At 69.7% G+C, this 97,903-nt stretch carries 87 protein-coding genes and 4 tRNA genes (1 of these 91 cut by a window edge); 42 read left to right on the forward strand and 49 right to left on the reverse strand.

Annotation, left to right across the window (positions count from 1 at the left end; genetic code table 11):
- From N799_RS01905 to scpC, 8 genes are all read left to right on the forward strand, one after another.
- On the forward strand, positions 1-22 hold the 3' portion of the coding sequence (locus N799_RS01905) for a metal-dependent hydrolase family protein (RefSeq protein WP_081974646.1). 1,295 nt of this gene lie to the left of the window's left edge; only the last 22 of its 1,317 coding nucleotides appear in the window; the start codon falls outside the window, past its left edge; the stop codon is at positions 20-22.
- Between the two features lie 84 nt (positions 23-106).
- Entirely contained in the window at positions 107-973 is an 867-nt protein-coding gene (gene trxA, locus N799_RS01910; protein ID WP_036207044.1) for a thioredoxin, read from the forward strand.
- A 62-nt stretch (positions 974-1,035) separates the two neighbouring features.
- Positions 1,036-1,497, forward strand: a complete 462-nt coding sequence (locus N799_RS01915; RefSeq protein ID WP_036207046.1) for a DUF4442 domain-containing protein — start codon at positions 1,036-1,038, stop codon at positions 1,495-1,497.
- Positions 1,498-1,644: 147 nt separating this feature from the next.
- Complete coding sequence (locus N799_RS01920; RefSeq protein WP_160279946.1) at positions 1,645-3,660, forward strand: bifunctional serine/threonine-protein kinase/formylglycine-generating enzyme family protein; 2,016 nt, start codon at positions 1,645-1,647, stop codon at positions 3,658-3,660.
- A gap of 35 nt (positions 3,661-3,695) precedes the next feature.
- The gene (locus N799_RS01925) at positions 3,696-4,385 is read left to right on the forward strand and encodes a DUF502 domain-containing protein (protein WP_052100986.1); all 690 of its coding nucleotides are present in this window, start codon (positions 3,696-3,698) and stop codon (positions 4,383-4,385) included.
- A gap of 107 nt (positions 4,386-4,492) precedes the next feature.
- Positions 4,493-4,864 (forward strand): EF-hand domain-containing protein, encoded by a 372-nt coding sequence (locus N799_RS01930; RefSeq protein ID WP_036207052.1) that lies wholly within the window; start codon positions 4,493-4,495, stop codon positions 4,862-4,864.
- A 188-nt stretch (positions 4,865-5,052) separates the two neighbouring features.
- A complete protein-coding gene (locus tag N799_RS01935) occupies positions 5,053-6,873 on the forward strand; it encodes a DUF885 domain-containing protein (RefSeq protein ID WP_036207055.1) in 1,821 nt (606 codons plus the stop codon).
- Between the two features lie 150 nt (positions 6,874-7,023).
- The gene (gene scpC, locus N799_RS01940; protein ID WP_036207058.1) at positions 7,024-8,538 is read left to right on the forward strand and encodes a succinyl-CoA:acetate CoA-transferase ScpC; all 1,515 of its coding nucleotides are present in this window, start codon (positions 7,024-7,026) and stop codon (positions 8,536-8,538) included.
- A gap of 25 nt (positions 8,539-8,563) precedes the next feature.
- Here scpC and N799_RS01945 read toward each other — a convergent pair whose 3' ends face one another.
- Complete coding sequence (locus tag N799_RS01945) at positions 8,564-8,902, reverse strand: ArsR/SmtB family transcription factor (RefSeq protein ID WP_052100988.1); 339 nt, start codon at positions 8,900-8,902, stop codon at positions 8,564-8,566.
- 84 nt (positions 8,903-8,986) lie between these two features.
- On the opposite strand from N799_RS01945, the gene N799_RS01950 reads away from it, so the two are divergent.
- From N799_RS01950 to N799_RS01965, 4 genes are read left to right on the forward strand one after another with little or no spacing between them, the layout of a single operon-like run.
- Positions 8,987-9,859: an MBL fold metallo-hydrolase gene (locus tag N799_RS01950; RefSeq protein ID WP_036207063.1), complete on the forward strand. Its 873-nt coding sequence runs from the start codon at positions 8,987-8,989 to the stop codon at positions 9,857-9,859.
- Complete coding sequence (locus tag N799_RS01955; RefSeq protein ID WP_036207065.1) at positions 9,856-10,281, forward strand: YeeE/YedE family protein; 426 nt, start codon at positions 9,856-9,858, stop codon at positions 10,279-10,281. Before N799_RS01950 ends, N799_RS01955 begins: the two co-directional genes overlap by 4 nt.
- Complete coding sequence (locus N799_RS01960) at positions 10,278-10,709, forward strand: DUF6691 family protein (RefSeq protein WP_036207067.1); 432 nt, start codon at positions 10,278-10,280, stop codon at positions 10,707-10,709. Before N799_RS01955 ends, N799_RS01960 begins: the two co-directional genes overlap by 4 nt.
- The gene (locus N799_RS01965) at positions 10,706-11,230 is read left to right on the forward strand and encodes a protein tyrosine phosphatase family protein (protein ID WP_036207069.1); all 525 of its coding nucleotides are present in this window, start codon (positions 10,706-10,708) and stop codon (positions 11,228-11,230) included. The genes N799_RS01960 and N799_RS01965 overlap by 4 nt, the downstream gene beginning before the upstream one ends.
- Before the next feature lie 29 nt (positions 11,231-11,259).
- On the opposite strand, the gene N799_RS01970 is transcribed toward N799_RS01965, so the two are convergent.
- Both N799_RS01970 and N799_RS01975 read right to left on the reverse strand, forming a co-directional pair.
- Positions 11,260-12,546 carry a sensor histidine kinase gene (locus N799_RS01970; RefSeq protein WP_036207071.1) on the reverse strand — a complete coding sequence of 429 codons (1,287 nt, stop codon included), beginning with the start codon at positions 12,544-12,546 and terminating at the stop codon, positions 11,260-11,262.
- The gene (locus N799_RS01975) at positions 12,546-13,238 is read right to left on the reverse strand and encodes a response regulator transcription factor (RefSeq protein WP_036207074.1); all 693 of its coding nucleotides are present in this window, start codon (positions 13,236-13,238) and stop codon (positions 12,546-12,548) included. The genes N799_RS01970 and N799_RS01975 overlap by 1 nt, the downstream gene beginning before the upstream one ends.
- 172 nt (positions 13,239-13,410) lie before the next feature.
- Between N799_RS01975 and N799_RS01980 the strand changes: the two genes are divergently transcribed.
- The 3 genes from N799_RS01980 (at position 13,411) to N799_RS01990 (ending at position 17,830) form a co-directional block, all read left to right on the forward strand.
- Positions 13,411-14,127 carry a phosphatase PAP2 family protein gene (locus N799_RS01980; protein ID WP_052100990.1) on the forward strand — a complete coding sequence of 239 codons (717 nt, stop codon included), beginning with the start codon at positions 13,411-13,413 and terminating at the stop codon, positions 14,125-14,127.
- Positions 14,124-15,785, forward strand: a complete 1,662-nt coding sequence (locus N799_RS01985; RefSeq protein ID WP_036207077.1) for a phosphoethanolamine transferase — start codon at positions 14,124-14,126, stop codon at positions 15,783-15,785. Before N799_RS01980 ends, N799_RS01985 begins: the two co-directional genes overlap by 4 nt.
- A 116-nt stretch (positions 15,786-15,901) precedes the next feature.
- Positions 15,902-17,830, forward strand: a complete 1,929-nt coding sequence (locus N799_RS01990) for an LTA synthase family protein (protein WP_036207278.1) — start codon at positions 15,902-15,904, stop codon at positions 17,828-17,830.
- Between the two features lie 306 nt (positions 17,831-18,136).
- On the opposite strand, the gene N799_RS01995 is transcribed toward N799_RS01990, so the two are convergent.
- The 3 genes from N799_RS01995 to N799_RS02005 all read right to left on the reverse strand — a co-directional run bounded on the left by N799_RS01995 (position 18,137) and on the right by N799_RS02005 (position 24,323).
- Positions 18,137-19,480 carry a DEAD/DEAH box helicase gene (locus N799_RS01995; RefSeq protein ID WP_052100992.1) on the reverse strand — a complete coding sequence of 448 codons (1,344 nt, stop codon included), beginning with the start codon at positions 19,478-19,480 and terminating at the stop codon, positions 18,137-18,139.
- A 315-nt stretch (positions 19,481-19,795) separates the two neighbouring features.
- A complete protein-coding gene (locus N799_RS02000; RefSeq protein WP_036207080.1) occupies positions 19,796-23,398 on the reverse strand; it encodes an ABC transporter permease/M1 family aminopeptidase in 3,603 nt (1,200 codons plus the stop codon).
- 13 nt (positions 23,399-23,411) lie between these two features.
- Entirely contained in the window at positions 23,412-24,323 is a 912-nt protein-coding gene (locus N799_RS02005) for an ABC transporter ATP-binding protein (RefSeq protein ID WP_036207084.1), read from the reverse strand.
- Positions 24,324-24,599: 276 nt separating this feature from the next.
- Here N799_RS02005 and N799_RS02010 point away from each other — a divergent pair, with 276 nt between their 5' ends.
- Positions 24,600-26,684, forward strand: a complete 2,085-nt coding sequence (locus N799_RS02010) for a M13 family metallopeptidase (RefSeq protein WP_036207284.1) — start codon at positions 24,600-24,602, stop codon at positions 26,682-26,684.
- Positions 26,685-26,763: 79 nt separating this feature from the next.
- Here N799_RS02010 and N799_RS02015 read toward each other — a convergent pair whose 3' ends face one another.
- Positions 26,764-27,417: a rhomboid family intramembrane serine protease gene (locus N799_RS02015; protein WP_036207086.1), complete on the reverse strand. Its 654-nt coding sequence runs from the start codon at positions 27,415-27,417 to the stop codon at positions 26,764-26,766.
- A 61-nt stretch (positions 27,418-27,478) separates the two neighbouring features.
- A complete protein-coding gene (locus tag N799_RS02020) occupies positions 27,479-27,853 on the reverse strand; it encodes an MGMT family protein (RefSeq protein ID WP_081974648.1) in 375 nt (124 codons plus the stop codon).
- Between N799_RS02020 and N799_RS02025 the strand changes: the two genes are divergently transcribed.
- Positions 27,852-28,262 carry a hypothetical protein gene (locus N799_RS02025; protein ID WP_036207089.1) on the forward strand — a complete coding sequence of 137 codons (411 nt, stop codon included), beginning with the start codon at positions 27,852-27,854 and terminating at the stop codon, positions 28,260-28,262. The genes N799_RS02020 and N799_RS02025 overlap by 2 nt on opposite strands.
- A 4-nt stretch (positions 28,263-28,266) precedes the next feature.
- On the opposite strand, the gene N799_RS02030 is transcribed toward N799_RS02025, so the two are convergent.
- Positions 28,267-29,394 (reverse strand): inorganic phosphate transporter, encoded by a 1,128-nt coding sequence (locus N799_RS02030; protein ID WP_036207091.1) that lies wholly within the window; start codon positions 29,392-29,394, stop codon positions 28,267-28,269.
- A 10-nt stretch (positions 29,395-29,404) separates the two neighbouring features.
- Complete coding sequence (locus N799_RS02035; RefSeq protein WP_036207094.1) at positions 29,405-30,031, reverse strand: DUF47 domain-containing protein; 627 nt, start codon at positions 30,029-30,031, stop codon at positions 29,405-29,407.
- 287 nt (positions 30,032-30,318) lie between these two features.
- On the opposite strand from N799_RS02035, the gene N799_RS02040 reads away from it, so the two are divergent.
- Together N799_RS02040 and N799_RS02045 are read left to right on the forward strand one after the other, a co-directional pair.
- Positions 30,319-31,665 carry a hemolysin family protein gene (locus N799_RS02040; protein ID WP_036207096.1) on the forward strand — a complete coding sequence of 449 codons (1,347 nt, stop codon included), beginning with the start codon at positions 30,319-30,321 and terminating at the stop codon, positions 31,663-31,665.
- Positions 31,649-32,290, forward strand: coding sequence for an exopolysaccharide biosynthesis protein (locus N799_RS02045; RefSeq protein WP_052100998.1), 642 nt, complete (start codon positions 31,649-31,651; stop codon positions 32,288-32,290). The genes N799_RS02040 and N799_RS02045 overlap by 17 nt, the downstream gene beginning before the upstream one ends.
- Positions 32,291-32,307: 17 nt before the next feature.
- Here N799_RS02045 and N799_RS02050 read toward each other — a convergent pair whose 3' ends face one another.
- The 3 genes from N799_RS02050 to N799_RS02060 form a co-directional block, all read right to left on the reverse strand.
- Positions 32,308-34,527, reverse strand: coding sequence for a putative bifunctional diguanylate cyclase/phosphodiesterase (locus N799_RS02050; RefSeq protein ID WP_052101000.1), 2,220 nt, complete (start codon positions 34,525-34,527; stop codon positions 32,308-32,310).
- The gene (locus tag N799_RS02055; protein ID WP_036207296.1) at positions 34,524-35,438 is read right to left on the reverse strand and encodes a phosphate/phosphite/phosphonate ABC transporter substrate-binding protein; all 915 of its coding nucleotides are present in this window, start codon (positions 35,436-35,438) and stop codon (positions 34,524-34,526) included. The genes N799_RS02050 and N799_RS02055 overlap by 4 nt, the downstream gene beginning before the upstream one ends.
- Before the next feature lie 85 nt (positions 35,439-35,523).
- Positions 35,524-36,303: an RNA methyltransferase gene (locus N799_RS02060; RefSeq protein ID WP_052101004.1), complete on the reverse strand. Its 780-nt coding sequence runs from the start codon at positions 36,301-36,303 to the stop codon at positions 35,524-35,526.
- Positions 36,304-36,408: 105 nt separating this feature from the next.
- Here N799_RS02060 and N799_RS02065 point away from each other — a divergent pair, with 105 nt between their 5' ends.
- Entirely contained in the window at positions 36,409-37,236 is an 828-nt protein-coding gene (locus N799_RS02065; RefSeq protein ID WP_036207098.1) for an inositol monophosphatase family protein, read from the forward strand.
- Positions 37,237-37,308: 72 nt separating this feature from the next.
- On the opposite strand, the gene secF is transcribed toward N799_RS02065, so the two are convergent.
- The 5 genes from secF to queA all read right to left on the reverse strand — a co-directional run bounded on the left by secF (position 37,309) and on the right by queA (position 42,813).
- Positions 37,309-38,277 carry a protein translocase subunit SecF gene (gene secF / locus N799_RS02070; protein WP_036207100.1) on the reverse strand — a complete coding sequence of 323 codons (969 nt, stop codon included), beginning with the start codon at positions 38,275-38,277 and terminating at the stop codon, positions 37,309-37,311.
- A gap of 12 nt (positions 38,278-38,289) precedes the next feature.
- Positions 38,290-40,155: a protein translocase subunit SecD gene (secD, locus tag N799_RS02075; RefSeq protein ID WP_036207102.1), complete on the reverse strand. Its 1,866-nt coding sequence runs from the start codon at positions 40,153-40,155 to the stop codon at positions 38,290-38,292.
- A gap of 56 nt (positions 40,156-40,211) precedes the next feature.
- The gene (yajC, locus tag N799_RS02080) at positions 40,212-40,547 is read right to left on the reverse strand and encodes a preprotein translocase subunit YajC (protein ID WP_036207104.1); all 336 of its coding nucleotides are present in this window, start codon (positions 40,545-40,547) and stop codon (positions 40,212-40,214) included.
- A 104-nt stretch (positions 40,548-40,651) separates the two neighbouring features.
- Complete coding sequence (gene tgt, locus N799_RS02085; protein ID WP_036207301.1) at positions 40,652-41,764, reverse strand: tRNA guanosine(34) transglycosylase Tgt; 1,113 nt, start codon at positions 41,762-41,764, stop codon at positions 40,652-40,654.
- Entirely contained in the window at positions 41,761-42,813 is a 1,053-nt protein-coding gene (gene queA, locus N799_RS02090; protein WP_036207106.1) for a tRNA preQ1(34) S-adenosylmethionine ribosyltransferase-isomerase QueA, read from the reverse strand. Before queA ends, tgt begins: the two co-directional genes overlap by 4 nt.
- Positions 42,814-43,056: 243 nt before the next feature.
- Between queA and N799_RS02095 the strand changes: the two genes are divergently transcribed.
- Positions 43,057-44,577, forward strand: a complete 1,521-nt coding sequence (locus N799_RS02095) for an aminotransferase class III-fold pyridoxal phosphate-dependent enzyme (protein WP_036207108.1) — start codon at positions 43,057-43,059, stop codon at positions 44,575-44,577.
- A gap of 192 nt (positions 44,578-44,769) precedes the next feature.
- The gene (locus N799_RS02100) at positions 44,770-46,266 is read left to right on the forward strand and encodes a catalase (protein WP_036207110.1); all 1,497 of its coding nucleotides are present in this window, start codon (positions 44,770-44,772) and stop codon (positions 46,264-46,266) included.
- 30 nt (positions 46,267-46,296) lie between these two features.
- On the opposite strand, the gene N799_RS02105 is transcribed toward N799_RS02100, so the two are convergent.
- Together N799_RS02105 and N799_RS02110 are read right to left on the reverse strand one after the other, a co-directional pair.
- Positions 46,297-47,037, reverse strand: coding sequence for a TMEM43 family protein (locus N799_RS02105; protein WP_036207112.1), 741 nt, complete (start codon positions 47,035-47,037; stop codon positions 46,297-46,299).
- Entirely contained in the window at positions 47,034-47,924 is an 891-nt protein-coding gene (locus tag N799_RS02110) for an MBL fold metallo-hydrolase (protein ID WP_036207114.1), read from the reverse strand. The genes N799_RS02105 and N799_RS02110 overlap by 4 nt, the downstream gene beginning before the upstream one ends.
- Before the next feature lie 196 nt (positions 47,925-48,120).
- Here N799_RS02110 and N799_RS02115 point away from each other — a divergent pair, with 196 nt between their 5' ends.
- Together N799_RS02115 and N799_RS02120 are read left to right on the forward strand one after the other, a co-directional pair.
- A complete protein-coding gene (locus tag N799_RS02115) occupies positions 48,121-49,263 on the forward strand; it encodes an alpha/beta hydrolase (RefSeq protein ID WP_036207117.1) in 1,143 nt (380 codons plus the stop codon).
- 91 nt (positions 49,264-49,354) lie between these two features.
- Entirely contained in the window at positions 49,355-50,059 is a 705-nt protein-coding gene (locus N799_RS02120) for a tetratricopeptide repeat protein (protein WP_152597781.1), read from the forward strand.
- 22 nt (positions 50,060-50,081) lie between these two features.
- On the opposite strand, the gene ggt is transcribed toward N799_RS02120, so the two are convergent.
- From ggt to rsmD, 5 genes are read right to left on the reverse strand one after another with little or no spacing between them, the layout of a single operon-like run.
- Positions 50,082-51,824: a gamma-glutamyltransferase gene (gene ggt, locus N799_RS02125; RefSeq protein WP_036207122.1), complete on the reverse strand. Its 1,743-nt coding sequence runs from the start codon at positions 51,822-51,824 to the stop codon at positions 50,082-50,084.
- Between the two features lie 16 nt (positions 51,825-51,840).
- Positions 51,841-52,092 (reverse strand): YfhL family 4Fe-4S dicluster ferredoxin, encoded by a 252-nt coding sequence (locus N799_RS02130; protein WP_036207125.1) that lies wholly within the window; start codon positions 52,090-52,092, stop codon positions 51,841-51,843.
- A 57-nt stretch (positions 52,093-52,149) separates the two neighbouring features.
- Positions 52,150-52,659: a hypothetical protein gene (locus N799_RS02135; RefSeq protein WP_036207128.1), complete on the reverse strand. Its 510-nt coding sequence runs from the start codon at positions 52,657-52,659 to the stop codon at positions 52,150-52,152.
- A gap of 53 nt (positions 52,660-52,712) precedes the next feature.
- On the reverse strand, positions 52,713-53,216 hold the full coding sequence (coaD, locus tag N799_RS02140) for a pantetheine-phosphate adenylyltransferase (RefSeq protein WP_036207130.1): 504 nt from the start codon (positions 53,214-53,216) through the stop codon (positions 52,713-52,715).
- On the reverse strand, positions 53,213-53,911 hold the full coding sequence (gene rsmD / locus N799_RS02145; protein ID WP_052101007.1) for a 16S rRNA (guanine(966)-N(2))-methyltransferase RsmD: 699 nt from the start codon (positions 53,909-53,911) through the stop codon (positions 53,213-53,215). The genes coaD and rsmD overlap by 4 nt, the downstream gene beginning before the upstream one ends.
- A gap of 67 nt (positions 53,912-53,978) precedes the next feature.
- Here rsmD and ftsY point away from each other — a divergent pair, with 67 nt between their 5' ends.
- The 4 genes from ftsY to N799_RS02165 all read left to right on the forward strand — a co-directional run bounded on the left by ftsY (position 53,979) and on the right by N799_RS02165 (position 58,046).
- On the forward strand, positions 53,979-55,343 hold the full coding sequence (ftsY, locus tag N799_RS02150; protein WP_036207133.1) for a signal recognition particle-docking protein FtsY: 1,365 nt from the start codon (positions 53,979-53,981) through the stop codon (positions 55,341-55,343).
- Between the two features lie 102 nt (positions 55,344-55,445).
- Positions 55,446-56,645, forward strand: coding sequence for an AsmA family protein (locus N799_RS02155; protein ID WP_036207136.1), 1,200 nt, complete (start codon positions 55,446-55,448; stop codon positions 56,643-56,645).
- Positions 56,638-57,750, forward strand: a complete 1,113-nt coding sequence (mutY, locus tag N799_RS02160) for an A/G-specific adenine glycosylase (RefSeq protein ID WP_052101010.1) — start codon at positions 56,638-56,640, stop codon at positions 57,748-57,750. Before N799_RS02155 ends, mutY begins: the two co-directional genes overlap by 8 nt.
- 23 nt (positions 57,751-57,773) lie before the next feature.
- Positions 57,774-58,046, forward strand: coding sequence for an oxidative damage protection protein (locus N799_RS02165; RefSeq protein ID WP_036207139.1), 273 nt, complete (start codon positions 57,774-57,776; stop codon positions 58,044-58,046).
- Here the strand turns inward: N799_RS02165 and N799_RS02170 are convergent.
- Entirely contained in the window at positions 58,043-58,480 is a 438-nt protein-coding gene (locus N799_RS02170; protein ID WP_052101013.1) for a DUF6491 family protein, read from the reverse strand. The genes N799_RS02165 and N799_RS02170 overlap by 4 nt on opposite strands.
- A 158-nt stretch (positions 58,481-58,638) precedes the next feature.
- On the opposite strand from N799_RS02170, the gene N799_RS02175 reads away from it, so the two are divergent.
- Positions 58,639-58,714, forward strand: a tRNA-Phe gene (locus N799_RS02175).
- Positions 58,715-59,084: 370 nt separating this feature from the next.
- On the opposite strand, the gene N799_RS15770 is transcribed toward N799_RS02175, so the two are convergent.
- The 4 genes from N799_RS15770 to N799_RS02190 all read right to left on the reverse strand — a co-directional run bounded on the left by N799_RS15770 (position 59,085) and on the right by N799_RS02190 (position 62,806).
- A complete protein-coding gene (locus N799_RS15770; protein ID WP_203225010.1) occupies positions 59,085-59,243 on the reverse strand; it encodes a carboxymuconolactone decarboxylase family protein in 159 nt (52 codons plus the stop codon).
- A complete protein-coding gene (locus tag N799_RS02180; RefSeq protein WP_203225011.1) occupies positions 59,240-59,536 on the reverse strand; it encodes a carboxymuconolactone decarboxylase family protein in 297 nt (98 codons plus the stop codon). The genes N799_RS15770 and N799_RS02180 overlap by 4 nt, the downstream gene beginning before the upstream one ends.
- Before the next feature lie 153 nt (positions 59,537-59,689).
- Positions 59,690-59,890 (reverse strand): DMT family transporter, encoded by a 201-nt coding sequence (locus N799_RS02185; protein WP_052101016.1) that lies wholly within the window; start codon positions 59,888-59,890, stop codon positions 59,690-59,692.
- 399 nt (positions 59,891-60,289) lie between these two features.
- On the reverse strand, positions 60,290-62,806 hold the full coding sequence (locus tag N799_RS02190) for a S8 family peptidase (RefSeq protein WP_203225012.1): 2,517 nt from the start codon (positions 62,804-62,806) through the stop codon (positions 60,290-60,292).
- A 209-nt stretch (positions 62,807-63,015) separates the two neighbouring features.
- Here N799_RS02190 and N799_RS02195 point away from each other — a divergent pair, with 209 nt between their 5' ends.
- From N799_RS02195 to dxs, 10 genes are all read left to right on the forward strand, one after another.
- On the forward strand, positions 63,016-63,864 hold the full coding sequence (locus tag N799_RS02195; protein ID WP_052101021.1) for a DUF6689 family protein: 849 nt from the start codon (positions 63,016-63,018) through the stop codon (positions 63,862-63,864).
- 76 nt (positions 63,865-63,940) lie between these two features.
- The gene (locus tag N799_RS02200) at positions 63,941-64,849 is read left to right on the forward strand and encodes a GAF domain-containing protein (protein WP_052101024.1); all 909 of its coding nucleotides are present in this window, start codon (positions 63,941-63,943) and stop codon (positions 64,847-64,849) included.
- Positions 64,846-68,175 (forward strand): protein kinase domain-containing protein, encoded by a 3,330-nt coding sequence (locus N799_RS02205; RefSeq protein ID WP_052101027.1) that lies wholly within the window; start codon positions 64,846-64,848, stop codon positions 68,173-68,175. The genes N799_RS02200 and N799_RS02205 overlap by 4 nt, the downstream gene beginning before the upstream one ends.
- On the forward strand, positions 68,172-68,915 hold the full coding sequence (locus tag N799_RS02210) for a sensor histidine kinase (RefSeq protein ID WP_036207142.1): 744 nt from the start codon (positions 68,172-68,174) through the stop codon (positions 68,913-68,915). Before N799_RS02205 ends, N799_RS02210 begins: the two co-directional genes overlap by 4 nt.
- A gap of 21 nt (positions 68,916-68,936) precedes the next feature.
- Positions 68,937-69,581, forward strand: coding sequence for a response regulator (locus N799_RS02215; protein ID WP_036207145.1), 645 nt, complete (start codon positions 68,937-68,939; stop codon positions 69,579-69,581).
- A gap of 61 nt (positions 69,582-69,642) precedes the next feature.
- On the forward strand, positions 69,643-70,128 hold the full coding sequence (locus N799_RS02220; RefSeq protein WP_052101030.1) for an LEA type 2 family protein: 486 nt from the start codon (positions 69,643-69,645) through the stop codon (positions 70,126-70,128).
- A 77-nt stretch (positions 70,129-70,205) separates the two neighbouring features.
- Complete coding sequence (locus N799_RS02225; RefSeq protein WP_036207152.1) at positions 70,206-71,996, forward strand: acyl-CoA dehydrogenase C-terminal domain-containing protein; 1,791 nt, start codon at positions 70,206-70,208, stop codon at positions 71,994-71,996.
- A 196-nt stretch (positions 71,997-72,192) separates the two neighbouring features.
- Complete coding sequence (locus N799_RS02230; protein ID WP_238978691.1) at positions 72,193-72,771, forward strand: HNH endonuclease; 579 nt, start codon at positions 72,193-72,195, stop codon at positions 72,769-72,771.
- Between the two features lie 121 nt (positions 72,772-72,892).
- Positions 72,893-73,957: a hypothetical protein gene (locus N799_RS02235; RefSeq protein ID WP_036207154.1), complete on the forward strand. Its 1,065-nt coding sequence runs from the start codon at positions 72,893-72,895 to the stop codon at positions 73,955-73,957.
- Between the two features lie 84 nt (positions 73,958-74,041).
- Positions 74,042-75,958, forward strand: coding sequence for a 1-deoxy-D-xylulose-5-phosphate synthase (gene dxs / locus N799_RS02240; RefSeq protein ID WP_036207157.1), 1,917 nt, complete (start codon positions 74,042-74,044; stop codon positions 75,956-75,958).
- Positions 75,959-75,971: 13 nt separating this feature from the next.
- Here dxs and N799_RS02245 read toward each other — a convergent pair whose 3' ends face one another.
- From N799_RS02245 to uvrB, 12 genes are all read right to left on the reverse strand, one after another.
- Positions 75,972-77,060, reverse strand: coding sequence for a TraB/GumN family protein (locus N799_RS02245; protein WP_160279947.1), 1,089 nt, complete (start codon positions 77,058-77,060; stop codon positions 75,972-75,974).
- 137 nt (positions 77,061-77,197) lie between these two features.
- A tRNA-Pro gene (locus N799_RS02250) sits at positions 77,198-77,274 on the reverse strand.
- A gap of 70 nt (positions 77,275-77,344) precedes the next feature.
- Positions 77,345-77,701 (reverse strand): MerR family transcriptional regulator, encoded by a 357-nt coding sequence (locus N799_RS02255; RefSeq protein ID WP_036207160.1) that lies wholly within the window; start codon positions 77,699-77,701, stop codon positions 77,345-77,347.
- Positions 77,694-77,999, reverse strand: coding sequence for an integration host factor subunit alpha (locus N799_RS02260; RefSeq protein ID WP_036207164.1), 306 nt, complete (start codon positions 77,997-77,999; stop codon positions 77,694-77,696). Before N799_RS02260 ends, N799_RS02255 begins: the two co-directional genes overlap by 8 nt.
- A gap of 27 nt (positions 78,000-78,026) precedes the next feature.
- Complete coding sequence (gene pheT, locus N799_RS02265; RefSeq protein WP_036207166.1) at positions 78,027-80,414, reverse strand: phenylalanine--tRNA ligase subunit beta; 2,388 nt, start codon at positions 80,412-80,414, stop codon at positions 78,027-78,029.
- 19 nt (positions 80,415-80,433) lie between these two features.
- Complete coding sequence (gene pheS, locus N799_RS02270) at positions 80,434-81,444, reverse strand: phenylalanine--tRNA ligase subunit alpha (RefSeq protein WP_036207168.1); 1,011 nt, start codon at positions 81,442-81,444, stop codon at positions 80,434-80,436.
- 219 nt (positions 81,445-81,663) lie between these two features.
- Complete coding sequence (rplT, locus tag N799_RS02275; protein WP_036207170.1) at positions 81,664-82,023, reverse strand: 50S ribosomal protein L20; 360 nt, start codon at positions 82,021-82,023, stop codon at positions 81,664-81,666.
- 13 nt (positions 82,024-82,036) lie between these two features.
- Complete coding sequence (gene rpmI / locus N799_RS02280) at positions 82,037-82,234, reverse strand: 50S ribosomal protein L35 (RefSeq protein WP_036207173.1); 198 nt, start codon at positions 82,232-82,234, stop codon at positions 82,037-82,039.
- A 247-nt stretch (positions 82,235-82,481) separates the two neighbouring features.
- Complete coding sequence (gene infC, locus N799_RS02285; protein WP_203225016.1) at positions 82,482-83,006, reverse strand: translation initiation factor IF-3; 525 nt, start codon at positions 83,004-83,006, stop codon at positions 82,482-82,484.
- Between the two features lie 66 nt (positions 83,007-83,072).
- Complete coding sequence (gene thrS, locus N799_RS02290; protein ID WP_036207177.1) at positions 83,073-84,974, reverse strand: threonine--tRNA ligase; 1,902 nt, start codon at positions 84,972-84,974, stop codon at positions 83,073-83,075.
- 416 nt (positions 84,975-85,390) lie between these two features.
- Positions 85,391-85,465, reverse strand: a tRNA-Val gene (locus N799_RS02295).
- A 91-nt stretch (positions 85,466-85,556) separates the two neighbouring features.
- Positions 85,557-87,635, reverse strand: coding sequence for an excinuclease ABC subunit UvrB (gene uvrB / locus N799_RS02300; protein ID WP_081974651.1), 2,079 nt, complete (start codon positions 87,633-87,635; stop codon positions 85,557-85,559).
- Positions 87,636-87,802: 167 nt separating this feature from the next.
- Between uvrB and N799_RS02305 the strand changes: the two genes are divergently transcribed.
- Positions 87,803-88,357 carry a GspH/FimT family pseudopilin gene (locus tag N799_RS02305; RefSeq protein WP_036207180.1) on the forward strand — a complete coding sequence of 185 codons (555 nt, stop codon included), beginning with the start codon at positions 87,803-87,805 and terminating at the stop codon, positions 88,355-88,357.
- A 34-nt stretch (positions 88,358-88,391) separates the two neighbouring features.
- Positions 88,392-88,468, forward strand: a tRNA-Asn gene (locus tag N799_RS02310).
- Positions 88,469-88,525: 57 nt separating this feature from the next.
- Here the strand turns inward: N799_RS02310 and N799_RS02315 are convergent.
- Genes N799_RS02315 through N799_RS02340 form a run of 6 tightly spaced genes read right to left on the reverse strand, consistent with a single transcriptional unit; the run spans position 88,526 to position 95,163 of the window.
- Positions 88,526-88,963 (reverse strand): type IV pilin protein, encoded by a 438-nt coding sequence (locus tag N799_RS02315; protein ID WP_425476941.1) that lies wholly within the window; start codon positions 88,961-88,963, stop codon positions 88,526-88,528.
- Positions 88,964-88,965: 2 nt separating this feature from the next.
- On the reverse strand, positions 88,966-92,397 hold the full coding sequence (locus tag N799_RS14255; protein ID WP_052101039.1) for a pilus assembly protein: 3,432 nt from the start codon (positions 92,395-92,397) through the stop codon (positions 88,966-88,968).
- An 8-nt stretch (positions 92,398-92,405) separates the two neighbouring features.
- Positions 92,406-92,897, reverse strand: coding sequence for a pilus assembly PilX family protein (locus N799_RS02325; protein WP_052101041.1), 492 nt, complete (start codon positions 92,895-92,897; stop codon positions 92,406-92,408).
- Between the two features lie 44 nt (positions 92,898-92,941).
- Entirely contained in the window at positions 92,942-94,057 is a 1,116-nt protein-coding gene (locus N799_RS02330; protein ID WP_036207185.1) for a PilW family protein, read from the reverse strand.
- Position 94,058: 1 nt separating this feature from the next.
- Positions 94,059-94,538: a type IV pilus modification protein PilV gene (gene pilV, locus N799_RS02335; RefSeq protein WP_036207189.1), complete on the reverse strand. Its 480-nt coding sequence runs from the start codon at positions 94,536-94,538 to the stop codon at positions 94,059-94,061.
- 10 nt (positions 94,539-94,548) lie between these two features.
- Positions 94,549-95,163 carry a GspH/FimT family pseudopilin gene (locus tag N799_RS02340; protein WP_081974653.1) on the reverse strand — a complete coding sequence of 205 codons (615 nt, stop codon included), beginning with the start codon at positions 95,161-95,163 and terminating at the stop codon, positions 94,549-94,551.
- Positions 95,164-95,324: 161 nt separating this feature from the next.
- Between N799_RS02340 and N799_RS02345 the strand changes: the two genes are divergently transcribed.
- On the forward strand, positions 95,325-96,350 hold the full coding sequence (locus tag N799_RS02345) for a sensor histidine kinase (protein ID WP_036207192.1): 1,026 nt from the start codon (positions 95,325-95,327) through the stop codon (positions 96,348-96,350).
- Between the two features lie 27 nt (positions 96,351-96,377).
- Here the strand turns inward: N799_RS02345 and ppnN are convergent, their stop codons facing one another.
- On the reverse strand, positions 96,378-97,760 hold the full coding sequence (ppnN, locus tag N799_RS02350) for a nucleotide 5'-monophosphate nucleosidase PpnN (protein WP_036207195.1): 1,383 nt from the start codon (positions 97,758-97,760) through the stop codon (positions 96,378-96,380).
- Between the last annotated feature and the right edge of the window lie 143 nt (positions 97,761-97,903).

The following is a 97,903-nucleotide window of genomic DNA, read 5'->3' on the forward strand; positions in this document are numbered from 1 at the left end:
CGACGCCCGCGCGGCGCCCTGACCCGCCGCGCCCGCCCGCCGCCCGTGCCCGGCTTGGAATGCCGGGCCTCCGGCACCATGTCCGGTCCAGCATCCAGGAGCCGCCATGACCGCCACCGCTACGCCGCACGTTTTCGACGCCACCACCGAGACCTTCGAAACCGACGTCCTGCAGAAGTCGCTGCAGACGCCGGTGCTGGTCGACTTCTGGGCCGAGTGGTGCGGGCCGTGCAAGCAGCTCGGGCCGGTGCTGGAGAAGCTGGCCGCCGAGTACAACGGCGCGTTCGTGCTGGCCAAGGTCGATGTCGACAGGGAGCCGCAGATCGCCGCGGCGTTCCAGGTCCGCTCGATCCCGACCGTGTTCGTGCTCAAGGATGGCCAGCCGGTCGACGGCTTCCCCGGCGTGGTGCCGGAGGGGCAGATCCGCGAGCTGCTGCGCCAGCACGGCATCGAGCCGGCCGCGCCGGCCGAAGACACTGCCGCGGAACCGGCCGCGCCGCTGGACCCGCAGGCCGAGGTTGCCCGCCTGCGCGGCGAGCTGGCGCTGACGCCCGACAACGACGGCCTGAAGCTCGACCTCGCCGTCGCCCTGCTGCAGACCGGCGCCACCGCCGAGGCCGAGCAGCTGCTGGACGGCCTGCCGGCCAACCTCGCCACCGACGACCGCGCCCGCCGCGCCCGCGCCGCCCTCGGGTTCGCGGCGCTGCTGAAGGACGCGCCGCCGGCCGGCTCGCTGCAGCAAGCCGTCGCCGCCGATCCGGCCGACCTGCACGCGCGCCACCTGCTTGGCGCGCACCACCTGGTGGCCGGCCGCGCCGAGGAGGCGCTCGAGCAGTTCCTGGCGATGCTGCAGCACGACCGCGACTTCGCCGAAGGCCTGCCGCGCAAGGCCCTGATCGACGCCTTCCAGGTGATCGACGATCCCGAGCTGGTCGGCCGCTACCGGCGCAGGATGGCGTCCGTTCTCTTCTGACGCGGGCTTGACTGTACGCATCCGTATGGCAGGCTGGCGGGCCCACGTCTCCTGCCCTGCCCATGAAAGCCAGCCTGTTCCGCCGCGGCATCAACCTGTGGCCGCCGTTCCTGTTCAGCGGCATCCACGTCACCCATCTGGGCGACGACTACCGCCACGCCCGGGTCGAGTTGCGCATGCGGCCGTGGAACCGCAACTACGTCGGCACCCACTTCGGCGGCAGCCTGTTCGCGATGACCGATCCGTTCTGGATGCTGCTGGTGCTGCAGTCGATCGGCCGCGACCACCTGGTGTGGGACCGCGCCGGCAGCATCGACTTCATCAAGCCCGGCCGCGGCACCGTCCACGCCAGCTTCGACCTCACCGACGAAGTGCTGGACCAGTTGCGCCGCGACAGCGCCGGCGGCGACAAGGTCCTGCGATGGTTCGAGACCGACGTGGTCGACGGCGACGGCGAGGTGGTCGCGCGGGTGCGCAAGCAGCTGTACGTGCGCCTCAAGAAGGACCGCCGCGGCCGCGACTGACCTGTCCCGCCTGACACTTCGCGTCAGTTGCGGGCCGCGTCCGTCCGCAGCCCGCCACCCATGCGTGGCCGCGGCCACGGAACCGGACACCCGCGATTCAACCCGCAGGCGGGCGAGGGTATGCTCGACCCGCCACAGGGGGCCGTGATGTCTCATCCGCCGACCATCGATGCCAGCGCGCCGCCGTTGCCCGTGATCAAGGGCTACCGGCTGCTGCGCGTGATCAACCACGGCGGCATGTCGACGGTGTACCTGGCCGAGCAGGCCGCGCTCGGGCGCGAGGTGGCGATCAAGGTGATGGCCACCCAGGCGCTGTCCGACGAGGTCAGCCGCCGCCGCTTCGAGAACGAGGTGCGCACCATCGCGCGGCTGGAGCACCCGCACGTGGTCCGCATCCACGAGCTGGGCCGCACCGCCGACGGCCTGCCCTACTACGCGATGCCCTATCTCGCGCGCGGCCATCTGGGCCAGCGCAGCTTCCAGCTGGAGGGTGGCGGAGTCGACGAGCCGCGCGTCGTCGAGACCCTGCGCGCGCTGCTGTCCGCACTGCGCTACGCCCACGCCCACGGGGTCGTACACCGGGACGTCAAGGCCGAGAACGTGCTGTTCGACGACACCGAGTCGCCGCTGCTGGCCGACTTCGGCATCGCCCTGCGGCGCGGCTTCGGGCCGCGCGTCACCGCGGCCGGGCTGGCCGTGGGCAGCACCGCCTACATGGCCCCCGAACAGGCCCGCGGCGAGGACGTCGACGGCCGCGCCGATCTCTACAGCCTCGGCGTGCTGGCCTGGGAAATGCTGTGCGGCCACCTGCCCTACCAGGCCGGCGACGCGCTCTCGATGGCGGTCATGCACGCGCAGGACCCGATCCCGAAACTGCCACCGCACCTGCGCCACTGGCAGCGCTTCATGAACCGCGCGCTGGCCAAGCAACCCGGCGAGCGCTTCCAGGACGTCGACCAGATGTCCGACATGCTGACGCTGGTGGAGCGCCGGCGCAGCTGGCCGCGCGTCACCCTCTGGCGCGACCGCGCGATGCGGCAGCTGAAGGCGGTGCCGCGCCCGCTGTGGGCCGGGATCGTGGTGATCGGCATCACCGGGCTGCTGTCGCTGTGGCTGGCGCGCGGCGCGGACGAGGGATTCCTGCGCGCCGGCACGCCATCGGGGACGGTCGCCGAAACCGGCGACGACCCGATCGCCTCGATGATGCGCCCGCTGCCGGAAGCGCCGGTGCAGGCGGCGCTGGAGGACGCCCGCCGGCAGCTGGCCGCGCGCAACCTCACCGCGCCGGCCGATGCCAACGCCTACGCCAGCGTGGTCCGCGCCTGGCAGGCCGACCCCGACAACGCCGAGGTCCACCGCGTCGCCGCCGGGCTGTCCACCGCGCTGGGAGCGGAGCTGGTCGACAACCTCGACCGCGGCAACGACAGCCGCGCGCTGGAATACCGCGACCACCTGCGCCAGCTGGAACAGGACACCGGCGGCACGATGCCGGCGCTGTCGCCGGAACTGCTGCAGGCGATCGAGGAGGCACTGGACCGCCGCATGACCGCCGCCGAGCGCGGGTTCGACCACAAGGCCGCCGCCGCGGTGGTCGCGCTGGCCGGCGAACTGGGCGCCCCCGACCCGACCGGCGCCCGCCTGCTGGCACGCGCCGACGCGATCCCGTCGCGTGGCGAGGCGTTGCCGGACGATCCAGCCGGCAGCGTGCTCGGCACCGGTGGAGTAGCCATCAGCCGCAAGCCGGTCAGCCGCAACGAGTACGCCCGCTTCGCGACCCTCAGCGGGCGCGAGTCGGCACGCTGCCGCGAACGCGCATCGCTGCTGCGCGTGCTGGCGCCGCGCGACTGGAAAGATCCGGGGTTCGGCCAGGGCGACAACGAACCGGTGGTCTGCGTGTCCTCCGCCGACGCCCAGGCTTACGCCGAGTGGTACAGCCGCCAGACCGGCCACCGCTACCGCCTGCCGACGGCCGCCGAGTCGCGCCAGATGGCCCCCGAGATCAGCGGCCGCGACCTCGCCCTGTGGCTGCGCGACTGCGGCGCCAGTTGCAGCCAGCGCAAGGCCGCCGGCACGTCGTGGCGCAACAAGGACGCCACCGCGCGCACGCTCGACGCCGGCCGCGGCTACGACGACGTCGGCTTCCGCCTGGTGCGCGAGCTGTAGCCGGGGACACTCGCGCCGCCGCGTACAATCGCGCGATGCGCAAGCCCCCCACCCTGCAACGCCTCTTCATCACCGGCCTGCTGACCCTGTTGCCGCTGTGGCTGACCTGGGTCGTGGCCAAATTCGTGTTCGTGCTGCTGTCGGACACCAGCCGGCCGGTCACCGGGCCGCTGCTGGAGCGGCTGGCCACCGATTACCCGCACATCGCCGGCTGGCTGGCACAGCCGTGGGTGCAGACCGTCATCGCGTTGGGAGCGACCCTGCTGGTGATCCTCGCGTCGGGCGTGATGGCGCACCGCGTGTTCGGCCAGCGGTTGCTGCGGTGGTTCGAGTCGCTCATCGGCCGGATTCCCTTCGCCAGTACCATCTACGGCAGCGCGCGTCAGTTGCTCGACATCCTGCAGACCAAGCCCGACGGCACCCAGCGCGTGGTGCTGATCGACTTCCCGCACCGGGAGATGAAGTCGATCGGCTTCGTCACGCGGGTACTGCGCGAGGAAGGTACCGGTCGCGAGCTTGCGGCGGTGTACGTGCCGACCACCCCCAACCCGACCTCCGGCTACCTCGAGATCGTCCCGGTCGAAAAGATCACCCCCACCGACTGGACCGTCGACCAGGCGATGAGCTTCATCATCTCCGGTGGCGCGGTGTCGCCGGAGTCGATTCCGTTCTCGCCACCGGCGGCGAAACCCGCGCCCGCCGACACGCGGCCGTCGCAAGCCTGAACCCCGGCGGGCCAGGCCCACCACGGCAACGCTTCGATCACGCCGACCGGACCGTACCGTTACGCGTACGCCGCTAGCCTCGTTGCGCAAGCCGCAAGGAGGTCCCCATGAACACACTGACCACCCTCGCCGCCGCCGCGACGCTCTGCATCGCCAGCGGCGCGATCCACGCGCAGGAGGCCCGCAACGAAGGCCTCAACTCGATCCCGCCGGGAGACGTGGTGGAATCGGTGACGCTCGACACCACCGCAGGCCCGGTCACGGTCACCTCGTCGCCGGGCATCGCGCCGTCGGCCGAATACGGGGTCGACTTCGCCGCGCTCGACCGCGACGACGACGGCTACCTGCTGCGCACCGAAGCCGCCGCGACTACTGGCCGCACCGCCCCGCCGGGCGACCTGTCGGCGCAGTTCGACTCGGTTGACGAGGACAACGACGACCGCCTCACCTTCAAGGAAGTGCTGGCCTGGGTCTACTGAGCCACCAGGCCGGCAAACCCGTCCCGCAGAGCCCCACCGGAGCCGGCCACAGCGCCGGCTTCGCCGTATCCGGCGCCTGCCCGCATCCGTGACGGCGGCCACGGCGCAGTGACCTTTGGCCCATGCCGCCACCGGCCATCACGGGGACGCTCGGCGATTGTGTCTTCCACGCCCGACCGGAGAACCCGATGACGCTTCGCCTCACCCGCTCGCTGCTCGCCCTGGCCCTCGCCGGCGCGATGGCCGCCTGCAGCCCGACCTCCGCCAGCGATGCCGCCCAGGCCACCGGGTCCGCCGAGGTCGCCACCGACAAGGCCGCGCAGCTCGACAGGCTCTACGCGCAGTACTGGGAGGAGATGCTGAAGCTCAACCCGCTGGCCGCCACCTTCCAGGGCGACCCGCGCTACAACGACCAGCTGCCGAACTTCCTGTCGGAGGAGTACCGCGACAGGTCGCATGACTTCACCGCCGGCTGGCTGGAGAAGATCGAGGCGGTCGGCTCCGAAGGACTGGAAGGCCAGGACCTGCTGAGCTACCAGATCTTCGTGCGCAACGCGAAGGACGAGCTCGCCAGCGAGCAGTTCCCGTCGTGGATGCAACCGGTCAACCAGTTCTACAACATCGCCTCCACCGTGGTGCAGCTGGGTTCGGGCACCGGCGCGCAGCCGTTCAAGACGGTCGAGGACTACGACAACTGGAGCAAGCGCGCCTCGCAGGTGCCGGTGCTGTTCGACCAGGCCATCGCCAACATGAAGCAGGGCGTCGAAGCCGGCGTGGTGCAGCCGCGTGCGCTGATGGAGAAGGTGCTGCCGCAGCTGGACGCGCTGATCAAGGACGACGCCGCCGACACCCTGTTCTGGAAGCCGATCGCCGACATGCCCGAATCCTTCTCCGCCGAGGAGAAGGAACGCATCACCGCCGACTACCGCGCGCTGATCGAACAACAACTGATGCCGGCCTACCGCGAGCTGCGCGAGTACATCGCCACCGGTTACATGCCGCACACGCGCGACACCGCCGGCATGGCCGCGCTGCCCAACGGCGAGGCGTGGTACGCCTTCCGCGCCAGGAACTCGACCACCACCGACCTCACCCCGGCGCAGATCCACCAGATCGGCCTGGACGAGGTCGAGCGCATCCACGGCGAGATCCGCAAGGTCATGGCCGAGGTGGGCTTCGAGGGCTCGCTGCAGGACTTCTTCGCGTTCATGCAGACCGACCCGCGGTTCTCGTTCGAGTCCGAGGACGCTCTGCTCGCGCACTACCGCGGCCTCGAGGACAAGGTCAACCGGAAGATCCCCGAGCTGTTCTCGCTGACCCCGAGGGCGCCGTTCGAGATCCGTCCGGTGGAGCCGTTCCGCGCGCAGTCCGCCGCCGGCGGTTCGTACATGCGGCCGAGCGAGGACGGCAGCCGACCGGGCATCTTCTACGTCAACACCTACGACCTGCCGACCCGCAAGACCTGGGACGCCGAGGACCTGTTCCTGCACGAGGCGATCCCCGGCCATCACTTCCAACTCGCCCTGCAGCAGGAGCTGACCGGCCTGCCTACCTTCCGCCGCTTCGGCGGCGAAACCGCCTTTACCGAGGGCTGGGGACTGTACGCGGAGTCGCTCGGCAAGGATCTCGGCGTGTATACGGACCCGTACAGCTACTTCGGCTACCTGCAGAACGAACTGTGGCGCGCGATCCGGCTGGTGGTCGACACCGGCCTGCACAGCAAGGGCTGGACCCGCGAGCAGGTGATCGAATACATGCTGGAGAACTCCGCCGAGTCCGAGACCCAGGCCACCGCCGAAGCCGAGCGCTACATGGCCATCCCCGGCCAGGCGCTGGCCTACAAGATCGGCGAGCTGAAGATCCAGGAGATGCGCGACAAGGCCGAGGCGGCGCTGGGCGAGGACTTCGACGTGCGCGCATTCCACGCCGAGGTGCTGAAGGATGGTTCGGTGCCGCTGGACGTGCTGGAGGACAAGATCAACCGCTGGATCGAGAGCGAAAAGGCCTGAGCCGCCCTGCGGGGAAGCGGTGCACATGGAAGGGCCGGCTGCAATGCCGGCCCTTCCTTTTTTGACCGGAATCGACCGTTCCAGCCACGCAACGGCCCGCCCACGACCCGCGGCCTAGAATCGGGGGGACCCAGCAACGACGGGGCTTCCATGCAACAGCGCATCCTCGACCCGCGCCTGCGCGAGCGGCTGATGACCGCCGAACAGGCCGCCGAACTGATCCAGCCCGGCATGACCGTGGCGATGAGCGGCTTCACCGGCGCCGGCTACCCCAAGGCCGTGCCGCAGGCACTGGCCGCGCGGATGGAGCAGGCTTCCGGCGAAGGCCACCCATTCCGCATCAAGGTCCTGACCGGCGCGTCGACGGCGCCAGAACTGGACGGCGCACTGGCCAGGGTCGAGGGCATGGAGCTGCGCCTGCCCTACCAGTCCGACCCCAACGTGCGCGAGCGCATCAACGCCGGCACGCTGAACTACATCGACATCCACCTCAGCCACGTCGCCCAGCACACCTGGTTCGGCTTCTTCGGCGACATCGACGTGGCGGTGATCGAGGTCGCCGGCATCCGCGAGGACGGGCGGCTGGTCCCGTCGTCCTCGGTCGGCAACAACAAGACCTGGCTGGACCAGGCCGACAAGGTGATCATCGAGGTCAACCGCTGGCAGCCGGCCGCGCTGGACGGCATGCACGACATCTACTACGGCACCGCCCTGCCCCCGCACCGCCAGCCGATCCCGCTGACCGCGCCCGACGACCGCATCGGCGAGCCGTACCTGAAGGTCGACCCGGCCAAGATCATTGCCGTGGTGGAAACCGATGCGCCCGACCGCAACTCCGCCTTCAGCCCGCCGGACGAGGCCTCGCAACAGATCGCCGGCCACCTGCTCGACTTCCTCGACCACGAGATCAAGCGCGGCCGCCTGACCGACAAACTGCTGCCGCTGCAGTCGGGCGTGGGCAACATCGCCAACGCCGTGCTGGCCGGCCTCTCTCAGGGCGGCTACAAGGGCCTGGCGGCGTACACCGAGGTGATTCAGGACGGCATGCTGGAGCTGCTGAAGAACGGCACCCTGCGGATGGCGTCGGCGACCTCGTTCTCGCTCAGCCCGGCGGGCATCGAGGAGTTCAACGCCAACGTCGACTTCTACAGCAAGCGCATCCTGCTGCGGCCGCAGGAGATCTCCAACCACCCCGAGATCATCCGGCGCCTGGGTTGCATTGCCATGAACGGCATGATCGAGGCCGACATCTACGGCAACGTCAACTCCACCCACATCGCCGGCAGCCGGATCATGAACGGCATCGGCGGCTCCGGCGACTTCACCCGCAACGGCTACCTGTCGGTGTTCCTGTCGCCGAGCACGGCCAAGGGCGGGAAGATCTCCGGCATCGTGCCGATGGCCAGCCACGTCGACCACACCGAGCACGACACGATGGTGATCGTGACCGAGCAGGGCCTGGCCGACCTGCGCGGGTTGGCACCGAAGCAGCGTGCCAGGCTCATCATCGAGCGCTGCGCGCATCCGGACTACAAGCCGATGCTGCAGGACTACTTCGACCGCGCCAGCCGGGAGAGCTACGGCAAGCACACCCCGCACCTGCTGGACGAGGCGCTGTCGTGGCACCGGCGGTTCGTGGAAACGGGGACGATGCGGCCGGGCTGAAGCCGGGAAGCGGCGGGGATGGCAATCATCCCTTCGCCGCGCAGTACGCCGCGTAAAGCGCTTCCATCACGCCGATCGCCGGCCCCTCGGCCAGCGAGTAGAAGATCGTCTGCGACTCGCGGCGAGTGGTGACCAGCGCCATCTCGCGCAGCACCGCCAAGTGCTGCGACAGCGCCGACATGCTCAGGCCGGTGATCGGCTGCAACTCCCCCACCGAATGCTCGCCCTCGACCAACTGGCACAGCACCAGCAGGCGCGCCGGGTGTGACAGCGCCTTCAGCAGCGCAGCCGCCTCGTCGGCGTGCCGCGCCATCTCGGCGGGGGGGGGCAGCTTGCGTGCGGACTTCCGGTTTGTTCGGGACATAGCGTTATTTTAGATGAATCTTGACAAACACTTCCGACCCGCATTAATTTAGATTTATCTAAATTATAGAACGGAAAGCCTCCGATGAGTCCGCTGGTGCAGAGCTTCCACGACCCGGCCACGGCCACCTTCACCCACGTCGTCTACGACCGTGCGGGCGGCCACGCCGCGGTGATCGACCCGGTGCTGGACTACGACCCCGCGAGCGCGCGGACCTCGACCGCCTCCGCCGACGCCGTGCTCGCCTTCACTCGCACGCAGCGGCTCACGGTCGAGTGGGTCCTCGAAACCCACGCCCACGCCGACCACCTCACGGCGGCGGCCCACCTCAAGCGCGAGACGGGTGCAAAGGTTGCGATCGGCCGCGGCATCCGCGGCGTGCAGTCGCACTTCGCCCCGCTGTTCGGGCTGGGACCGGAGTTCGCCACCGACGGCCGCCAGTTCGACCGCCTGCTGGACGACGGCGACACCCTCGCGATCGGTGACCTCGAAGTGCGCGTGGTCGCCACGCCCGGCCACACCGCCGACAGCGTGACCTACGTGGTCGACGATGCCGCGTTCGTCGGCGACACCTTGTTCGCGCCGGACACGGGCACCGCGCGCACCGACTTCCCCGGCGGCGACGCGCGCACACTGTACCGGTCGATCCGGCGGCTGCTCGACCTGCCGGCCGGCACCCGGCTGTTCCTCTGCCACGACTACCCGCCGGACGGGCGCGGGGCGACGGCGCAGTTTTCGCCTGATGACCAGCGCCGCGACAACATCCATGTCGGTGACGGCGTCGACGAGGACGCTTTCGTGGAGATGCGCCGCGGGCGCGATGCCACCCTCCCGGTGCCGCGGCTGATCCTGCCGGCGCTGCAGGTCAACATCGCCGCCGGCGAGTTGCCGCCGGCCGACGCCAACGGCATCCGCCACCTGCGGTTGCCGCTCGACCGGATCGGGGGTGGCGCGTGAACGCGGACTGGTGGCTCGCGCTCGCCGGTGGCGTGCTGATCGGCCTGTCCGCGACGCTGCTGCTGTGGCTCAACGGCCGCGTCGCGGGCGTCAGCGGGATCCTCAACGGGGTTCTCTTCCCGCGCGCGGGCGAGGTGTCGTGGCGGTTCGCGTTCCTGCTCGGGCTGGTTGCAGCCGGCGGCCTGTACATGGCCCTCGTGCCCGGCGCGCCGCTGCCGCGCGGCGACTTCCCGCGCGCCTGGCTGGTGGTTGCCGGACTGCTGGTCGGCTTCGGCACGCGCATGGGCAACGGCTGCACCAGCGGCCACGGCGTCTGTGGGCTGGGCCGGCTGTCGATGCGCTCGGTGGCGGCGGTGGCGACGTTCATGGCGACGGCGATCGCGACCACCTACGTGATGCGGCACCTGTGGGGTTGGCCATGAGCCGCCCGACGTTGGCCGCGCTGGCGGCGGGGGCGCTGTTCGGACTCGGGCTGGCGATGTCCGGCATGACCGACCCGCGCCGGGTGCTCGGTTTCCTCGACCTGTTCGGCGACTTCGACCCGACGCTGGCGTTCGTGCTGGGCGGTGCGGTGGCGACCACCGCGCTGCTGTTCCGGCCGGTGCTGCGGCGCGGTCGGCCGGTGCTGGCCGCGGCGTTCCAGCTGTCGAGCCTCCGGCACATCGACCGCCGGCTGCTCGGCGGCGCGGCGCTGTTCGGCATCGGCTGGGGCATCGCCGGCTATTGCCCGGGACCGGCACTGGCCGGCCTCGGCATCATGTCCACCGAAGCGCTCTGGTTCGTCCCGGCGATGCTCGCCGGCACCCTCCTCCACCACCTGGTCACCCGTACGCGAGGCCCTACGCCATGAAGCCGCATCCGCTCCTGCTTGCCACCGCCATGACGCTCGCCGCCTGCGCGGGTCCGTCGACCGGCGGCGAACTCCCGGACATCGCCAACGCCCGCGCGCCCGCGCCGGGCATCGTCACCGCCGGACGGCTGGCCGCGGACGACATCGCGACCCTGCGGGAGGCCGGCATCCGCCACGTCATCGACCTCACCCCCGACGCGGAAACCCCCGGTTTCGACGAGGCGACCGCGGTGCGCGGCGCCGGGCTCGCGTACGCCAACCTGCCGCTGGCCGGTGCCGCCGACCTCACTCGCGAGAACGTTCAGGCCTTCGACACGATGTTGCGCGAGGCGGGGCAACCGGTGCTGGTGCATTGCGGCAGCGGCAACCGGGTCGGCGCGATGGCGGCGCTGCGCGCGGCGTGGATCGGCGGCCAGCCGCTCGAACAGGCGATCGCGACCGGCAGGGAATGGGGCCTGACCGGGCTGGAGGACGAGGTGCGCCAGCGGATCGAGGCCGGCGCCGGCCAGCCGCTTCGCTGACTGCCTCGGCCGGCCGCGATGCCGACGTCTCAGGCGCGGAACTGGAGGGTCGCCGTGGTGCCCTGCTCCGGACCCGACTGCAACTCCAACCGCCAGCCGAAGTGCTCGCACAACCGCGTGATCAGCTCCAGCCCGATACCCGAGTCGGTTGGTTCGCCCGTGCCCTCTCCGGCGCGCGCCATGCGGGTGTAGACCGCGCTGATCTGCTCCGGGCTCATGCCGTGGCCGGGGTCGTGGATCACCACGGTGGCGTCGGGCTGCAGGCGGATGTCGATGCAGCCGCTGTCGCTGTTCTCGATCGCGTTTCGCAGCAGGTTGCCGATTGCGGCGCGGACGATGCCCGGTGGCGCATTGATCTCGCACGGTGGCGGCGGTGCCAGCCGCAGCTGCAACGACTTGCCGGCGGTCAGGTGCTGGTGGTCGTCGACGATCTGCGGCAGCAGCACGTCCAGCGCCAGCGGCTTGCCGGTGCGCGCCAGCCGCGCCGGGTCCTTGGCCAGCGCCAGCAGCAGCATGATCAGCTGCTCCATGTCGCGGGCGCTGCGCTGTATCCGTCGCAACTGGTGCCGGGTGGCCGCCGGATCGGCATCGTCCTGCAGGGCCAGCTCGGCGGCACCGTTGATCACCGCCACCGGCGTGCGCAGCTCGTGGCTGGCGGTGTTGATGAAGGCACGCTCGCGCTCCACGAACTGCGCATTGCGTTGCAGGTAGCCGTTGAACGCATCGGCGATCACCACCAGCTCCGAGCCGGCGCCCGGCTCCAGTTCGATCCGTCCGGCGCCGCGTTCGGGGTCCATGGTGCCGATGCGCTGGGCCAGCCGGCTCAACGGCCGCAGCAGCCGGCTCACGCCGAACACTGCGGCGATGCTGACCGCCAGCAGCAACAGCGCAGCGGCGACGACGGTCAGCAGCTCGTAACCGGATTCGTCGGACTCGAACGCCTCGATGTCCATCGCCAGCGTGTATCGGGTGCCGGCGTCGTCATGCACCAGCACTGCGTGGCTGACGCCGCCGATGCGCAACTCGTCATGCAGGCCCTCGTCCAGCCCACGCAACTCGGCCGGCAGGTCGAGGGCGCGGGCGCCGACGTAGACCGTGAAACCGTCGGTATCGTCCCAGCGGTAGCCGGGCTGTTCGCGGCTGCGATCGATGAAGTGGTCGAGCTCGACCGTCAGCAGCGACTTCCACACGATGCGTTCGACGTACTCGACCACCACCGTGCCCTGGGCGATCACCGCCACCGTCAGCGCGGTGGCGAACGCCAGCAACCACAGCACGATGCGGTGGCGCAGGCTGCGCGGGCGCAGCGACTTCATCAGCGTCCGTCCGCCGCGGCCACGCGTGCGAGCCGGTAACCCACGCGCGGCACGGTCTGGATCAGCTTGACCGGGAACGGCCCGTCCACCTCGCGCCGGAGCTCGTAGATGTGGGAGCGCAGCATGTCGCCGTCGGGCGGCTCGTCGCCCCACAGCACGCGTTCGAGCTGCTCGCGGGTGACCACGGCGGGGCTGGCGCGCATCAGTACCTCCAGCAGCTTGCGGCCCGCCGGGAACAGGTGCACCGGGGCCTCGCCGCGGCTGGCCTCCAGCGTCGACAGGTCCAGCCGCAGGTCCTCCACCTCCAGCACACGGCTGCGCGCGCGGCCCTGGATGCGGGCCTGCAGGCTCTCCAGCCGCACTTCCAGCTCGGGCAGGTCGAACGGCTTGGTCAGGTAGTCGTCGGCGCCGGCGCGGAAACCTTCGAGTTTGTCGGGCAGCTCGTCGCGCGCGGTCAGCATGATCACCGGCATGTCGCTGTCGCCCTCGTCGCGCAGCTTGCGCAGCACCTCCGGGCCGTCCATGCGCGGCAGCATCCAGTCGAGGATCAGCGCGTCATAGGGCTGGGTCAGCGCCAGGTGCAGGCCGGTGATGCCGTCGGGCGCGGCATCCAGCACGTGGCCGCGCGCCTCGAAGTAGGCGAACAGGTTGGCGACCAGGTTGCGGTTGTCTTCGATGACCAGCAGGCGCATGGGCAATCCGTGGTGTCGGCCTTCGGCCGCCGTGCAGCGTGCGGCGAGGCATGTCGGAAATCCGTCGGCGGCAGGTTAACCGAAACCCCACAGGCGTCCGACGGCGCTCCGACGCCGCACGCACGCGGCTCCGACGTGACGGGCACCGGCTTCCGACGTGGCCATCCCGAGCATGCGCAGCGTGTTCGGTCGTGGTGATGCGTACATGGGTTCCAAAGACGTGGCGTTGTGGGTGTGGCCGTTGGCCGCGTTGGCGTTGCTGTCGGTCTGGCTGCTGGGTCTGCGCGGCGACCTGTGGCTGGCCGACTGGCTGTATGCGTGGGAAGGCGGACGTTGGGCGCTGCAATCGCACTGGCTGACCGGGCCGGTATTGCACACGGGCGCGCGCCATGCGTCGACCGCGGCGTGGGTGGGCGTGGTGCTGGCGTGGCTGGCGTCGCTGCTGCATCCCGGCTGGCACGCGTGGCGCCGACCGCTGGGCTACCTGGCGTTGGCAGTGTTGCTTGGCACAGGACTGGTCTCGGCGCTGAAGGCCCATAGCCAGATGGATTGTCCGTGGGATCTCGCGCGCTACGGTGGCACCCGCGCTTACCACCGTCCATGGCAGGCCGCCGGGCAAACGCCGGGACGCTGCTTCCCCGCCGGCCACGCCAGCGCTGGCTACGCATGGCTGGCGCTGTACTTCTTTTTTGATGCGGTACGGCCCCGATGGCGTAGACGCGGGTTGGCGGCCGGACTCGGGCTCGGGTTGCTGTTCGGCATCGACCAGCAGTTGCGCGGGGCGCACTTCCTGTCGCACGACCTGTACAGCGCGGCGATCTGCTGGTTCATCGCATTGGGGCTGTCCCGCTGGGTGCTCCGTTCGCGCCGCGCGGAGATGCTGGCATGAGCAGCATCCCGCTGGCCCGATCACCGTTGTGGGCAGAGGCTTTGCGCGCAGTCGCACAATGGCGGCCGCGAAGCACGGTGGAGGCGCTGGTGATGCTGGCCAGCGGCTACTTCGCGCTGACCGCCAACGGGCCGTTCTGGCAGGCGGCATTGGGCCATGGCTGGGCGCAGTGGCGGCTGGCGGTGGCGTTGTTCGTCTTGCTGTTCGGGCTGCACGGGCTGTTGCTCGGGCTGCTGCTGGCGCGGCCGTGGGCCAAGCCGGCGTTGTCGCTGCTGCTGGTGGTCACCGCCGGTGCGACCTTCCACATGCAGTCCTACGGCGTGTACCTGGACGCCGACATGCTGCGCAACGTGTTGCATACCGATTGGGCCGAGTCGCGCGAGTTGTTCACCCCCGGGCTCGGCCGGCACCTGCTGGTGTTCGCGGGCGTGCCGTGTGCGTTGCTGTCGCGCGTGGAACTGGTGCGCCGGCCGATGTCGCGGGCCTTGCTGGTGCGCGCCGGGTTCCTGCTGTCGATGTGGGTGCTGCTGATGCTGGGCGCCGCGGTCTCGTTCAAGGACCTGTCTTCCCTGCTACGCAACCAGCACGAGGCGCGCTATCTGGTGACGCCGGCCAACTATCTGTACGGCCTGGGCAATCTTGCCCTCGCGCACCCTCCCACGCATGACGCGCCCCTGCTGCCCGTGGCGGTGGACGCGCGCCAAGCGCCAGCGGCGGCCACCCGCAAGCCACGCCTGCTGGTGCTGGTGGTGGGCGAAACCGTACGGGCGCAGAACTGGGGCCTGAACGGATACGAGCGCCAGACCACGCCGGAACTGGCGGGCCTGGACGTGGTGAACTTCCCGCACGTGCAAGCCTGCGGCAGCAGCACCGAGGTCTCGCTGCCGTGCATGTTCTCGCCCTGGGGACGCGAAGAATACGACGAGGATCGCATCCGCACGCACCAGTCCTTGCTGCATGTCCTGCAGCGCGTCGGGGTGAACGTGACGTGGCATGACAACCAGAGCGGCTGCAAGGGCGTGTGCGAAGGGCTGGAGTTCGAGTCGGCGGCCGCATCTGCCGACCCCGCCCTGTGCGACGGCCTGCGTTGCCTGGACGAGGGCCTGCTGGCGGGCCTGCCGCGCCGGGCCGGAGCGGACGCCGGCGACAGGGTCATCGTCCTGCACATGCTGGGCAATCACGGCCCCAGCTACTTCCAGCGTTATCCGCCCGCGTTCAAGCGTTTCCTGCCCGCCTGCGAAACGGCCGAACTGGGCCACTGCTCGCGCGAGGAGATCGTCAACGCCTACGACAACGCGGTGCTCTACACCGACCATGTGCTGTCGCAGGCGATTGCCCGGCTGCGTGAAGTGGAGGGCTACGACGCCGCGCTGCTGTATCTGTCCGACCACGGCGAGTCGCTGGGCGAGAATGGGCTGTACCTACACGGCATGCCCTACCCGATCGCGCCGCAGCAGCAACTGCAGGTTCCGATGCTGATGTGGTTCTCGTCGCGGTTCGCCGCGGGTGCGGGACTGGACCTGCCGTGCCTGCGCGAACGCGCCACCCAGCCGGCCAGCCACGACGCCCTGTTCCCGACCGTGCTCGGCCTGTTCGACGTGCACACCGCCGCCTACGTCCCCGAGCGCGACCTCACCGCCGGCTGCCGGCCCGGCTGAACGAGACCGGTCGAGACGCGTCATTCCGACGCTTCTCCGACACCCCTCCCACCGGCTTCCGACCCCTCGCTGTTGACGATGACGTCGTCGTGCCGACGTACGTGCAGGTGTTGCCGATGTTGTCGAAAGCGCTGGGGCCAGCCAAGCCGCTGCTGTGGTTCTTCGTCGCCGGGCTGGTGTTGCTGAGCGCCTCGCGGCTGGGCTTGGCGTTGTGGAAGTTCGACCAGGTCAGCCATGTCCACGGCTGGACGAATGTCCTGCTGCAGGGCGTACGGGTTGACGTGGCGACGCTGTGCCTGCTGCTTGCCCTGCCGGCGGTCGCGGTGCTGCTGCTGCCGGTCAGCCGCATCCTGCGCGTCGCGGTGCCGCTGTGGCTGGCTGCGTGCATGGCGCTATTGCTGCAACTGGAACTGGCCACGCCCGGCTTCATGGGCGAGTACGGGCTGCGGCCGAACCGGCTGTTCCTCGAATACCTGGTCTACCCGCGCGAAGTGTTCTCGACCCTGTGGCATGGCCGTCCGCTGCAGCTGATGCTGGCACCGGTCGCGGTCGCGCTGGCCTTGTGGCTGGGATGGAAGGCCGCGTGTGCGCTCTCGACCCGCCCACGCGCAGTTGCCCCCGCGTGGCTGCGCGTGGTTGTCGCCACGCTGGCGCTGCTGCTGTGTGCGATGGGCGCGCGCTCCACCCTCGGTCACCGTCCGCTCAACCCGGCGATGGTCGCTTTCAGCTCCAACCCGCTGGTCAACCAGCTGCCGCTCAACTCCTTCTACGCGCTCGCCCACGCCACCCGACAGTGGCTGCAGCAGGAGGACAGTGCGATGGACCTGTACGGCGCGCTGCCCGAAGACGAGGTGATCGCCGCGGTCCGCGCCGGCACCGGCCTGCCCGCGGACGCCTTCACCAACGACGGCATCCCCACCCTCGCCGTGCGCACGCCAACGTATACCGGCGCGCCGAAGAACCTCGTCATCGTGCTGGAAGAGAGCCTCGGCGCGCAATTCATCGGTCACCTCGGCGGCCGCCCACTGTCGCCCAACCTCGACCGCCTCAGCGGGCAGGCGTGGACCTTCACCCGCATGTACGCCACCGGCACCCGCAGTGTGCGCGGCATCGAGGCGGTGGTCGCCGGCTTCGCACCGACGCCGGCGCAAGCGGTGGTCAAGCAGCCCAAGGCACAGCGCGACTTCTACACCCTGGCCCGGACCCTCGGCGCGCGCGGCTATGACACCACCTTCTACTACGGGGGCGAGAGCCACTTCGACAACATGCGCGGCTTCTTCTTCGGCAACGGTTTCGGCCGCGTGATCGAGCAGAAGGATTACCTCGACCCGCAGTTCACCGGCTCATGGGGCGTCAGCGACGAAGACCTGTTCGCCCGCGCCGACGAGGAGTTCAACCGCCTGCACGACGCCGGCAAACCGTTCTTCGGACTGGTGTTCTCATCCAGCAACCACGACCCGTTCGAGTTCCCCGACGGCCGCATCGCCCTGTACGAGCAGCCGAAGCAGACCCGCAACAACGCCGCCAAGTACGCCGACCACGCCGTCGGCCGGTTCTTCGAGCGCGCGATGGCCTCCGATTACTGGGACGACACCGTGTTCCTCGTCGTCGCCGACCACGACTCGCGCGTATTCGGCCGGGACCTCGTCCCGATCGACAACTTCCACATCCCCGCGCTGATCCTCGGCGGCGGCATCACCCCGCGCCGCGACGACCGCATCGCCAGCCAGATCGACCTCGGCCCGACCCTGCTGTCCCTGGTCGGCATCGACGACCCGACCCCGATGACCGGCCGCGACCTCACCCGCGCCACGCCCGGCCTGCCCGGCCGCGCCCTCATGCAGTACGACGCCAACTTCGCCTGGATGCAGGGCGACGACGTGGTGGTGCTGCAACCGCAGAAGCCGCCGAAGCAGTTCCGCTACGACCTCGCCACCAGGCGCCTGCAACCCGCCCCGCTGGACCCGGCGCTGGCGAAGACCGCGCATGCGCAGGCACTGTGGGGATCGCTCGCTTACCAGAAGCAGTGGTATCGCATTCCGTGACGGCAGCGCTGTGCGGAAACAGGTACTCCGGGACGGCATCGCAGTGTCCGGGAGAACCGATCTCCCACCCAACGAAGCCAACGCCTCCACCCGCGGGCGCCGGACGGCGGGGAGATTGCGGAAAGTCGGCCATGGATGGCCGACGGCCCCGAGTCAGGGCAGGGCGCCCTGGCCGAGGGGTGCAGCAATTCCCCGCCGGCCGGTGACCGCAGCGCTCCAGTCGGAGCTCCACCCCAATACTCCAGCGAAAAAAAGAAGGCCGACATCTCTGCCGGCCTCCCATCAATACGTCACGCAACCCGCGTGTCAGGCAGCGCCACCGCCGCCGCCACGGCGCGAGCCGCGTCCCTGCCCGCCGCCACGCTGCTTCGGCCCCGCATGCGCGTGGCCCTGGCGCGCGGCTCCCGGCTTGCCGTGCCCACGGTTGCCGGCGTTGCGTCCGCCACCCGGGCGCGGCCCGCGGTTGCCCGCGTTCTGGCGCGGGTTCGGCAACGCCACGTCCAGGCGCAGCGGGCGGCTCGGCTCGTAACCGGCAACGGTCACCAGCTCCACCTCGTTCTTGAGGATCTTCTGGATCTGCCGCAGCAGCCCACCTTCGTCGTGCGACACCAGCGACAGCGCCTCTCCGCTGGCACCGTTGCGGCCGGTGCGGCCGATGCGGTGCACGTAGTCCTCGGCCACCATCGGCAGGTCGTAGTTGATCACCAGCGGCAGGTCCGGGATGTCCAGGCCGCGCGCGGCGACGTCGGTCGCCACCAGCACGCGTGCCTTGGCCGCCTTGAACAGGTTCAACGCCTTCTGGCGCTGCGCCTGGCTCTTGTTGCCGTGGATCGCGACCGCCTTCAGGCCGGACTGCTCGAGCTGTTCGGCAAGCCGGTTGCAACCGTGCTTGGTGCGGCCGAACACGATCACCTGCTCGCCCGGGCGCTTGGCCAGGATCTCCACCAGCAGGTCGCGCTTGCGGCCGGCGTCGACCGGGTGCGCCCGGTGCGCGATGGTCTCGGCGATGGTGTTGTTGGCCGCCACCTGCACCTGCTGCGGGTTGCGCATGAACTGCAGCGCGAGCTGCTTGAGCTGCGCCTCGAACGTCGCCGAGAACAGCAGCGTCTGCCGCTGCGCCGGCAGCTTGCCGAGGATGCGCTTGATCGCCGGCAGGAAGCCCATGTCGAGCATGCGGTCGGCCTCGTCCAGCACCAGGATCTCGATGCCGTCGAGGCGCGCGGTGCCGCGCTCGATGTGGTCGATCAGCCGGCCCGGGGTGGCCACCAGCACGTCGACGCCGCGACGCAGCATGTCGACCTGCGGACCCATGCCGGCGCCGCCGAAGATGGTGCCGAAGTTCAGCCGCAGGTGCTTGCCGTACGAGCGGATGCTGTCGTTGACCTGCACCGCCAGTTCGCGGGTGGGCACCAGCACCAGCGCGCGCACCTTGCGCGGGCCGTTGGCGGCGGTCTGCCTGGACAGGTGGTTGAGCAGCGGCAGGCCGAACGCGGCGGTCTTGCCGGTGCCGGTCTGGGCGCCGCCCAACAGGTCGTGGCCGGCCAGCACCAGCGGGATGGCCTGGGCCTGGATCGGGGTGGGCGTGGTGTAGCCCTGTTCGGAAAGCGCGCGCAGCAACGCGGGCGCGAGCCCGAGCGATTCAAAAGTCATGTTGGAACTCCGAGTAAAGAACACCGCACACGCGTGCGGCAAGACCCGGAGCGTTCCCTTGAACCGCGCTGCGAGTATTTCTTTTTGTGACGGCACCGGATGCTCCGGGCCGTGTCGGCGCGACGAAAGACGTGCGGGATAGTCGCACCGGACCACGCCTTTCGGGGCGGGGGGTCTTGGCCGGGAGGCCAACCCGTGCGAGGGCATACCTGGGAAACGTGCCCCTTGCGGGGTAGGCAGCCGTGCGCTGAACGGGGCGGATCTTACGGGAAAGCGGCGGGCGGCGCCATTGACGCGGCGCCGCCCGTTCAGCCGCTACATCGACACGCGCCTGCGGTTGTCGGAGGAGACCCGGTCGATGAGCTTGTTGAAGGGATCGAAGCCCGCCTCGTACGGGAGCTGATCAACGACCACCGTCACCTTCGGCGATTCAGCGGTGATGTGGTGGCGTTCGAGGTACAGCACCTCCTCGTCGGCCTCCTCGCCCGACGGTCCGCGCGCGAACACGCCCACCTCGATCCAGTCGTCGAGCTTCGCGGGCGTCTCCCTGCCCTCGCCGTCGGCATAGAGCTTCGCCGCGTGCAGGTCGAGGGTGACCTCGTACGTCCCATCGTCTCGCCGCACCGCGGTCGCACTCTGCACGCGGTTGTCGTAGAAGCTGATCTTCTCGAACAGGTCGGTGATCAGCTGGTCGTGCCGCGGGCCGGCTTCGGCGCGGATGTACTGCAGCAGCTCGGCCGAGGTGGTGAACGGTGCCTGCTGGTAGGCCTTGTCGGCGATGAACTTCGACAGCGCGCGGTTGAGCGCGTCCTCGCCGATCTCGTCGCGCAGGCGGTAGAACACCAGCGAGCCCTTGCGGTAGTGGATGTACGGCTGGTTCTCGACGCGGTACAGCGGCAGCTCCTCGATGTTCTCGCCGGCGCGGCCGGACAGGTAGCGGTCCAGTTCGTACTTGAGGAAGCGGCGCATCTTCGCGCGCCCGTATTCCTTCTCCATCACCATCAGCGCCGAGTACTGTGCCAGCGACTCGCTGAGCACGGTCGAGCCCTGCACGTCGGCGCCGATCACCTGGTGCGCCCACCACTGGTGCGCGATTTCGTGCGCGGTGACGTAGAACACGTAGTCGATCGCGTCCTCGTCGCGCAGGTCGGCGATGAAACCGATCGACTCCGAGTACGGGATGGTGCCGGCGAACGCCTGGGCGAAGCTGCTGTAGCCGGGGAACTCCAGGATCCGCACCTGCTCGTGCTGGTACGGGCTGAAGTTGGCTTCGTAATAGGCCAGCGACTTCTGCACCGACTCGATCATGCGGTCGACGTTGTACGGGTGCTTGGGGTCGTAATAGACCTCGATCGGGACCTCGCCGGCGGTGCCTGCCTTGTATGCGCCCTTCCTGACTTCCCATTCCGCTGACAACGTGGCGTGGAAGTTCAGCATCGGCCGCTGCATCGCGTAGTCGAAGCAGCGGCGGCCGTCGCGCTCGTACTCCTTCACCAGCACGCCCGGCGCCAGCGCGATCTGCTCCGGGGTGGTGCAGACGGTGGTGCTGAAGTCGACCCAGTCCGCGTCGTCGCCGATGTAGGTATTGGCGCGGGCGGCCTCGTCCTCGAGTCTGGCCATGCGCGGCAGTTCCTCCATGCCGCGCTTGCGGCGTTCGTTGCGGTCGCTGATCTGGCTGCCCGCCGAATAGCCGAAGCGCGGCAGCAGTTCCTCCGAATTGAAGAACGTGCCGTTGTCGACCAGGTGGGTCCAGCCTTCGTCGTTGCCGAAACCCCCGCGGGCGTAGCTGACGGCGAAGTCCATCTGCCGGGTATCGCCGGGCTGCATCGGCGCGCCGAGTCTGTAGATGCGGTAGCCGAGCTGCTCGTCGTTGCTGGTGATCGCCGCTTCGCCAAAGCCGAGCCGGTCCAGCCCGCTGTCCGGGTACCACTGGACGTGCAGATCGGTGATCGGCACGTCGTGCGGATTGGTCACGGTGTAGCTGCCGCGGACCCGCACGCGCTGCTCGTGCGGGTACAGGTCGACCTCGGTCCGCACCGCGGTGATGCGCGGCTGTGGCAGGCCGTCGTACTGGCGGTACAGCTCCTCGTACCGCTGCTGGCGGTCGAGTGCGTCGTCGCCGGCCAGGTACTCGTTGCGGACGTTGGTGTTCCAGAAGATGAAGCCGCCCAGCGCCGCGAACAGCGCCACGCTGGCCGCCAGCGCCCAGCCGTTGCCGCCGGCCAGCCGCTGCCGTGCGAGCCGGAACCGCTCGCGACCACTGGGGGCGACACCTCGCACCCAGAACGCCGCCGATACCAGCAGCAGTGCCAGCAGGCACGCGCCCCAGTACGACTGGAACCACAGCCGCCCAGCCAGGAAGTGGCCGTAGCCGTTCATGTCCGAATACGGCGCCGCCGGCGCGGAGCCGTAGTTGTAGAGGTTGTGGTCGAAGTCGAGGAAGCCCAGCGTGCCCTGCAACACCAGCCACGCGATCAGCAAGCCGTAGCCGATGAACTTGTTGTTGCTCAGCACCTGCAGCACCAGCGCCAGCCCGCCCATCAGCACGAACGGCACCGAGCCCAACAGCAACTCGCGCGCGTACAGCCCCGGCTCGATCGCGGTGAAGCCCTTGAACAGCTGGAATCCGGCAGCCGCCACCGCGCCCACGGCCTGGAACGCAAGCACGACCGCTGCCAACGCGGCCATCTTGGCCGCCAGCGGCACCCAGTTGGGAACCGGCATCGCGTCGGTCACTTCCCCCAGCCGCGCGCCGCGCTCCTTCCACACCAGCTCGCCGGCATAGAACATCACGACGAAGATCAGCATGAAGCTGAAACCGCCCTGCAGCGTCGTCACCATCAACGACGTGACCGGATGCACGCGCGTGCCGTACATGCTTTCAGCCATGCTGGCGATGGCGATGAAGTTGGCGACCGCGAACAGCAGCATCACCAGGAACGGCACGCTGCGGAACACGCCGACGGTATCGAACCGCCACTGCCGCAGGAACTGCGACCACGCGACCGCCCCACCCCTGGCCGGAACCGCGCGCGGCGGCGCCACGACCGGACGCGTGGACGACGCCGGCTGCGGCTGGCGCCGCCCGAACCGGCCACCTGCCCACCCGCGCCCGGTACCGGTGCGCTGGGGCTTGAACAACGCGAACGCCGCCGTCACCAGCGCCACCGCCACCGCGAGCCACAGCGCCCGGTTGGCGAGCAGGTACCCGGTCAGCGCCGGCAGGTCGCGGTTGAGCTGGTCCGCCGACCAGTAGCGGGTGGTCCGCTCCAGCGCGGTCATCCCCAGCGGGTCGATCAGGGTGGCGACCCATACATTGTCGAGGTCGGCGGTCAGCACACCGGCTACCGAGTTGAGGATGAAGAAGCCGATCACCCCGAGGTACACCACCAGCACGCTGCGGGTGGTCACGGCCAGCAACGCCAGCAGGGCACCGCTGAAGATCAGGTTCGGGACCACCAGCACGGCGAAACCCCAGGCATACGGCGCCAACGAGAACGGTCCGAGCCGTTCCGGGTCCACCCACGGCATCGTCGGCCCGGTCATCAGCCCGAGCGCCACGACCAGGTAGATCACCAGGCACGCCGTCACCGCCGCCATGAAGCGCCCGAGCAGGAAGTCGCGCTTGCGCATCGGGCTGGAGAAGAGCAGGTCGGCGGTACCCAGCTCGAAGTCGCGCAGCAGCGCGCCGCTGATGAAACTGACGATCACCAGCAGCCCGAGCACGGTGAACATGCCCAGGAACTTGACGATCACCGTCGGCGCATTGCGGTCGACGTTGCCGACCGAATTGCCGATCACGATCGCATCGGAGCTGGAGGCCCCGAACGCGAACAGCCCGAACATCAGCGCCAGCAGCCACAGCAGAGGCGCACGCAGCTGCTGCCGCAGCTCGAAGCGGAAGAATTCGAAGGGCATGCCGGTGCCCCGCTCAGGCCGCGGCGACTTGCGCGGGGTGGCCGGCCTGCTGGCGCAGGCGCTGGAAGTAGACGTCCTCCAGGTCCGGCGCGACCTGCTCGAAGCCGTCCTCCGGCCGCTCCGGCGCAAACACGTGGATCACCGGGTTGCCGGCGACCAGCCGGGTCGACAGAACAGTGTGGCGGCTCTCGTAATCGCCCAGCGCGGCCTTCGCCACCTGCTTGCGCCAGACCTGGCTGGCCAGCGCGTCGATCGCGTCGGCGGGGTGGCCGGCCAGCAGCACCTGGCCCCTGTTCATGATCGCCATCGTCGGGCACAGGTCGGTCACGTCCTCGACGATATGGGTCGACAGGATCACCGCGACGCTCTCGCCGATCTCCGCCAGCAGGTTGAGGAAGCGGTTGCGCTCCTCCGGATCGAGGCCGGCGGTGGGTTCGTCGACGATGACCAGCCGCGGGTCGCCCAGCAACGCCTGGGCGATGCCGAAGCGCTGGCGCATGCCACCGGAGAACGTACCGAGGTTGCGTTTGCGCGCGTCCCACAGGTTGACCTGCTGCAGCAGGCCGTCGACCACCTCGCGGCGCTGTTTGCGCGCGGTCAGGCCCTTGAGCACGGCGAAATGTTCGAGCAGGTCCAGCGCGCTGACCTTCGGGTAGACGCCGAAGTCCTGCGGCAGGTACCCCAGCTGGCGCCGCACGGCGTCCTTGTCGCGCAACACGTCGATGACCACCCCGCCCTCGCCCGCCAGCGTGGCGCTGCCGCCATCGGCCTCCTGCAGCGTCGCCAGCGTGCGCATCAGCGACGACTTGCCGGCGCCGTTGGGCCCGAGCAGGCCGAACATGCCGCGTGGCACGTCCAGGCTGACGCCGTCGAGCGCACGTACTCCATTGGCATAGGTCTTGGAGAGGTCGCGGATGGTGAGCATGTATGCACGTCCCTGTAAGGCTGCCGCCAGTCGCGGCACGGCGATCGTAGGCGGGCCGGTGAACCGCCAACATGGGCAAAAGTCATCCGTGACCAAGGGCGCGGTGCCATCCGGCACTGCCCTCGGCCGCGGCAGCCTGCTTGTTCAGGATTCCGGCATGACCTTCGACACCCGCCGGCCGCTCCGGCCGGGTTTAACGTCGTCCGGTCCCGGCGTCCGCCCGGGTGTCTTCCCCATGCCTTACGGCCGGAGCCCTACGTGAACAAACCGCAAGTCCTGCTGCTGTCCTTCGCCATCGCCACCGCTGTCGCCGCCTGCTCCAGCCAGGACGCCGCGCCGGCCGACACCACCGCCGATGCCGCGCCGGCCGCCGACGCCAACGCCCTGACCCTCGACGAGAGCACCCTGCCGCCGGTCAACCGCTTCAGCGCCGACCAGCTCGACACCAGCAAGAACGCCTGCACCGACTTCGGCGGCTACGTCAACGGCAAGTGGCTGGCCGCCAACGAGATCCCGGGCGACCGCACCAGCTGGGGCGCGTTCGAGATGCTCGACGAGCGCTCCACCGCGATCCAGCGCCAGTTGGCCGAGCAGGCCGCCGCCAACGACGGCGCCACCGGCGTGCAGGACATCGTCGGCGACTTCTGGGCCACCGGCATGAACGCCGAGCAGATCAACGCCCAGGGCATCAAGCCGATCCAGGACCGCCTCGACGCGATCGCCGCGCTCGACAGCCAGGAGGCCGTCGCCGAGTACCTGCGCACCAGCGCGGCCCGGGGCGAGAACTTCCTGTTCGGCTTCGGCCCCGAGGCCGACTTCAAGAACTCCGACATGAACATCGCCTACGCGATGCAGGGCGGCCTGGGCCTGCCGGACCGCGGCTACTACTTCGACGCCGACAAGAAGGACAAGCTCGAGGCGTACCAGGCGCACGTCGCCAAGGTGCTCGAACTGTCGGGCATGCCGGCCGCCGAAGCGACCGACCGGGCGGCCGACGTGGTCGCGTTCGAGACCCGCCTGGCCAAGGTGTCCAAGTCCAGCGAGGAGATGTCGCGCGATGTCTCGCTGTTCTACAACCCGGTCACTCCGGCCGAGGCCGACAAGCTCACCCCGAACTTCACCTGGACGAAGTTCTTCGAGTCACAGGGCCTGCAGGCGCCGGAGATGTTCTCGCTGGCGATCCCGGCCTTCCACCAGGAAGTCAGCACCATGCTGGGCGAAGTGCCGGTCGAGGACTGGCAGGCGTACCTGCGCTTCCACACCGTCGACGGCGCGTCGCCGTACCTGTCTGACGCGTTCGTGCAGGAGAACTTCAACTTCTACAACAAGACCATGCGTGGCCAGAAGGAGCTGAAGGAGCGCGCCAAGCGCGTGCTCGACACGATCGAGGGCAATGTCGGCGAGGCACTCGGCCAGATGTACGTCAAGGTCGCCTTCTCGCCCGAGTCCAAGGCGCGGATGGAAACGCTGGTCACCAACCTCAGCGAGGCACTCAAGGTCCACCTCGAAGGTCTGGAGTGGATGGGCGACGAAACCAAGAAGCAGGCGATGGAGAAGTGGGCCAGCTTCACCCCGAAGATCGGCTACCCCGACAAGTGGCGCGAGTGGACCGGCCTGGAGACCGGCCGCGACAGCTACATCGGCAACGTGCTGGCGGCCAACGAGTTCAACTACAAGTGGAACCTCGGCAAGATCGGCAAGCCGGTCGACAAGACCGAATGGGGCATGAGCCCTCAGACGGTCAACGCCTACTACAACCCGCTGGCCAACGAGATCGTGTTCCCGGCTGCGATCCTGCAGCCGCCGTTCTTCGACCCGGAAGCGGGTGACGCGATGAACTACGGCGGCATCGGCGCGGTGATCGGCCACGAGATGATCCACGGCTACGACGACCAGGGCAGCCGCTTCGACGCCAAGGGCAACTTCGAGAACTGGTGGACCGAGGCCGACGCCAAGGGCTTCTCCGGCCTGACCGACCAGCTGGTCGCGCAGTTCGACGCCTACGAGGCGATGCCGGGCAAGAAGGTCAACGGCAAGCTGACCCTGGGCGAGAACATCGCCGACCTGGGCGGGCTGGCGATCGCCTACGACGCCATGAAGAAGGCGACCGAAGGCACCGAGGACCCGATGACCGACGGCATGACCCGCGACCAGCGCTTCTTCGCCAACTGGGCGACGGTGTGGCGTCGCAACTTCACCGACCAGGAGCTGGAGGTGCGCCTGACCACCGACCCGCACGCACCGGCCAACTTCCGCGCGATCGGTGCCCCGTCCAACCTGCCGCAGTTCGCCGCGGCGTTCGACTGCAAGGCCGGCGACGCAATGGTGCGCGGCGACGGCGACCGCGTGGTGATCTGGTAAGCGGTTGACCGCTCAGGACTGGCCGTTCCCGTCCGGCCAGACCGCGAAGGCCCGGGTTTCCCCCGGGCCTTCTTTTTTCTCACCTGACAATGCGCGGCCGCGGTGGCGGGCGGCGGCCGAACGGTGGCTGGCCACGCCAGTAGCGGATCAGCAGCCAGCCGAACAGCATCCCGCCCAGGTGCGCGAAGTGCGCCACGCCCGGCTGCCAGCCGGTGAACCCGAACAGCAGTTCGGCCACGCCGTAGACGATCACCAGCGTGCGCGCCTTCATCGGGATCGGCGGGATCAGCAGCATCACCCGCTGGTGCGGGAACAGCATGCCGTAGGCCAGCAGCAGCCCGAACACGCCGCCGGACGCACCGACGGTCGGGTACGCCGGCCCGCCCTGCGACATCGTCCACGCGCCGACCGCCAGCTGGCACACCGCCGCGCCGACGATGCAGACCAGGAAGTAGGTCAGGAAGCGCTTGCCGCCCCACGTGTGCTCCAGCGGCGCACCGAACATCAGCAACGCCAGCATGTTGAACAGCAGGTGGGCGATGTCCCCGTGCATGAAGCCGTAGGTCAGCAACTGCCACGGCAGGAACTCGATCGCGCCATAACCATCGCCGCTGCCCAGCGGCCAGAGCATGAACGCCGCGAGCGCCAGGTCGCCCAGCACCATCTGCAGCAGGAACACCACTCCGTTGGCGATCATCAGGCCCCGGGTCATGGGCGGCAGGTTGGAAAACATCGCACCTCCTTGGAATGGCGCGCATGGTAGCCGGTCGCGCGTGAAGCACCGCCGCGCGGGCTCAGCCGCCGAAGCCCCAGACCTGCTCGTCCAGCGTCGCCGCCGCAGCCTGGCCGCGGACCCGGCCGTTCTCGACCCGCACGCCTTCGGCCCGCAGGCGCTGGCTCTGCTCGGCGAACTCCGGAGAATCCGGCGGGAACGCGATGCGCCCGTCCGAGCGCAGCACCCGGTGCCACGGCAGGTCGCGGTCCCCGTTGCCGCTGAGCAGCCGCGCGACCATGCGTGCACGGCCCGGCAGGCCGGCGCGCCGGGCCACCTCGCCATAGCCGGCGACCCGCCCCGGCGGAATCGCGCGGATGGCGGCGAGGATGCGTGCGGTGGCGTCGGTCTCCATGCCGGGAGCATGATAGGCGTCCCGCACTGGAGACGCGCCCATGTCCGGCTTCCAACAGATCCGCCAGCAGCTGTCCGACGCGGGCTACCGCATGTCGGTGCAGGAGGAGGGAGTGATCTGCATCGAGCTGTCGCTGGAACAGGGCACCCGCCACCAGGCGATCTTCCTGTCCGAGCTGGAAGACGACGACGGCCGTCCCTACCTGCGGGTCAGCAGTGCGGTGGCGCCGACCACCGGGCTGGACGCGCGTCGGGCGCTGGTCTTCAACTGGCAGAGCCGGGTCGGCTACCTCGCCATCGGCGACCTCGACGGCGTGCCCTACCTGCAGCTGTGCGAGAACCGCCCGCTCGACAGCCTCGATGCCGCCGAGGCGCACCGGCTGGTGCTGGAGATCGGCGGCCTCGGCGACCGCATGGAGCGGGCGCTGTCGGCCGACGGCGACCTGCTCTGACCTGTCAGGCCCAGCCCATCGCCGCCATCAGGCGGTACAGGCCGTAGGCGAAGCCGCCGGCCATCGGGATCGTCAGGATCCACGCCCAGATCATCTTCTCGACCACGGTCCACTTGATCGCGTTGAGGCGCTTGGCCGTGCCCACGCCCATGATCGCCGAGGAGATGTTGTGGGTGGTCGACACCGGGATGCCCAGCGACGACGCCGCCATGATCACCGACGCGGCGCTGGTCTCGGCCGCGAAGCCGTGGATCGGGTGCAGCTTGACCAGCTTGTGGCCGAGCGTCTTGATGATCCGCCAGCCGCCGGCCGCGGTACCCGCCGCCATCACCGCGGCGCAGGTCAGCTTGATCCACAGGTCGATGTCGCCTTCCGCCAGCGCGCCCTCGGACGGGTGCAGGAACGCCAGCCAGCCCGGCAGGTTGTCGAGCACCCCGGTGGCCTGGGCGCTGACCAGGGTCAGGGCGATGATGCCCATGGTCTTCTGGGCGTCGTTCATGCCGTGGGCGAAGCCCATGCCGGCGGCACTGAGGATCTGCGCCTTGCCGAACAGGCCGTTGACCCAGCGCGGCCGCGCCAGCCGCGCCAGCACCCCGCCGCTGGCGGCCATGCCGGAGATGATCGCGAACAGCACGCCCATCACCAGGAAGCCGGCCAGGAAGCCCAGCACCGGAGAGGACACCATCGGCACGATCACCTTCCACAGCACGCCGGCGCTGCGCCAGACCGGATCGGCCGGCTCGGACCAGATCACCACGTCGAGGTTGTTGCCCGCCGCCGCCAGCGCGGCGCCGAGCAGGCCGCCAATCAGCGCGTGCGAGGACGACGACGGCAGCCCTAGCCACCAGGTTATCAGGTTCCAGATGATGCCGCCGGCCAGCGCGCACAGGATCAGCTGTGCGCCGACCTCGACCACGCCGGCATCGATCAGCCCAGAAGCGATCGTCTTGGCCACGGCAGTGCCGGCCAGCGCGCCCAGCAGGTTCATGCCGGCGGCCATCATCACCGCCTGCGCCGGCGACAGCACCTTGGTGGCGACCACCGTGGCGATCGAGTTGGCGGTGTCGTGGAAGCCGTTGATGTACTCGAAAGCGAGCGCGACCAGCACCACGACAATGACCAGGGTCAACATCGGCGACGCCTCAGGAGTTCTTCAGGACGATTTCGTAGGCGACCACGCCGGCCTCGCGGCAGCGGTCGATCGCCTTCTCGAGGATCTCGAAGAACTCCTTGAGCAGGAACATCTGCAGCGGATCGAGCTTGCCCGAGTAGATGTCCCGGTACAGCTCCAGCATCAGCCGGTCGGCCTCGTTCTCGAGCGCGCGCAGTTCGTCGCTGAGCGCCTTCATCTGGTCGAGCTTCATCTTCGGCAGGGCGCGGATCATCTTGACCACCACGCTGGCGGCCTGCTCCAGCATCGCCGCACGCGGGGCGAAGTCGATGTGTTCCAGGTGCTGCAGCGCCAGCGAGTAGCGGTCGGCGAACTTCTCGATCTGCTTGGGGATCTTGTACAGCGCCGACCCCAGCGCCTCGATGTCCTCGCGCTCGATCGGGGTGATGAAGCTGTCCACCAGCGCCTGGCTGATCTTGTCGGAGGCCTCGCGCTCGCGCTGGCGGGCCAGCTTGAAGGCGTCCAGCGCCGGCTGGCGGTCGGTACCCCGGAGCATTTCGTGCAGGGCCTTCGATGCGTCGTGGGCCGCCACCGCGGCCTCCTCGAGCAGCGTGTAGAACTGGTTGCCTTGGCCGAACATGGTTTGCAGGGAAAACATCGGGATGACCTCGTCGTGCCGTGTCGGGTACCGGACAGCAGGAATGGGAATGGGAGGGATCGCGCGCCGCGCAGGCACGCCACAGGGCGCGATTATGACGGTTTGATGACCGATCCGCTCACGCGGGCTTCATCCGGGGGTGCCGACCCGTGCTGATACCATCGGCCGGCGCCGATCCCGGTGCGCCCCACCCCACGCTCAATGGACGACGACCCTAGACCTCCGCCTGCCGGCCGCCGCGCCCGCCCATCCCGCAGTCCGTTTCCCCTTCGACCAGGAGCCCGCCCATGCTGGAGCTTCTGATCGTCCTCGCCCTGATCGTGCTCAACGCCTTCTTCGCGATGTCGGAGATGGCTCTGGTGACCTCCCGCAAGCTGCGCCTGAAGCAGCTGGCCGAGGATCCGGCCGCGCCCAGCCGCGCCGCCCGCAAGGCGCTGGCGCTGGCCGAACACCCCGACAACCTGCTGTCGACCGTGCAGGTCGGTATCACCCTGATCGGCGTGCTGACCGGCCTGTTCGGCGGCGAGGCGATCGGCATGATCATCGCCGGCTGGCTTGAAGGCCTGTGGCCCGACGCGCGCGAGTACGCGCAGCCGATCGGCATCGGCACAGCGGTCGCGCTGATCACCGCCGCCCAGGTGATCTTCGGCGAGCTGGTGCCCAAGCGGCTGGCGATCACCAACCCGGAGCGGATCGCCTGCGCGGTCGCCATCCCGCTGTCGGCGCTGGCGAGCGCGGCCACCCCGGTGGTGCTGGCGCTGGGCGCGATCAACCGGGCGGTGCTGCGGCTGCTGGGCATCCGCGACGACGCCCGCAGCGCGATCAGCGAAGAGGAAATCCGCCTGCTGGTGAGCGAGAGCCACGAGCAGGGCGTGATCGACGCCGACGAACGCAAGATGGTCAACCGCGTGCTCGGCCTCGGCGACCGCACCACCGACAGCCTGATGACGCCACGCACGCGGATCACCTGGCTGGACGCCGACGCTTCGCTGGACGACAACCTCGCGGTCATGCGCAGCTCGCCGTTCTCGCGCTTCCCGGTGTTGCGCGGCAACGACCAGGACGTGGTCGGCGTGGTCGAGGCCAAGTCGCTGCTGCGTGCGCTTGCGCCGGGCGTGCCGATCGACCTGTTCGGCGACATGCGCGAGGCGCTGTTCGTGTCCGAGTCGACCCATGCGATGAAGCTGCTGGAGATCTTCCGCGAGGAGCAGCAGTCGCTGGCGCTGGTGGTCGACGAGTACGGCGACGTGACCGGCGTGGTCACGGTCAACGACGTGATGAGCGCAGTGATCGGCCGGGTGCAGGCCGGAAACCCGGCCTCGGAGCATTACGAGGAAGGCGACGCGCCGGTGGTCGAGCGCGCCGACGGCTCGTGGCTGATCGACGGCTCGCTGCACGTGGAGGACCTGCGCGAACTGCTCGGCGACAACGTCCCGGGCGAGGATGAACATGATTTCCACACTGCCGCCGGCATGGTGATCGCCCACTTCGGGCGCATCCCCAACGTCGGCGAGACCTTCTCGTGGCCGGGCTGGAGGATCGAGGTCGTCGACCTGGACGGCCCGCGCATCGACAAGTTGCTGCTGTACCGAGAGGTCGCGCAGGATTCCGACGGCGATGAAACCACCGGCTAGGCAGGCCCGCGAAACCCTTTCCGAGGCCGGCACGCGTGCCCTGCTAGACGCCTTCGCGGTCGGCGACCCCGACGAGGTGCTGCAGCTGGGCGACGTGTTCGCCGGGCTCGGCAAGCGTTCGTTCGGGATGCTGCTGTTCGTCTCCACCCTGCCCGCCTTCATTCCGATCCCGGGCGTGGGCGGCGCGATCAGCGGGCCGCTGGTGGTGCTGGTCGGCGCGCAGTTGCTGCTGGGCCGGCGGACGCCGTGGTTGCCGCGCTTCATCGCCCGCCACGGGCCGCACCGCCACGCGATGCTGCGTTTCCGCGACCGCCTGTCGCCGTGGCTCGCGCGGCTGGAGCGGCTGGTCCGCCCGCGCGCGACGGCGATGCTCGACTACCGCCCGGCCGGCGCGGTCACCGGCCTGCTGCTGGTCCTGCTGGGCCTGTTGCTGTCGCTGCCGATTCCGTTCACCAACTTCCTGTTCGGCGCGTTGCTGCTGCTGTTCGCGCTGGCTCTGCTGGAGCGCGACGGCAAACTGATGATCGTGGCGTGGCTCGCCGGAGCGGTGGCGGTGGCGGTGTTCGGCGTGTTGTCGGGGCAACTGGCGGCGATGGCGGCGCGCTGGGCCGACCTGCTGGTCTGAGCGTCGCCGCGGGCCGATCAGCCCCGGTCGAGCATCTTGTCCAGCACGGTGCGCGGGGCCGGCTCCGGCAGCGGCCGGTCGTCCCGCAACTGCGCCATGAACGCCTCCAGCGCCATCGGCTGGCCGAGCCAGTAGCCCTGCGCCTGGTCGCAGCCGCGCTCGCGCAGCAGGCCGTACTGGCCCTCCTTCTCCACGCCCTCGGCGACCACCGTGATGCCCAGCGAGTGCGCCATCGCGATGATCGCCGTGGTCAGCGCGAGGTCGTCCGGGTCGCGCAGGATGTCGGCGACGAAGCTGCGGTCGATCTTCACCCCGTCCACCGGCACCCGGCGCAGGTGGCTCAGGCCGGAAAAACCGGTACCGAAGTCGTCCAGCCACACCTTCACGCCGGTCTCGCGCAGGCGCGACAACAGCTTGCCGGCGAGGATCTCGTCGCCGATCACCGCGGTCTCGGTCAGCTCGACGTGCAGGTGTTGCGGGTCCAGTCCGCTGTCGGCCAGCGAGGTGGCGACCACCTGCGGCAGGTCGCCGCTGCGCAGCTGCCGCGGCGACACGTTGACCGACACGAACAGCGGCGGCTCGCCGGGCCGCGCCCGCTGCCAGTGCACCGCGTCGCGGCAGGCGGCGTGCAGCACCCTCGGGCCGATGGTCTCGATCAACCCGCTCTGCTCGGCGACGTCGATGAACACCGAGGGCGCCACCTGCCCCAGCTCGGGGTGCTGCCAGCGCAGCAGCGCCTCGGCGCCGACCAGGCGGCCGTCGGACAGGCGGTGGATCGGCTGGTAGGCCAGGCTCAGCTCGCCGCGCGCCCAGGCGCCGCGCAGCTCCTGCTCCATGTGTACGCGCCGCTCGACCGCCTGGTCCATCGCCCGGCTGTAGAAGCGGTAGCAGTTCTTGCCGGCGACCTTGGCCTGGTACATCGCGATGTCGCCGTTCTTCATCAGCGCGGTCGCGCTGGAGGCGTCGTCGGGGAACAGGCTGATGCCGATCGAGGTGCCAAGGAACACCTGCCGCCCCTGCAGCGACAGCGGTGCGCCCAGCGCGGTCACCAGCGCCTCGGCCAGGCGCGTCGCGACCGCCCGGGCGTCGCCTTCGTGGCCGGTGCCGGCGTCGCTCTCCACCAGGATCACGAACTCGTCGCCGCCGAACCGCGCCAGCATCGCCTCGCCGCCGCCGAGCCGGTCGACCACCCGCCGGATGCGCTGGGCGAACTGCAGCAGCACCTCGTCGCCGACGTCGTGGCCCAGGGTGTCGTTGATGCGCTTGAAGTCGTCGATGTCGGCGAACAGCAGCGCCAGTTCGCGGCCGGCGCCATGCAGGCACAGCAGGTGCTGGTCCAGTGCCTCGCGGAACGCCAGCCGGTTGGCCAGGCCGGTCAGCGCGTCGGTATAGGCCATGCGGCGGATGTCGCGGTCGTGGCGAACCACGCTGTCGCGCATCCGCCCGAATGCACGCACCAGGTCGCCCAGCTCGTCCGCGCGCGCGCTCGACGGCAGTCGCCGGTCGCCACCGTCGCCGGGCTCCAGCTGGCCGAGCTCGATCTCGCGCGCGGCATCGGCCAGGGCGCGGATCGGTTGCACCAGAGAGCGGCGCACCAGCCACGACACGCCAAGGCCCAGCAGCAGCAGGCCGGCGCCGAACACCGCCAACCACGTGACGTTGCGCCGGCCGAGGTCGTCGAGGCGGGTGCGCAGGTCGCCGATCGCGCCCTCGCGGGTGGCCTGTATCGCGCCCAGGTCGTAGCCCACCCGCACGCCGCCCACGCGCTCGCTGCCGATCATCACCGGCATCGCCACGTCCATCAGCTCGTCGTTGAACTGCGTGTGGATCCGCCGCGCCTTGATCGCCTCGTAGGCGAGCGGGTCGGTCATGGGCCGGCCGTAGCCGCGGATCTCGTCGGTGCCGTCGTGCAGGATCTCGCCGTTGGCGTCGAACACCAGCACGTAGCGGGTGTCGGACTGGCGCAGCGCGGCCTTGACCAGCGCGCCGATGGCGTCGAGGTCGAAGTAGTACATCGGGTTGGCGAGCGAGTCGGCCAGCTGCACCACCGTGCCCTCGCCGCGCCGCTGCAGGCTGTCGCCGGCCATTTCGCTCATCGCCACGCGGCTGATGTGCTCGACCTCGTCCTGCATCGTGCCCTGGCGGTGCAGCAGCAGCGCGATCAGTGCCGCGACCACCAGCAGTCCGCCGCCCATCATCAGCAGGAACTGCGCGTGCAGGCCGGGCCGCAACTTCATTCGACCTCCGCCCGCACCCGCGCCACGCCGGTCCGGATCCGCTCCAGTGCCTGCTGCGACGCCGGGTCGACCGGCAGGAACCGGGTGGTCTGGAAGAACCGCAGCATCGCCTCGCGCGCGTCGGGGTCGCCGGCCGCCTCCACCAGCACCTGCCGCAGCCGCTCGCGCACGCGCGGGTCCATGTCACCGCGCACCAGTTCCACCGCCCGCGGGTAATCCTCCGTGCGGCCGATCACCACCAGGTCGGCCTTGAACGCCGGCGGCATCCGCCGCGGGTTGGTCCAGTCGAGGTTGCTCATCACCCCGGCGTCGACCAGCTCCTTGTGCACCCAGGTGGCGATGTTGAGCTCCGAGCGGGCGAACACGTAGCCCAGCGCGTCGGTGCCGATGCGGTCGAGCGGAGAAAGCAGGATCTCCAGCTCGATGCCGCGGGCCAGCAGTTCGCCGGCCGGCGCGAAGTAGGCGCTGGTCGACGACGGCCGCTGGAACGCGATCCGGTGGCCGCGCAGGTCGTCGAGCGACTCGATGCCGCTGTCGCGGCGAGCGAAGAAGATGCTGTGGTAATGGCTGGTGCCGTCGCGTTCGGTCACCAGCAGCGGCTCGGCGCCGGCGCGCTCGCGCAGCAGCATGCCGGTGCCGGCGGTTTCGGTGACCCAGTCGACCCGCCCGCGGCGCAGGTAGCTGGCCATCTGCTGCGAATCGCGCGCCATCAGGATCCGGCCCTCGCGGATGCCAACGTCGGCCATGCGCGGGACCACGTAGTCCAGCAGCGGTTCGAGCTGGCCGTAGTGGGTGCCGGGGTCGTCGCTGATCCGGCCGAGCACCAGCACGCCGTCGTCGGCCGCCGACGCCGGCGTGGCCCAGATGGATGCGGCAAGCAGCAGGGTTGCCAGGCGGCGCAGGCAGGCGATCAAGACGTGACCCCGGGGACGCCCGGTGTGCGGGCACCGCGGCAGCCTAATTCAAACGCAGGCGGTCCGATACTGCCGCGCCGGGTCAGTCGCGACGCGCGAGCATCGCCATGCGCTGCGCGTCGGACAGGATGCCGCGCAGCAGCCGGACCTCGCGTTCGTCGAGGTCGGCGCGCAGGAACAGCCGCCGCAGCTTGCGCATCGCCGAGTCCGGGGCCCGGCCCTTGTGGAAGTCGATGTCGTCCAGCGCCTCGCCGAGCTGGCCGAACAGTCCCTCCAGCTGCGCGTGGGACGCCGGCGGGTCGCGCGGCCCGGCGGGCTGGGCCGGCGCGGCGCCGGCCAGCAGCGCCAGCCGCAGCTCGTAGCTCAGCACCTGTACCGCGGCGGCCAGGTTCAGCGAGCTGTAGCCGGGATTGGCCGGGATGTGGACGGCGGCGTGGCACAGCTGCAGTTCGTCGTTGTCGAGCCCGGTCCGCTCGCGCCCGAACACCAGCGCGACCTCGGCCCCGCCGGCGGCGGCATCGACCGCGCGCGCGGCGGCGTCGCGCGGAAGCAGCTCCTCGAGCTGGACCCGCCGGCTGCGCGCGGTGCAGCCCAGCACCAGCCGGCAGTCAGCGACGGCCTCGGCCAGCGTGGCGTGCCGGACGGCGCCTTCGAGCACGTCGTCGGCACCGGCCGCCAGCGCCGATGACTCGGCGTTGGGCGCCTTCTCCGGCGCGACCAGCACCAGCCGGGCCAGCCCCATCGTCTTCAGCGCGCGGGCGGCCGAGCCGATGTTGCCGGGGTGCTGGGTGCCCACGAGGATGATCCGCAGGCGGTCGGCGGCGGCCTCCGCAGGCGCGCCCGGCGTCGATTCGGTGTTCATCGGGCAATGGTAAACTGCGCGGCCGGCCACGACCCCGTCGTGCGACCGCCGGCCCGCTCTTTCCCGCTGCCAGCCCGTCCCCACCTCCCGTCGAGGCCATTTGCCATGCAGAAACCCGCCGTCACCCTCATGGTCAAAGCCGCCCGCGCCGCCGGCAACGTGCTGCTGCGCCACATGCACAAGCTCGACGCGCTGAACGTGGTGGAGAAGGACCGGCTCGACTTCGCCAGCGAAGTCGACGGCTTGGCAGAGAAGGAGGTCATCAAGGAATTCCGCCGTTCGACCCCGGACTACGCGATCCTCGGCGAGGAAGGCGGCGCGGTGAAGGCGAAGAACGGAAGCCGATTCACCTGGGTGATCGACCCGCTCGACGGCACCAGCAACTACCTGCGCGGCATTCCCCACTTCTGCGTTTCGCTGGCGCTGGTCGAGAACGGCGAGCCGATCCACGGCGTGATCTTCGACCCGCTGCGCAACGAGTTGTTCACCGCCAGCCGCGGCAGCGGCGCGACACTCAACGACAAGCGCGTGCGCGTGGCCGACCGCAAGGACCTGGACGGCGCGATGGTGCTCACCGGCTTCCCGCCACGCGAGCGCCCGCGTGCCAGCGCCCAGCTGAAGTGCCTGGACACCCTGCTGGTCGAGATCGAGGACATCCGCCGCACCGGCTCGGCCGCGCTGGACCTGGCCTACGTGGCCTGCGGACGCGCCGACGCCTACTTCGAGGCCGGGGTGAAGCCCTGGGACATCGCCGCGGGCGCGCTGATGGTGCGCGAGGCCGGTGGCAAGGTGTCCGACTTCCGCGGCCGTCCGACCGGCCCGATGGACGCGCGCGGTGTCGACAGCCGGCCGTTGCTGGCCGGCAACATCAAGGTCGCCGAGCTGCTGCAGCAGCGGATCCTCAACACCGGATACGCCGCGGCGTTCGACTGACCCTCCCCGGCGGGACACAAAAAAGGCCACGCAACCGCGTGGCCTTTTTCGTGCCTGCGACGCGCCCCGCGGCTACGGGCGCCGGGCCAGCGCGGCCTCGTCCTTCGCCTTCGGCAGCAGGTCCTGCTTGGTGACCTTGAGGAAGCCCAGGGTCAGCAGCGGCGAGGCGATGAAGATCGACGACAGCGTACCGACCACCACGCCGATCAGCTGGGCCTCGGCCATGCCGCGCAGCGAGCCGCCGCCGTAGAGGTACAGCGCCAGCACCGCCAGGAACGCCACGAACGAGGTGATCACCGTGCGCGACAGGGTCTGGTTGATCGACGCGTTGATGATGGAGTCGGGGTCGGCCCGCATCGAGCGGAAGTTCTCGCGGATGCGGTCGAACACGACAATGGTGTCGTTGATCGAGAAGCCCAGCACCGCCAGCACGCCGGCGAGCACGGTCAGGTCGAACTCGTGGCCGGTCAGCGAGAACCAGCCCAGCACGATCACCACGTCCTGCAGCGAGGTGATGACCGCGGCGATCGCGAACTTCTTCTCGAATCGGAACGAGATGTAGATCAGGAACCCGACAACGACGAAGATCACCGCCCAGATGCCGTTGAGCGCGAGGTCGCGGCCGACCTGCGGGCCGACGAAGTCGCTGCGCACCACGGTGCCCGGGTTGTCCGGCGTCGATACCGCCTTCGTGATCTGCGCGGCGGCCTGGGCGTTGGCGGCGACGTTGTTCTCGGCGTCCTCGACCCCGTCCAGCTGCATGCGCACCAGCAGGTCGTTGCCCGAACCGAACGAGATCACCTGGGCGTCGCCGAAGCCGGCGTCGGCCAGTCGGCCGCGTGCCGCCTCGATGTTCACCGGCTGGGCGAAGCGCAGTTCGGTGACGGTGCCGCCGGTGAAGTCCAGCGCGAAGTTGAAGCCCTGCGTGGCGACCGAGCCGAGCGACACGATCGTCACGAGGATCGCCACCACGAAGGCGACCCACTTCATGCGCAGGAAGTTGATCTTCGGTTCGGCCGGGAAGATGGTCAGAAATTTCATGTGCGTTTCCCGTCAGATCGCGATGGACTTGAGTTTCTTGCGCCAGCCGTAGATCAGCGTGGCCATCGCGCGCGAACCGGACACCGCGGTGTACATCGAGGTCACGATGCCGACGATCAGCGACACCGCGAAGCCCTTGACCGGCCCGGTGCCGAACGCGAACAGCGCGACGCCTGCCAGGACCGCGGTCATGTTGGCGTCCATGATGGTGCCGGACGCCTTCTCGTATCCGGTGGCGATCGCGGTCTTGGGCGGCATGCCGGCGCGCAGTTCCTCGCGGATGCGCTCGTTGATCAGTACGTTCGCATCCACCGACAGCGCGACGGTCAGCGCGATGCCCGCCAGGCCCGGCAGGGTCAGGGTGGCGCCGAACAGCGACATCACCGCCACCAGCATCAGGATGTTGAGCAGCAGCGCGGCACAGGTAATCAGGCCGAACATGCGGTAGTAGACCAGGAAGAACAGCAGCGCGAAACAGAAGGCGAAGATGACCGCGGTCAGGCCGCGCTCGATGTTCTCCTTGCCCAGGCTCGGGCCGACGACACGCTCCTCGACGAAGTCCATCGGCGCCGCCAGCGAACCGGAGCGCAGCAGCAGCGCCAGGTCGGCCGCCTCGCGGGCGCTGTCCAGGCCGGTGGTCTGGAACTCCTTGCTGAAGACGCCGTTGATGGTGGCGACCGAGATCACCTCCTCGCTGACACGGGTGGTCCGGACTTCCTCGCCGTTGACCATCCGCACCTCGGGGATGCGCTCGATGTAGACCACCGCCATCGGCTTGCCGACGTTCTGGCTGGTGAAGTCGAACATGCGCTGGCCACCGGAGGCATCCAGCCGCACCGACACCGACGGCGTGCCGGTCTGCGGGTCCATGCCCGAGGTGGCGCCGATCAGCTGGTCGCCCGAGGCGATCACGCGCTTGTTGAGCAGGATCGGGATCGGCTTGCCGTCCGGGCCGAGCTCCTTGCGGTAATAGACCTTGGCCTGTGGCGGCACGTTGCCGCTGGCGACCGCGTCGTAGGCGTTGCCCTCGACCACCGCGCGGTACTCGAGGGTGGCGGTAGCACCGATCAGCCGCTTGGCTTCGGCGGTGTCCTGCACGCCGGCCAGCTCGACCACGATGCGGTCGCTGCCCTGCCGCTGGATCAGCGGTTCGGCCACGCCGAGGGCGTTGATGCGGTTGCGCAGGGTGCCGAGGTTCTGCTCCAGCGCGGCGGTCGCCATGCGCTGCAGTTCGGCATCGGGAATCGACAGGGTGATCGTCCGGCCTTCGACCTCGGCGGTCAGCGCCGGCTGGCTGGTGGCGATCTGCTGGCGCGCCTTTTCGACATCGGCGGCGTCGGCCAGGGTGATGACCACGCGGTTGTCGGGACGGCGGCTGACCGACTCGTAGCGGATGCGGGCGTCGCGCAGCACCACCCGGGCGTCCTCGACGATCGCGGTCACGTGCTTGTCGAGCGCGGCTTCCTGGTCGACCTGCATCAGGAAGTGCACGCCACCCTGCAGATCGAGGCCGAGCGACATGCCCTTGGCGCCCAGCGCCGTCAGCCAGTCCGGCACGGTCGAGGCGAGGTTGAGCGCCGACACGTAGTCGCTGCCGAGCACCGGCTCCAGCGCGTCGGAGGCCTCGCTCTGGGCCTCCGCACTGGGCAGCCGGACCAGCACGTCCTCGTCACCCAGCTCGACCGCCTTGACCGGCACGCCGGCGGCGTCGAGCGCGGTTTCGATACGCTCAACCAGCGCGGCGTCGACCGGTGCGCCGCGGGCGGCGGTGACCTGGACGGAGGGATCCTTCTGGTACAGGTTGGGCAACGCGTACAGCGTGCTCAGCAGGATGGCCAGCACCAGTACGACGTATTTCCAGCGCGCGTAAGTCAGCATCGATTGCCCCTGCGGCAGCTCCCCGGCCGCCGTTGGTCAAGTGGTGTGGCGGCGGCTCAGGCCGACTTCAAGGTGCCCTTGGGCAGGACGTTGGCGATCGAGCCCTTCTGCACGCGGATACGCACGTTGGCGGCGACCTCGACGGTGATGAAGTTGTCGCCCAGGTCGACCACGGTGCCCGCAATGCCGCCGTTGGTCAGCACTTCGTCGCCGCGCGAGAGCTTCTCCAGCATCGCCTTGTGCTCCTTGGCGCGCTTCATCTGCGGGCGGATCATCAGGAAGTACATCACGCCGATCAGCAGGATCGGGAACAGCAGCGACATGCCGAAGCCGCCCGGCTGGGCCGCGGTCTGGGCGTGGGCGGGGGCGATCACGAGGTCGAGCAGGTTCATGTCGGTATCCGTGAAGGACTGAAAATAGCCGGGGATTATGCCACGGCGGCGGCGCTGGCCTTGCCGGGACGGGCGTTGGCGGGAGCGGTGGGCCCCGCCGGCCGTCATCCGGGCGTGCGGGCCGCGTAGAAGGACTCGCGGAAGGCGCCGAAGGTTCCCTGCGCGATCGCCTCGCGCATGCCGGCCATCAGCCGCTGGTAGTGGCGCAGGTTGTGCAGGGTGCCCAGCATCGGCCCGAGCATCTCGTTGCAGCGGTCCAGGTGGCGCAGGTAGCTGCGGCTGAAGCCGCCGGCGCAGGCGAGGCAGTCGCAGCCTTCCTCGATCGGGCCCAGGTCCTTCTCGTACTTCGAGTTGCGGATGCGGACGACGCCTTCGGCGGTGAAGAAGTGGCCATTGCGCGCGTTGCGGGTCGGCATCACGCAGTCGAACATGTCGACCCCGCGCGCGACCGCCTCGACCAGGTCCTCCGGCCGACCGACGCCCATCAGGTAGCGCGGACGGTCGGCGGGCAGTTGCGGCGCGGTGTGGTCGAGCATCGCGTTGCGCTCGGCCTCCGGCTCGCCGACCGCGAGGCCGCCGATGGCGTAGCCGTCGAAGCCGATGTCCTTGAGCGACGCGGCCGAGCGCGTGCGCAGCTCGCGGTGCACGCCGCCCTGGACGATCCCGAACAGTGCCGCGTCGTTGCCCTCGTGCGCCCGCTTCGAACGCTCGGCCCAGCGCAGGCTCAGCTCCATCGAGGCGTGCGCGACCTGCTCGGTGGCCGGGTACGGCGTGCACTCGTCGAAGATCATCACGATGTCCGAGCCGAGCACCTTCTGGATCCGCATGCTCTCCTCGGGACCGAGGAACACCCGGCTGCCGTCGGTCGGCGCGGCGAAGGTGACGCCCTGCTCGGTGATCTTGCGCTTGTGTGCGAGCGAGAACACCTGGAAGCCGCCCGAATCGGTCAGGATCGGCCCGTCCCAGCGCTCGAAGCCGTGCAGCCCGCCGTGCGCCTCGATCACCTCCAGCCCCGGCCGCAGGTACAGGTGGAAGGTGTTGCCGAGGATGATCTCGGCGCCCAGCTCGCGGACCTGCTGCGGCAGCACGCCCTTGACCGAACCATAGGTGCCGACCGGCATGAACGCCGGGGTCTCGACCGTGCCGCGCGGGAAGCTCATGCGGCCGCGGCGGGCGGCGCCGTCGGTGGCGAGCAGCTCGAACGACATCCGGCTCATGCGCGCGCCTCCGGCCACAGCAGCATCGCGTCGCCGTAGGAGAAGAACCGGTAGCCGGCGTCGATGGCGTGGCGATAGGCGGCGAACACCCGCTCCTTGCCGGCGAACGCGGAAACCATCATCAGCAGGGTGCTCTCGGGCAGGTGGAAGTTGGTGACCAGCGCGTCGACCGAGCGGATCCGGTAGCCGGGCAGGATGAACAGGCGGCTCTCGCCGGCGAACGGCTGCAGCTCGCCGTCCGGGTTGGCGTCGGTGCGCTGTATCGCGGTCTCCAGCGCGCGCACGACGGTGGTGCCGACGGCGATCACGCGCCCACCGGCTGCGCGCGTGCGGCGCACCTGCTCGACCAGCGCCGCGCCGACGTTGATCCACTCGCTGTGCATCACGTGCTCGGACAGGTCGTCGACCCGGACCGGCTGGAAGGTCCCGGCGCCCACGTGCAGGGTGACGTGGCCGGACTGCACCCCCATGGCCGCGAGCGTGTCGAGCAGCGGCTGGTCGAAGTGCAGGCCGGCGGTGGGCGCGGCGACCGCGCCGGTGTTGCGGGCGAACACGGTCTGGTAGCGCTCGGCGTCGTCGGCGCCGGGTTCGCGCTGGATGTACGGCGGCAGCGGCAGCCGGCCGGCGTGCAGCAGCCACTGCTCCAGCCCCTCGGCCACGTGGAAGCGCAGGTGGTAGAACTCGCCGTCGCGACCGAGCACCTCGGCCACGCCACCGGCGTCCAGCGTGATCCGCGCGCCGGCCTTCGGCGACTTGCTCACGCCCAGTTGCGCACGCGCGTCGGCACCGCCAAGCAGGCGCTCGATCAGGATCTCGACCCGGCCCCCGGTCGCCTTGGTACCGAACAGCCGCGCCGGGATCACCCGGGTGTCGTTGAACACCAGCAGGTCGCCGGCGCGCAGCAGCCCGGGCAGGTCCGAGAACACATGGTCGGAAAATGGCGCCGGGGCCGGCGGCACCTGCAGCAGGCGGCTGGCCGAACGTTGCGGCAGCGGCGCCTGGGCGATCAGCCCGGGCGGCAGGTCGTAGGTGAAATCGGACTTCTTCAACGGGAGGCTCGCGGCACGCGACGGCCGCGGGAGGCGGCGCCGGGAAAACGGCACAGTGTACTGGTGGCGGGGGTTATGCCCCACCGGCCGCGCATGGTAGAATCGCGCAACCATTTGTTTTTTAACGGAAAACGCTGGACCACGGGATTCATCCAAACGGGTAATGGGCGCCGCCTGGCGCCGCAACAGACCCGACCTGTGCGTTTCCGGGGCGTTTTCCGCATCACAGGAGAACCGACCCGAATGTCCAGCGCTTCCGATTCCATCGTCGCCCGGCTCGCACCGCTGCGCGCCCACGGCGGCGAACGCCGCACGGTCGGCCTCGACGACGCCACCCTCGCCCGTTTCGCCGGCAATGCCGACCTGGCGGCGGCGGTCGATGCCGCGGTGGCCGAGTACGGCCGCATCCGCGACGGCGCGCTGGGCCGCCAGGCGGCCGATCTGCTCGAACTCGACGAGCGCGCGCAGGCCGAGACCATCCAGGCCGGCTACGTCAACTTCTACCAGGACGACGCGGTCAACCCGTACGTCGCCCTCGCCGCCCGCGGGCCGTGGGTCGTCACCCTCAAGGGCGCGGTGCTGCACGACTCCGGCGGCTACGGCATGCTCGGTTTCGGGCATGCGCCGGCCAGCGTGATCGAGGCGATGGCCAAGCCGCAGGCGATGGCCAACATCATGACCCCGAGCGTGTCGCAGCTGCGCTTCAGCGGCATGCTGCGCGAGGCGATCGGGCTTGGCCGCGAGTGCCCGTACAGCCACTTCCTGTGCCTCAACTCGGGCTCCGAGTCGGTCACCCTCGCCGCCCGTATCGCCGACACCAACGCGCGGACGATGACCGACGAAGGCGGCCGCCACGCGGGCCGCACCATCAAGCGCGTGGTGGTCAAGGGTGGTTTCCACGGCCGCACCGACCGCCCGGCGCTGTACTCGGATTCCACCCGCAAGACCTACCTGCAGTACCTGGCCAGCTACCGCGGTGAGGACAGCGTCATCGCGATCCAGCCGTACGACACCGCGGCGCTGGAGCAGGTGTTCGCCGATGCCGAGGCCAACGGCTGGTTCATCGAGGCGATGTTCCTGGAACCCGTCATGGGCGAAGGCGACCCGGGCCGCAGCGTGCCGGTCGAGTTCTACAGCGCCGCCCGCCGGCTGACCAAGGACCACGGCTCGCTGCTGCTGGTCGACTCGATCCAGGCCGGCCTGCGCGCCAACGGCGTGCTGTCGATCGTTGACTACCCCGGCTTCGAGAACGTCGAGGCGCCGGACATGGAGACCTACTCCAAGGCGCTCAACGCCGGCCAGTACCCGCTGTCGGTGCTCGCGGTCAGCGAGCACGCCGCCGGGATCTACCGCAAGGGCCTGTACGGCAACACCATGACGACCAACCCGCGCGCGCTCGATACCGCCTGCGCGGTGCTGTCGATGGTGACGCCCGACGTGCGCGAGAACATCCGCGCCCGAGGCGCCGAGGCGATCGCCAGGCTGGAGAAGCTCAAGGCCGAGCTCGGCGGGCTGATCACCAAGGTCCAGGGCACCGGCCTGCTGTTCTCCTGCGAGCTCTCGCCGCAGTTCAAGTGCTACGGCGCCAACTCCACCGAGGAGTGGCTGCGCGAGCACGGGATCGGCGTGATCCACGGCGGCGCCAACTCGCTGCGCTTCACCCCGACCTTCACCATGACCGGCGAGGAACTCGACCTGCTGGTGTCGATGGTCGGCCGCGCGCTCCGCGAAGGCCCGCGTGCCAGCGAGGCCGCCGCGGCCTGAGCGGATGCGCCGACGCAGTGACGAAAAGGCCGGGCATGCCCCGGCCTTTTTTGTGCGCCGCGGTTCCAGCCTAGGATAGGTCCCGGCAAGACACCCTCTATCGAAGTGATACGAAGAATCGAATGGAGCATTTCGATAGAGGAAGGCAATGTAGGTAGCACCCAGGCAGCCATCGCGACCAAGGAGCCCCACATGAGCAAGAACGACGCCCGCCACCCCGGTTCCACCACCGGCACCGGCGCCCCCGCCCCGAGCGACCGCAACTCGCTGACGATCGGCCCGAACGGCCCGATCCTGCTGCACGACGTGCACTTCCTCGAGCAGATGGCGCACTTCAACCGCGAGAAGGTCCCCGAGCGCCAGCCGCACGCCAAGGGCGCCGGCGCGTTCGGCGTGTTCGAGACCACCGAAGACGTGTCGAAGTACACGAAGGCCGCGCTGTTCCGGAAGGGCGCGAAGACCGACATGCTGGCGCGCTTCTCCACCGTCGCCGGCGAACAGGGCAGCCCCGACACCTGGCGCGACGTGCGCGGCTTCTCGCTGAAGTTCTACACCGACGAGGGCAACTACGACCTGGTCGGCAACAACACCCCCGTGTTCTTCGTGCGCGACCCGATGAAGTTCCCGCACTTCATCCGCAGCCAGAAGCGCCTGCCCGACTCCGGCCTGCGCGACAACCACATGCAGTGGGACTTCTGGACCAGCAACCCGGAGACCGCGCACCAGGTCACCTACGTGATGGGCATCCGCGGGCTGCCGCGGACCTGGCGGCACATGAACGGCTACGGCTCGCACACCTACATGTGGGTGAATGCCGAGGGCGAGAAGTTCTGGGTCAAGTACCACTTCCACACCGAGCAGGGCATGCAGTACTTCAGCAACGCCGAGGCCGCCGAGATGGCGGGCCGCGACGCCGACTTCCACCGCGCCGACCTGTTCAACGCGATCGCCCGCGGCGAGCACCCGAAGTGGAAGCTCTCGGTGCAGGTGATGCCCTATGCCGACGCCGCCGACTACCGCTTCAATCCGTTCGACCTGACCAAGGTCTGGCCGCATGCCGACTACCCGCTGATCCCGGTCGGCACGATGACGCTCAACCGCAACCCGGAGAACTTCTTCGCCCAGATCGAGCAAGCGGCGTTCTCGCCGGGCAACACGGTGCCGGGGATTGGCTTGTCACCCGACAAGATGCTGCTGGGCCGCGCGTTCGCCTATGCCGACGCACAGCGCAACCGGATCGGCACCAACTTCCACCAGTTGCCGGTCAACCAGCCGAAGGTGCCGGTCAACAGCTACATGTTCGACGGCCAGATGGCCTACCACCACAGCGGCCACGCGCCCGTGCACGCGCCCAACAGCGGTGGCCGGCCGTGGGCGGACCAGACCGGCGCGGTCGACGATGGCTGGGAGGCCGACGGCGAGATGGTGCGCAGCGCCTACACCCTGCACGCCGAGGATGACGACTTCGGCCAGCCCGGCACGCTCGTGCGCGAGGTGCTGGGCGACGCCGAGCGCGACGCGCTGGTCGACCAGGTCGCCGGCAGCCTGCTCGGCGGCGTGCGCAGCCCGGTGCTGGAGCGCGCGTTCGAGTACTGGAAGAACATCGACCCCGGCGTCGGCCAGCGGATCGAGGACAAGGTCCGCGCGGGCGCCGCGCCGGAACCGGCCGAAGGCATGGGCGAAGGTTGAAGCCTGCCGCGTGTGCGGCGACGCTGCGTGTCAGCGTCGCCGCCGCGACAGCCAGGCCAGGCCGGCCACCAGCAGGACCGCACCGCCGATCCACCAGGGCCAGTGGGAGGCCCGCGGCGCGGCGGTACCGGTCACGGCGACGGCGGCACTCGCCTGCGGCACAGCCGGGGTGGCGGGGTTGCGGTTAGCGCGCGGCGCCAGCTGCCATGTGCCGTCGATCAGGCGGACACGCCCGGCCAGCGACGGCAGCACCAGTTCGCGCCACGTCACGCGCAGGTCGCCGATCTGCGGGTCGAGGGGGTTCTCGGAGCTCGTCAGGCCGTCGCCGTCGGGCTGGAACGTCGCCGACAGGTTGCCCGGCAGCCGCGAGAAGTTCGGACGGAAATCCTCCCAGCGACCGAGGACCTTGAGTACGGTGACGTCGATCGGCCATCCGTCGAGGGTGGCGTCCTGCGCCCACACGCGCAGGCTGTCGAGCGGGATCGACGGCGGGTTTTCATGCCCCGGGGCGAAGCCCGACGAATCGACCAGCGCCGCCTTCCAGGCGCGCTCGTAGCGGCCGTCGCCGGTGCGCAGCCACTGGAACATCTCGACCCGGCGGTCGAGCCCGAAGCGGTGGGTGCCCACGCCGAACTCGCGGTCGACCAGCTCCCCGCCGGACGCCAGCGAGCCTTCCGGCGCGGCATCGAGCGGCACCTGCGCGGACACGGTGCCGGCGGCGAGCCACGTCGCCGCCAGCCACGCGCAGGCAAGCACCACGAGCCGCTTCATGCAGCCAGCGCCCTCGCCCGCAGTTCGGCCACCTCGTGCTCGGTGGCGTAGCGGCCGCGCTCGTCGCGGGTCACGCTGGCGAGCGCGCAACCCGGGTCGTGGGTGAAGAACAGATGGACGTTGCGCGCGAGCTTGTCGGCCAGGAACGCCTGCTTCTCGTCGATCAGCAGTTCGGCGTTGCGGTCGTAGCCCATCGTGATCGGCACGTGCACCCACGGCCGCCCGGGGATCAGGTCGGCGCAGAACACCACGCCGCCGTGGGCTTCGCCGTCGACGCGCTCGGGCCCGACGATCTCGGCCAGCATCAGGCCCGGCGTGTGTCCGTCGCTGTAGTGGAAGCGCACGGCGTCGCCGAGTGTCTTCGAATATTCACCGTCGACCAGTTCCAGCCGCCCGGTCGTCTCGATCAGCGCCGGCAGTTCCGGGATGAAGCTGGCGCGGTCGCGCGGGTGCGGCGCCAGCGCGCGCTGCCAGTGTTCGCGGCCGATCACGTAATGCGCGTTGGGGAACACCAGCCGCAGCGGCTCGCCCTCGGCATGCGGCGCCAGCAGGCCGCCGGCGTGGTCGAAGTGCAGGTGCGACAGCACCACCACGTCGATGTCGGCGGGCTGGAAACCGGCCCCGGCCAGCGACTCGAGCAGCACGTGGCGGTCCTCGACCACGCCGTAGCGTTCACGCAGCTTCGGTTCGAAGAACGCGCCGATGCCGGTCTCGAACAGTACGGTCTTCCCCGCCAGCGGCGCCGCCAGCAGCGCGCGGCAGGCCAGCTCGATGCGGTTGGCGTCGTCCGGCGGCGACCACTTGCTCCACATCGCCCGCGGCGCGTTGCCGAACATCGCGCCGCCGTCGAGCTTCTGGCTGTTGCCCATCAGCGACCAGAGTTTCATGCCGGCTCCCGTCCATTCGCAGCCCCGCTGCACCAACGCCATGATCGGCGATCGGGCGATGGAGGGGAACCTCACGCCGTTCCGCGGGGCGGGGCACAGTGTCCCGCGCCACCGGCGTGCAACCCCAAGGGTTCTCGCCGCATCCTTTCCAGTGAGGGCCGGAACCACGGCCGGCCGTTCCCCCAAGGAGGACACGATGCGCAAACCACTGCTGCCGGCGCTGGTCGCCGCCGCCCTGCTGGCAATCCCGTACGTCGCCGCGGCGCAGCAATGCCCGGGCGACGAGCATTTCCGCAAGGCCCGCGGGGTCGTCGAGGACCTGCAGCGGATCGTCACCCCCGACGGCATCCAGGACACCTACAAGACGGAGATCGGCGGCATCGACCAGTGGGTCAACGTGCGCGGCGAGCACCGCGACAACCCGATGATCCTGTTCGTCCACGGTGGCCCCGCCTCGCCGACGATGCCGAGCACCTGGCAGTTCCAGCGGCCAATCGAGGAGTACTTCACCGTCGCCCATTACGACCAGCGCGGCGCCGGCAAGACCTACCTGGAGACCGACCCGGAGTCGATCGCCGACACCATCCGCATCGACACCTACGTCGACGATGCGATCGAGCTCGCCGAGCACCTGCGCGAGCGCTACGGCAAGGACAAGCTGGTCCTGGTCGGCCACAGCTGGGGCACCGTGGTCGGCATGAAGGCCGCGCTCGAGCGCCCCGACCTGTTCCACGCCTACGTCGGCATCGGCCAGGTCATCAACACCGCGACCAACGAACGGCTCAGCGTCGAATACGGCCTGCAGCAGGCCCGCAGGGACGGCAACGCCACGGCGATCGCCGAGATCGAGTCGATCTCGCCCTACCCCGGCGACCAGCCGATCACCCGCGAGCGCATCATCATCGCCCGCAAGTGGCCGCAGCACTACGGCGGCCTCAACGCCTACCGCGACGCCGGGCAGGACTACTACTACAGCGCGTCGCTGCTGTCGCCGGCATACGACTGCGAGGACCGCGAGGCGTTCTTCGAGGGCAACGTGTTCACCCTCGGCCGCCTGCTCGATGCGTTCCTGCAGGTCGACATGAGCGGCGTGGATGAATTCCCGATCCCGGTGGTGATGTTCCTGGGCCGGCACGACTACACCACCCCGTCGGCGCCCACCGCCGAGTGGCTGGAGCAGGTCGATGCGCCGTACAAGCGCGCGGTGTGGTTCGAGAACTCCGCGCACATGATGCCGTGGGAGGAGCCCGGCAAGACGCTGGTGAGCCTGCTGCGGTACGTGCGACCGCTGGCGGTTCCGGCCGACGCGGATACCGCGCCACCGGCGACTGCGCGGTAGCGGCAACGGGTCGCCGCCGCGGCCGTCGTGATGCGCGCCAAGCGGTGGGGCGCATACTGCGTCCGCCAACCGCGGTAGTGAGGAGACCGCCGTGCGGATACTTGCAGCGACCACCCTCGCCCTTGCCGTGCTGTTCATGATGCTTCCAGCGAGGGCGCAGTCGGTACCCGAACACACCCGGCTGGTGAACTGCCCGGCCGTTATGGAACTTTATCTGCCCGGGGACTACTACTTCTGCATCGGCGGCCACCGGCTGGCGGATGGCTACGCCAGAGCGGCGATCGACTATTTCGAGCGCGCCGCCGGGTGGGGCCACAAGCGTGCCCAGTACGTACTCGGCTTGATGCATTTCCAAGGTGATGGCACGCCGTCAAACCGTCCGTTGGGGCTGGCGTGGATGACATTGGCCGCCGAACGCCACGACCGCGACATGGACGCCGCGCTGGCGTATGCACGACGACACTCGAGCAAGGTCGAACGCCAGCGGGCCGAGCATATGCTGGCGGAAATGTGGCCGGCCTACGCCGATGAGTTTACTGTCAGGCGCGCCGCGACCCGTTACGAACGCGAAACCCGCGACCTGCGGCGCGCAACGGCGCGGGACCCCTTCTCGAGGGTCTATATCGCGGGCCTCGGGCAGGGCTCCGCCAGCAGCATGCTTATGCGCATGGATCAGCGTGCGGACCGATTCTTCGATGGGGCGCGCAGCGGCGATGTGAGACTGGGCCCGCTGGAGGTGGTCGATGAGCCTCGCGCGCTAGACCACGGGGATGACATGAAAGAAGACGGACCCTGACATCACCTCTGCCGATTTGTGATCAGGGATTCGTGGTTGACTCCGGCAGCACCGCGGCCTCGCCGACCGGGTTGCGCGGGTCGGTGCCGCCGGACAGCTCGCCGCTGCGCTTGTCCCAGGCGACCGCCTGCAGGTTGCCCCAGGTGTCCTCGCCGGCGTTGACGGTGTGGCCCATCGCCTCCAGCGTCTTCACAGTCGACGGCGACAGCGCGCCCGCCTCGGCCGAGATGACGTCGGGCAGCCACTGGTGGTGATAGCGCGGCAGCGCGGCGACCTGCTGGGCGTCGAGGCCGGCATCGAAGCCGAGGATGCCGACCAGCACCTCGGTGATGATCCGGCTGCCGCCCGGCGCGCCGAGGATCGCCACCTTGTCGTCGGACTCGATGAAGGTCGGCGTCATCGAACTGAGCATGCGCTTGCCCGGCTCCACCGCGTTGGCCGCGAAGCCCATCACGCCAAAGGCGTTCGGCGTGCCGGGCTTGAGCGCGAAGTCATCCATCTCGTTGTTGAGCAGCACCCCGGTGCCCGGCGCGACCAGGCCGGAGCCGTACAGCAGGTTGACGGTCTGGGTGGCCGACACCCGGTTGCCTTCGCCATCGATGATCGAGAAGTGGGTGGTCTCGTCGTCCTCGAGCGGCACCGGCTGGCCGGACAGCAGGTCGCTCGGGGTGGCCCGGTCGGGGTGGATGGTGGCACGCAGGCCGGCGGCGTAGGCCGGGTCGGTCAGCAGCGCCAGCGGCATATCGACGAAGTCCGGGTCGCCCAGGTAGATCGTGCGGTCGCGGTAGGCGCGCCGCATTGCTTCGACGACCAGGTGGATGCGGTCGGGCTCCTCCATCGCGGCCAGGTCCCAGCCGCCCAGGATCTGCAGCATCTGCGCCAGCGCGACGCCGCCCGACGACGGCGGCGGCGCGGTGACGACGTGCCAGCCGCGGTAGTCGAACCCGATCGGCTCGCGCAGGCGGACCTCATAGCCGGCGAGGTCATCGACGGTCCAGCGGCCGCCTTCCTCGGCCACCGAGGCGATCAGCGCCTGGCCGACGTCGCCGCGGTAGAAGCCGTCGAAGCCCTGCGCGGCGATCAGTTCCAGCGTGCGGGCGAGATCGGGCTGGCGCAGGGTCTCGCCGACCTGCGGCGGGTCGCCGTCCGCCAGGAACACCTCGCGGGTGCCGCGGTAGCGTTCCATCACCGCGCTGCGGCGGGCGTAGCCGCGTTCGAGCCGCTCGTAGACCGGGAAGCCTTCGCGGGCGATGCGGATCGCCGGTGCCAGCGAGGTCGACAGCGGCAGCTCGCCGTACTCGCGCGCCAGGTGCACCAGCGCCGCCGGCAGGCCGGGGATGCCGGCCGACCACGGGCCGTTGGTGGCGCGGTCGCGGTCGAGCCCGCCGTCGGCGTCGAGGTAGGCCTCGGGCGTGGCCGACGCGGGCGCGGTCTCGCGCGCGTCGATGAACACGTCGCGGCCGCTGTCGGCGTCGTGCAGCAGGAAGAACCCGCCGCCGCCCAGGCCGGAACTGATCGGTTCGACCACCGACAGCGTCGATGACACCGCCACCGCCGCGTCGAACGCGTTGCCGCCGCGGCGGATCATCTCCAGCCCGGCTTCGGTGGCGAGCGAGTGCGCGCTTGCGATCGCGGTGCCCGGCGGGGTGATCGCGGCCGCGGCCGCGGTGGGCGCGCCGTCATGCGCGGGGGCGGTGGTCGCGCAGCCGGCCAGCAGGCCGGCCAGGACGCCGGCGGTCAGAACCGGTCGCAGTGCCTTGTGCATCGCTCGCTCCTGTTGGTCACGAACCCTGTTGCAGGCGCAGCAGCTTGGCCAGCAGTTGCTCGTGTGATTCGGAAAGGTCCGGATCGGGGTCGATGCACTCGACCGGACAGACAACGACGCATTGTGGCTCGTCGAAGTGGCCCACGCACTCGGTGCACCGGGCCGGGTCGATCACGTAGATGGTTTCGCCCTGCGATATCGCCTGGTTCGGGCAGGCCGGTTCACAGACGTCGCAGTTGACGCACAGATCGTTGATCTTGAGGGACATGGGGCTCGCGCATCGGGACGCCCGCGCCCGCCGAGGCGGCAGGCGCGGGCCCCTGCATCACTTGGCCTCGACGAACTGGTAGTTCACGCCGGCCGGCTCGACCGCGGCGCGCACGCGCTCGTTGTCGGCCGCGTCGCCGATGAAGAGCAGCTTGACGCCCTTCATCGAACCCGGATCGACCTTGGCGAACGCGCCGACGACGATGTCGGCCATCATCGCCGACTCCGGCGAGCCGAACGCGACCAGGTTGCCCTCGACGATGCCGCGCTGCATCGCGACCTCGATCTCTTCCTTCAGCCGCTCGTGCGCGCCCTCGAAGCCGGCCGACTCGGACGACGGCAGGTAGTACAGGTACGGGTTGTTGCTGATGTCGCCCATGTTGCGGGTGACCACGTCGGACAGGTACACGCCCCAGGCCTGCTCGTCGTTGTTGTCGGCGGGACGGGTCACGGCCGGCTTGGCGTCGGCGTCGGCGACGGTGTCGGAGGCGGCATCGTCCTTCTGGCAGGCGGCCAGCAGCGGCAGCGACAGCAGGGCGATCAGCAGCAGGCGGGTGGTGGTTTTCATCGTAGCTCCCCTGGTTGGGTCGGAAAGGCGGGTGGGACGGGTGGATCGGAAGGTCACGGCTGGCTGCGCCGCCACTGGGCCTGCAGCGCATCGGCCACCGCCGGCGGGACAAAGCCGGAAACATCGCCGCCGAGGCGGGAGATCTCGCGCACCAGCGACGACGAGATGAATCCGTACTGCTCGGCCGGGGTCAGGAACAGCGTCTCGACCTCGGGAATCAGGTGGCGGTTCATGCTCGCCAGCTGGAACTCGTATTCGAAGTCCGACACCGCGCGCAGGCCACGCATCAGCACGCCCGCGCCGACCTCGGACACGAAATGCGCCAGCAGCGAATCGAAGCCGCGCACCTCGACGTGCGGATGGTGGGCGACGGCGTCCCGCGCGAGCTGCACGCGCAGCTCCAGCGGCAGCGCGGGACGCTTGGCCGGGCTCTCGGCGACCCCGATGATCAGCCGGTCGAACAGCTGCGCGGCGCGGTCGACGAGGTCGACGTGGCCGTTGGTGATCGGGTCGAAGGTGCCGGGATAGACGGCGATTCGTTTGCGGGCCAGGGTCATTGGTCGGCGGCTTCGGTGGGGCGGCCATCCAGGCCTGCCGGGTCGTCCGGCAGTGTATCAGCGGCCCCGCCGGGCGACCCGCCGGCGCGGCGGTACAGGGCGTGCCGGACCTCGCGCGTGCGGCCCTCGCGGTGCAGCCGCCAGCCGGCCGGTACCGCAACGTGGCCGTCGGCGGGCGCCTCGACATACAGCCAGCCGTCGCCGGCGACGACCGGGTCCAGCGCCGCCAGCACCGGGTCCCACAGCCCGGCGCCGAACGGCGGGTCGACGAATGCGATGTCGAAGCCGTGGCGCGGCTGGCCGGCGAGCCATGCGACCGCGTCGGCCTGTACGACGCTGGCGGCCTCGCCGCCGGGCAGGCGCAGGCTGGCTTCCAATAGGGTGCGCGCCTGCGAGGCATCGCGTTCGACCAGCACCGCCGAGACGGCGCCGCGCGACAGCGCCTCCAGCCCGAGCGCACCGCTGCCGGCGAACAGGTCGAGCACGCGGGCACCCGGAAGCACCGGCGCGAGCCAGTTGAACAGGGTTTCGCGGGCACGGTCGGAGGTCGGTCGCAGCCCGTCGATGTCGAGCACCGGCAGGCGGCTGCCACGCCAGCGGCCGCCGATGATCCGGACCTGTCCGGGCGTGGCTCGCGATGCCGGCTGGCGCGCCGCGGGGGCCGCGCCGGTGCGCCTCGGGCGGGGTTTCTTCATCGGGACGGGTTCCGGGCCGGTGCTAGCATGTGCGGCCATTGTCCAACATGTCCCGGGCCGCCATCCGATGGTCAGTTTCTTCCGCCGCAAGAAGCCTGAAACGCCTGCCGGCAGCGAGTCCGCGCGACGCTACAGTGCCGAGGAACTGGCGGCGGCGTTCCCGACCGCGCCATCGGGCGATGCGCCGGTCGCGCCCAGGGCGCCCGACCCGGCCCCTGTTGCGGCGCCGGTGGATGACCGGGCCGCGGTGGTCGAAAAACCGGCCGAAGCGGTGGAAGAGTCGCACGATGCGGCCCGAAAACCCGCCGTAGCGGCGGAACCAGCGGAAACCGAAGTCCCGGCGGCCGCTGTCGAGGCTCCCGCTCCGACGCCCGCAACCGCGCCGGCCGCTTTGGCCCCGGAACCCGCACCCGCGCCTCCCACCCCGGCGCCCGCCCCCCGACCCGCACCCGAAGCGCCGGCGGAACCCGACCTCCCCGGCGTCGCCAACCCTGGCGCCGCCGCGGCCCCGGCCGGCAAGCGCGGCTGGCGCGAGCGCCTGCGCGGCAGCGCGTTCGCGCGCAGCTTCGGCGGGCTGTTCTACACCAACCCGAAACTCGACGAGGACCTGCTCGACCAGATCGAGACCGCGCTGATCACCGCCGATGTCGGCGTGGCCGCGACCACCGAACTCGTCGCCGGCTTGCGCAAGCGCATGAACGCGCGCGAATTCGCCGACGCCCACGCGCTGCTGCTGGCCCTGCGCGAACAGCTGCTGGCGCTGCTGCGCCCGGTCGCCGTGCCGCTGCGGGTCGCGCGTGACGGCAAACCCTTCGTGCTGCTGACCGTGGGCGTCAACGGCGTCGGCAAGACCACCACCATCGGCAAGCTGGCCAAGCGCTTCAAGGACGAGGGCCGGCCGCTGATGCTGGCCGCCGGCGACACCTTCCGCGCCGCCGCCGTCGCGCAGCTGCAGGCCTGGGGCGAGCGCAACGGCGTGGCCGTCATCGCCCAAGGCCAGAACGCCGACGCCGCCTCGGTCGCGTTCGACGCGCTGCAAGCCGCCACCGCCCGCAACATCGAGGTGCTGATCGCCGACACCGCCGGCCGCCTGCACACCCAGCAGGGACTGATGGCCGAGCTTGGCAAGATCAAGCGCGTGCTGCAGAAGATCGACCCGTCCGCGCCGCACGAGGTGCTGATGGTGATCGACGGTACCACCGGCCAGAACGCGGTCAGCCAGTTGCGCCAGTTCCACGCCGCGGTCGGCGTGACCGGCTTGGTGGTGACCAAGCTCGACGGCACCGCCAAGGGTGGCGTGGTGTTCGCGCTGGCCCGCGAGTTCGGCATCCCGATCCGCTTCGCCGGCATCGGCGAGCGGCCGGAGGACCTGCGCGTGTTCGATGCCGAGGCATTCGTCGACGCGCTGCTGCCGGAGACGCTCGGCACCTAGCCGGGCCGGCAGGTGGAAACCGGACCGGCACCCCGCAACAGGCTGGCAACGCGACTGACTCCGCGCGGGAGGCGGCTCTGGCTTGCCGTCGCGGCGGCGTCGGTGCTGCTCGCGCTGGCGCTGACCTGGCTCGTCCAGCCGCCGCGGGTGGCCGGGCTCGTCCTCGACCGCACAGGCGCCGCGCTCGGGCTGGAGATCAGCGCCAGCGGCATCAGCGAGTACACCTTGCGCGGCAACCCGACCCTGGTCGTGCGCGACCTCGTGGCGCGGCAGCCGGGCGCTGACACGCCCGTGCTGCGGGCCGGGCGCGTGTTGCTGTCGTTGCCGTGGTCGACCCTGCGCAGCCGCGGCGCGGAACTGACCGTGGACCATGTCGAGCTGGACGCGCCCCGGCTCGACCTGGCCGCATTGCAACGCTGGCGCGAAAGTCGCCCGCCATCCGGCGAGGTGCGCATCCCGACCCTCACCGGCGGCCTGGAGGTCACCCGCGGCGAGGTCCTTGGCGATGGATGGTCGGTCGACCGCATCGCGCTGCAACTGCCGTCGCTGCATCCCGACCGCACGGTCGCCGGCCGCATCGGCGGGCGTTTCCGCAACGGCGACACCACGGTGCCGTTCGACCTGCAGGCGGTGCTGACGGCGCCGTCGATGGACGCCGCGCTGGGTGCGTCGGGCATCGCGACGGTGGTGACGCCGCAGTGGCGGCTGCCGATGCGGACGACCTTCTCGGGACGGCTGCACGACGGCGACGATGCGCTGGGGCTGGACGGGTTCCGGCTCGGCGCCGACGCCCAGCGCGTGGCGGACGGGCGCGAGCTGCCGTTCGTGTTCGGGCTGGCCGGGCCGGTGCGTTACCGCGACGGCCGCTTCACGGTCGCGCCGCTGGGCGTTGCGCTGCGCGGACCGGGGCAAGGACCGGTGCCGGACCTCGATGGTCTTGGCCGCTTCGCGTGGGACGGGGGGCTTTCGCTGGGTCTGGAAGGCACCCTCGCCGGCTGGCCCCAAGCGTGGCCGTCGCTGCCACCGCCGCTCGACCGGGCCGACGCGCCGCTGCCGTTCGCGCTCGACTACTCCGGCCCGGCCAGTCTGTCCGGACCGGCCCGCCTCAATCTGCAGCGCGGCGTGACCGCGTTCGACGCCCGCTTCCGCCTGCCCGACGTACTCGCCTGGGTCGACCGGATCGACACCGGCACGCCGCTGCCACCGCTGGACGGCACCTTCTCGACGCCGCGACTGGAAATCGCCGGCGCGACGCTCGAAGGCGTCGAGATCGAATTCAGCGAAGACCCCGCCGATGACTGAAGCATCCACCCAACGCGCCGGTGACGACACGCACCAGCAGGCCGAAGCCGCGCCACCCGCGGCCGGCGACAGCTTCGCCACCCGCCTGCTCGCCTGGTTCGACCGCAGCGGCCGCCACGACCTGCCGTGGCAGCACCCGCGCACGCCCTACCGCGTGTGGCTGTCGGAAATCATGCTGCAGCAGACCCAGGTACGGACCGCCGCGCCCTATTTCGAGCGCTTCGTCGCCGCCCTGCCCGACCTGCCCTCGCTCGCCGCCGCCGACCTCGAACAGGTGCTCGCGCTGTGGTCGGGGCTGGGCTACTACGCCCGCGCCCGCAACCTGCGCGCCGCCGCGCGCCGCTGCGTGGAACTGCACGACGGCGAGCTGCCGCGTGATATCGACGCCCTCGTCGCCCTGCCCGGCATCGGCCGCAGCACCGCCGCGGCGATCCTCTCGCAGGCCTGGGGTGACCGCCACGCGATCCTCGACGGCAACGTCAAACGCGTGCTCGCGCGCTACCACGGCATCGCCGGCTGGCCGGGCACGCCCGCGGTCGAGCGCGAGCTGTGGAAGCTGGCCGGACAACACCTGCCCGACGCGCGCATGCCCGACTACACCCAGGCGCAGATGGACCTCGGCGCGACCCTGTGCACACGCGCGGACCCGGCCTGCGTGCTGTGCCCGCTGCAGGCCGATTGCGTCGCCCGCATCGAAGGCCGCACCGCCCAGCTGCCGACGCCCCGACCCGGCAAGGTGCTGCCGCAGCGTCACGCCCACGTGCTGTGGGTCGAGGACGCCGACGGCCGCGTGCTGCTGCAACAGCGCCCGCCGACCGGCCTCTGGGCATCGCTGTGGACGCTGCCGCAGGCCGACGACATCGCCGCGGCGCGCAGGTGGTTTGACCGCCACCTGGACGGCGACTTCGACGCCGCCACCGAAACGCCGGCCATCGCCCACGCCTTCAGTCACTACAGGCTGGAACTGCGCCCGCTGCACTGGCGCGGCATCGCCCTGCGCGGCGCGGTCGGGGACAATGACGGCCTGCGCTGGGTCGCGCGCGGGCAACTGGACGCGCTCGGCATCCCCGCGCCGATCCGCCGCCTGCTCGAAACCGGGCGCTGACAACCCCCCACACGAGGTCCGCCATGCCGCGCGCCGTCTACTGCGAATACGAGAAACGCGAAACCGAGGGGCTCGATTTCGTGCCCTGGCCCGGCCCGGCCGGCAAGCGCGTCTACGCCCACATCGGCAAGGGCGCGTGGGCCGCGTGGCTCGCGCACCAGACCATGCTGATCAACGAGAACCGGCTGTCGCCGATGAACCCCGAGCACCGCGCCTTCCTCGAAGGCGAGATGCTCAAGTTCCTGTTCGGCGGCAACGCCGAGAAGCCGGCCGGCTACGTCCCGCCGGCGGCCTAGAGCGACGCGCGGGCCACGTCCTCGGCCTGCCGGATCGCCTTGACGTCGAGCGGCTGGATCGTCTCGATCCGGCACGGGATGCTGGTCGACTGGTCCAGGACCACCACGTTGTCGAGGCCGGCGAACACCGCGCCGGTCTGGTCGCTCAGTGAGATCGACCGCGCCACGTCCAGCCGCGGGCAGGCGCTGGCCAGCCGCAGCAGGTAGGCGTCGCTCGGCCGCGTCCAGACCACCAGCGCGTCGTCGCCGATCGGCTCCCAGCTGTGCAGGGTGCCGAAGTAGCTGAACTTGTTGACCGGCGCGCCGGCGTGGTCGAAGTAGATCTGCTGGCGCTGGGTCTCCGACAGCGTCGGGCCGGTGGCGCAACCGGCCAGCAGCGCGAGCGCCGCGAGCGCGGGCGACAGCCGCGCGGCGGTGAGGGTTTGCGTCTTCATGGCTGACTCCCGGGTGTTTGGCACTGGTGTCGCGTCCATCATGCCCCTCCCCGCGTTGCGCGGCACGGCACCGGCGAAGCACGTTCAGCGCGCGGCAGCTTGCCAGCTCTGCCGGCGCCCCGTATCATGCCGCTCCTCGCACGGCCCGACCGTGTAGTGGCCGGGTAGCTCAGTTGGTAGAGCAGGGGATTGAAAATCCCCGTGTCGGGGGTTCGATTCCCTCCCCGGCCACCATTCTTGAAGTGGCGTAGAACCCAAGCCCCGCAAGGCATTCAGGCCGGCGGGGCTTTTCATTGGAGGGTGCTTCGCCTTCCATCATCCCTCCTCCGGGGTAGCACGGCGATCATCCTCGCCTCGATGGGCTCGGACCTCGATCCGCAGCAACCCCGGCAGTGACCTGCCCCCACAGAGCCGTACCCGTCGAAGCTACGCAGAGTCCGTCATCCAGAATGGGCGGACATGCGCGAGAGTCGCTTCACCGCGGAGCAGCTTCAGCCCGGCCAGCTACTACGTCTGGCGGACGAAGCGGCGGCATGGAGGCCGAAGACGCCAAGCGGCTGAGGGAGCCGGAGAACAACTGTCCGCGACGCCTTCCGCCATCCCGTCAGGGTTTGACTTCATACCGGCTGGAAATCGCGACCCGGTTCCAGGCATTGACGACGATCCCATGCCACGCGATTGCTGCGACTTCGTCCGGCGAAAGGTGCATGGCCGCCGCTTCGTACCGGTCGTCGGCGAACTGCCCGTCGGAGATCAGGGTCATGGCCTCGCCCATATCCAGTGCAGCGCGCTCCTTGCCAGTGAAGTAGCCCGATTCTCGCCAAGCCGAAGCATCGCAATGCGGTCCGTTGTCTCGCCTGTGGCAAGCGCGTCCCGGGCATGCAGCCGGACGCAAAAGGCGCACTGGTTGAGCTGCGAGACGCGAAGCGCGATCAGATGGGCGAAACCGGAAGCGATGCCGGCAGCGTTCAGCGCGTTTGTCGCGGACCTGTCGAGCCCGACCACGGCCTGGTACAGGTCGGGAAGGGCTTTGCCAAGGTTGACTCGACTGGACATGGGTTTTCTCTATGCAGGGAGGGTTTGTGTGGCGGCCGGCGCGCGTCAGGCCTGAGTGGCGACGATGGTCAGCGAGGGCCCTACCCGTGTACGGAGGCGATGGGATGCGCACCTGCGAACAGATGCATGGCCGGGCCATGGCTCGGGGTCAACTCATGGCGCGAACCTGAGCATGCAGACGCCCACGACGACCAGCGCGATGCCGCCCAAACGCATCATGCTCAGCGATTCCCCGAACAGCCAGATACCCACCGCCGCGGTGCCGGCCGCCCCTATGCCCGTCCAGACGGCGTAGGCGGTGCCGACCGGCAGGACCGTCAAGCTGCGGCCCAGCAACCAGCCCTGTTCCGGCATGAGATCGGCTGCAAGGCTCAGGGAACAGGCAGCCCGTTTTGCGGGCGGGCCTGACAGCCCGGCTGAGGCGCTCGACGCCGGGAACCGTCGCGCGGCACGGTAAGGCCGCGACTCCCAACCTTGGGTTCCACACGGTGTGCAGCCAGGTACGCGTCCAAGTCCGCGACGGCATAAGCGACTCTACGGCCCAACCGTGCCTACGCGGGAGCAATACCCCTTATGCGCCAATCCTGAAGGGTTCGGACTCCCTCCCCGGCCACCATTGCTTTGATGTGTGATCAACGCGCCCGCTCGACACGCCGGCGGGCGTCTTGTTCTGGACCACCATCGTTCGCAGGCGCGAAAAAAAGGGCCCGGCAAAATACCGGGCCCGCTTCCAGCATCTGTGGGGAGCCGGCCTCAGTCCTCGGCGCTCCGGTAATGCCCCAGGTAGCGTCCGGCAGCCACCGCGTAGGCGGCCCGGGTGACCTTGCGGGTCGGGTCGAAGTACGCGTGAAGGGTCGGCTGCAGATCGTACGGCCCTTGGCTCAGGGCGAAGCGCGCGTTGATGAGGCCGAGGTCCAGCGCGAGCTGCACGTAGCCGCGCAACGGTGCCGGGATCTGCGCCGCGTCGTCGAGCGGGATCCGCTTGCCGTCATGGAACGCGGTGAGCGCACCGGTGAATCCAAGCGCCTGGTCCTGCAACGCAAGGCTCTGCACCAGCGAATACGCCAGGCTCATGCGGGTGACCGCGTCGTTCGGGCGGAACTCGCCGTTGTGCAGCCCCATCACCCCGTTCTGGGTGTAGCCGAGGTCGCGCAGGGCGGCGCCGGTGGCTATCGCGGATTCGGCGAACGGGTACGCCCGATCCGTCTGGTCCAGGTCCGAGAAGCTCGGCTGCCCGTCGAACGGCAGGTACTGGCGGATGCTGGTGCCCATCAGCAGGTACTCGGCCAGTTCGCTGCGCTTGAGGTTCTGGTCGGCCCGGAAACGCCGGTCCGAGTAGCCATCCACCAGCCGGTTGGCAACAGCGAACTCGATCGCCTTGCGTGCAGGGTGGCCGGCGATGTCGTCCATGCCGCTGTAGCCGCCGCTGTTGATGAAACCGATCTCGCCTTCCACGGTTCCGGGCGCACCGTAGCCGTTGGTGGCATCCAGCGGGTCGAGATCGGCGCCGGACACCGAACCGATGCCGCGCACGGTAATCCGCCAGGTGCCGGCCTTGCCGGGTCCGCCGGTGCTGACGCTGGGGCCGAGTTCCGGCAGCGAAATCGCCGATCCGTAGCGCACGCCATCCGGGTCGATAAGCACCAGTGCCAGGGTGTTGTCGCCGATGTCGGCCCGGGCATTCACCCAGGCCACGTCCGGGCCGACGGTGAAGCTCTGCTCCTCGACTGTGCCGACCGGTGCGAAGTCGACCGAGAACGGCAGCGGGTCGGCGCCCGGGACAACGGTGGCATTGCTGTTGAACTCGCGCAGCGCGTTGACGGTGCCGCCAAAGTCGTCACGCAGCCCGGCCGCCCCGGCGACCGCGGCGTAGGCATTGACGTGGCCGGCGCCCGCCTCCCAGAACAGGCGCCCCGTCATGTTGGTCGCGGTCCGTTCGAGGATGTCACGGACCTCGGCTGGCTTGAGCCGCGGGTTGGCCTCCAGCATCAGCGCGACGATGCCGGCGACATGCGGGGTCGCCATCGAGGTGCCGCTCATGTGTGTGTAGAACGGCAGGTGCTCGGGTGCGAGGTTGGCCGCGTCGAACTCGGCTGCCAGTGGCGGCAGCGCGCCGGTTGCGGTGCGGGTCGAGACGATGTCGACGCCGGTCGCGACCACGGTCGGTTCGTTGTAATAGGTCCACTGCACGCCGTCGGGCATGGTGAAGGTGCCGTTCTCGAAGCGCTTGCCCCGCGAGGAGAACCCGGTCAGTACCGCGTCCTTCTCGCCGGCCCCCACCGAGATCACCCACGGTGCCTGCGCGTACGGGTTGTGGGTGTCCTCGCCGGGACCGTCGTTGCCGGCGGCGAAGACGCTGACGATACCGCGCTTGTACAACTCGTAGGTGGCGATGTTGACCGGATTCAGCGGGTCGAAATCGCCGGAGCTTCCCCACGAGTTGCTGGTGACGCGGATCGGCGCGTCGAAGCTGAACTGGTTGGTCGCGGCGTAGTCCAGGCCGCCGACCGCATCGAGGATGAACAGCACCGCGCCGGAGCCGTAGCCAACCAGGTCCGCGCCCGGTGCGACACCGCGATAGAGGCCGTTCGAGCGTTCTCCGCTGCCGGCGATGGTGCCGGCGAGGTGGGTGCCGTGGCCCGAGCCCAGGTCGGTATTGGGCTGGCCCTCCAGGTAGGTCATGGGCACGAAGCCCGGCGCCAGGTCCGCGGCCACCTCGGCGAGGATGTTCTGCGGGGCCAGCACGTTCTCCACCACGCGCTCGCCGAGCTTGATGTCCTCGTGGGTCGCGTCGACACCGGAATCGTTGACCACGACGGTCACGCCGCGACCGCTGAACGGAATCGCCTGGCCGAAATCGCCCGGCCGGTCGACCGTGTGCTCGGCCCCCGAGACCTGCCGCGCCTCCTTGTTGAAGTAGCGCAGCGGCGCGTTGAAGCGGATCGACAGTACATCGTCGCGTGCCGCCAGCGCGCGGATCTCGGAGGGCGTCGCGAGCGCCCCGGCGATCGGCAGGATGCGCATGGTGACGCCGCGGTCGATCCCCAGCGACTCCAGCGTCGCTATCTGGCTGGCGCTGACGGGGGTCGACTGGTCGTAGCTGACCACCACCTGCAACTCGTCGGTTGCGCCCGCCGCGGCCATCCGGGCCAGCAGTTGCGGATCGAGGTCGGCGTCGGCGAGCGCCATTCCGCTGGCGATCATGCCGGCGGCGATGGCGCAGATGCGGAAGGAACGACGGTGGGCTATCACGGGGGACTGGACAGGCATGGTGGCTCCGGATTGAGGATTGCAGGGGGTGCCGCCAGTGTTCCCACCCCGCGGCGCCACGTTCCATCCGGGGTTGCCACCACCCGCCACAGGGGAAAACACCCAGCCGGCCGGGCTTCAACCCGCCGCCGTGGGTGGAACCCCCTACAGACCCGCGCGGGCGGGTGTATTACGCTCGGGCCATCGTGTCTGTTCTCCGGAGATCCGGTATGTCGTCGCCCCGGTCGAAACTCCACGCCATTGCCGGCGCACTGCTCACCACCCTGCTGGCGCTTGCCGCACCGGCCGCGGCCCAGTCGCTGCCGGTCACGGTGAATGCCAGCGGCAACACCGCCACCGCGACAGTCGGCCTGCCCGGCCAGGTCCTGGCCGACCTCACCATCACTTTTGACGAAGCGTCCGGACTGAGCGCCTCCAGCCTGGGCGTCAGCGCCCGTCTGGTGGACCTGTCGGACCCGACACTGCTCGCGCGACTGCCAGACCTGTCCCTGGTCGAACTCGACTCCGCGCTGCCGTTGATGATCACTATCGAACCGCCGCCGCTCGGCGGGCTGGCCTTCCACCGCACCGCCCGGGTGGAAGTGCACACGCACCTGCTCGATTACGCCCCGGCCACGCCGTACCGCCTGATCAAGGCCCCACTGGGCGGCGCGTTCCGCGACATCACTTCGGATGTTTCCCCCGGCAGCGTCCGTGCGCGCGGCACCACCGGCGGCTTCTCGCAATTCCTGGTAGTGGCCGACCTGCGGGAGACCGGCAGCGTCATCGACACCAAGTTCCACCGCCTGCGGGGCCTCGTCGACGGGCTGCCGGTCACCGAGCAGCCGGCTTTCCGCTCGAGGCTCGACGCGGCCGAAGCCGCTGTGCGGCACGGCGACTACCCCGCTGCGATGGCGGCACTCGACGCGATCCGTGCGCATGCCGCGGCCCGGGCCGGGACAGGCATCGAGGACGAATGGCGTGCCGCCGGAGGCAGCCGCAACGACGCAGGCGAAATCATCGCTGGCGCCGAGACCCTGCAGTTCAGCATCGCCTTCCTGCGGGACTACGGCCAGTAGTCGCCGCCCACACCGCCCGCCGCGGCGGGCACCGGCCGCTGGCCCACCACGCGCGCCCAGGCGCTAAGATGCCTCGATGCAGGCGCGACTGATCGCCTATCCGCCCGAGGACGCCGCACTGATCCGATTGATCGGACCGGGCGACGTGATCGATGTCGGGCGCGATCCGGTCAGCGGACTGGTACTCGACCACTCATCCGTGTCGCGAGCGCACGCGCGGTTGCACGGTGCGGCCGACCATTTCCGCCTGCTCGATCTCGATAGCAAGAACGGCAGTTTCGTCGACGGTTTCCGCTGCCGCGACATCCGCCTGCCGGCCTCGTGCTGGCTGCGATTCGGCGACGTGTATTGCGAGCTGGTTCCGGTCAGCGAGGCTGAACTGGCCAGCGCCGAAACGGGATTGCAGCAGCGCAGGCTGCAGGCAACCGCACACACCGCCCGCATCCAGGGGCTTACCCGGCTGGACGACCTGCTCGAGGCCACGCTGCGTGCAGTGCTGGAACTCGCGCAGTGCGAGCGCGGGTTCGTGCTGCTTGCCGCGTCCGACGGAACCACCGCCGACTGGACCGTCCGGTCCTGCCTTTCGCTGGAACCCGCCGCGCTCGCCGGCCGCGAGTTCTCCGGCAGCGTCGGCGCGGTGCAGCAGGCCATCCGGCAGCACCGGCCGGTGATCGCCAACGACGTGAGCCGCGTGGGCTGGCTGGCCCGGCGCGATTCCGTGGTCATGGCCGGCATTAGCGCCCTCGCCTGTCTGCCGCTGATCGACGGCGACCGCATCCTCGGCGCGTTGTATGTCGACCGCCTGTCGCACGGACCCGCCCTCAGCACGCTCGACGTCGAGCTGCTGAAGGCATTCACCGAGAACGCAGCGGTCTGGATCTCCGCCCGGCGCGCCAGCGAGGTGCTGGACGCCCGCGCGAAGTCGTTGCCAGACTGGGGACGGATCGTCGCCGCGCACCCACTCGCAGCCTTCGGCGACGCATGACCGGCCAGCAACCGCCAGGATCTCCCCGGGCGGCCGCCGAGACCGCTACGGGCATCCACCTGCCACTCGACCTCGTGCCCGGCACGGTGCTCGCCGGCCGTTTCCGAATCGAGTCGATGCTCGGCGTCGGCGGCATGGGGGTGGTGTACCGGGCCACCGACGACACCCTCGGGGTGCCGGTCGCGCTCAAGCTGCTGCGGCCCGAACTCGCGCGGCGGACCGACGCGATCGAACGGTTCCGCGACGAACTGCTGATGGCCCGGCAGGTGTCTAGCCCACACGTGGTGCGCATCCACGACATCGTCCGGCATGACGACCAGTGGCTGATCAGCATGGACCTGATCGACGGTGAGTCGCTCGGCCGACGGCTCGACCGCGAATGCCGCCTGCCCGTCCACGAAGCCCTGCGCATCACCCGCCAGGTCGCCGAGGGGCTTGGTGCCGCGCACGCGCGCGGGGTGGTCCATCGCGACCTCAAGCCGGCGAACATCCTGCTGGACGCGTCCGGCGACGCCTACATCACCGATTTCGGCGTCGCCCGGTCGCTGTCGAGCAGCGGCCTGACCCGCTCGGGCGCGGTGGTCGGCACCCCCGACTACCTGTCGCCGGAACAGGCACGGGGCGAAGCGGTGGACGGCCGCAGCGACCTCTACGCGCTGGGCCTTATCCTGTACGAGATGCTTGCCGGGCAGCAGGCCTTTGCCGGCGGCACCGTCACCGAGGTGCTGGCGCAACGCATGGTCCGCACGCCCGCCCCGGTCACCGCCCTCCAGCCCGATGTCCCGACATGGGTGGCACGCCTGGTCGACCGGCTGCTCCGGCCGCGTGCGGCACACCGTTTTGCGGACGCGGCCGCGGTAGTCCAGGCCATCGACCGCAAGGAGGTCCCGCGCGACGTGGCGCCGCCACGCCGCGCGGTGTGGGCGGTGGCGCTGCTGCTGTTGTTCGCGTCGCTGGCGGTGGCTGGATGGTGGTGGTCCCAGCGCACGCCGGTGTCCGTCGCTCCGGTGGCACCGACCACGCTCGACAGGCTCATGGTGTTGCCGGTTACGACCCCCGACGGGCGCATCGACGACCCGCGGCTCGCCGCCCTCGGCGCCCATCTGCGCCAGGCGATCACGGCGGGGGCCGGGGGCGCCGTGGTCGACGATGAGCGCACCTGGCAGGTCCTGCGGCAACTCGAACCCACCGGGCGCGCGACCGCCGACATCGATGCTCTCCACGTGGTCGGGGTGGCCGAACGCATCCTGCAACCGGTGTTGCAGCAACGCGACGGGCGGGTTCGCATCCATTCGACGCTGTACCGGCACAACGGCGGCGCGACCACCATCACCGGCCCCTTTGCGGACGACGCCGTCGCTGCCCTGCAGGCGTGGGCCGAGCACGCGACCAGCGGGCTGCCCGTCGTCGGCCAGACCGGGCTCGACCTGGCGCTGCCGGAGTCGCCTGCGGCCCTCGATGCACTCGGCCAGGGGCTGATCGCGCAACGGGCAGGGGCGCTGGGCGATGCCCTGGGACATCTCCGCGACGCCACGTCGCTGGCTCCCGACTACGCACTGGCCTGGCTGTCCCTGGTGGACACCGCCCTCGCGATCGGCGAGCACGACGTGGCGGAGACGGCCATCGACAAGGCAGTCGCGTCGGCCACCACCGGGACCGGGCTGGCGCCGCGAATACAGGCGCGGCAGGCACTCCTGGAAGGCGACCCGACCCGCGCAGTGGCGTCGTGGCGTGCCCTAGCCGAGCGCCAGCCGGACGACACCAGCCTCGCCCTCGAACTGGCCCGCGCGCAAGGCGCCGGCGGCGACTTCACCGGCGCGCTCGCGACGCTGCGGCAGCTGGTCCAGCGGGACGACAACGACCCGCGCGTCTGGTTCGAGCTCGGCAAGTTCTCTATCCTGAGCGGCGATGCGCGCCGGGCGGTGGACGACCACCTCGTACGTGCACTTGTGCTGTACAAGCGCAGCCGCAACGGCTTCGGCGAAGCGGAGACCGTCAACGCGCTGGGCGTCGGCTACGGCCGGCTCGGCCAGACCGCCGACGCGATCGAGCAGTACCGCAAGGCGGTGGAGTTGCGCGGCCTGGTCGGCAATCGGCGCGGGGTTGCCACCAGCCTGCGCAACCTGGCCAATCTCTACGCGCTCACCGGCGACTTCGAGCAGGCGGCGGGGCACCTCGCGCGCGCGCGGACGCTCCACGAGGAGCTCGGCGACCGTGCCGGGCTGGCCGCCGTGGAGAACGAGTTGGGCCTGCTGCTCGAGGAGCGCGGCGACTACCTGGCCGCGCTGCAGGCGTTCCAGCGGTCGCTGCGCGCATGGCGCGACGCCGTCGACCCGCACGGCGTGGCCCAGGCGCTCAACGACATCGGCTTCGCCAACTACCAGCTCGGCGACTACAACGATGCACAGGTCTATTGGCGGCAGGCCGCCACGGCCCACGCCGACCTCGGCAACCGGACGGGCCTGATCCGCACCACGCAAAACCTTGGCCTGCTCGACACCGCGCGGGGTGAATGGGACCGGGCACGCCAGCGCCTGCTCACGTCTCTGGCGGAGGCGGAGCAACAGCAGATGGTCGAGGAAGCGGCGGTCAGCCACCGCAACCTCGCCGAACTGGAGTTGCTGCAGGGTCACCTCGACGCCGCGCTCGAACAGGCCGACGCGGCCGCGTCGATGTTCGAGCATCGCGACGACCAGCGCGGCCGGGTCGACGCGGTTTTGCTCACGGTACAGGCGCTCATCGCTGCCGGGGCGCCCGCCGAGGCCGCCGCCCGCCTGGCCGAGATCCAGCCGTCGCTGCAGGAGGCATCGCTCGAACAGCAGGCGATCGCCCGGCTTGTGCGCGCCCGGCTGCCACCCGCCGCGGGTTCGCCAGTCGCGACGGCCGAACTGGAGCACGCCGCCCGGCTGGCCGCCGCCTCCGGCGTGCGGGCCCTGCAGTTGCAGATCGCGCTGCAACGCGCGCGGATCACAGGCACGTTGCCGGCGGATCTCGATGCCGGGACCGAGTCGCTGGGCCACGCCACGCTGCGCCTGGCGTGGCTCGAACTGGCCATGCGGCAGGCTCTGCAGCGCGGTGATCCCGGCGCCGCCGTCACCGCATACCGCGAGGCGGCGCGCCTGCTACGCAATGGCGACCACCTTGATGCCGGCGCCCTCCACCGGCTCGGCGCCGCGGCGCATGCCGCCTCCGGCGACACCGCAGGCGAGGAGGCCGCGCTGCGGCTCGCCCGCGACGCCGACGCCACCCGGCGACGGCGACTGCCCACCCGCCTGCGCGACGAGCGGAGCGCCGCCGCAAACGCATCGCAACGGAGTGCTCGATGACTGTTTCCCCCTCGCCCTCCCCGGACCACACCTCCCTGCCCGAACTGCGCGAACAGTACCGGCGCCTGCTGCATCGGCTGGAAGCGAATGAACGCGAGTTCCGCCGCCTGGCGCGCTCGGTATGGCGGGTGCAGGAGGACGAGCGCAGGCGCATCGCGCGCGAACTCCACGACGGCATCGGCCAGAACCTCACCGCGCTCAAGCACCGCATCGCGCAGCTCGGCAGCGACCTGTCAGCCGGCACCGGTGCCCACGCCCGCGTCGACGCCGCCTTGGCGCTATGCAGCGACACCCTAGAGGACACCCGCCAGCTGTCCCGGCTGTTGCGGCCAGCGATCCTCGACGACCTGGGCCTCGAAGCCGCGCTGCGATGGCTGGCGCGCAGCCAGGGCGAGGCCAGTGGCCTGGCGGTGACGGTCGAAACGGAGCCGCTGCCGCGCCTCGCCGACGATCTGCAGACGCTTCTGTTCCGGGTGGCGCAGGAGGCGCTGGGCAACGTGGCCCGGCACGCCGGCGCGGCCAACGTGCTCATCCGTCTTATAGCTCGCAACGAACACCTCCAGCTGCAGGTGCTGGACGACGGCCGCGGCTGCGACCCGGCCACCGCACCGGCATCGGGTGGCAGCGGCCTAGGTGGCATGCGCGAACGCCTGCGGCTGCACGGCGGACGGCTGGAGCTGCATTCGAGTCCCGGCAACGGCACCCGGGTGCGCGCCGTCGTCCCGCTTGACGACGACTAGGGGGTCGCGCACGTTAGCGCGATGCATCCCATCCGCGTCCTTATCGCCGATGACCACACGCTGGTCCGCGAAAGCCTGGTCGGCGTGCTGCAGGCGGACGGCGAGGTGGTGGTGGTTGGGCAGGCCGCCGATGGTCCGGGTCTGCTGGCCCTGGCAGCCGTAGCCCGGCCCGACGTGGTTATCACCGATATCTCGATGCCGGGACTCAACGGTATCGAGGTGGTGAGACGTCTGCACGAGCAGTTGCCCGAGGCGCGGGTGCTGGTGCTGACCATGCACCAAGAGGACGAGTACGTGCTGCAGGCGGTGCGTTCCGGCGCCTCGGGATACCTGGTCAAGGACAGCCCGACCACCGACCTGATAGCAGCGGTGCATGCACTCGCCGAAGGCCGGAGCTATTTCGGGGCGCAGGCTTCGCGTGCCCTGGCGGCACAGCTGCAGGACCCGCAGCGCCGGGTCGAGGACCCATACGGGCGCCTCACCGCGCGCGAACGCGAGGTCTTCCACCTGATCGCCGAGGGTCTCACCACCAAGGAAATCGCGCGTCGGCTGGACATCAGCCCGAAGACCGGCGAGAACCACCGTGCCCGCGTGCTGGCCAAGCTGGAGATGCGCAATACCGCCGAGCTGGTGCGTTATGCACTGCGCCGCGGCCTGCTCGACTGACCGCGCCAGCCCCACCATTCGCCGTAGTATCCTCGGGCTTCCACACGGCGGAGCGTGCAGCATGGCGGGCAGGACCTGGGGGCGGTGGTTGGCGGTGGCGACGGTAGGGCTTGTGCTTGCAGCGTGCACGAGCGGCCCGGTGCGCCGGGTGTCGGAGCCTTCCGCGCGGATCCAGCAGCTCACCGTGCGCGCCGACGGCAACTGGTCGGTCGACCTGCGGCTGGAGAACTACAGCAGCATCCCGATGCGGTTCGACGCGATCAGCCTCGCGCTGGAGGTCGACGGCCACGCCGCGGGCACGCTCGTCGCCCGGCCGGGCATCACCATCGGGCCGGAGTCGGCGGATGTCGACGAAGTCGTGCTGGTGCCGTCGGCGGCGGCCAAGTTCGCGGTGGCGCAGGCGCTCGGGCGCGGCGAGGCGGTGGACTACTCGCTCGAAGGGTCGGTCACCGCGACCCCCGACGAAGCGGGCCAGCGCGTGTTCGACGACCTCTCGCGCCGCAGTGCGTTGAGCCCGGCGCCGGGGCTGCCCGGCGTCATGCGCTGACACGCTCCGGCGGCACACCTTTTTCTTTTGCCCGGCGCGGTCGCCCGTGCCGGCGCCCCACATCCAACGAGGCATCCATGAGCAAGTACACGGCGCCCCTGCGCGACATGCGTTTCGCCCTCCACGACGTGCTCGGCATCGACACCGCCCTGCCCGCGCTCGGCCACGAGGAGGCCGGCCGGGAGCTGGTCGACGCGGTGCTGGACGAGGCGGCGCGCTTCACCGAGTCGGTGCTCGCCCCGCTCAACGAGGTCGGCGACCGCGAGGGTTGCCGCCACGACAAGGCCACCGGTGCGGTCACCACGCCGACCGGCTTCAAGGAGGCCTACGCGCAGTACGTCGAAGCCGGCTGGCCGGGCCTGACCGCGCCGACGGAGTTCGGTGGCCAAGGCCTGCCGCACGTGGTGGGCTTCGTGCAGAAGGAGATGGTCGACAGTGCCAACCTGGCCTGGGGCAACTTCCCCCTGCTCGGCCACGGCGCCACCGAGGCGCTGCGCCAGCATGGCGAGGACTGGCAGCGCGAGGTCTTCCTCAAGCCGCTGGTGTCGGGCGAGTGGACCGGCACGATGTGCCTGACGGAGCCGCACTGCGGCACCGACCTGGGCCTGCTCAAGACCCGCGCCGAGCCGCTCGACGGCGGCCGCTACGCGATCTCGGGCACCAAGATCTTCATTACCGCCGGCGAGCACGACATGGCGCCGAACATCGTCCACCTGGTGCTGGCGCGGCTGCCGGATGCGCCGTCGGGCAGCAAGGGCATCTCGCTGTTCGTGGTGCCGAAGTTCAGGGTCGACCGCGACGGCAATGTCGGCGAGCGCAACGCGGTGGCCTGCGGGTCGCTCGAGCACAAGATGGGCATCCACGGCTCGGCGACCTGCGTGATGAACTTCGACGGCGCCGAGGGCTACCTCGTCGGCCAGCCCCACAAGGGCATGTCGCACATGTTCACCATGATGAATGCCGCGCGGTTGGCGGTCGGCCTGCAAGGGCTCGGGCTGTCGGAGCGTGCCTTGCAGAACGCGCTGGCCTACTCGCGCGAGCGGCTGCAGTCGCGCTCGCTGTCGGGCCCGAAGCTGCCCGGCAAGCCGGCCGACCCGATCATCGTCCACCCCGACGTGCGCCGCATGCTGCTGACCTGCAAGGCGCTGGTCGAGGGCGGCCGGGTGATGGCCTACCACGCCGGCCTGATGGTCGACACCGCCGAGGCCGCCGGCGACCCGGCCGAGCGCGAACGCGCCGAGGCGCTGGTCGAGTTCATGACCCCGATCGTCAAGGCCTGCCTGACCGAGTGGGGCATCGAGTGCACCTACCACGCGCTGCAATGCTTCGGCGGCCATGGCTATATCGCCGAGCACGGGATGGAGCAGCTGGCGCGCGACGCCCGCATCACCACGCTCTACGAGGGCACCACCGGCATCCAGGCGCTGGACCTGGTGGGGCGCAAGATCCTAAAGCTGCAGGGCGCGGGGCTGAAGGCGTTCGGCGCGATGGTCGCGGATTTCTGCCGTGAGCACTCCGGCAACCCGGCGCTGGCCGGACTGGTCGGTCCGCTGGCGGACAAGGCGCGCGAATGGGAGGAGCTGACGGTCGCCGTCGCCAAGGCCGCCGCGGCCAACCCCGAGGAGGTCGGTGCCGCCTCGTACGACTACCTGATGTATTCGGGCTACGTGACCCTCGCCTACTGGTGGGCGCGCAGCGTCGCCGCGGCCGAGGCCTCCGACCAGCCGGAAGGCTTCAAGGCCGGCAAGCGCGAAACCGCCCGCTTCTACTTCCAGCGCGTGCTGCCGCGCACGCTCGCGCACGCCGGCGCGATCCGCAGCGGCGCCGCGCCGCTGATGTCGCTGGACGCGGATCACTTCGACGCCTGATCAGCCCGGTCGCGACGGCCGGCACCGCCCCGTCGCGACCCCGCCCGCCACTCGGCAGACAAGCTGCAACAAAACGGGTATATGCTCGATACCCGTGGAGAACGACAGAGCGCCATTACGCCTCGTCAACTCCGGCACCGCGACGGGATCCGTCCCGTCCGGCCCGGACGGCCCCGCAGTCGCCCCGCGGCACGGCATCGAACGGCTCAACTCGGTCCGCCTGCTCGCACTGGACGCCCACGGCCGCGTGCTCGACTGGATGAACTGGCAGCAGGCCGCCTGCCTCTACGCCCGCGACGCCGTCGCCTGGACACTCGGCGAGCCCTGCCTGCAGGTCCATGGCGGAACCAACCGGCTCAGCGGCGCACAGAGTCTGATCGAACTGCACCCGATCGTCGCCGCCCGCGGCCACGCCCGCGCCCATGCGCTGGACCCGACCCCGGCGCTGACCAACGCCGCCCTGTTCGCCCGCGACGCCCACCTGTGCCTGTACTGCGGCCGCGAGTGCCACCGCCCGCAACTGACGCGCGACCACGTGCTGCCGGTGTCCAAGGGCGGACGCGACGTGTGGGAGAACGTCGTCGCCGCCTGCTTCCACTGCAACTCGCGCAAGGGCAACCGCACCCCGCAGCAGGCCGGCATGCCACTGCTGGCCGTGCCCTACCGGCCGAGCTGGGTCGAGCACCTGATCCTGTCCAACCGCAACATCCTCGCCGACCAGATGGCGTTCCTGAAGAGCCACCTGCCCAAGAAGCACGCGCGCTCGCTCAACTGACCCGTCGCGACAGAATCTGCCCCGGCCCTGTCGCCACGCGCCGGCTATCGACGCTGGGCGCGCATTGACGCTCGCGGTCGCCTCCGCAACACTCCGGTCACCTGTATTACTGGACTTGACGATGGCCCTGACTTTCGGCGTGACCGGCATGGACCCGGCCACGGAAACCTCGCTGAAAGCGGCGTTCACCGAAGCCAACAAGCGCCTCGGCGGCGCCTGGCAGCTGCTGCCCGAGACCCAGGGCGACCACATCGTGGTCGACATGGACAGCATGTACGGCCCGATGAGCTGGCTGCGGTTGCATGCCGCCGGCAAGACCGTCATCGGCCTGACCTCGGCGCCGCGCACGCAGGCCGACTTCCGCCTCGGGCAGCCGTTCGACGCCGCTTCGGTGGCGCAACTGCTGGCCGAGCTTGCACCCGATGTCGCGGCCGCGACCCCGGCCGGCCTCACCCCCGCCCCGCAGCCGCAGGACCAGTTGCCCGAGGAGCAGCCGCAACCGGTCGCGGAAGCACCCGCCGCCTCGCGGACCGAGGAGCTCGACGAACCACGCGAACCCGCCAGCGCCGCGGTCGCCCGGGTGGTCCCGGCCGCACCGACGCTGCAGCCGCACGTGCCGGCAGCGGTGGAGCCCGAGCCCAGCAAGCTCGCCGACTGGCTGGCATCCGGCCGCATCGCCGGCAAGGTCCGGCTGGAACGCGACGGCACCGCGGTGCTGATCGACACCGACGCGCGCCGCTACCACGGCCCGTCCGCACTCAAGCCGCTGACCGCGCACGTCAGCGACGATCTCGACGCGGGCGACTTCTCCAGCCCCGGCGACTGGGACGCGCAGGCCGCCAAGGCCGGCGAGGCGCAACCACTGACCCGCCTGCTGTGGCTGGGTGGGCTGCTGGCCGGCCAGGGCACGCTGATGCCCGGCTTCGATCCGCACGCGCGCTACCAGATGCTCAAGTGGCCGCAGACCGAGCGCGAGTACCCCAAGCACTTCCGCATCGCCACGGTGATGATGAAAGGCCCGGCCACGCTGGCCGAGATCGCCGAGGCCAGCGGCGTCCCCGCGGCCGACGTCACCGACTTCGTCAACGCCAGCCTCGCCACCGGCTTCGCCGACGTCGAGCGGCCACCGGAGCCGGAACCGGAGGCGCCGAAGGCCGGCCTGTTCGGGCGCCTGCGCGGGCGCTGACCGCCGCCGGGCGCGGGCTCGCGCAACCTTGCCCCGCTCCCGGCGGGGCGGGACAATGGGCGACTGCCGTCCGACGCCGTATTGATGATCGATCCGCAACGCTATCCGCGCCTGTCCCGCATCTCGGTGCCGGCCGACCTGCGCCAGTTTCCCGAAGACGAACTGCCGGCCATCGCCGATGAGCTGCGCGGCTACCTGATCGAGCAGGTCGCGCAGTCGGGCGGCCATTTCGGCGCCGGCCTCGGCGTGATCGAGCTGACCGTCGCCCTGCACTGGCTGTACGACACCCCGGCCGACCGGCTGGTGTGGGACGTCGGCCACCAGACGTACCCGCACAAGATCCTCACCGGCCGCCGCGACAGCATCCACACGGTCAAGCAGAAGGACGGCGTCGCGCCGTTCCCCAAGCGCGAGGAGTCCGAATACGACACCTTCGGCGTCGGCCACAGCTCGACCAGCATCTCGGCCGCGCTCGGCATGGCGATCGCGCTGCAGCGCGCCGGCGACGACCGCAAGGTGGTCGCGGTGATCGGCGACGGCGCGATCACCGGCGGCATGGCGTTCGAGGCGCTGGCCCACGGCGGCGGCATGGGCGACGAGCCCGGCGGCGTCGAGCCGAACCTGCTGGTGATCCTCAACGACAACCAGATGTCGATCTCCGAGAACGTCGGCGGGGTGACGCGGATGCTCGGGCGGCTCTCGGGCAGCCGCACGCTCAACGCGATCCGCGAGGGCGGCAAGAAGCTGCTGGGTGACAAGCACGGCGCGCCGGCGCGCTTCGTCAAGCGCTGGGAGGAGCAGTGGAAGGGCATGGTGCTGCCGTCCACCTTCTTCGAGGAGCTGGGCTTCCACTACACCGGTCCGATCGACGGCCACGACATGGGCGCGCTGCTGGGCGCGCTGAAGACGCTCAAGGGCCTGAAGGGCCCGCAGCTGCTGCACATCATCACCACCAAGGGCAAGGGCTACGAGCTCGCCGAGGGCGACCAGATCGGCTACCACGCGGTCAGCCCGTTCGACCCGGCGCAGGGCATGGTCAGCAAGGGCGGCGCGAAGAAGCCGAGCTACACCGACGTGTTCGGCGACTGGCTGTGCGACATGGCCGCCGCCGACGAGCGCCTGCTCGGCATCACCCCGGCGATGCGCGAAGGCTCCGGCCTGGTGCGCTTCAGCAGGGAATACCCGCGGCGCTACTTCGACGTCGCCATCGCCGAGCAGCACGCGGTGACGCTGGCCGCCGGCATGGCCTGCGAGGGCGCCAAGCCGGTGGTCGCGATCTACTCGACCTTCCTGCAGCGCGGCTATGACCAGCTGGTGCACGACGTCGCGATCCAGAACCTCGACGTGCTGTTCGCGATCGACCGCGGCGGCGTGGTCGGCCCCGACGGCGCCACCCACGCCGGCAACCTCGACCTGAGTTACCTGCGCTGCGTGCCGAACATGGTGGTGATGGCGCCGGCCGACGAGGAGGAGTGCCGCAAGATGCTGTCGACCGGCTTCCGCTTTGAGGGGCCGGCGGCGGTGCGCTACCCGCGCGGCACCGGTCCCGGCGTCGCGCTGCAGCCGGGCCTGGACACGCTGCCGATCGGCAAGGCGGAGGTCCGTCGCGAAGGCGGGCCGGTCGCCCTGCTCGCCTTCGGCGCGATGGTGGCCGCGGCCGAGCAGGTCGGCGCCGCGCTCGGGCTGACCGTGGTCAACATGCGCTTCGTCAAGCCGCTCGACCGTGAGCTGGTGCTGCGGCTTGCGGCGCGCCACGAAGGCTTTGTCACGATCGAGGACAACGTGGTCGCCGGTGGTGCCGGCAGCGGCGTGGCCGAACTGCTGGCGGCCGAGGGCGTCACCCTGCCGGTGCTGCACCTCGGCTTGCCCGACGCGTTCCAGCACCACGCCAGCCGCGAGCAGCTGCTGGCCGAGGCCGGCCTCGACGCCGCGGGCATCGAGGCCAGCGTACTGGCGCGCTGGCCGGGGCTCGGCCAGGCCCGCGGCACGGCGACCGGCTGACGGCCGTTCCGCGTTATCCCAGGGGCCGCGGCTTCACGGATGCGGCCCCGGTCGCGTCCTCTTCCCCATCGACTTCCTCCTCACCCGGTGCCGCGTCCGCCGGTGACAGCAGGCGGTAGCCGCGTGCCACCAGCCCGGCGAGCATCCCGTCCGCCGCCAACACCTCGTCCATCGGCAGCAGCGCGAACGTCACCGCGTTGGCGCCCAGCGCGCGCTCGGCTTCGTCGATCCACAACGTGCGGACCCGCTCGCCCACGTCGCCGTAACCCCGGCTCTTCGCGAACTCGCTTTCGAACACTGCGCCGAGGCAGGCACGGTCGACGCTGGGGGCCGGCAGGCTGCGCAGCGTGTCGATGTCACCGGTGGCCCAGGCGTTGGCGCGCGCCACCAGCCGCGGCATCCCGGCTTCAAGCTGCTGCAACGTGCCCTCCATGCAGGCGACGTCGTTGACGGCGGTGCGGTTGTACGCACGCACCAGCTCGCGCGGCTCCTCGACGTCGGCCCGCACGTTGACCAGCGTCGGCTTGATGCCCTCGGCCTTGAACATCGCCTGCAACTGCCCGACGGCGACCGACTCGCCCAGTCCGTGCTCCTTCAACGCGGCCTTGTTCAATTTGTCGGCGGCGAACATCGGGCGCCAGCGCTCGACGCTCATCTCCCAGCCGAGGTAGCGCTCCTTCTGCTCCAGCCAGCGCGCATGCAGGTCGGGCGGCAGCACGTCGTCGAGTGTGCGGCCGTCGGGGTTGCGGCGTATCCGCAGCGCCGACGGCAGCAGCGCCAGTCCGCTGAAAAAGCCGATGTCCGAGTGCACCGCGAAGCCCGGCTCCCACAGCACCTCGTCGGACTGCGCGATCGCCGCCTCGACCTCCGCCGAGCGCCACTGCATGTCCAGCGGTAGCGGGTCCACCGTGCCGAGCACCCACAGCACGTGGCCCTCGTCGCTGATGACCTTCCACAGGCCCGGCCCCGGCTGCACGCCGGCAACCACCATCGCCTCCATGTCGCGGATTGGCGCATCCATCGCCGCCTCGCCCGCCATTGCCGGGGCCGCGAACCCGCCGGCCAGCACCGCACCCAGCACCACTGCAACGACACTTCGCATTCCGATCGCTCCTTGTTCCATCGCGGGGACCCGCGCCACTCCGGCACGGACGTGCGCTGTCGGACCGCGGCGCCACCGTCGAGTTCCACGGAACGCAAAACGCCCGGCACTGGGCCGGGCGTTTCGCGTGTTCGAACTGGTCGGGACGGCCGGATTTGAACCGACGACCACCTGTCCCCCAGACAGGTGCGCTACCAGGCTGCGCTACGCCCCGAGTGTGTTGCATCCGCCTGTGCGGCGGCCGGTGATTATAGCCGAGTTGGCGATTGCCGCCATCGCCCCGATCAGCGACGCAGCAGTTGCAGGACCTCTTCCAGCTCCATCCGGACCTGCTTGATGATCTGCGAACTCAGCGCCGACTCGTCGCGCGCGGCCTCGCCCTCCAGGCGCAGCCGGGCGCCGCCGATGGTGTAGCCCTGCTCGTACAGCAGCCCGCGGATCTGCCGGACCATCAGCACCTCGTGGCGCTGGTAGTAGCGGCGGTTGCCGCGGCGCTTGACCGGGTTGAGCGACGGGAATTCCGTCTCCCAGTAGCGCAGCACGTGCGGCTTGACGTCGCACAGCTCGCTGACCTCGCCGATGGTGAAGTAGCGCTTGGCCGGGATCGGCGGGAGCTCGCGGTTGCTGCCGGGGTCAAGCATGGGCGGCGCCTCCGGCGTAGGCCTCGACGCGTTCCTTCAGCTTCTGCCCCGGCTTGAACGTCACCACCGTGCGGGCGGAGATCGGGATCTCCTCACCGGTCTTGGGGTTGCGGCCGGGGCGCTGGTTCTTGCGGCGCAGGTCGAAGTTGCCGAACCCCGACAGCTTGACCTGGCGGCCGCTCTCGAGCGCCTGGCGCAGGCTGTCGAAGAACGCGTCGACGAATTCCTTCGCCTCGCGCTTGTTGAGGCCGACCTCGTCGAAGAGGCGCTCGGCCATTTCAGCCTTGGTCAATGCCATTGCTTCCTTCCTGCCCTGCCGGTGGCGTCAACCGCGGATCGTGGCCGCGTGCGCCTGTTGCAACCGCGTGGTCACCGCGGCGACCACCGCGTCCACGTCATGATCGGTCAGGGTGCGCGTTTCTTCCTGCAGAATCAAGCCCATAGCGAGACTCTTGCATCCAGATTCCACCCCCTTGCCCTGGTACACGTCGAACAGCACCAGGTCGCGCAGCACCGGGCCCGCGGCGGCGCGGACGGTACCGGCCAGTGCATCCCAGGCGACGTCCTGCGGGACCACGAAGGCGAGGTCGCGGCGGACCGAGGGGAAGCGCGAACGGGCCGCGGCCTTCGGCAGCGGACGCGCCAGCAACGGGTCGAGGTCGAGTTCGAAGGCGACCACGTCGACATCGATCTCCAGCTCGCCGGCCAGCCGCGGATGCAGCTGGCCGATCCAGCCGAGCCGGGTTTCGGTTTCGCCATCGATGCGGAACACGTCGGCGGAACGACCCGGATGCGCCCAGGCCGGGCGTGAGGGGCGGAACTCGAGCCGTGCGCCCGACACCGCCGCCAGGCTTTCCAGGTCGCCCTTGAGGTCGTGGAAGCCGACCGGCCGCGAGGCGCTGCCCCACTGCTCGGGGTCGGCCGTGCCACAGACCGCGGCCGCGACCCGCAACGTGTGCAGCGGCGCTTCGCCAGTCTGCGCGGTGAACACGTTGCCGATCTCGAACAGCCGCACGCGCGACTGCTGGCGGGCGGTGTTGCGGCCCAGCGCGGCCACCAGCCCCGGCAGCAGCATGGTGCGCATGACGCCCAACTCGGCACTGAGCGGGTTGGCCAGCGCGACGCTGCCGTCGGTGGCACCCCAGGCCTGCAGCAGCGCGGCGTCGACGAAGGCGTAGTTGAGCGCCTCCAGGCAGCCGCGCGCGGCCAGGTGGCGGCGCACCACGCCGCCCTCGACCCGTGCCTCGCTCGGTGCCACCAGCCGCGACGCGCCGCCGGGCAGCGTGGTCGGCACGGTGTCATAGCCGTGGATGCGGGCGACCTCCTCGATCAGGTCCTCCTCGATCGCGAGGTCGAAGCGGCGGCTCGGCGCGGTGACCTGCCAGCCGGCCGGGTCCGCTTCCACGGCAAGTCCGAGGGCGCGGAGGATGCGCTCGACCTCGCCATCGGCGACCGCCAGGCCGAGCACGCGCTTGAGCCGCTCGCGACGCAGCAGGATGGGGCTTGGCCGCGGCAGGTGTTCCGGCAGCGTCGCCTCGACCACCTCGCCAGGCGTGCCGCCGGCAGCGTCGAGGATCAGCCGGGTGGCGTACTCCAGCGCGAGCCGCGGCAGCGCCGGGTCGACGCCGCGCTCGAACCGGTGGGCGGCGTCGGTGTGCAGGCCAAGCTTGCGACTGCGACCGATGATCGCTGCGGGCGCGAAGTGGGCGGCCTCGAGGAAGACGTTGCGGCTGGCGTCGGTCACGCGGGTGTCGAAGCCGCCCATCACGCCGGCCAGCGCGACCGGGCGGTCGGCGTCGGTCACCAGCAGGAAGCCGTCGTCGAGCTTGGCCTCGCGGCCGTCGAGCAGCTTGAGCATTTCGCCGTCGCGGGCGCGGCGCACCCCGACCGGGCCGGACAGGGTGTCGCGGTCGAACGCGTGCATCGGCTGGCCGAGTTCGAGCATCACGTACTGGGTCACGTCGACCAGCAGCGACACCGGGCGCACGCCACTGCGGCGCAGGCGCTCGGCGATCCGCCACGGGGTCGGCGCGGCGGCGTCGACACCCTCGATCACGCGGCCGCAGTAGCGCGGCGCGTCGGCGCCGGCGTGCAGTTCGACCGGCAGGCTGGCATCGCTGGCCGGATCGACCGGCTCGATATCCATCGGCGCGACCTCGCTGCCCGAGGCGGCAGCGACGTCGTAGGCGATGCCACGCACGCCGAAGCAGTCGGCGCGGTTGGGGGTCAGCTTGATCTCGATGCTGGCGTCGGGCAGGCCCAGCAGCGCCGCCATCGGCTGGCCGACGACGGCGTCGCCCGGCAGTTCAAGCAGGCCGGAAGCGTCGGCGTCGGTGCCCAGTTCCCTGGCCGAGCACAGCATCCCGAAGGATTCGACGCCGCGCAGCTTCGCCGGCGTGATCGCCATGCCGCCGGGCAGTACCGCGCCGACCTTCGCCAGCGGCGCTTTCAGCCCCACGCGCGCGTTGGGCGCCCCGCAGACGATCTGCAACGTCTCGCCATTGCCGGCGTCGACCGTGCAGACCTGCAGGCGGTCGGCCTCGGGATGCTTCTGCGCGCCGACGATCCGCGCCACCACCACGTTGTCGAGCGCGCCGCCGAGGGCGGTGACCTCCTCGACCTCCAGCCCGATGGCGGTGAGGGTCGCCACCAGCTCGTCGCGGCTGGCGGTGGTCGGCACGTGCTGGCGCAGCCAGTTCTCGGAAAATTTCATCGCGTGGTCCGTGTGCGGGTCAGGCGAACTGGCGCAGGAAGCGCACGTCGTTCTCGAAGAAGCTGCGCAGGTCGTCGACCCCGTAGCGCAGCATCGCGAAGCGCTCGACGCCGAGGCCGAACGCGTAGCCGGTGTACTTCCCGGGGTCGATCCCGACGTTGCGCAGCACATTCGGATGGACCATGCCGCAGCCGAGCACCTCCAGCCAGCGGGTCGAGCCGTCGGGTTGCTGCCAGGCGATGTCGACCTCGGCCGAGGGTTCGGTGAACGGGAAGTAGCTCGGCCGGAAGCGCATCTCGAAGTCGCGCTCGAAGAACGCGCGCACGAACTCGGCCAGCGTGCCCTTGAGGTCGGCGAAGCTGGCGTGCTCGTCGACCAGCAGGCCCTCGACCTGGTGGAACATCGGGGTGTGGGTCTGGTCGCTGTCGCTGCGATAGACCTTGCCCGCGGCGATCATGCGCAACGGCGGCCGGCCACCGGCGGCGAGCAGGTCCTGCATGTAGCGCACCTGCACGCCCGAGGTGTGGGTGCGCAGCAGGCGGCCGTCCGGGAAATAGAAGGTGTCGTGCATCGCCCGCGCCGGGTGGTGCGGCGGGAAGTTGAGCGCCTCGAAGTTGTGCCAGTCGTCCTCGATCTCGGGGCCGTCGGCGAGCTCGAAGCCGAGCCGTCCGAAGATGTCGGCGATGCGCTCCAGCGTGCGGCTGACCGGGTGCAGGCCGCCGCGGCCGGCGTCGATGCCCGGCAAGGTGACGTCGATGGTCTCGGCGGCAAGCCGGGCGTCGAGCGCGGCCGATTCCAGCTGCGCCTTGCGCTCGCCCAGCGCGGCGGAGACGGTGTCGCGGGCCTCGTTGATCGCCGCGCCGGCGGCCTTGCGCTCCTCGGCAGGCAGCTTGCCGAGCTGCTTGAGCTGGCCGGTGATGGTGCCGGACTTGCCGACCAGCGCGACCCGCAGCGCCTCGATCGCGGCCGGCGAATCGGCCGCGGCGATGTCGGCCAGGGCCTTGGTGATTAGTGCCTGGATGTCAGTCATTCGCAATCCTGATGGTCACCGGACGATTCCGGTGTAGGAGCGACGTCAGTCGCGACCCGCCGAACCGTGAGGCGATGTACAGGTCGCGACTGACGTCGCTCCTACAAAAGCCTCTGCCCCCAAAACGAAACATGGGGAAGGACTTGCGCCCTTCCCCATGCGTGTACTTCGTTGTCCGATCGCGGCGCATCGCTTCCGACGCGACCGCGACGCGACACCTTACGCTGCGAGCGCGCTCTTGGCCTTCTCGGTCAGCGCGGTAAAACCCGCCGCGTCGTGCACGGCGATGTCCGCCAGCACCTTGCGGTCGAGGGTGATACCGGCCTTCATCAGGCCGTTCATGAAGCGGCTGTAGCTGATACCGTTGGCGCGGGACGCCGCGTTGATGCGGGCGATCCACAGCGAACGGAAATTGCGCTTCTTCTGCTTGCGGCCGATGTAGGCGTACTGCAGCGCCTTGGTGACCGCCTGCTTGGCGACGCGGAAGACCTTGCGGCGGGCGTGGTAGTAGCCCTTGGCCTGCTTGAGGATCTTCTTGTGGCGACGACGCGCCTGCACACCACGTTTGACTCGTGCCATTTCTCAGTCCTCCTCAGGCGTACGGCAACATGCGGGTGATACGACCGGCATCCTCGGCGCGGACGTGGTTCGTCTGCCGCAGGTTGCGCTTCCGCTTGGTCGCCTTCTTGGTGAGGATGTGGCTACGGTTGGCGTGGCCGCACTTGAACTTGCCGGACGCGGTCTTGCGGAAACGCTTGGCCGCACCGCGATGGGTCTTGATCTTGGGCATTGCGAATGTCCTTACGGGTTCTTGTCACTGGCCTGGGCGGTGGCTTGCGCCACGCTTTCCGTCCTGCCCGTGCCGGCTTGTAAGTCATTGATTCGAATGGAATCAAGACCGGTCCTGACGCTGGGTGCAAGCTGCACACAACAAACCCCGGCGAGCCGGGCCGGCCATTATGCCGTCCACGCGCCGGGGTTGCAAATACCGCTTTGGAATCAGTCGCTTCGGCCGGGCACATGGCCCGGCCGGGGCGTCAGGCCTTCTTCTTCGGCGCGATCATCATCACCATCTGCCGGCCTTCAAGGCGCGGGCGCGACTCGATGACGATGTCCTCGCCGAGGTCGGCCTCGATCCGGGCGGCCATCTCGCGGCCAAGCTCCTGGTGGCTCATCTCGCGGCCACGGAAGCGGATGTTGACCTTGATCTTGTCGCCGTCCTCCAGGAACCCGCGCATCTTGCGCAGCTTGATCTGGTAGTCACCCTCGTCGGTGACCGGGCGGAACTTGACCTCCTTGATCTCGACCTGCTTCTGCTTCTTCTTGGCCGCGTTGGCCTTCTTCTGCAGGTCGAACATGAACTTGCCGAAATCCATCACGCGGCAGACCGGCGGGTCGCCATGCGGCTGGATCTCGACCAGGTCGAGTCCTTCTTCCTGGGCAAGGCTCAGGGCTTCATCGCGCGACAGGACGCCGACCATCTCGCCGTCGCTGCCGATCACGCGTACTTTGGGGACGCGGATTTCCTGATTCTTGCGATTCCGCTTGTCGGGGGTACTGATATTGCAATCTCCGGTATCGATCGTGCCGGCCGCGACAATGCGGCCGGGTCCCTTTCCCACGCTGCCTCAGCGTGCGTTTTCGTCACGTAAACGCGCGGCGAATTCGGCGGTGGTCATCGACCCCAGATCCTCCCCTCCGCGGGTCCGCACCGCAACCAGGCCGTCATCCCGCTCGCGGTCCCCGACCACCAGCAGGTACGGCACCCGCTGCAGCGTGTGCTCGCGGATCTTACGGCCGATTTTCTCGTTGCGCAAATCGCTTTCGACCCGGACCCCTTGATTTGCAAGGGAATTCCGGACATCGGTGACGTAGTCGGCCTGCGCATCGGTGATGTTCATCACGACCGCCTGCACCGGAGCCAGCCACGCCGGCAACAGGCCTGCGTGATGCTCGATCAGGATGCCGATGAAGCGCTCCATCGAGCCCACGATGGCGCGGTGCAGCATGACCGGGTGCCGCCGCTGGCTGCTTTCGTCGACGTACTCCGCGCCGAGCCGGCCCGGCATCATGAAATCGACCTGCATGGTGCCCAGCTGCCAGGTGCGGCCGATCGCGTCGCGCAGGTGGTACTCGATCTTCGGGCCATAGAAGGCGCCCTCGCCCGGCAGCTCCTTCCACTCCACGCCGGCCGAACGCAGGGCCGCGCGCAGGGCGTCCTCGGCCTTGTCCCAGGTGGCGTCGTCGCCCAGCCGCGGCTCCGGGCGCAGGGCCAGCTTGACCTGCACGTCGGTGAAGCCGAAGTCGGCGTAGACCTTCATCGCCTGCGCGTGGAAGGCGGTGACCTCGGCCTCGATCTGTCCTTCGGTGCAGAACACGTGGCCGTCGTCCTGGGTGAAGCCGCGCACGCGCAGGATGCCGTGCAGCGCGCCGGACGGCTCGTTGCGGTGGCAGGCGCCGAACTCGCCGTAGCGGATCGGCAGGTCGCGGTAGCTGTGCAGGCCGTGGTTGAACACCTGCACGTGGCCCGGGCAGTTCATCGGCTTTAGGGCGTAGGTGCGCTTCTCCGACTCGGTGAAGAACATGTTCTCCTTGTAGTTGTCCCAGTGGCCGGACTTCTGCCACAGGGAAACGTCGAGGATCTGCGGGCAGCGCACTTCCTGGTAGCCGGACCGGCGGTAGACCTTGCGCATGTAGTCCTCGACCACCTGCCAGATCGACCAGCCCTTCGGATGCCAGAAGATCAGGCCCGGCGCCTCTTCCTGCAGGTGGAACAGGTCCTGCTGCCTGGCGATCTTGCGGTGGTCGCGCTTCTCGGCCTCCTCGATCTGGTGCAGGTACGCCTTGAGGTCCTTGTCGTTGAGCCAGGCGGTGCCGTAGATGCGGCTGAGCATCTGGTTGTTGTGGTCGCCGCGCCAGTAGGCGCCGGCCACCTTCATCAGCTTGAAGCTGCGCAGCTTGTCCGTGCCCGGCACGTGCGGGCCGCGGCACAGGTCGGTGAACTCGCCCTGGCTGTAGAGCGACAGCTCCTCGTTGGCGGGGATCGACTCGATGATCTGCGCCTTGTACTCCTCGCCCATGTCGCGGAAGAACTTCGTGGCGTCGTCGCGCGACTTGACCGAGCGGCTGACCGGCTGCGCCTCCTTGACGATCTTCTGCATCTCGGCCTCGATCGCCGGCAGGTCCTCCGGCGTGAACGGGCGCTCGTAGGCGAAGTCGTAGTAGAAGCCGTTGTCGATCACCGGGCCGATCGTGACCTGCGCGCCCGGGTACAGGCGCTGCACGGCCTGGGCCAGAAGGTGGGCGGTGGAGTGGCGCAGCACCTCGAGCGCGTCGGGATGCTTGTCGGTGACGATCTCGAGCGCGGCGTCGTGGTCGATACGGTGGCTGGTGTCGACCAGTTTTCCGTCGACCTTGCCGGCCAGCGCGGCCTTGGCCAGGCCGGGGCCAATCGAGGCGGCGACGTCGGCGACGGTGACGGGGTTTTCGAACTCGCGGCGCGAGCCGTCGGGGAGCGTGATTGCGATCATGGGGCCATCTATCGGGTCTTTGCAGGAGCGACGTAAGTCGCGACCTGTACATCGTCACGGAGGTTCGGCGGGTCGCGACTTACGTCGCTCCTACAAGGGAGCCGTTGTCACAGAACTGTCGGGAATACCCGCAAACAAAAAGCGCCACGAGGGCGCCTGCGCAATGCGGAAGCCCCGGGCGGGATCAACAATGGGCGGTGGTAGTGTCCATGTCGCACGCTCGGCCGGCGCGTTGGCGCGGGCCACCTCGGAAACGGGCCGGCAGGCTGCCGGCCGACCCTGCAATAGTTGGGGACGGGACGCTGCAAGTCAACGGCGCAGCGGCCGTGGCAGGGGGCGGAACGGGCGCGGTGGCGACCTGGCGCAGCGCCCAAACAAAAACGGCCGGGGGAGACCCGGCCGTCTTCGCAACATTCTGGTGGGCGGTACAGGGTTCGAACCTGTGACCCCTACCATGTCAAGGTAGTGCTCTACCGCTGAGCTAACCGCCCTTCGCCTGAACAACCCGGCGAGAGGGCGCGCAGTGTAGCCCGGGCCGCGGGTTCCGGCAACAGTTTCCGACGCGGGCACCCCGCCCCGACTTCAGCCGGCGAACCCCTGCTCCTTCAGCCGGTGCAGCTCGTCGCGCACGGCCGCGGCCTGCTCGAACTCCAGGTCGCGGGCGTGCTGGTACATCTGCTGCTCCAGCTTCCTGATCCGCGCGGCCAACTGGCCGGGGCTGAGCGCGGCATACTCCGCCGCCTCCTCGGCCGCCTTGCGGGCCTTGCCGCGGGCCTTGAGCGCATCGGGGTCGACCCGCGCGCCCTCCATCACGTCGACCACCGGCCGCACGACCGACTCCGGCGTGATCCCATGCTCGGCGTTGTGCTCCAGCTGCTTCTCGCGGCGGCGGTCGGTCTCGTCGATCGCGCGCTTCATCGAGTCGGTGATCCGGTCGGCGTACAGGATCGCCTTGCCACGCACGTTGCGGGCGGCGCGGCCGATGGTCTGGATCAGCGAGCCGGTCGAACGCAGGAAGCCCTCCTTGTCGGCGTCGAGGATCGCCACCAGCGACACCTCCGGCATGTCCAGGCCCTCGCGCAGCAGGTTGATGCCGACCAGCACGTCGAACTTGCCCAGCCGCAGGTCGCGGATGATCTCCACGCGCTCGACCGTGTCGATGTCCGAATGCAGGTAGCGCACCCGCACGCCGTGCTCGCCGAGGTACTCGGTGAGGTTCTCGGCCATGCGCTTGGTCAGGGTGGTGATCAGCACGCGGTCGCCCATCGCCACGCGCTGGTTGATCTCGCCGAGCACGTCGTCGACCTGGGTCGCGACCGGGCGGATCTCGACCGGCGGATCGACCAGCCCGGTGGGGCGCACCACCAGCTCGACCACCTCGCCTTCGGAGTGCTCCAGTTCGTACTTGCCCGGGGTCGCCGACACGAAGATCGCGCGCGGCGAGCGGCCCTCCCACTCCTCGAACCGGAGTGGCCGGTTGTCCAGCGCCGACGGCAGCCGGAAGCCGAACTCGACCAGCGTCTCCTTGCGCGAGCGGTCGCCTTTGTACATCGCGCCGATCTGCGGGACGGTCACGTGCGACTCGTCGACCACCAGCAGCGCGTCCGGCGGCAGGTAGTCGAACAGGCACGGCGGCGGCTCGCCGGGCATGTGGCCGGTGAGGTGGCGCGAGTAGTTCTCGACGCCGTTGCAGTAGCCGACCTCGGCCAGCATCTCCAGGTCGAACTGGGTGCGCTGCGCCAGCCGCTGGGCCTCGACCAGCTTGTTCTGCGCGTACAGCTGCTCCAGCCGCACGCGCAGCTCGTCCTTGATCGCGTCGACCGCGTCGAGCACGGTGCGGCGCGTGGTCACGTAGTGCGACTTGGGGTAGATGGTGTAGCGCTGCAGCTTGCGCAGGGTTTCGCCGGTCAGCGGGTCGAAGGCGGTGACGTTCTCGATCTCGCCGTCGAACAGCTCGATCCGCACCGCCTCCATCTCCGACTCGGCCGGGTGCACGTCGATCACCTCGCCACGCACGCGGTAGGTGCCGCGGCGCAGCTCGGTGTCGTTGCGGGTGTACTGCATCTCGGTCAGCCGGCGGATCAGCTCGCGCTGGTCGATGCGCTCGCCGCGGACCATGTGCAACACCATGCGGAAGTATTCGTTGGGGTCGCCCAGCCCGTAGATCGCCGAGACGGTGCAGACGATGATGCAGTCGCGCCGCTCCAGCAGCGCCTTGGTCGCCGACAGCCGCATCTGCTCGATGTGCTCGTTCACCGAACTGTCCTTCTCGATGAAGGTGTCCGACGACGCCACGTAGGCCTCGGGCTGGTAGTAGTCGTAGTAGCTGACGAAGTACTCGACCGCGTTGTCCGGGAAGAAGGACTTGAACTCGCCGTACAGCTGCGCCGCCAGGGTCTTGTTGTGTGCCATCACCAGCGTCGGCTTCTGTACCTGCTGGATCACGTTGGCGATGGTGTAGGTCTTGCCCGAGCCGGTGACGCCCAGCAGGGTCTGGTGCGCCAGGCCGTTCTCGAACCCCTCCACCAGCTTCTCGATCGCCTGCGGCTGGTCGCCGGCGGGCCGGTACGGGGACACCAGGTGGAACGCGCCCTCGCGGGGCGGCGCGGGCGTCAGCGCGTTCCCGGGTTCGGGCGGCGTGGTCGTGGGGCTGTCGGTCATCGGCTCGGGAGCGGCGCGAAACGCCCAGTGTAGGACCTCGCCCGGATGGGGGCGGCCGCGGCATTTCCCTACCCTTCCGTGCGCCATCCGCCGACTGCGGTTCAGCAGCCGCCACGCGACGATGGTGTCCGGCCCGGCTCGCGGGCCGGTCGAATGGAGGCGGGAGGATGGCGCAGGACGCGCGGTACGGGAGCCGGGGCTTCACCCTGGCCGAGCTGATGGTGACGCTGGCCGTGCTGGCGGTGACGGTGACGGTCGGGGTGCCGGCGTTTGCAGGCGTGCTGCAGCGGGCGCGCGAGGCGAACGCCTACCACCTGCTCACCGCATCGCTGGCGACCGCCCGGCTGGCGGCGGTGAAGACGGGGGCGGCGGTCACGGCCTGCCCTTCGAGCGATGGCGCGACCTGCCGGCGCGACTTGGTCTGGGACGACGGCTGGATCGTCTACGCCGACCCCGGCGCGGACGACCAGCCGGCCAATGCGGCGGCGGTCCTGCAGCGGGTGGACGGGATCGGCGCCGGCATCGCCCTGCGCAGCACCCGCGGCCGCCACCGTGTCCGGTTCACCCCGGACGGCTGGTCCTACGGCAGCAACCTGAGCATCCGGCTGTGCGCCGAGAAGGACGCGCGACTGCTCGGCAAGGTGGTGGTGAACAACGCCGGGCGGCCGCGGAGCGAGCGGGCGGAGGCCGGGGAGAGCTGTCCGTACGCGCCGGGCGCTTGACCCTCGCGTCGCAACGCTTACAATGCGCATCCCCGCCCGAATAGCTCAGCTGGTTAGAGCACTTGACTGTTAATCAGGGGGTCGTTGGTTCGAGTCCAACTTCGGGCGCCAGCATACATACGAAAAAGGCCTGCATCGCTGCAGGCCTTTTTTGTTGCCCTGTCGCCGTTACCAGCAGTCGTCGGGATCGGTGCTGGTATTGCTGACGGTCTTGGCTCCCGCCTGGTTGATTGCCAGCGTCCCGCACTTGGTGTCACGGGTGGCCTGCTGCCCCTGGGGCACGGCCTGGATCGAGTACGTGGTGGCCGTGGTGACTCCGGCCAACTGGATCGTGTAGTGCTGCGCGATGTCCGCCGCGCACTGGGTCCCCGGCAGCGCCACCGCATTACCCGCCCGGTCGGTGTTGTAGCGCATGTTGGTGGTGTAGAAGCGCTCCATGAACTGCGCGCCCTCCATCGCGCAGGCTGCAGCAGCGGCCCGGCGGGTCTTGATCACGTGGTTCTGGTAGCTCGGATAGGCGATCGCCGCCAGCACCGCGATGATCGCGACCACGATCATCAGTTCGATCAGGGTGAAGCCACCCGCCGCGTTGCGTGCACGCATCATGGTCAGTTCCTGTTGAATAGTTCGCGCCAGCCGAGGCGGCGTGCGGCGGAGTCACCGGGTGTCTCGTCCATGGAACCGCACTCGGCATCACTGCCACAGACGTAGACGTCATTGCCCACGCCCGTGCCCTGGCCGGGCATACCGAGCCCCAGGTCGACGGAGCCGACGAAGCCGTCGTCGTCGCCCCCGCCTTCGCCATTGACCGTGTCGTCGCCCTCGCCATCACCGTCCACGTCCATGTAGGTGCCGCTTCCGTCTCCGGTGCCGGACTGTGGGCTGGTCCCGGTAAAGGCGTCGATCGCGTTCAGGTAGCCGCGGCCGGCGGCGTCACAACCGGCACCCACTTCGGGAATGATGCTGGAGAACCACAGGGCGCGGCCACGCATGAAGCCGCCCGTGACCACCCGCTCGCCCGCAGTAGGAATACCCAGGTCGATGAACCAGCCGTCCACACCCTCTGGCAGCGGCGAATAGCCCTCCCACGAACGCGCGGGGCGCCCCTTGGAGTCGACACCGGTCCGCGGAATGCTGCGCTGCTCGAGGGCGGCGCGACCGGCGATGGCGTTGCCATCGTCGATCAGCGCGTACATGGTCTGGGTCGCGGTGGACGTGATGTCGTCCACCGAGATGTAACGCCCGGTGCCGAACATCACGAAGATGCGATCGGTGACCGGTTCACGGGCGATCGCGACCGGCGCGGTGATCGGTTGGGCGTTGCCCGAGACATCGACCGCGGAGAAGATCTCGACGCCGTCCCAGTTGCCGGTGTTGTTCCCGGTGATGTCGAACTTCCACAGCGAGCCGGAGAGATCACCCGCGTAGATGGTGTCGGCGATGCCATCGAGATTGGTATCGGCCGCACGCGGCGGCGCCAGCCCGCCACCGTTCGCGTCCACCACGATCTTCTCGACGAGCTCGCCGGTCACGGCGTTGTAGACGAACAGCGCCGAGCTGCCATTCGCGCTCTCGATGCCGTTGCCCACGAAGGCGTAGGTGGTACCGCCGCGGCCCTTGCGCACCAGCGGTGCACCCAGCACGTAACCCATGTCGCCGTCGGTCGTGGTGGTCTTGTCCCACAGCACGTCGCTGTCGTCGAAGGTCGACGGGTCGCTCACGTCCAGCGCGAACACGCCCTTGCCGCCACGCCCCAGCGAACCGACGAGGATGTTCCGGTTGCCGCCCTGCGCCCGGGTGGTGACATCGATGCCACCGTCGACGAAGAACTGGTGCATGTACTCCGGGTCGCTGAGGGTGGACAGCGCGGCGAAATCGAGCCCGGCCGGCACGTAGGAAAACTCCACCGCGCCCGAGTTGCTGTTGATGGCGTGGAGCATGCCGTCGTTGGCGCCGATGAACAGCGCGGCGGCCTCCTCCGAATAGAACGGAGAGGAGTTGACGATGTCGCCCACCGGCGTGGTGCGCACGCGCAACTTGCCGACGCCGCCCTCGCGGGTGCGATAGCCCTTGATGTAATCCGCATTCTGCTCGCCGGTCACCGGGGCCGTCCCGCCGGTACGCTCGAGCGCGGCGGTTTGCGCGGTCGTCGGGAAGACCGCACCGTCGGCGGTGTCACGGTTCCAGGTGTAAACGCCGCGCCCGAGGAAGGCCGCCTGGTCGTCCTCAATGACCTCGACCATGCTCCAGGCCGAGCTCCCGATGCCACCGGTGGGCGACAACGCGACGCTCAACACGTCGCCCGACCACTCGCCCGAGGTGAAGGTGGCCTGGAAGATTCGGGAACCGGTATTGAGCTGCGGTCCGTTGGAGGTGACGTTGGAACCGGAGGACTTGCGCTTCTTGATGGCGCTCAACGCGTCCTTCAGCGCTTCGCTGAACTGGGAGGGGTTGCTCGCCGCGACGAAATCACCGCGGCCGTTGACCGAAGCGTGCAGCAGGTCATCGATGCGCCGTGCGGATTCATTGCTCCAGCGGTCCTGGCTGCTGCTGTCGGTCCGCCACGGGTTCGGCCACGACGCATCACCGGAGGCGATCCGGTCGACGTCGGTTTCGGGGTTCAACGTCCCCTGCAGGCCGATCGAGATGCCGAACGTCACCATATGCTGCCAGAACGCCGGATTCAGCGTGGACGGGCTGACGTTGTTCGGCAGGTTGGGACGCAGGTCGCGCTTCCAGTAGTGCATCGCGACGTCGGCGAGGGTGTTGCTGAAGCCGTCGCTGTACCGCCGTGCGCCATCGCTGTCCGCGTCGTACTGGTAGGTCTTCTCCCCGTCTGCCGAGGTGATCGATGCGCCGTCGGTGCCGTCGGCATTGCCGATGGTGCCGCTGGAGAATCCTGAATCGCTGTTCCAGTAGCCGTCGGAAGTGAGGATCGCGAAGTTCTGGCGGCAGCTCAACTGCGCGCTGCCGGACTGCGGTCCCCACGGCCCGTCGCTGCCGGTTTCCTCGAAATAGGCACCGGCGCGCTGGAGTGCGCCGTGCAGCGGTGTGCCGTTCTCGCCGATCGCACCATGCAAGGTCGAGAACCACTCCTCCCGGTTGTCGCCCTTGAACAGCCCTTCATCGTTGCCATCGACCGGAATCGGATAGGCCGGCCGATCACCGGACACCGAGGAGCTACCCAAGCGGTTCCAGATGGAGTCGTAACCGACGCGATAATTGGTTCCGACCGTGTAGAACGCTTCGCTTGCGCCCGCCTTGGCCACCTTCATGCGCGTACGGTGGTAGGAGTACCAAGTCGCGTAGTTGGAGATTTCCTTGGCTTCCGCCTCGGCGCCACTGGCTCCGGACGGCGTGACGAGGGTGCATTCCCGCCACCGCCATTCGCCAAGGTCACCCTGGTTCACGCCACAGCCGGCACCCTGGACACCCTGGTTGCCCACTGCCGCGATCGCATAGGAACTCCTGACCACGCGGACACCATTCACCCCGTCGTTGTCGACGTGCCGGATCTGGTAACGGTAGAAACTGCTGTTCCGACCAGTGTCGGTGGCGCCGGGCTTGAGGACGTAGTAGGTCTGGGTTCCGCCGCATACCCAGATATTGCTCCCGTTCTCGTTCACCGTGGTGCAACTGTTGCTGTCGGCAAGGTTGATCGTGGTGCCACCGACCTTGCTCAGATCGGGATAGGCTGCACTGAAAGTCGTGCCGCCCGTGAGCCGGCCGTCCGGCCCATACCAGGGCTCGTACGTGGTGCCCGGACTGTAGTAGATCGTGTTGTGGGTTGCCGAGCGGTCGTAGATGTTGTCGTTGAGCCCCGAGTTGTAGCGATCATGCGGCATCGTCTGGAACACCATCGAGCCGGAGTCGTCCAGGATGAACATGATGTTCGGCGGGATCGAATCGGTACCCGTCTGCAGCGGATAATCCGGGAAGCTCGTCGCCGCACTGGCTGGCAGGGCCAGGAAAGTGGCAAGAAACACCGCCAATGGGGCGCGCAGATCGAAGGTCTTCGACTGGGTGGACTTGCAGTTCATGTGAGCCTTCATGGCACGGGCACCTCGTAGGTGGATTGCAGCAGCACTTCCGCACCGTTGGGCGTCTCGCTGCGCACGGTAATCCGGTAGACCTGCCTCATCGCGCTGCACGGCGGGGCCGACATGTCGATGCTGCCGGTGCACGAGGCGCTTTCGGCCTTGCCGTAGTCCTCGACGACATAGCGCGGGGTGATTTCGCCGATGGCGTCGGCGGCTTCGCGGAACTCGCCGTCCTCCCAGAACCCCGCCGCCTGCCAGGCCGCCGCGGCGCCGTTGATGGCCATCGCGCAGACCCCCTCGTCGCACCCTGCGGCGGGCACTACCGGCAGGGTGGCTGCGAACGCCTCGGCTTCACGCAAGACCGCCTCGGCCGACTGGAACGCTTCGCTGCGCGCATAGACGTTGCCCGCCATGCGCTCCTGCAGCAGCGTGCCACGCATCGAGGCCAGGCCGATCAGGGTCACGACCAGCAACAACAGCAATACCACGATCAGTGCCACGCCCTGCTGCTGACGCGCGGCGCCGTACGCCCGGGAAGTTCGGCTCACAGCACGCCCTCCTTGTTGCGCAGCGCAACCACGTGGGTCAGATCGCGGGACAGCGCGGCGCCATCGGTACCTTCCACATAGGCGCCCTGGAGTGCGCCTTCGACCCCCGCCACGGTGAGGTTCACCTGCACCGCGTTGACGGCGGCCCAGTTGGCGACCGCACCGGCGGCGACGAAACCCGCGCCGCCATTGGACCGGTAACGCAACTGCATGTCGGTGACGCCTTCGGCGATTTCCACGGTCTCGACGACATTCGGGGTGGCCGCACCGTTGGCGTTCTCCAGCGTGGCGCGGTAGAGCGAACGACCGCCACGGCCGTTGTTGCCGATGTACCAGCGGAAGCTCTGCACTTGGACCACTGTGGCCGGCGAGCGGGCATGCTTGTCGCAGTTCGGGTTGACCGACGAGCCTGCCGGCACGAGGAAGCAGTAGCCTTTGTCACCGCTGGCACCGCCCGTGCAGTTGCGCTCGTACTGGAACTCCTGGCCGCAGTTGCCATCGCTTCCGCCACCGTTGTGCTGGACACCCACGACCCCACCTGCGCTATTCACGCCAGTGGCCTCGAAGACGAACGCGAACGTGTTGTTGCACACCAGCAGGATATCGCCGTCCTCGATCCCTCCAGCACTGTTTACCCTCAGATTGGCAGAGGGGTTGTCGTGCTGCAGCACCCGGATGTCGCCGTTGTTGGCCAGGTGTAGGTCGATCGCGTCGGTATCCGCCACCCGCTGCGCGGTCCCCGAGCCGCTCGTGGTGCCCGGCGCAGCGGTGCCGGCCGGATAACCGTGCAGGCCGTCGTCATACTGCTGCCACCACGTGGTGTTTCCGGCCACGAGTTGCGAAACGATCGGCACGCCGCCGCCGCAGGGGTTGCCACCGGCTTCGCGCAGGTCGCGCGCCATGATCTCGAACGAGACGCGGGTGTTTTCCTGGATGCGGTTGAGCGTCTCGGTCGACGCGTACACGCGCTTGTTGGCGAGGAAGATGCCGCCTGCCGCCGCGGACACCACCAGGCCAAGCACCAGCGCGATCATCAGTTCGATGAGCGACAGGCCGCGTGCAAGGTAGGCGGAACGTGGCGCGGTACGCCGGGTGCGCTGGTGAGCCGTCATGTCACAGCCTGCTGGTGGTTTCTATTTCGAGGGTTTCGAGCGTGTCGGCGTCGCCGGTGCCGCGGCTGTCGTCCCAGCGCACGCCGACGGTGCAAGCGTCGGCCGCGCACTGGATCCGGCCACAGGTGCCCGGGCCGAGTTCGTCCTGCAGATTGGCCAGCCAGCCGTTGAACACCGAGTAATCGACGGCATCGTCGTCGGCGCTGTCGGGATTGTCGGCCGCGGCCGCGCAGGTCCAGCCGACGTTGTAGCCGCCGGCCATGGCGGTGGCACGGTCGAGCCGCATGCGGTCGAACAGCGAGTACGTCTGCATGACGGCCTGGGAACGGGCCGTCGAGCTGTTGCTGTTTTTCAGCGTGACGGCCTGCAGCGCCGCCATGCCGAGCATGCCGACGGCGAGGATCAGGACCGCGATCAGGACCTCGAGCAGGCTCGTGCCTGTTTGCCGGGCCCGGCGGTTACGGGATGGAAAAGAGGTCATGGCGTGGTTCTCAATCCGTCAGGGAGCCGCAGGCCGCGACGCCGGCGATCTGGACATTGATCCGGCTGACGGCAACCAGGACGTGGCGGGTGTTCTCGGCCTGGGCGACGTCGCCGGAGCACACCGACAGCCCCCCGTTGCGGGCGCCGGCATTGCCGACCCGGGCGAAGCCGTCGGCGCCGAACCGGAGGCGATGGTTGGTGGCGAGGTTGCTGCTCGCGTTGACCGCGATCCCGCTCTCTGTGACCGCCACGGTTCGGATCACCTCGTCGGTGCCGGCGTCGACGGTGTTGTCGCCGTCCTCGTCCGCGAACACGATGAACTCGCGCCACGCGGTGCCGGCGCAGGCGGCACCGTCGGTGCTCGGGCACAGCACGACATTGGCGTTGCGCCGCACGGCTTCCATCCGCGCCACCTGCATCGCCGCCACGACCTCGTTGGCCGCGGCCGTCAGGCGGTTGGAGTTGATCAGGTTGGAAAAGCTGGGGGCGGCCATGCCGACGAGCACGCCCAGCACAACCAGGGTGATCATCAGTTCCACCAGCGTGAAACCCGCATGCGCTGGCGCCGGGCGACCCGCACGGCGACGGTTTGCAGCTTGGCGCGGGCAATCGGAAAGCAGCATCGTCCCCTCCCCGGGATGATCCGAGCCGGTACGTTAGGCCCCGCAGGCGGCAAGCACCAGCGCACACCGATGGGCGGCAGCAGGGGAAGGCTGAGCGGCGGTCCCTGCCATCACCCGGCCGGACGGGCATGATGGCGGGCAACGGAGGCCTTTCACCCCTGATGCGCGACGCCGAAACCACCCCCAGACCGCTTGACGCCCTGTGGCAGGCCCCCGCTATCACCTGGGTATTGCTGTCGGGCGAGTGCCTGGCGGCCGTACTCGCGCTCGCCCCGGGCACCGCGGGCAGCCGGCTGGTCTACTTCGGACTGGCGTCGTTGCTGATCCAGTGGGTCGCGCTGCTGTCGCTGGGCATGCTGTACCTGCTGCGCCATGCGCTGGGCGGCTGGAGGCCGCAGAAACTGGCCTGGTTGGCGCTGGGGTTGCTGCTGCTCAACACGTGGCTGATCTCGGCGCTTGCCTGGGCGTTCCTCGGCGACGACTGGCCCGCAAACGAGGGGGGCTGGCCGGTGCTGGTGCTTCGCCTCACCGGCATCGCACTCGCCGTCGGCTTCCTCGGCCTTGCGGCCTTCCAGAACCACTGGCGCGGGCGCCTGCACGCGGTGCGGGCGAAGCAGTCGGAGTTGCAGGCGCTGCAGGCGCGGATCCGACCGCACTTCCTGTTCAACACGCTCAACACCGGGGCGGCACTGGTGCACCAGCGGCCGGAAGAGGCCGAGCGGTTGCTGCTGGACCTCGCCGACCTGTTCCGCGCCGCGCTGGCGGGGCCGCGGCAGATCCCGCTGGAGGACGAGCTGTCGCTTGCGCGGCGCTATCTGGAGATCGAGGCGCTGCGTTTCGGTGACCGGCTGCAGGTGCGCTGGGAGCTGCCGCGTTCGGTGCCGGCCGTCACGGTGCCCGCGCTGTCGATCCAGCCGCTGGTGGAGAACGCGATCCGCCACGGCGCCGAGCGGATGACCCGGGGCGACGTGGACGTGGCGGTCACCACCACGCCGGAAACGGTGGTGGTGCGGATCAGCAACCCGCTGCCGCAGGCCGGCGGGCAGGCGGCGACCGGCCACCGGGTTGGCCTGAACGCCTCGCAGGTGCGGATCGAGGCGCTGACCGGCGGCCGTGGCAGCGTCCGCACCGAGGTGGTCGACGGACGCTTCGTGGCGACGGTGCGGCTACCGGTGGCCCCGGGCTGACCCGGGCGCCCCGGCAGGCGTCGGCGGTTACGCGACCACCCGGTAGCAGGGCCGGTATTCCCCCGCGATCTTCATCCGCCGCTGCTCCACGAACGCCCGCAGCAGCGCGTCCAGCGACTGCATCATGTCGGTGTCGCCATGGATCAGGAACGGCCCGTGCGCCTCGATCCGGCGCATGCCGTCCTCCTTGACGTTGCCGGCGACGATGCCCGAGAACGCCCGGCGCAGGTCGGCGGCCAGCTCGTGCGGCTTGCGGCCGTGGTGCAGGTCCAGCGCGGCCATCGCCTCGTGGCTCGGCACGAACGGCTGCTGGAACTCCAGCGGGATGTTGATCGACCAGTTGAAGAAGAACGAGTCGCGCTGGGCGAGGCGGTGGTCGCGCACCTTGCGCACGCCGGCGGCCATGCGCTTGGCGACGGCGGCCGGGTCGCCGGTGATGATCTGGTAGCGCTCGGTCGCCGCGTCGCCGAGGGTCAGGCGGATGAAGCGGTCGATCTGCTCGAAGTACGGCGCCGATGCGGTCGGCCCGGTCAGGATCAGCGGGAACGGCACGTCGGCGTTCTCCTCGCGCAGCAGGATGCCGAGCAGGTACAGGATCTCCTCGGCGGTGCCGACGCCGCCGGGGAACACCACGATGCCGTGGCCGATGCGGACGAAGGCTTCGAGCCGTTTCTCGATGTCCGGCATGATCACCAGGTGGTTGACGATCGGGTTGGGCGACTCGGCGGCGATGATGCCCGGCTCGGTCACGCCGATGTAGCGGCCGCGGCGCCGGCGCTGCTTGGCATGGGCGATGGTGGCGCCCTTCATCGGCCCCTTCATCGCGCCCGGGCCGCAGCCGGTGCAGATGTCGAGCTCGCGCAGGCCGAGCTGGTAGCCGACCTCCTTGGTGTACATGTACTCGTCGCGGTTGATCGAGTGGCCGCCCCAGCAGACCACCAGGTTCGGGTCGCTCGGGTGCAGCACTCGGGCGTTGCGCAGCAACCCGAACACCGCGTCGGTGATGCCCTCGCTGGTGTCGAGGTCGCGGCCGCCCTCCTCGCCCAGCTCGATCGCGCGGTAGGCCAGGTCGCGCACGGTCGCCGCCAGCAGTTCTGCGACGCCGCGGATGATCTCGCCGTCGACGAAGGCCATCGCGGGTGCGTTGCGCAGGTCGATGCGCACGCCGCGGTCGAGCTGGTGCACCTGGATGTCGAAGTCGGGGTAGAGCTCCTGCGCGGCGCGCGGGTCGTCGGACTGGCTGCCGCTGGTCAGCACCGCCAGCGCGCAGCGGCGCAGCAGGTCGTGCATGCCGCCTGCGGTGGCGTCGGCGAGCTTGGCGACCTCCGCCCGGGAAAGGATGTCCAGCCCGCCGCGCGGGTGGATGCGGGCGTTGACGGTGGGGAGTGTGGCGTTGGTGGGGGTCGTCATTCGCGGTCTGTCTTCTTGTCGTTTTGTCTGCTGGTGACTCTATAGCAGGGGCGGGCTTTTGTAGGAGCGGCTTCAGCCGCGATCGGATGTCCGATGGCCTGGACCGATTTCAGATCGCGGCTGAAGCCGCTTGTGTCTTCGAT

This window comes from Lysobacter arseniciresistens ZS79 (genome assembly GCF_000768335.1).
GTDB lineage: Bacteria > Pseudomonadota > Gammaproteobacteria > Xanthomonadales > Xanthomonadaceae > Novilysobacter > Novilysobacter arseniciresistens.

Bases quoted from the DNA above. Each gene is read 5' to 3' on its own strand.
- N799_RS02200 (WP_052101024.1), top strand. From the start codon at position 63,941: ATGCAGGCGCGACTGATCGCCTATCCGCCCGAGGACGCCGCACTGATC.
- N799_RS02225 (WP_036207152.1), top strand. From the start codon at position 70,206: ATGAGCAAGTACACGGCGCCCCTGCGCGACATGCGTTTCGCCCTCCAC.
- N799_RS02115 (WP_036207117.1), top strand. From the start codon at position 48,121: ATGCGCAAACCACTGCTGCCGGCGCTGGTCGCCGCCGCCCTGCTGGCA.
- rpmI (WP_036207173.1), bottom strand. From the start codon at position 82,234: ATGCCCAAGATCAAGACCCATCGCGGTGCGGCCAAGCGTTTCCGCAAG.
- N799_RS01960 (WP_036207067.1), top strand. From the start codon at position 10,278: ATGAGCCGCCCGACGTTGGCCGCGCTGGCGGCGGGGGCGCTGTTCGGA.
- N799_RS02255 (WP_036207160.1), bottom strand. From the start codon at position 77,701: ATGCTTGACCCCGGCAGCAACCGCGAGCTCCCGCCGATCCCGGCCAAG.
- rsmD (WP_052101007.1), bottom strand. From the start codon at position 53,911: ATGAAGAAACCCCGCCCGAGGCGCACCGGCGCGGCCCCCGCGGCGCGC.
- N799_RS02095 (WP_036207108.1), top strand. From the start codon at position 43,057: ATGTCCAGCGCTTCCGATTCCATCGTCGCCCGGCTCGCACCGCTGCGC.
- N799_RS02015 (WP_036207086.1), bottom strand. From the start codon at position 27,417: ATGTTTTCCAACCTGCCGCCCATGACCCGGGGCCTGATGATCGCCAAC.
- N799_RS01985 (WP_036207077.1), top strand. From the start codon at position 14,124: ATGAGCAGCATCCCGCTGGCCCGATCACCGTTGTGGGCAGAGGCTTTG.
- N799_RS01920 (WP_160279946.1), top strand. From the start codon at position 1,645: ATGTCTCATCCGCCGACCATCGATGCCAGCGCGCCGCCGTTGCCCGTG.
- N799_RS02005 (WP_036207084.1), bottom strand. From the start codon at position 24,323: ATGCTCACCATCCGCGACCTCTCCAAGACCTATGCCAATGGAGTACGT.
- N799_RS02100 (WP_036207110.1), top strand. From the start codon at position 44,770: ATGAGCAAGAACGACGCCCGCCACCCCGGTTCCACCACCGGCACCGGC.
- N799_RS02245 (WP_160279947.1), bottom strand. From the start codon at position 77,060: ATGCGAAGTGTCGTTGCAGTGGTGCTGGGTGCGGTGCTGGCCGGCGGG.
- secF (WP_036207100.1), bottom strand. From the start codon at position 38,277: ATGAAATTTCTGACCATCTTCCCGGCCGAACCGAAGATCAACTTCCTG.
- N799_RS02185 (WP_052101016.1), bottom strand. From the start codon at position 59,890: ATGCCGGAACAGGGCTGGTTGCTGGGCCGCAGCTTGACGGTCCTGCCG.
- N799_RS02340 (WP_081974653.1), bottom strand. From the start codon at position 95,163: ATGCTGCTTTCCGATTGCCCGCGCCAAGCTGCAAACCGTCGCCGTGCG.
- coaD (WP_036207130.1), bottom strand. From the start codon at position 53,216: ATGACCCTGGCCCGCAAACGAATCGCCGTCTATCCCGGCACCTTCGAC.
- ftsY (WP_036207133.1), top strand. From the start codon at position 53,979: ATGGTCAGTTTCTTCCGCCGCAAGAAGCCTGAAACGCCTGCCGGCAGC.
- yajC (WP_036207104.1), bottom strand. From the start codon at position 40,547: ATGAACCTGCTCGACCTCGTGATCGCCCCCGCCCACGCCCAGACCGCG.
- N799_RS02035 (WP_036207094.1), bottom strand. From the start codon at position 30,031: ATGTTTTCCCTGCAAACCATGTTCGGCCAAGGCAACCAGTTCTACACG.
- N799_RS01925 (WP_052100986.1), top strand. From the start codon at position 3,696: ATGCGCAAGCCCCCCACCCTGCAACGCCTCTTCATCACCGGCCTGCTG.
- N799_RS02220 (WP_052101030.1), top strand. From the start codon at position 69,643: ATGGCGGGCAGGACCTGGGGGCGGTGGTTGGCGGTGGCGACGGTAGGG.
- N799_RS02315 (WP_425476941.1), bottom strand. From the start codon at position 88,963: ATGATGCGTGCACGCAACGCGGCGGGTGGCTTCACCCTGATCGAACTG.
- N799_RS02170 (WP_052101013.1), bottom strand. From the start codon at position 58,480: ATGAAGACGCAAACCCTCACCGCCGCGCGGCTGTCGCCCGCGCTCGCG.
- N799_RS02260 (WP_036207164.1), bottom strand. From the start codon at position 77,999: ATGGCATTGACCAAGGCTGAAATGGCCGAGCGCCTCTTCGACGAGGTC.
- N799_RS02040 (WP_036207096.1), top strand. From the start codon at position 30,319: ATGCTGGAGCTTCTGATCGTCCTCGCCCTGATCGTGCTCAACGCCTTC.
- N799_RS02050 (WP_052101000.1), bottom strand. From the start codon at position 34,527: ATGAAGTTGCGGCCCGGCCTGCACGCGCAGTTCCTGCTGATGATGGGC.
- N799_RS02130 (WP_036207125.1), bottom strand. From the start codon at position 52,092: ATGTCCCTCAAGATCAACGATCTGTGCGTCAACTGCGACGTCTGTGAA.
- N799_RS01975 (WP_036207074.1), bottom strand. From the start codon at position 13,238: ATGCGCCTGCTGGTCATCGAAGACAACCGCAACCTGGTCGCCAACCTG.
- N799_RS01915 (WP_036207046.1), top strand. From the start codon at position 1,036: ATGAAAGCCAGCCTGTTCCGCCGCGGCATCAACCTGTGGCCGCCGTTC.
- uvrB (WP_081974651.1), bottom strand. From the start codon at position 87,635: ATGACCGACAGCCCCACGACCACGCCGCCCGAACCCGGGAACGCGCTG.
- N799_RS02105 (WP_036207112.1), bottom strand. From the start codon at position 47,037: ATGAAGCGGCTCGTGGTGCTTGCCTGCGCGTGGCTGGCGGCGACGTGG.
- N799_RS02165 (WP_036207139.1), top strand. From the start codon at position 57,774: ATGCCGCGCGCCGTCTACTGCGAATACGAGAAACGCGAAACCGAGGGG.
- N799_RS02000 (WP_036207080.1), bottom strand. From the start codon at position 23,398: ATGCCCTTCGAATTCTTCCGCTTCGAGCTGCGGCAGCAGCTGCGTGCG.
- N799_RS02330 (WP_036207185.1), bottom strand. From the start codon at position 94,057: ATGACGGCTCACCAGCGCACCCGGCGTACCGCGCCACGTTCCGCCTAC.
- N799_RS01930 (WP_036207052.1), top strand. From the start codon at position 4,493: ATGAACACACTGACCACCCTCGCCGCCGCCGCGACGCTCTGCATCGCC.
- N799_RS02345 (WP_036207192.1), top strand. From the start codon at position 95,325: ATGCGCGACGCCGAAACCACCCCCAGACCGCTTGACGCCCTGTGGCAG.
- N799_RS02195 (WP_052101021.1), top strand. From the start codon at position 63,016: ATGTCGTCGCCCCGGTCGAAACTCCACGCCATTGCCGGCGCACTGCTC.
- N799_RS01965 (WP_036207069.1), top strand. From the start codon at position 10,706: ATGAAGCCGCATCCGCTCCTGCTTGCCACCGCCATGACGCTCGCCGCC.
- scpC (WP_036207058.1), top strand. From the start codon at position 7,024: ATGCAACAGCGCATCCTCGACCCGCGCCTGCGCGAGCGGCTGATGACC.
- N799_RS02030 (WP_036207091.1), bottom strand. From the start codon at position 29,394: ATGTTGACCCTGGTCATTGTCGTGGTGCTGGTCGCGCTCGCTTTCGAG.
- pheT (WP_036207166.1), bottom strand. From the start codon at position 80,414: ATGAAATTTTCCGAGAACTGGCTGCGCCAGCACGTGCCGACCACCGCC.
- pheS (WP_036207168.1), bottom strand. From the start codon at position 81,444: ATGACTGACATCCAGGCACTAATCACCAAGGCCCTGGCCGACATCGCC.
- N799_RS02135 (WP_036207128.1), bottom strand. From the start codon at position 52,659: ATGAAAACCACCACCCGCCTGCTGCTGATCGCCCTGCTGTCGCTGCCG.
- N799_RS01990 (WP_036207278.1), top strand. From the start codon at position 15,902: ATGTTGTCGAAAGCGCTGGGGCCAGCCAAGCCGCTGCTGTGGTTCTTC.
- N799_RS15770 (WP_203225010.1), bottom strand. From the start codon at position 59,243: ATGACCCTGATCTCCGACGGGCAGTTCGCCGACGACCGGTACGAAGCG.
- N799_RS02305 (WP_036207180.1), top strand. From the start codon at position 87,803: ATGGCGCAGGACGCGCGGTACGGGAGCCGGGGCTTCACCCTGGCCGAG.
- mutY (WP_052101010.1), top strand. From the start codon at position 56,638: ATGACTGAAGCATCCACCCAACGCGCCGGTGACGACACGCACCAGCAG.
- N799_RS14255 (WP_052101039.1), bottom strand. From the start codon at position 92,397: ATGAACTGCAAGTCCACCCAGTCGAAGACCTTCGATCTGCGCGCCCCA.
- N799_RS02205 (WP_052101027.1), top strand. From the start codon at position 64,846: ATGACCGGCCAGCAACCGCCAGGATCTCCCCGGGCGGCCGCCGAGACC.
- N799_RS01945 (WP_052100988.1), bottom strand. From the start codon at position 8,902: ATGTCCCGAACAAACCGGAAGTCCGCACGCAAGCTGCCCCCCCCCGCC.
- secD (WP_036207102.1), bottom strand. From the start codon at position 40,155: ATGCTGACTTACGCGCGCTGGAAATACGTCGTACTGGTGCTGGCCATC.
- N799_RS01950 (WP_036207063.1), top strand. From the start codon at position 8,987: ATGAGTCCGCTGGTGCAGAGCTTCCACGACCCGGCCACGGCCACCTTC.
- dxs (WP_036207157.1), top strand. From the start codon at position 74,042: ATGATCGATCCGCAACGCTATCCGCGCCTGTCCCGCATCTCGGTGCCG.
- rplT (WP_036207170.1), bottom strand. From the start codon at position 82,023: ATGGCACGAGTCAAACGTGGTGTGCAGGCGCGTCGTCGCCACAAGAAG.
- N799_RS02110 (WP_036207114.1), bottom strand. From the start codon at position 47,924: ATGAAACTCTGGTCGCTGATGGGCAACAGCCAGAAGCTCGACGGCGGC.
- N799_RS02025 (WP_036207089.1), top strand. From the start codon at position 27,852: ATGTCCGGCTTCCAACAGATCCGCCAGCAGCTGTCCGACGCGGGCTAC.
- N799_RS02210 (WP_036207142.1), top strand. From the start codon at position 68,172: ATGACTGTTTCCCCCTCGCCCTCCCCGGACCACACCTCCCTGCCCGAA.
- N799_RS01980 (WP_052100990.1), top strand. From the start codon at position 13,411: ATGCGCAGCGTGTTCGGTCGTGGTGATGCGTACATGGGTTCCAAAGAC.
- N799_RS02190 (WP_203225012.1), bottom strand. From the start codon at position 62,806: ATGCCTGTCCAGTCCCCCGTGATAGCCCACCGTCGTTCCTTCCGCATC.
- N799_RS01935 (WP_036207055.1), top strand. From the start codon at position 5,053: ATGACGCTTCGCCTCACCCGCTCGCTGCTCGCCCTGGCCCTCGCCGGC.
- ppnN (WP_036207195.1), bottom strand. From the start codon at position 97,760: ATGACGACCCCCACCAACGCCACACTCCCCACCGTCAACGCCCGCATC.
- ggt (WP_036207122.1), bottom strand. From the start codon at position 51,824: ATGCACAAGGCACTGCGACCGGTTCTGACCGCCGGCGTCCTGGCCGGC.
- tgt (WP_036207301.1), bottom strand. From the start codon at position 41,764: ATGAGCCGGATGTCGTTCGAGCTGCTCGCCACCGACGGCGCCGCCCGC.
- N799_RS01995 (WP_052100992.1), bottom strand. From the start codon at position 19,480: ATGACTTTTGAATCGCTCGGGCTCGCGCCCGCGTTGCTGCGCGCGCTT.
- N799_RS02045 (WP_052100998.1), top strand. From the start codon at position 31,649: ATGAAACCACCGGCTAGGCAGGCCCGCGAAACCCTTTCCGAGGCCGGC.
- trxA (WP_036207044.1), top strand. From the start codon at position 107: ATGACCGCCACCGCTACGCCGCACGTTTTCGACGCCACCACCGAGACC.
- N799_RS02065 (WP_036207098.1), top strand. From the start codon at position 36,409: ATGCAGAAACCCGCCGTCACCCTCATGGTCAAAGCCGCCCGCGCCGCC.
- N799_RS02215 (WP_036207145.1), top strand. From the start codon at position 68,937: ATGCATCCCATCCGCGTCCTTATCGCCGATGACCACACGCTGGTCCGC.
- N799_RS01970 (WP_036207071.1), bottom strand. From the start codon at position 12,546: ATGAAGTCGCTGCGCCCGCGCAGCCTGCGCCACCGCATCGTGCTGTGG.
- N799_RS02020 (WP_081974648.1), bottom strand. From the start codon at position 27,853: ATGGGCGCGTCTCCAGTGCGGGACGCCTATCATGCTCCCGGCATGGAG.
- thrS (WP_036207177.1), bottom strand. From the start codon at position 84,974: ATGATCGCAATCACGCTCCCCGACGGCTCGCGCCGCGAGTTCGAAAAC.
- N799_RS02180 (WP_203225011.1), bottom strand. From the start codon at position 59,536: ATGTCCAGTCGAGTCAACCTTGGCAAAGCCCTTCCCGACCTGTACCAG.
- N799_RS02235 (WP_036207154.1), top strand. From the start codon at position 72,893: ATGGCCCTGACTTTCGGCGTGACCGGCATGGACCCGGCCACGGAAACC.
- N799_RS02060 (WP_052101004.1), bottom strand. From the start codon at position 36,303: ATGAACACCGAATCGACGCCGGGCGCGCCTGCGGAGGCCGCCGCCGAC.
- pilV (WP_036207189.1), bottom strand. From the start codon at position 94,538: ATGACCTCTTTTCCATCCCGTAACCGCCGGGCCCGGCAAACAGGCACG.